Source organism: Nitrospira sp. (assembly GCA_024998565.1).
GTDB lineage: Bacteria > Nitrospirota > Nitrospiria > Nitrospirales > Nitrospiraceae > Nitrospira_A.
The window spans coordinates 521310-605992 of the sequence record JACOEM010000002.1 but is presented as its reverse complement, the minus strand read 5'-3'; the positions used below and the strand labels follow the sequence as shown (position 1 = coordinate 605992).

General features: G+C 56.9%; 76 protein-coding genes and 2 riboswitches. Of the genes, 3 read left to right on the top strand and 73 right to left on the bottom strand.

What is annotated here, in order from left to right; translation table 11 throughout:
• The 17 genes from H8K11_06465 to H8K11_06385 all read right to left on the bottom strand — a co-directional run.
• Window positions 1-860 (bottom strand): cobyric acid synthase (locus H8K11_06465; GenBank protein ID MCS6263386.1); only part of this gene is annotated, 860 nt, incomplete at its 3' end.
• Between the two features lie 15 nt (window positions 861-875).
• Window positions 876-1604, bottom strand: coding sequence for an adenosylcobinamide amidohydrolase (locus H8K11_06460; protein MCS6263385.1), 729 nt, complete (start codon window positions 1602-1604; stop codon window positions 876-878).
• The gene (locus H8K11_06455) at window positions 1601-2710 is read right to left on the bottom strand and encodes a threonine-phosphate decarboxylase (protein ID MCS6263384.1); all 1110 of its coding nucleotides are present in this window, start codon (window positions 2708-2710) and stop codon (window positions 1601-1603) included. The genes H8K11_06460 and H8K11_06455 overlap by 4 nt, the downstream gene beginning before the upstream one ends.
• On the bottom strand, window positions 2707-3663 hold the full coding sequence (gene cobD / locus H8K11_06450; GenBank protein MCS6263383.1) for a cobalamin biosynthesis protein CobD: 957 nt from the start codon (window positions 3661-3663) through the stop codon (window positions 2707-2709). Before cobD ends, H8K11_06455 begins: the two co-directional genes overlap by 4 nt.
• Window positions 3660-4466 (bottom strand): adenosylcobinamide-GDP ribazoletransferase, encoded by an 807-nt coding sequence (locus tag H8K11_06445; GenBank protein ID MCS6263382.1) that lies wholly within the window; start codon window positions 4464-4466, stop codon window positions 3660-3662. Before H8K11_06445 ends, cobD begins: the two co-directional genes overlap by 4 nt.
• 82 nt (window positions 4467-4548) lie before the next feature.
• Entirely contained in the window at window positions 4549-5604 is a 1056-nt protein-coding gene (gene cobT / locus H8K11_06440) for a nicotinate-nucleotide--dimethylbenzimidazole phosphoribosyltransferase (protein MCS6263381.1), read from the bottom strand.
• A gap of 16 nt (window positions 5605-5620) precedes the next feature.
• Window positions 5621-6157 carry a bifunctional adenosylcobinamide kinase/adenosylcobinamide-phosphate guanylyltransferase gene (gene cobU, locus H8K11_06435; GenBank protein MCS6263380.1) on the bottom strand — a complete coding sequence of 179 codons (537 nt, stop codon included), beginning with the start codon at window positions 6155-6157 and terminating at the stop codon, window positions 5621-5623.
• A gap of 4 nt (window positions 6158-6161) precedes the next feature.
• Window positions 6162-6758: a cob(I)yrinic acid a,c-diamide adenosyltransferase gene (locus H8K11_06430; GenBank protein ID MCS6263379.1), complete on the bottom strand. Its 597-nt coding sequence runs from the start codon at window positions 6756-6758 to the stop codon at window positions 6162-6164.
• Window positions 6704-7480: a 5,6-dimethylbenzimidazole synthase gene (bluB, locus tag H8K11_06425; GenBank protein MCS6263378.1), complete on the bottom strand. Its 777-nt coding sequence runs from the start codon at window positions 7478-7480 to the stop codon at window positions 6704-6706. Before bluB ends, H8K11_06430 begins: the two co-directional genes overlap by 55 nt.
• The gene (locus tag H8K11_06420) at window positions 7470-7673 is read right to left on the bottom strand and encodes a cysteine-rich CWC family protein (GenBank protein MCS6263377.1); all 204 of its coding nucleotides are present in this window, start codon (window positions 7671-7673) and stop codon (window positions 7470-7472) included. Before H8K11_06420 ends, bluB begins: the two co-directional genes overlap by 11 nt.
• Before the next feature lie 8 nt (window positions 7674-7681).
• Window positions 7682-8281 carry a cob(I)yrinic acid a,c-diamide adenosyltransferase gene (gene cobO / locus H8K11_06415; GenBank protein MCS6263376.1) on the bottom strand — a complete coding sequence of 200 codons (600 nt, stop codon included), beginning with the start codon at window positions 8279-8281 and terminating at the stop codon, window positions 7682-7684.
• A gap of 1 nt (window position 8282) precedes the next feature.
• Complete coding sequence (locus H8K11_06410; protein ID MCS6263375.1) at window positions 8283-9680, bottom strand: cobyrinate a,c-diamide synthase; 1398 nt, start codon at window positions 9678-9680, stop codon at window positions 8283-8285.
• A gap of 24 nt (window positions 9681-9704) precedes the next feature.
• Window positions 9705-11687: a TonB-dependent receptor gene (locus H8K11_06405; protein MCS6263374.1), complete on the bottom strand. Its 1983-nt coding sequence runs from the start codon at window positions 11685-11687 to the stop codon at window positions 9705-9707.
• Window positions 11688-11714: 27 nt separating this feature from the next.
• Window positions 11715-11977: riboswitch (cobalamin riboswitch) on the bottom strand.
• 63 nt (window positions 11978-12040) lie between these two features.
• On the bottom strand, window positions 12041-12937 hold the full coding sequence (locus tag H8K11_06400) for an ABC transporter ATP-binding protein (GenBank protein MCS6263373.1): 897 nt from the start codon (window positions 12935-12937) through the stop codon (window positions 12041-12043).
• Window positions 12934-14094, bottom strand: coding sequence for an iron ABC transporter permease (locus H8K11_06395; protein ID MCS6263372.1), 1161 nt, complete (start codon window positions 14092-14094; stop codon window positions 12934-12936). Before H8K11_06395 ends, H8K11_06400 begins: the two co-directional genes overlap by 4 nt.
• On the bottom strand, window positions 14091-15113 hold the full coding sequence (locus H8K11_06390; protein MCS6263371.1) for a cobalamin-binding protein: 1023 nt from the start codon (window positions 15111-15113) through the stop codon (window positions 14091-14093). Before H8K11_06390 ends, H8K11_06395 begins: the two co-directional genes overlap by 4 nt.
• An 83-nt stretch (window positions 15114-15196) precedes the next feature.
• A riboswitch (cobalamin riboswitch) is annotated at window positions 15197-15379 on the bottom strand.
• Between the two features lie 100 nt (window positions 15380-15479).
• Window positions 15480-15737, bottom strand: coding sequence for a SemiSWEET transporter (locus H8K11_06385; GenBank protein MCS6263370.1), 258 nt, complete (start codon window positions 15735-15737; stop codon window positions 15480-15482).
• Window positions 15738-15895: 158 nt separating this feature from the next.
• Between H8K11_06385 and H8K11_06380 the strand changes: the two genes are divergently transcribed.
• Together H8K11_06380 and H8K11_06375 are read left to right on the top strand one after the other, a co-directional pair.
• Window positions 15896-16087 (top strand): 50S ribosomal protein L28, encoded by a 192-nt coding sequence (locus H8K11_06380; GenBank protein MCS6263369.1) that lies wholly within the window; start codon window positions 15896-15898, stop codon window positions 16085-16087.
• A gap of 258 nt (window positions 16088-16345) precedes the next feature.
• Window positions 16346-16720, top strand: coding sequence for a hypothetical protein (locus tag H8K11_06375; protein MCS6263368.1), 375 nt, complete (start codon window positions 16346-16348; stop codon window positions 16718-16720).
• Window positions 16721-17122: 402 nt separating this feature from the next.
• On the opposite strand, the gene H8K11_06370 is transcribed toward H8K11_06375, so the two are convergent.
• From H8K11_06370 to H8K11_06330, 9 genes are all read right to left on the bottom strand, one after another.
• Complete coding sequence (locus H8K11_06370; GenBank protein MCS6263367.1) at window positions 17123-17338, bottom strand: transposase; 216 nt, start codon at window positions 17336-17338, stop codon at window positions 17123-17125.
• Between the two features lie 346 nt (window positions 17339-17684).
• A complete protein-coding gene (locus H8K11_06365) occupies window positions 17685-17954 on the bottom strand; it encodes a hypothetical protein (protein ID MCS6263366.1) in 270 nt (89 codons plus the stop codon).
• A 579-nt stretch (window positions 17955-18533) separates the two neighbouring features.
• Window positions 18534-20840 carry an AAA family ATPase gene (locus tag H8K11_06360; protein ID MCS6263365.1) on the bottom strand — a complete coding sequence of 769 codons (2307 nt, stop codon included), beginning with the start codon at window positions 20838-20840 and terminating at the stop codon, window positions 18534-18536.
• Between the two features lie 105 nt (window positions 20841-20945).
• Window positions 20946-23549: a polysaccharide biosynthesis protein gene (locus H8K11_06355; protein ID MCS6263364.1), complete on the bottom strand. Its 2604-nt coding sequence runs from the start codon at window positions 23547-23549 to the stop codon at window positions 20946-20948.
• On the bottom strand, window positions 23546-24700 hold the full coding sequence (locus tag H8K11_06350; GenBank protein ID MCS6263363.1) for a DegT/DnrJ/EryC1/StrS family aminotransferase: 1155 nt from the start codon (window positions 24698-24700) through the stop codon (window positions 23546-23548). The genes H8K11_06355 and H8K11_06350 overlap by 4 nt, the downstream gene beginning before the upstream one ends.
• Window positions 24701-24782: 82 nt before the next feature.
• Window positions 24783-26243: a VanZ family protein gene (locus H8K11_06345; GenBank protein ID MCS6263362.1), complete on the bottom strand. Its 1461-nt coding sequence runs from the start codon at window positions 26241-26243 to the stop codon at window positions 24783-24785.
• Window positions 26244-26424: 181 nt separating this feature from the next.
• Entirely contained in the window at window positions 26425-27351 is a 927-nt protein-coding gene (gene xrt / locus H8K11_06340; protein MCS6263361.1) for an exosortase, read from the bottom strand.
• A gap of 46 nt (window positions 27352-27397) precedes the next feature.
• A complete protein-coding gene (locus H8K11_06335) occupies window positions 27398-28969 on the bottom strand; it encodes a GNAT family N-acetyltransferase (GenBank protein MCS6263360.1) in 1572 nt (523 codons plus the stop codon).
• 31 nt (window positions 28970-29000) lie between these two features.
• On the bottom strand, window positions 29001-30062 hold the full coding sequence (locus H8K11_06330) for a glycosyltransferase family 2 protein (protein MCS6263359.1): 1062 nt from the start codon (window positions 30060-30062) through the stop codon (window positions 29001-29003).
• Between the two features lie 669 nt (window positions 30063-30731).
• On the opposite strand from H8K11_06330, the gene H8K11_06325 reads away from it, so the two are divergent.
• Window positions 30732-32141, top strand: coding sequence for a hypothetical protein (locus tag H8K11_06325; GenBank protein MCS6263358.1), 1410 nt, complete (start codon window positions 30732-30734; stop codon window positions 32139-32141).
• A 295-nt stretch (window positions 32142-32436) separates the two neighbouring features.
• Here the strand turns inward: H8K11_06325 and H8K11_06320 are convergent, their stop codons facing one another.
• From H8K11_06320 to H8K11_06090, 47 genes are all read right to left on the bottom strand, one after another.
• Window positions 32437-33522 (bottom strand): SGNH/GDSL hydrolase family protein, encoded by a 1086-nt coding sequence (locus H8K11_06320; protein ID MCS6263357.1) that lies wholly within the window; start codon window positions 33520-33522, stop codon window positions 32437-32439.
• Window positions 33523-33868: 346 nt separating this feature from the next.
• The gene (locus H8K11_06315) at window positions 33869-34672 is read right to left on the bottom strand and encodes a hypothetical protein (protein MCS6263356.1); all 804 of its coding nucleotides are present in this window, start codon (window positions 34670-34672) and stop codon (window positions 33869-33871) included.
• Window positions 34673-34925: 253 nt separating this feature from the next.
• On the bottom strand, window positions 34926-35942 hold the full coding sequence (locus tag H8K11_06310; protein ID MCS6263355.1) for a glycosyltransferase: 1017 nt from the start codon (window positions 35940-35942) through the stop codon (window positions 34926-34928).
• 40 nt (window positions 35943-35982) lie between these two features.
• Window positions 35983-36798: a polysaccharide deacetylase family protein gene (locus H8K11_06305; GenBank protein MCS6263354.1), complete on the bottom strand. Its 816-nt coding sequence runs from the start codon at window positions 36796-36798 to the stop codon at window positions 35983-35985.
• A gap of 106 nt (window positions 36799-36904) precedes the next feature.
• Complete coding sequence (locus H8K11_06300) at window positions 36905-37966, bottom strand: class I SAM-dependent methyltransferase (GenBank protein ID MCS6263353.1); 1062 nt, start codon at window positions 37964-37966, stop codon at window positions 36905-36907.
• Between the two features lie 11 nt (window positions 37967-37977).
• Window positions 37978-39906, bottom strand: coding sequence for an asparagine synthase (glutamine-hydrolyzing) (gene asnB / locus H8K11_06295; protein MCS6263352.1), 1929 nt, complete (start codon window positions 39904-39906; stop codon window positions 37978-37980).
• 72 nt (window positions 39907-39978) lie between these two features.
• Complete coding sequence (locus H8K11_06290; GenBank protein ID MCS6263351.1) at window positions 39979-41067, bottom strand: glycosyltransferase family 4 protein; 1089 nt, start codon at window positions 41065-41067, stop codon at window positions 39979-39981.
• A 115-nt stretch (window positions 41068-41182) separates the two neighbouring features.
• The gene (locus tag H8K11_06285) at window positions 41183-42469 is read right to left on the bottom strand and encodes an O-antigen ligase family protein (protein MCS6263350.1); all 1287 of its coding nucleotides are present in this window, start codon (window positions 42467-42469) and stop codon (window positions 41183-41185) included.
• Window positions 42466-43626 carry a hypothetical protein gene (locus tag H8K11_06280; protein ID MCS6263349.1) on the bottom strand — a complete coding sequence of 387 codons (1161 nt, stop codon included), beginning with the start codon at window positions 43624-43626 and terminating at the stop codon, window positions 42466-42468. The genes H8K11_06285 and H8K11_06280 overlap by 4 nt, the downstream gene beginning before the upstream one ends.
• A 6-nt stretch (window positions 43627-43632) precedes the next feature.
• On the bottom strand, window positions 43633-44490 hold the full coding sequence (locus tag H8K11_06275; GenBank protein MCS6263348.1) for a class I SAM-dependent methyltransferase: 858 nt from the start codon (window positions 44488-44490) through the stop codon (window positions 43633-43635).
• A gap of 56 nt (window positions 44491-44546) precedes the next feature.
• Window positions 44547-45629, bottom strand: a complete 1083-nt coding sequence (locus tag H8K11_06270; GenBank protein MCS6263347.1) for an NAD-dependent epimerase/dehydratase family protein — start codon at window positions 45627-45629, stop codon at window positions 44547-44549.
• Complete coding sequence (locus H8K11_06265; protein MCS6263346.1) at window positions 45626-46267, bottom strand: acyltransferase; 642 nt, start codon at window positions 46265-46267, stop codon at window positions 45626-45628. The genes H8K11_06270 and H8K11_06265 overlap by 4 nt, the downstream gene beginning before the upstream one ends.
• 35 nt (window positions 46268-46302) lie before the next feature.
• On the bottom strand, window positions 46303-47661 hold the full coding sequence (locus H8K11_06260) for a hypothetical protein (protein MCS6263345.1): 1359 nt from the start codon (window positions 47659-47661) through the stop codon (window positions 46303-46305).
• Complete coding sequence (locus tag H8K11_06255; protein MCS6263344.1) at window positions 47624-49105, bottom strand: hypothetical protein; 1482 nt, start codon at window positions 49103-49105, stop codon at window positions 47624-47626. The genes H8K11_06260 and H8K11_06255 overlap by 38 nt, the downstream gene beginning before the upstream one ends.
• 25 nt (window positions 49106-49130) lie before the next feature.
• Window positions 49131-50204, bottom strand: a complete 1074-nt coding sequence (locus H8K11_06250) for an SIS domain-containing protein (protein MCS6263343.1) — start codon at window positions 50202-50204, stop codon at window positions 49131-49133.
• Window positions 50198-51055: an SDR family oxidoreductase gene (locus tag H8K11_06245; GenBank protein MCS6263342.1), complete on the bottom strand. Its 858-nt coding sequence runs from the start codon at window positions 51053-51055 to the stop codon at window positions 50198-50200. Before H8K11_06245 ends, H8K11_06250 begins: the two co-directional genes overlap by 7 nt.
• A gap of 30 nt (window positions 51056-51085) precedes the next feature.
• The gene (locus tag H8K11_06240; GenBank protein MCS6263341.1) at window positions 51086-51958 is read right to left on the bottom strand and encodes an N-acetylneuraminate synthase family protein; all 873 of its coding nucleotides are present in this window, start codon (window positions 51956-51958) and stop codon (window positions 51086-51088) included.
• Window positions 51959-52113: 155 nt separating this feature from the next.
• Entirely contained in the window at window positions 52114-52698 is a 585-nt protein-coding gene (locus H8K11_06235) for a CatB-related O-acetyltransferase (protein MCS6263340.1), read from the bottom strand.
• A gap of 77 nt (window positions 52699-52775) precedes the next feature.
• Window positions 52776-53531 (bottom strand): acylneuraminate cytidylyltransferase family protein, encoded by a 756-nt coding sequence (locus H8K11_06230; GenBank protein ID MCS6263339.1) that lies wholly within the window; start codon window positions 53529-53531, stop codon window positions 52776-52778.
• Complete coding sequence (locus tag H8K11_06225; protein ID MCS6263338.1) at window positions 53531-54433, bottom strand: class I SAM-dependent methyltransferase; 903 nt, start codon at window positions 54431-54433, stop codon at window positions 53531-53533. Before H8K11_06225 ends, H8K11_06230 begins: the two co-directional genes overlap by 1 nt.
• Before the next feature lie 49 nt (window positions 54434-54482).
• A complete protein-coding gene (locus tag H8K11_06220) occupies window positions 54483-55580 on the bottom strand; it encodes a Gfo/Idh/MocA family oxidoreductase (protein MCS6263337.1) in 1098 nt (365 codons plus the stop codon).
• Window positions 55581-55590: 10 nt separating this feature from the next.
• Window positions 55591-56382 (bottom strand): fumarylacetoacetate hydrolase family protein, encoded by a 792-nt coding sequence (locus H8K11_06215; GenBank protein MCS6263336.1) that lies wholly within the window; start codon window positions 56380-56382, stop codon window positions 55591-55593.
• Window positions 56375-57397, bottom strand: coding sequence for a phosphotransferase (locus H8K11_06210; GenBank protein MCS6263335.1), 1023 nt, complete (start codon window positions 57395-57397; stop codon window positions 56375-56377). The genes H8K11_06215 and H8K11_06210 overlap by 8 nt, the downstream gene beginning before the upstream one ends.
• Window positions 57397-58176 (bottom strand): SDR family oxidoreductase, encoded by a 780-nt coding sequence (locus H8K11_06205; GenBank protein MCS6263334.1) that lies wholly within the window; start codon window positions 58174-58176, stop codon window positions 57397-57399. The genes H8K11_06210 and H8K11_06205 overlap by 1 nt, the downstream gene beginning before the upstream one ends.
• Before the next feature lie 90 nt (window positions 58177-58266).
• Window positions 58267-60021 (bottom strand): asparagine synthase (glutamine-hydrolyzing), encoded by a 1755-nt coding sequence (asnB, locus tag H8K11_06200; GenBank protein MCS6263333.1) that lies wholly within the window; start codon window positions 60019-60021, stop codon window positions 58267-58269.
• 1 nt (window position 60022) lies between these two features.
• Window positions 60023-60757: an acylneuraminate cytidylyltransferase family protein gene (locus tag H8K11_06195; protein MCS6263332.1), complete on the bottom strand. Its 735-nt coding sequence runs from the start codon at window positions 60755-60757 to the stop codon at window positions 60023-60025.
• Window positions 60757-61908, bottom strand: coding sequence for a UDP-N-acetylglucosamine 2-epimerase (hydrolyzing) (neuC, locus tag H8K11_06190; GenBank protein ID MCS6263331.1), 1152 nt, complete (start codon window positions 61906-61908; stop codon window positions 60757-60759). The genes H8K11_06195 and neuC overlap by 1 nt, the downstream gene beginning before the upstream one ends.
• Window positions 61909-61930: 22 nt before the next feature.
• Window positions 61931-62920, bottom strand: coding sequence for a hydroxyacid dehydrogenase (locus tag H8K11_06185; protein ID MCS6263330.1), 990 nt, complete (start codon window positions 62918-62920; stop codon window positions 61931-61933).
• Window positions 62917-63927 (bottom strand): N-acetylneuraminate synthase family protein, encoded by a 1011-nt coding sequence (locus H8K11_06180; protein MCS6263329.1) that lies wholly within the window; start codon window positions 63925-63927, stop codon window positions 62917-62919. Before H8K11_06180 ends, H8K11_06185 begins: the two co-directional genes overlap by 4 nt.
• Window positions 63928-64027: 100 nt before the next feature.
• On the bottom strand, window positions 64028-64888 hold the full coding sequence (locus H8K11_06175) for a glycosyltransferase family 2 protein (protein ID MCS6263328.1): 861 nt from the start codon (window positions 64886-64888) through the stop codon (window positions 64028-64030).
• Between the two features lie 17 nt (window positions 64889-64905).
• Complete coding sequence (locus tag H8K11_06170; GenBank protein MCS6263327.1) at window positions 64906-66714, bottom strand: CocE/NonD family hydrolase; 1809 nt, start codon at window positions 66712-66714, stop codon at window positions 64906-64908.
• 92 nt (window positions 66715-66806) lie between these two features.
• The gene (locus H8K11_06165) at window positions 66807-68240 is read right to left on the bottom strand and encodes a hypothetical protein (GenBank protein ID MCS6263326.1); all 1434 of its coding nucleotides are present in this window, start codon (window positions 68238-68240) and stop codon (window positions 66807-66809) included.
• A gap of 112 nt (window positions 68241-68352) precedes the next feature.
• Window positions 68353-69363: a hypothetical protein gene (locus H8K11_06160; protein ID MCS6263325.1), complete on the bottom strand. Its 1011-nt coding sequence runs from the start codon at window positions 69361-69363 to the stop codon at window positions 68353-68355.
• A gap of 9 nt (window positions 69364-69372) precedes the next feature.
• Entirely contained in the window at window positions 69373-70836 is a 1464-nt protein-coding gene (locus H8K11_06155; GenBank protein MCS6263324.1) for an MBOAT family protein, read from the bottom strand.
• Window positions 70837-71077: 241 nt separating this feature from the next.
• Window positions 71078-72349 carry an aminotransferase class I/II-fold pyridoxal phosphate-dependent enzyme gene (locus H8K11_06150; GenBank protein MCS6263323.1) on the bottom strand — a complete coding sequence of 424 codons (1272 nt, stop codon included), beginning with the start codon at window positions 72347-72349 and terminating at the stop codon, window positions 71078-71080.
• Window positions 72350-72399: 50 nt separating this feature from the next.
• A complete protein-coding gene (locus tag H8K11_06145) occupies window positions 72400-73251 on the bottom strand; it encodes a phytanoyl-CoA dioxygenase family protein (protein ID MCS6263322.1) in 852 nt (283 codons plus the stop codon).
• 45 nt (window positions 73252-73296) lie between these two features.
• On the bottom strand, window positions 73297-74469 hold the full coding sequence (locus tag H8K11_06140; GenBank protein ID MCS6263321.1) for a class I SAM-dependent methyltransferase: 1173 nt from the start codon (window positions 74467-74469) through the stop codon (window positions 73297-73299).
• 60 nt (window positions 74470-74529) lie between these two features.
• Window positions 74530-75237 (bottom strand): hypothetical protein, encoded by a 708-nt coding sequence (locus H8K11_06135; GenBank protein MCS6263320.1) that lies wholly within the window; start codon window positions 75235-75237, stop codon window positions 74530-74532.
• A 165-nt stretch (window positions 75238-75402) separates the two neighbouring features.
• Window positions 75403-76887, bottom strand: coding sequence for an MBL fold metallo-hydrolase (locus H8K11_06130; GenBank protein MCS6263319.1), 1485 nt, complete (start codon window positions 76885-76887; stop codon window positions 75403-75405).
• A 28-nt stretch (window positions 76888-76915) separates the two neighbouring features.
• Window positions 76916-77770, bottom strand: a complete 855-nt coding sequence (locus H8K11_06125; protein MCS6263318.1) for a phytanoyl-CoA dioxygenase family protein — start codon at window positions 77768-77770, stop codon at window positions 76916-76918.
• A 231-nt stretch (window positions 77771-78001) separates the two neighbouring features.
• Window positions 78002-78961, bottom strand: coding sequence for a GNAT family N-acetyltransferase (locus tag H8K11_06120; protein ID MCS6263317.1), 960 nt, complete (start codon window positions 78959-78961; stop codon window positions 78002-78004).
• A 164-nt stretch (window positions 78962-79125) separates the two neighbouring features.
• Window positions 79126-80448 (bottom strand): ABC transporter ATP-binding protein, encoded by a 1323-nt coding sequence (locus H8K11_06115; protein ID MCS6263316.1) that lies wholly within the window; start codon window positions 80446-80448, stop codon window positions 79126-79128.
• A 9-nt stretch (window positions 80449-80457) separates the two neighbouring features.
• Window positions 80458-81306, bottom strand: coding sequence for an ABC transporter permease (locus H8K11_06110; protein ID MCS6263315.1), 849 nt, complete (start codon window positions 81304-81306; stop codon window positions 80458-80460).
• A gap of 133 nt (window positions 81307-81439) precedes the next feature.
• On the bottom strand, window positions 81440-82819 hold the full coding sequence (locus tag H8K11_06105; GenBank protein ID MCS6263314.1) for a hypothetical protein: 1380 nt from the start codon (window positions 82817-82819) through the stop codon (window positions 81440-81442).
• Entirely contained in the window at window positions 82719-83189 is a 471-nt protein-coding gene (locus tag H8K11_06100; GenBank protein ID MCS6263313.1) for a polysaccharide biosynthesis/export family protein, read from the bottom strand. The genes H8K11_06105 and H8K11_06100 overlap by 101 nt, the downstream gene beginning before the upstream one ends.
• Before the next feature lie 180 nt (window positions 83190-83369).
• Window positions 83370-84107: a polysaccharide biosynthesis/export family protein gene (locus H8K11_06095; protein MCS6263312.1), complete on the bottom strand. Its 738-nt coding sequence runs from the start codon at window positions 84105-84107 to the stop codon at window positions 83370-83372.
• Between the two features lie 255 nt (window positions 84108-84362).
• Window positions 84363-84641: a transposase gene (locus H8K11_06090; GenBank protein MCS6263311.1), complete on the bottom strand. Its 279-nt coding sequence runs from the start codon at window positions 84639-84641 to the stop codon at window positions 84363-84365.
• Window positions 84642-84683 lie beyond the last annotated feature (42 nt).

The following is an 84683-nucleotide window of genomic DNA, read 5'->3' as shown; positions in this document are numbered from 1 at the left end:
AACGCCACATCCGGTTCACCGGCCAGCGCATTGAAATCGGTGAAGTTGCTCATGTGGGGCAGGAGGATCACCGCCAGGTTGATACAGTCACGCTGAAACGCGACCTGTCGTCGGATATCGACGTCCAGACTGTCCTCTTGATCGAGTGCCAGGTCGCGCAAAAACGGCAAGACACCCAGGACAGGAATCCCTGTTCGCTCCGTCAAAAAACGGATGCCATCGGCAAAGAGCGCCGCGTCTCCCCGGAACTTGTTGATGACGATCCCGCAGACCCGGTCACGCTCCTCCGGCGTGATGAGATCGAGCGTGCCGATAATCTGTGCGAACACGCCGCCGCGATCGATATCCCCGACCAACACCACCTTGGCGTCGGCCATCTCGACGACCGGCCAGTTCACCAGATCGCGATCTCGCAGATTGACCTCCGCTGCGCTACCGGCGCCTTCGATGACCATGACCTCATACTGCGAGGCGAGGCGGTTGTAACTGCGTTCCACCGCCCGAAACAATTCAGAGTCCCGGCTCCGAGCAAAATAGGCCCGGGCCTCGCGCGTGGCAAATACTTTTCCCTGCACGATGATCTGAGACCTGGAATCGGATTCCGGCTTGAGCAGAATGGGATTCATATCCACATGGGGGGGAATTCCACAGGCTTCGGCTTGCAAGACCTGAGCGCGCCCGATCTCTCCGCCTTCCGGCGTGACAAAGGAGTTCAACGACATATTCTGCGCCTTGAAGGGCGCGACGCGGAACCCGGCGCGGTACAACAGCCGGCAGAGCCCCGACGTGATCATGCTTTTCCCGACATCAGAGCCGGTCCCCAGAATCGCAATGGCTTTGGCACGAGAAGGATGAGGCATAGGAAATGAAGAACGTTACGTGCGATGTGTCGCCGCCCACTCTTTCGCGCGCGCCAGACCTTGCGTGAGGCACTCGGCGACGACCCGTCCGATCAAGGATCCGATCGTAGTATGGGTTCCGGCATAGTCCGACCGGGGACCGCTCCCCCGCAGGGCACAGGCGACAACCACGGCGTCCGTCCCCGTGCCGGTCGCGCCGGGACGACCGGTCCAACTGGGCACCGCATGGTCACGCAGCACTCCGGTCTTGCTCTCCGTCACCACCTGCACCGCACAGACCAGGGCCGGCACGGCGAGGCAGGCATTGGTGACCACCATCAGATTGATCGTCCCGGCTCGACGGACCATGCTGTCAGCTTCTTCTCGCGGCGGCGGCTCACCTGCCCGCACCGCGTTGGTGACACCCACGGTGGAAAAACACTCGACCCAGATCCCATCCTGCGCCTCACGGCACGTCACAACCTGTTTCATCGGAACTGCCGTCATCAGGCCGACACAATCAGGATCCACTCCCAAATCCACCGCGATTCGCTTGAGGTAACGGGCAGGATGTTCCCACTTCGAGTGAGTCGCCTGCCGAACAGGATTGGAGGGCACCTGATGATTCACTATGTAGCGCGTCGTTCGAAGCCCTCCCCCCCTTGGAGCGGACGACAACACCCGCATGCGGGTTCCCAGATCGAGGATGAGCGTGTCCTTGGCAATTCGGTAGCGAGTGGTGAAACCATCCGGCCACATCGTCATGCGCCACCCTTGTGAAGGAGAACCGACAGGGCTCGCAGGAGGCGATCATTGTCGGCCCTGGGACGCACTGCGACGCGCACCGAACGGTCATTCAATCCAGGCACTTGCGAACAATCCCTTATCAGGAGTCCCTGCCGGCGAAGCGCGGCCACCACGGCGGTCGCTTTCTGCCCGACCGGCACCTCTATCAGCAGAAAATTGGCGGCAGAGGGAAAGACCGTGCAACCGGGCAACCGGGTTAGTGCCTTCTGGACGCGGGTTCGCTCCCGCTCCATGAAACGAAGGCTTCGCCCGGCGTGTCGCACATCTTTCAAGGCGGCGACCGCGGTTTGCTGCGCCAACATGTTCACCGACCAGGGCGGCTGCTGCGCCGCGATTCTGGCAATCACAGCAGGCTTCGCCGTGGCATAGCCCACACGCAGTCCGGGCAATCCATAAAACTTGGTAAAGCTGCGCAGCACGACGGTCCGTGGGGGAAGAGGCTCTGACAAGATCGACGCATGATTCGCATATTCCGCAAAGGATTCATCCACGATACACCAGAGTCCCCGGCGAGCCACCAGACGCGCACACTTCCTTACCGCGGCAGCCTCGCAGGCCTGACCGGTCGGGCTATTGGGATTGCAGAGGAGTACTGCATCAATGGGATAGGCGCCGCTCGCAGACTGCCGCCCCTTCTGCAACGTTGCGAGGACCGACTCCAGCGGAGGACGATATCCGTCGGCACGATCCGCCATCAGCATGGTGCCCCGTCCCCCGGCGCGTGTCATCGCTTCAGCATATTCGGAGAAGGTCGGGCCGATCAGCAGGAGATGTCTGATCCCCAATGTCCTGGGAAGGAGATGGATCAACTCTGTCGATCCGTTGCCGACCAGAAACTCCTCACTCGGGCGTTTCCAATACGCGGCCAGCGCCTGCCGCAGTGCCCAACAAGTCGGGTCCGGATAATGACCGAGCAACACCTCGGCTGTCCGCAGGGTTCGCACTGCGGCGGGAGACGATCCCAAGGGATTGATGCTGGCACTGAAATCCAGGAGTCGATGGAGATCTCGTCCTAACTCACGGGCCGCCGCATACACATCCCCGCCATGACCGATGCGCGTCATGATACCCATAGGGAGAGCAGTGCAAAGAAGAGCCCCAGTCCGGCAGCGACCACCATAATGCGAGTGGCCTGATCGATGTGCCCGGGCGTCAACGCGGTGCCGGCATCACCGATCAATTCACCCTCGTGAGCTACACCGTCGTAATAATTCCGCCCGCCGAGTTGCACGCCCAATCCGCCGGCCATGGCCGCTTCCGGCATGCCGCTGTTCGGGCTGGGATGTTTGTCGCCATCCCGATGCAGGATGTACCAACTGTCCTGCACACGATGCCACTGAGCGGTCGCCAGCCCCGAAGCCAACGCGATGAAGCCGCCAGTCAGCCTGGCAGGCACCCAATTCATCAGATCGTCCAATCGGGCAGAGGCCCAGCCGAAATGTTCATACCGCTCATCGTGGTGTCCCACCATCGAGTCGAGCGTATTCACCGCCTTGTAGGCCAGCGCAAGCGGCGCGCCGCCAAGGGAGAGGTAGACGAGCGGCGCGATAATGCCGTCGGCGGTGCTTTCGGCGATCGTCTCCACCGTGGCGCGCACGATTTCCGGTTCCTCCAACGTGGCGCTGTCCCGGCCGACGATCCTGGCCACGGCCTCACGCGCTCCGGCAAGATTCCCCTGCTGCAGCTCACGACTGACTGCCTGGACATGATCGAAGAGGTCCCGGCCCGCCAGTGTGGTGTAAGCCAGGCCGATGCCGACCAGTTGTCCGAGTAGCGGAGAAAATGCAGCCGCCTGCGCAATCAGCCAAGTGGCTGCCGCATAGACCGCCGCCGGTAACCCCAGCGCGAGACAGGTCCCGGCGATTTGTAAGGATTGATCACTCCGGCAGAGTGTTCTGACCCGGTGATCGTACCAGGCAATGAGACTACCCATGACCCGCACCGGATGGGGCAACCAACGGGGATCTCCCGCCACGACATCCAGCGCCGCCGCCAACACCAACTCGCCGCCGGTCATCGCGCCATCACCAACACAGGGATCAACAAGAGGAAGAGAATTTCGATCAATTCATTCGTGGCGCCAAGCAGATCTCCCGTCACTCCGCCGAACCATGCCCGACAGCCCCGCCGCACAACGACCACCACCAAGGCTCCCAAGCCGATGGTCGCCGCTGCCGCAATCACTCCTAATCCGGCCATCAGCGCACAGGCCAACACGAGACTCGAAAGCAACACATGCTGCCAGGAGAGATGAGTCAAAAACGCGGCCGCTAGCCCGCCTTCGCTCCTGGCATAGGGAGACGCCCAGGCGACTGAGACCATCGCCCAACGACCCAGCGCCGGCATACAGAGCAGCACGGGAAGACGAACCGGTTGAGGGAGGGCGAGCAATCCGGCATACCGCAACAGCAGCGAGAGAAAGAGACCGGTCGCACCCAGTGCCCCGACGCTCGGATCGCGCATGATGCGCAGCCGATCGGCCGCGGTTCGCCCGCCGGCCAGTCCATCTAAAGTGTCCGCCAGCCCGTCTTGATGCAGCCCGCGTGTCATGAGCACCAGTAACACGATCAGCAAAACATTCACCACCTCGGCCGCCAAAAACAAGCGCAAGCCCTGGTCAGCCGCCGCGAGAAATCCGCCGATCAGAAGCCCGACCGTGGAGTACCAGGCCATCGACGTAGCCAACTCCGCGGACGACGGCTCATGGTGGCTCCGGCTGATCGGAATCGCCGTGAGGAAATGCCAAGCCAGGATGAACGGGCGGAAAACGTCATGCGTAAAATGTGAAACGCGAGAATCATCGCAACTCTTATGCTGCATGCGGGGCCCGGATTCTGCCGGATGCGAACGTGCCCTGTCTACGGTTCCCTCGCTTGGCATTTCACGCTTCACGTTTCACCTGTCACGCCTCACGTTGCGCGACACCCGCTTCTTCGAACGTCGCCATCTCGGTGAGAATCTTGATCGACGCCTGCACAAGGCTCATCCCGAGGCAGGCTCCAGTCCCTTCGCCTAAACGCAGATCGAGATCGAGCAGCGGCTTCAAGCGCAGATGCTCCAGAATCGCCTGATGACCACGTTCCACCGAACGGTGCGAGGCGATCAGATAGTCCCGGCAGAGCGGCTGCAACCCTACCGCGATCAACGCCGCAGCGCCGGCAATGAACCCATCCAACACCACAGGGACGCGTCCTGCCGCCGCACCCAGGATCAGCCCGGCCAAACCGGCAATCTCCAGACCGCCGACCTTCGCGAGCACATCGATGGCATCGGCCCGGTTCGGACGATGCCGGTCGAGCGCCTGCTCAATGACGCCAACTTTGCGGGCGTGACCCGCTTCATCGATGCCGGTTCCTCGACCCGTTACCTCAGTCACCGGCTGTCCAGTCATGACTGCTGTGATCGCTGCGCTCGGCGTCGTGTTGCCGATTCCCATCTCGCCGGTCCCGATCAGACCAACCCCTTCACGCGCGGCCTCCGTGGCCAACCCGATCCCGACCTGCAACGCTTGCACGGCCTGGTCACGACTCATGGCGGATTGCACCAGGAGATTGTTGGTTCCCTCCATCACCTTCTTGTGAATCAGGCCGGAGACCGACCCAAAGTCGTACGCGACCCCGATATCCACCACCCGCACCTCGACTCCGGCGTGACGCGCGAGCACATTCACGCCGGCGCCGCCACGCAGGAAATTCAGCACCATTTGCGGCGTGACTTCGCGCGGATAGGCACTCACCCCTTCAGTCGCCACACCATGGTCGGCCGCAAACGTAAACACGACTCCGCGCGGCACAGCCGGTTTCACTTCGCCCGTGATCGTGGCATAACGCACCGCGGTTTCTTCCAGCCGCCCCAGACTACCAAGGGGTTTGGTCAACCGGTCCAGGCGAGCTTGAGTCTGCGCTGCGATCGCCTGATCCACCGGTTGAATGCGTGTCAACACTTCCTGGAGCGTCATCGGGTCTTCTCCCCTGTCATTTGAGTTTGAGCGACTGGCCGCTGACGACAAAGTAGACTTCGTCGGCCGCTGCCGCGATCTGTTGGTTGACCCGACCGGCGACATCGCGAAACGCGCGCGCACTGCGACTCGTCGGTACCAGCCCGAAGCCCAATTCGTTGCTCACCAACACGACCCGCGCCTTGGTGCCGCGAATAGCCTGCAGCAATTCCTCCACACGAGGGACCATCTCCTGCCCGGCAATGCGACGCCCGCACACGTTGCTCAACCAGAGTGTGAGGCAATCCACCACGACGGTGCGATAGGCCTGTCCTTCCGTTCGAAACCAGGCAGCCAGGTCACGCGGCACCTCGGCGGTGATCCAGTCGGGGGGACGGGTCTCGCGGTGCCGCGCAATACGCGCCTTCATTTCATCGTCCAGCGCCTGCCCGGTCGCGACAAGGGCCTTCGGGCCTCGACGGCCCGCCCGATCGAGCGCTGCCTCACTTTTTCCCGAGGCGGCCCCGCCAAGCACCAGAATAAGATGGGATCCTGTGGCCGAGTGCTTCTTCATCGGTTTACTCGGCGGTTGCGCCGGATTCGCGTTGCCATAAGAATTCCGGTTCGCCTTGGGTCTTCGACACCCAGCGGGCCAGGACGAACAGCGCGTCGCTCAACCGGTTCAGATACTTATTGAGCTCGGCTGCCACCGGTTCCTCGCGGCTCAACCGGATACAGATTCGTTCCGCGCGGCGGCAGATCGTTCGCGCTTGATGGAGCGTCGCCGAGACCTTACCGCCACCGGGTAGAATGAACTCCTTCAGCGGGGCAAGCTCCTCCTGGCATCGATCGATCATCGCTTCGAGTTTCGTCACATCCTTGGCCGTCACCTCCGGCATGTTGGGAAAGGTCTGACCCGGCGCCGTGGCCAGAATACTTCCGACATCGAAGAGCTTGTTCTGCACCCAGCGCAAATCCGCCTCCAATTGCGTCGACGCGGCAGACCCGCTCCCGGCGTCGGCGTTCATCGCCCGCACCAATCCGACGGACGCATTCAACTCATCGACTGTGCCGTAGGCCTCGACCCGCAGACAGTCTTTCCAGACCTGTTGTCCGCCGGCTAGCCTCGTTTGGCCCGCGTCGCCCGTTCTTGTATAGACCTTGGTGATTCGCATCCCGGTAGTCTCTCCTTCCCTTCGACTCTCTTACCCCATGCCTCATAGTGCACCAAATCTTCCACAGAAAGCCTGGCTCGCCACCCGGCGGCCTCAAGGTCCGGCTTCTTCGCAAACTCCGACACATACCCGAGACAGAGGTAGGCCAGCACCTTGACCGACTTTGGAATACCCAACACGCGCTTCAGCGCCGCATGATTCAAGATACTGACCCACCCAACCCCGATACCTTCGGCGCGTGCCGCCAGCCAGAGATTCTGAATGGCACAACAGGTGCTGTAGAGATCTGTATCCCGCACGGTGGAACGGCCTAACACGTGCGGGCCGCCTCGTTGGCGGCTGCAGGTCACACAGAGATTGAGCGACGACTCTTCAATGCCTTCCAGTTTGAGCGTTCGATACAAATCCGCACGAGGTGTTTTGTACCGGAGCGCCGCAGCCGCATTCGTGTCCATAAACAGCTGCTTCACCGCGCGCTTCGTCTCATCTGTACGGACCACCACAAAGTCCCAGGGCTGCATGAAGCCCACCGATCCGGCATGGTGCGCGGCGTTCAGCAAACGTGCGAGCACCTCGTCGGGGATCGGTGTCGGCAGAAAGTTTCTGCGCACGTCCCGGCGCTCGAAAATAGCCCGATAGACCGCCTCACGCTCGGCGACCGAAAAGGATTCCTGAGAATCAACCGGCGAGCGCGTCGTCGGGTCCTGCGACTCACGTGCCATGGGTCTCACTCGGCAGGACTTCCGGTCCCAGTACGCCGTCCGCGACCAGTTGCAGGCAGGTAGGGCACAGGCAGTCTCGATACCGTGCCGCAATCCAATCCATCTGTGCTTCGGTAATACCGATCTTCCCGCACCAGCATTGATACCCGCCACATTCGAACGGCTGCCGACAATGCTCACAGGTTTTGGTCACCGGCCCTCTCAAAACTCCACCCCCGCTTGCGCCTTGATGCCGTTGCGGAACGGATGTTTCACCTGCTTCATCTCGGTCACGAGATCTGCGGCCTCGATCAATTCAGCCGGCGCCCCTCTGCCGGTGATGACGACATGTTGCATCGCCGGTCGCTGCTGCAAGCGCGGCAGAACTTCAGTCACCGCCACATAGCCATGGTGCAGCGCAATATTGAACTCATCCAGGATCACCATCGCATAGGACGGATCGCACATGAACTCGCAGGCCTTCGCCCAGGCCGCTTGCGCATGGCTCGTATCCCGCTCCCGATCCTGCGTCTCCCAGGTATACCCTTCGCCCATACGGAGGAACGTTACTTGATTGCTGAACGATTTCAGGATGCGCTCCTCTGCGGTGTCGATCGCGCCCTTGATGAATTGCACGACAGCCACCTTCATGCCGTGACCGAGGCAACGGAGGGCCATGCCGAGCGCGGCGGTCGTTTTTCCCTTTCCCGCGCCGGTGTAGACGATCAGCAACCCCTTCTCGTCCTGTGCCGCTTCGATCCGCCGATCCACGGAAGCCTTCAAGCGTTGCATCTTCGCCGTATAGTCGTCCTGTTCCGCCATCTCATCCTTTCGTTGCAGAGGCCTGCGCCCCGCGCAATCGACGGGCAGACCCCAGCAACTCGGCCACGATATCCGGATGGCTGCCGAAGTGCAGATGGCTATACAACGCGAGGGTATTCCCCCTCGTCAACCCGTCCTGTCCGACCGGCTGACCCGCCGCATCCGACAAGGTGCAGGCATAGTGCAGGTCGCCTCTTGGTTCCAGCATGGAATAATGAAACTCATGTCCTCGCATCGACGTGCCGGAGCGACCCAGGATACAGGGCTGAGTGACTGCCACTGTTCGATAACCCAACGTCATCCCGTTTTTCCGCATCACCGCATCCGCCGGAAATAACCCGACCATTTCATGTCGCCGGCCTTCCCCGTCACGAATGGCTTCCGTCAAATACATCAGCCCGCCACATTCGGCATACACAGCCCCACCACGCCGGGCAAATGTCTGCACGGCCGAACGCATGGACATATTGGCTGCTAATGTCTCGCCATACAGTTCGGGGTAGCCTCCGCCGAAATACAGCAGATCTGCGACCGGCAACTCGTCATCGTGCAAGGGCGAAAACCTTACGATCTCCGCGCCTGCCGATTCAAGTAACTCCAGATTATCCTGATAGTAAAAACAAAAGGCCGCATCGTAGGCCAGGCCGACTCGAACCGGTTGTTGCGTTGCCGCCGGCCTCGTGATCGGGAGATCTTCTCCCGGACATTCCCCGGCCGATCGAGCCATGGCCTCGACCCGATCCAAATCGATCGTCTGTGCAGCGGCTCTCGCCAATCGGTCATACAGATCGCCCTGCCCCTGCTCGATGGCAGTCCTCAGCCCGAGATGGCGATCCTGAATGGTCACCGAAGCATCGGGCTGCAGGTATCCCACGACAGTCAGGTCCGTTTCCGCCTCCACCGCCTCTCGCAACAATTGGTAGTGGCCCTCACTCCGCACGCGATTGAACAGCACTCCACGAACCTGTACGGCCGGGTCGAATTTCGCATACCCGGATACCATGGCTGCGGCCGATCTCGCCATGGCGCTCCCGTCGATGACCAGCAGCACCGGCGCGTTGAGCTGCTTCGCCAGTTCAGCCGTGCTGCCCTGCTCATGCACCGGTGAGCTGCCGTCAAACAGCCCCATCATGCCTTCGATGATCGACAGGTCCGCATCGGCCGAGGCGCGCGCGAAGATGGCACGGTTGGCGCTCTCCCCCAACATCCAGCCATCCAAATTTCGCGACGGACGCCCAATCACCGCTTGGTGATGGCCGGGATCGATGAAGTCCGGCCCGGCCTTGAACGGCTGCACCACCAGCCCCCTGGCCTTCAAGGCTGCCATGAGCGCCAGGGTGACCGTGGTTTTGCCGGCACCACTATGGGTGCCGGCGATGACGAGACGAGGACGTGACATTACAGTACGACGCTCATCTCTTCCTCACGACTTTCCGCCAAACGTGACCCGCACACCGCCAAAAATCGAGCGGATCGGTGTGCCGGCGCTGGCGACTTCTTCATACTTTTCATTAAACAAATTCTCAGCCCGGAGATAGGCCTGGAGCTGCTTCGTGACATCGTACGTGACTGCCAACGACCACACATCGAACGCCGGCAGCGACTGCCGATCCCCGGTGGTATTGTATCGAGAGCCCACGTACCGTCCGATCAGCGTGATCCAGAGCGGATCGATGGGTTGATAGCTGACCGAGGCACTCCACTGGTCGGTGGCCCAACGCGGTAGACGAGTCTGAGTGACCAAATCCCGAGTCATGGTGTTGGTATAATTCGCCTGCACCACAAGGCCCTTGAGGAACGGACGGTCGCTGGAATAGGTGTACGAGAGTCCAGCCTCCCAGCCCTTCGTCGAGGCTTCACCGATCTGCTGAGGGCAAAACCCGAACGTGCTGAACGGCGCGCAAAACGTCGGATCAAACGTAGTGGTGATGAGATTCCGGTAGCGGTTCCAGAAAAACCCTCCTGTGAACTTCAGCTGCTTCGAGAAGAAATACTGGTCGATCCCCACGTCCATACTTTGGCTTTTTTCTGTGCCCAATTGGGAATTGCCAAAATTGGGAAAATACAATTCGTTCATCGTGGGAGCCCGGAAGCCAGTGGAATAGCTGCCTCGGATTTTCGTGTCGGTTTCCTTGTGGAGATACCCGCCGGTCAGCCGATAGGTCGTCGCATCGCCGAACACGTTGTAACTGTCATGGCGAATGCCCGCGGTGGCGAACAGGCGATCCCACAGGTTGAATTGCGCCTGCGCGAATCCGGCATTGGAACTCAAAATCCGGTTGGTGAGTCCCGTATCATTCTCGCCCTGTTGTTCGCGAAATTGATACCCCGCACTCAACAACAACAGCTTCGTGATTTGGAAATTGTGCTGCCACTCCAACCGATTCGAGAGCACACGAATTTCATTGGGGGTGCCGAACGGCGTGCTGAATGCCCCGGTGATCAGACTGCGCTGCAACGTGCCTGGCAAAAACTGCGAGGCCTCCTGTGCACGCGCAAGGGTGAGCTTCTGGGACCACCAGCCGGTGAGCGGCTGTTCATAACTACCGCTGAACACATATTCCTGACTCCGATTTTTTGAGCCATAGACGTCGCTTGGAGAGGTCGCCGATACACTATCGAGTTGTACGTCGGAATTCATCCAGCGCATCGTGAAATCAAGACGGCCGTCCTTTGGAAGGTCTACACCGATTCGCCCTGATCCCTGCCAGTTACGATAGGAGTCTCGCTCGCTGGCGCCACGCCGATAATTGACGGCCGAAAAACTGGAGGTGTCCCAGCGGGACAGCGAGAAGCTGTAGTCGACCGCGCCCTGTTTCCCGGACACCGTGCCACCTTCACGCAGGGAGGCGAAGGATCCGTATTCCATAAAGCCTGCGGCGGAGAGCGGACCCTGGCCGCGCTTCGTCACGATGTTGATGACGCCCCCCATGGCGTCAGACCCCCATAACATACTCTGCGCCCCACGGAGAATTTCGACCCGCTCGATATTGTCGGTGGTCAAATTGGCGAAGTTATAACTTCCGAGGGTCCCGCTGTTGACGATGGCCCCGTCGATCAACACTAACGTCTGGCTCGAACTGCCCCCGCGAATTCTCGCGTTGACCTCAGTCCCCGGCCCTCCATTGGAGAACACTGCCAGTCCCTGAGCCAATCGAAGGGCATCAGCCACGTTTCTGATGTTTTGTTTTTTCATGTCCTGGGCGGTGATCACTTCCACCGCGCTGGTCACTTGGCTCACCGGCACCGGAGTTTTGGTGGCCGAGACCACGACCTCCTCGGCTTGCACCACGGGATCAGGCTCCAGAGGCTCCTCGGCGGATGCGACGGCCGTCCACACAGGTGGGGAACTTGCGGCACACAACAACACGAAATAGACAGACCATTCCCTGACAATACCCAACATACTGACACTCCCTTTCGCTCGAAGGGTTCAGTTACAAACCCGTCAGTTGGGTCTCCTGACTTGCGGCTCATCGTTGCTCTGCGCCTTCCCAGCTGAGCGTGAAACGTAAAACGACGTTCGTGAAACGGTCGGAGGGAACCTCCTGCGCTTCACGAGATACGATTCACGAACCACGCCACTCGCCAGTGGCTCAATGCAGAGTCACTCCCCGCTTACAGTGGCGGCACCGTGATGGTTTTGCACCATCTTCCCCGACGCTGACGGCGTCTTCCTGACACTCCGCTCTCCAATGATGACGCGCCCCTTCTCTTCACACGGGTGGGCCGGGCACGAACCCATCCCGCAACACTTGATCATCCCCTGAACGGCACAGCCTGCCTCGGCAAGGTAATCCTGGGCAGTCCCGACTCCGGATGCGGATCGATCAAGACCTCACAGCCATAGACCGCCCGCAATGCCTCCACCGACAACACCTCAGCCGGCGTGCCCATCGAATACATCGACCCTTCCTTCAGCATGACGATCCGGTCGCAATACTGGCTGGCCAGGTTCAAATCGTGCGACACGATGACGACGGTCAGGCCCTGCTCATCGGTCAAACGACGCAGCACCGAGCAGATCTCGAGTTGATGCTGAAGATCGAGAAAGGCGGTCGGCTCATCGAGCAAGAGGACCCGGGGCGTTTGGGCCAAGGCCCGGGCGATCATCGTACGTTGACGTTCACCGCCGGACAGGTCGGTCACCGCACGCGAAGCCAGATGGCCGATGTCCATCGTGGCCATGGCCTGAACAGCCGCCGCACAATCCTCCCGATCTTCCCAGCCGAACCCGAGACTCCACCTGGTCTGTCGGCGATGCGGATACCGTCCCATCAACACCGTTTCCGCCACCGTAAAGGAGAAAGCCGGCGGACTTTCCTGCGGGACGAACGCCACGGTCCGCGCCGTCTCCTCTCGTGAAAGGTCAGCCAGGTTTCTTCCGAAGAGCGAGAGGGTTCCCCGTTGAGGCACAGCAAGCTTGGCCAGGAGTTTCACGAGTGACGTCTTGCCCGACCCGTTGGGACCGACGATACCGAGTATTTCGCCTGCCTCGACGTACAGGCTCACATCGCTGAGGACCCACCGGCTTTCCCGCCCGGGCAACTTGCCATAGCAGAACGAGGCCCCCTGCACATCGTAGGCATGGTGCCGGTCCGAGTAGGCACCAGCCGCAACATCAGCCGTACACATCGGGTCTACAGGAAGCCTCATACGAGCCGATCCTTTCGCCAGACCAGCAGGTAGACAAAGAACGGGCCGCCCGCGAGGGCCGTGATGATTCCGACCGGGACTTCCGACGGCACGAAGAATGTCCGGGCCATGGTATCGGCCACCATCAAAAATATGCCGCCCACGAGCGCTGAAGCCGGCAGGAGCAATCGATGATCCGCCCCGATCACCAGGCGCACCGCGTGAGGAATGATCATCCCGATGAATCCGATCATGCCGCTGACAGACACCACGGCGCCGGTGAGCAGCGCCGACACCAGAAAGATCACCCGTTTGGCGCGTTCGGTATCGATTCCCAACGACCGTGCCGGCTCTTCACCCAAGGCCAGGATGTTCAGGACCCGCACCTGCTTGAAAAGCAGGAAGAGACCGGCCAACAGATAGACCGACAGCGCAGCCAACGCGGGATAGGCCGGGGCCGTGAGCGATCCCATGAGCCAGGCCATCATGCCGAAGGAACGATTCGGTTCCATAATCGAGGTGATGAACATGATCAGCGCCGAGAAAATTGCGTTCAGGATCACACCGGCCAGCAGCACGGAATGAATCGGAAGCCGGTCGTAGGTGGCCGCCATCCGATAGACCACCAGCAGGGCCACCAGTCCACCTAAAAACCCGCAGACCGGCAGGAGCGAAAATGCGAGGACCGTGGTCCCGATCCCGAACAGCACCGCGACAGCCACACCCAGCGCGGCTCCACTGGATACCCCGAGCACATAGGGATCGGCCAGAGGATTTCTGAGCAGGGCCTGCAGCGCCACACCGACCGACGCCAGGCAGACTCCCACCAGAAATCCCAGAAAGACTCGCGGCAGACGCACCTGCAGCAGGATGACGCTGGTCGTCTTGAGCACGTCGTTGTCGGTAGGCTGGTCGAGCAGCGCGGACGACAGCACGCTGATAAGTTTCCCGAGTCCGATGTACTGTGTCCCGAGTTGCAGACAGACGACAGCCAGGATCAGCGCGACGACCGACAAACTGCCCATGATGACGCACCAGCGCACCGGAGTCAGGATGGCCTCCTGAAACGGCCGTTCATGTCCGGTCATTGGAGCGGAACTGTGACGGCTCGTGGAAGGCAACGGGGGCGAGGTCAATGCTGGAGCAGGTGACGTGGAGTGGCCGACCGAAGGCATCATGGCTGGACCGGTACCGATTCGGGAGGAAAGGCCTCGGGGTGAATCACCCTCACGAGTTCTTCCAACCCTTCCATCACACGAGGCCCGGGACGATTGAGCGCATTGGCCGAAACCTCGCGCAACCGGTTCTGCTGCACAGCGGTCAGGGTCGTCCAGCGCCGCCACTCCTGCTGTTCGCGTCGAGGCACCGTTTCAACCGACCCCATTGGGAAGATCAGCACTTCGGGATCTTCTTTCAGGACCGTTTCCATGGTCAGCCGTGGATAGGGTGTTGCAGCTCCGGAGGCGATATTGGTTCCCCCGGCCAGGCCGATCATCTGGTGGATGTAACTGCCGGGACCGACCGTGATCAAGGGCTGGCTGTTGATCACATACAGCACGCGGATGCGCGGCAGGTGCTCGGTTCGACTGCTGATCTCGGCCATTCGACTCCGCATGGCCGCGGTCATGGCATGGGCTTCCGTCGAACGATCGAAAATGCGTCCCAGCGTGTGAATGTGCGAAAAAATGTTCTCCACCGAAGTGGCTTCCAGCAGGAGCACCGGAATCTTCAATTCCTCCAGCTTGGCCAACACATTCGCGCGGTGGAACTCCCGCGGCGCAATGATCAATTCCGGCCGGAGGGCCAAGAGGGATTCAAGATTGGGGTTGGCGTACCCGACCTTGGATTTAGCCTTGGCTGCTGCCGGGAAATCGCAAAACTCCGTGACCCCGACGATCTGTTCGTCCAGCCCCAACGCAAACAACATCTCCGTGATGCTCGGCGCCAATGACACGACCCGTGTGGGCGCCTTGGCGACATAGAGTTTTCTGCCCGCATCGTCGATGAAGGTGCGCGGGGTAATATTGGCCATGAACGGCATGCCCGTAAGGATGCCTTGCTGACGACGTTTCATCACCGTGTGATCTTCCTGGGTCTCTCCGAATGCGAAGGCAAGGCAGGCCAGCAGCACAGACGCGACCACGCCGATGCATGCGGCTGCGAACCGGCGACTGGAGACGATTCGAACGGCGCGCAAATAAAAAAATCCCCAGGGCCAACATGGAACCCTGAGGATTGCACCCGCAATATCATCCTCGCCTATTCCCCAGCCCACGAGGGAATAAAGGGTCTCCCTCAGGCAGGTCTTCTGGCTCATGGTTCATCCTACTCCCCGCGCCTTCCCACTCACCGAACGGTGAACAGTGGCGCCTGCGGGTTTCGTCCCCATTTACAGCGGCGGGACCGCGAGGGTTTTTCACCCTCTTCCCTTGACCCGAGGTGTCTTGAAAAGAGACAAACTTTAGGAGCGCATGACCGATCTTGTCAAGTTCAAACTTGCCGTCACGACGTTCGATGGAGCGGCATAGGATATTGAACTGCATACCCAGAGACCCTGCAGCCCCTACGAGCGATACCGGAGCTTCAGGATGAGAATCGCCAGGGTCAACACCAGGGTCACGACATTCGCCAGAATAATGGGCAAGGCGCCGAGCATAAGCCCGTAGATCAGCCAGAGAAAGACCCCGGTCACGAAGGTGAGCAACATTCCCAGCGACACATCCTGGGCGGAACGAGTGCGCCAGGTCTGTTGCAGCTGAGGAATGAACGCGATGGTGGTGAGGGTCCCTGCCAGCAATCCGATGAGCGTGACCTGATCCATATCTGCAACCTCAGTGGAGTGAGCGGCGCGAGCGGGAGAGGGCATCCTGGTAGGGAGAATTCACCTCAGCAGCTTGTCATGACCTGTGACGCTATGGTAGCATCCCCTCCCATCCAAGGACTAGTCGTTGAAAGACGCCGCAACAAAGGAGTAGGGCCGTGGCATTTGCCTGTGATCTCTGTGGGAAAAAGCATCAAACCGGTAATAACGTCAGCCACGCAAACAACAAGACGAAGCGCGTCTTCAATCCCAACCTGCAGCGAGTGAAGGCGCTGGTAAACGGGTCGGCCTTGCGCATTCGGGTTTGCACGCGTTGCCTGCGGTCCGGCCTGGTTAAAAAAGCCGTCTGATTGCTCCGCATTTCTCCCCCATCTCGTCAGCTCGTGATCTGATCTCACGCCTAAGTTGCGCCTTCTCCCCGCTCGCTCTTCTTCAGATTCGGTACGGCCTCACACACCCCCACGAATAGTCTGCCGCCTCGGACTCACGGAGACCAGGGACGGTGCAGGAAATCTTCTCCAAAGAAGACGCGCCCCCGCTATCCGTGTACAATCCCCTGCCAGACAAGCGGGTGGCAAAAACGGATCCCAGTCGAATCGGGAGGCAACATGATACAGATCAGTCGGTCGCTCAGCCTCGTCATCATCTCCATGCTGCTCGCGGCATGCAGCCATTTTCAGAACCGGGAAGCGGCCTATCTGGATTCCGCCAAGGGGTGGGCCACTCAAGCCCAGGTGCGGGAGAAACTAGGCGCTCCCAAGACTGTTCGACAGGATGAAGGCGGAGCCACCGTGTGGGTGTATGAATTGCGCGAGCAACAGTCCGGGAACCGTCTGACCGCACCCGGAATGTGGTGCGAACAGTATCTCCTCACTTTCGACGACAAGGCCGTGCTCCAGAAATGGAGACAGGTGTCCCATTTCCATGGCGGCGAACTCATGCCACAGGAATGCATTCCGGAAACGGACCAGCCCAAAGTATAGAGAATGGGCAAGAGCTGGTCTGAGAGAGCCACACTCTCTTATTCATCTCTATGTTTTTCTGGCGGAACGGAGGGAAAGAGCAAAAAGGGGTGACGAAGGAAGGAGGCTCTGGGGCTGGAATCGGAGAGGAGGATCTCTGCGGGTACTGATGAGTGAAGTGTTGGAGCGCAAACGAAACTGCATCAGACGATACCGCGCACACTGTCTCTTGCAACAGATGTTGAACTGATCGAGTCGCTTTTCGATATTCAGTCGGATTACCAGACGAGCAACCCTGGTCTCCCATACGGCAACTGCGAGCACGGTGCCGCTACAAATCTATGTATGAGATTTTGGCACCCGGACAGATTGGCTCGCCTGCTGTCTTCACATCTTCATCACGGATGTCCTGAACAATACTGGTTAGCATTCGGTTTTGGCCTGGGTAATGAGTGCTATCCTGAGCGTATTATAGTCCAGCGACAATTCGGCGACCTTTCGCTTCAATTTACGATTTTCATTCTCCAAGTGATGCAGGCGTTCGATGGAACTAGTTCCTTGGGCGCTGAGTTTTTTCCGCCAGCGATAGACCGTCTGCGGCGAAACATGATACCGGCGGCAGACAGTTTTCACAGTCACACCGGCGTTCAGATCCTTAACAATGCACGTCAATACAGTAACACTAAGACGGGAGGGTGGCATGGCTGCTCCTCAATTCTATGTCACTCTATCGGAAAGCGCGCACCGTGGATCGTGGTGTACCAGAGCCGAAGGGTGATTGAAGGGTTCGTACATCAATGCTGCGTCGATCAGGTCCATGCGCACTGCCACACATGAGTGAACGGGACGCATCCCTCTGCAGCACCACAATATTCACATGTGAACGGGTATCTTCACGTCAAGAGAAGAGATTCCACATGTGCCAGAGGAGGGCGAATCGGCTAATTTATCAGGTCTCGCACCGATCTGAGAAGGAGCGGCGAACTCACGGCCATAAGTCCATCGCCATCGTGTGCGCCATCTCAACTTCAGATTCCATTGAGCTTGGGCGCGATTCACCAAAATCGGCACTAAGCCTGATGTCCTCGTTTTGGAATTCAAAACTTTCCCAGGGCACTCTGACGATTTTTCCTGTATCCGCGAGGACAACGTCCGCATGTCTGATTTGCCTGGTGACCGAATCCATGATCAACCGTTTGATAAAGCCCCACTCCTCGCCTTCCAACGTCCTAACGATCAAGCTTTCGGTGCTCATGATACATCCTCCTTGCCACAATACGGCTACATTCATAGGCCAATATGTAATCGATGCGATATCTGGTTCGCCATGCTGGTCATAGATGCCAACTCTGTTCAGACGTCCCAGCGAATCCTGGGCTGGCTCAGAATCGAACGCGCAGGTTGATCGCAGGAACTGTTCCCGTAATCGTCAAATCATCCCTGCCCATCGTGATGGGATCTGAGTATCAGTGAACCAAGAATCAGTTACCGCCGGTACTTGAGCCGAGCCATTCTTCTCACAACCCGAGCGCTCACGTATACGAGCTGGATCCGAGCCTAAGGAGACCGGGCCTTCCCGACAGCCGGTCGTGCGAGGCGTATGGGAGCAGAACCATTGGAGCCGATGCGAAGGGACAGGAGGTCTTCAGCGGCGTACTTCTTCCGCGTCAGGTGGAGCCAGGAAGACAACAGGCGACACGGAGCAGCATGCTCAAGACTGGATTACTCAAACAAACTTCTGAGGGCGCACAATTCAGCAGATTGGGCTAAAAGGGACGCTCTGCATCCCATACTAACATTCTCCCGTCCGGATGCCAGGGTGTTGGCGGCACTGTTACGTCGACTGGACTTTCGCTTGCGTGTAAGAGTGACCATAGACATAGGAAGGCAAGGCATCGCTCCCTACCCGGTTGAGCAACACCTGGAACGGCACACGCGTGCCGAGGGATTTCAGCGCGCGCCTGACGACCTGATGAGGAGTTGAATTGGCGCGCACAACGAGCACCATATGATCGATGTAATTCGCAAGGACATTCATGGTCGCCAAAGGGAAAATGGGTGGTGTGTTGACAAGAATGATATCGAACCGTTCACGCAACTGGGCAAGGATGCTCGGCAGGCGTTCCGTTTTCAATAACTCGTTTATAGACACATCCGAATTCCCGACCGGCATCACCCAACAAGGGACATCGGCAAACTCTGAGAAACAACTCTCGAGAGGAATATCGCTTGTAAGCCAATCGGCCAGCCCCCACTTGGCGACGGTATCAACGTAATGGTCCGGCATCGGAACCGCAAAATCGCAATCCAGCAAGAGCGTGCGCAGACCTAAATCCCGCGCAAGTGTATAGCCGAGATTGATCACTGTCGTTGTTTTTCCTTCTCCTTTGACTGCGCTAGTGACAGCCACAATGGTCGAATCTCCGTTACCCTTCTGCAACGCGAGCCGCGTCGCGGCGACCCGATATTGCTCCGCCACAAGAGAATGCGGCATCCATTTCACAATAAAATCGTCATTCCATGGCTGGGGGCTCCGCGGCTTCAGGTGAGCCGAGGGAATCAGCGCGAGGTCTCCCACAACGGCACCCTGTTCTGCAGGCACAATAGCTGCTGAACGAGCGGTCGGAAAGTACCGCTGCCACCTCAAGCGGTTATATTCAATGGCGAAGTCCGGAATTACCGCAAGTAGCTGCGGTCCCAATATATGCTCAATATCCTCAGGACGACGGAATTGAGGTGTCGAGAGTTCCCGGATCAAGGCAAATCCTGCCCCAAGCGCACATCCGAAGAGGAGCCCAAAAACCATAATCCGGCGCTCATTGGGAGACTCAGGCACTCTCGGAAAACTCGCCGGGTCGAGAATTCTAAATTGAGCACCTTTCTGTCGCTTCTCAAGGTTTTCCGCCACCCTGGCATTGAGGCGCTTCTCCAGAAGCGACCGGTAATTGGTCTTCATGTTGTCGTAGTCACGCTCCAGGATCAACAAGTCCTGTTCGATTTGCGGCGCCTTCTCGATGCGTCGCTCAAGCTCCCGCTTCTCAGTCTGCAGCCCCAGTTGCCGCTTGTTCTGCAGCTCCCATTCGCTTTTGGCTTCTGTTTGCTGTCTCCTCAAATCCTGCAGGTACGGATCGACCGGTTTTTCACCGGGTTTAAGGATATCAGGACCGTATACCTCCGTGAGTTTTCGCTGAACGTCTTGCATCTCATCTCTTGTCAAAACGACGTCCGGGTAGGTATCCCAGAATTCAGCCTGTAACTTGACGAGCTTCTCCCGCAATTCCTTCAATCGACGAAAGAGCGGATCCGGCTCTACCGATCCGGGGACGAGAGAGAGGTTTGGGGTGCCGGACCGTTGATAGTCTCGAATCGCATTCTCTACCAGCGCCAGCCGGTCGGACAGTCGCTGTGAACTTTCAGTGCTGGCTTTCAGGTCGCCTTGCAGCCGGTCGAGAGCACGCAGGTTCGATTCGATCTGTTGAGGGAGTTTTCCCACGTGCAGCGACTTGAACTGACTGATCTCGTTCTCCTTCCGTTCAAGTTCCGCCTTCGCTCTGAGAACTTCCTCATCAAAAAATTCCGTCGTCCCCTCGGCGGTCTGCTCACGAGTTTTCAAATTCTGCTCGATAAACCTTGTAGCCACGCGTGCGGTCACTTCCATGGCGGTCCGAGGACTCTCATGGATAAAGGAGACCGTAAAGGCGTCAAGGCTGCTACGACCCACAAAATTGCCGCGCGGGCCCTTGCCGACCATTTCCACCATAATCCCGTTGGCCAGCGCCGAGACGGCCGCCTCGGGCCCTTCCTTCTCCATTAGGTCCGGATACAAGTGGAATTCGTTCACAATGTCGGTCAGTACCGCCCGGCTGCGTACCTGCTTTTGAATCACGAAGATGCGCTGTTCGAGATTTCCCTCGTCTACTCCCTTCACGTAGTTTTCGGGTATCTTCTGATCTTCGACGAGGATCATGGTCTCTGAGCGGTATAACTTCGTGGCGATGAGACAGTATGTCGCAGCGGCGACCACGGATAAGAGGATGCATGCGACGATGATCCATTTCTGATGTCTCGCTACACTCAAAAAATCGCGAGGAAGGCCAGAATGCGGCTGATCGATCTGTCTTTCGGCATCGAATGTGGTCATCTCAAACTCCAACGGATTGATCCAGTTGCCGTATCCAATGTGTCACTCGCCATGACTACCAGGATCAAAGCATCGGGCGCATATCAACAAGCGTTCAACGAGCGATTATACCGAAGGAGTTGCACCGGACTCCACCAGTGAGTCCGTCTTCCGGGAAACACCGAGATCCTCCATCACCGCGGGCATAGCCGTAACAGACACACTCTCCAGTTCCCCGGGAGAGTGAAACTCTGGAACCAGTTCCCGTAACCGATCGATGGCCCACGTGGTGTGGTTCAGACGGGCGGCTGCTTCCAAAGCCGTCACCTTATTCTGCAAATTGTCGAAATCAATCGGAGCAATGCGGCGAATTCTGAGAATGTTCTCGATCGGGGACGGCTCAGTGGCCTCCCCTTCTCCGACAAGTTCTTCAGAGAGCTTTTCCCCTGGGCGTAACCCAACGAATTGGATCGGAATTTCCTGGCCAGGCACGAATCCAGACAGCCGGATCAAGTTCCTTGCAAGGTCTAAGACACTGATCTGTTCTCCCATGTTCAAAATGTACGTCGCACCTTGCTCCCCTAGTGAGGCGGCCTGCAATACCAGGTGCACGGCTTCGGGAATGAGCATGAAGTACCGCCGCACTCCTGGATCGGTGACCGTGACAGGACCGCCGGCCCGAATTTGTTCCTGGAATCGCAAGAGGACGCTCCCGTTACTCCCGAGTACGTTCCCAAACCTGACGGTGATGAAACGCGTCTTGCTCTGCCGGGCGATCCCTTGGACGATGAGCTCCGCTACACGTTTGGTGGCTCCCATGACACTCGATGGGTTCACGGCTTTGTCCGTGGAAATAAGGACGAATCGCTCCACACCGAACCGGGCGGCCACCTCCGCGACCATTCGTGTCCCCATACAGTTATTCTTGAGGGCTTCCGCCGGATTCAGTTCAACGAGCGGTACATGCTTGTGTGCAGCGGCATGGAAGAAAATGGTCGGCCGGTATTTGGTGACCGTGGAAGAGAGTCGAGCGACATCCGTCACATCGCCGAGGACCGGATGGACAAAGGATCCAAGGCCCTGATCATCCAACTCCTTGGCAATCAAGTAGAGACTGTTTTCATGGCGCTCATAGAGGACGAGCGACTCCGGGCTCAGGGCGGCGACTTGCCGCGACAATTCCGATCCAATGGAACCGCCGGCTCCCGTGATCAACACGCACTTTCCCTGAATCATGTGCCTCATCGCATCGGCCTGTGAATTCACAGCAGCCCGCGGCAGCAGATCGCTCATAGACACGCTTCGCATCTGACTTTCTGCACTTCGATCAGCGAGAAGATCGGACAAATTCGGCAGGGTCTTGATGGAGACCTTGAACGGCTCAAGAGCAGAGATGATTTCTCTCAGAAGCGCCGGCTTGGCATTCGACAAGGCCAGAACAACCTCCACGACTTGCTTCTCAGCGAGCAGTCGAGGCAGGTCGCTGCGGGTTCCGAGCACTTTGACTCCATGAATCCGCTTGTTGAGGAGGGACACATTATCGTCGATGAGTCCCACCGGTTGATACCGAGAGGAACTGTTCGTTTTCATTTCCCGCACGATCCGCTCGCCGGAATGCCCCGCGCCGACAATGAGCACGTTCTTCTTGTGGCGATAGACGAGTTTTTCTCCCAGTAATCGGGACGGCAGCCGGATCCCGGTGACAAGCCCGATTAACAATACGCTGTCGATGATCAGAATCGAACGAGGGTACGCGGTCAACCCGAGCCCCCAATAGACGAGGCCGTAGACGGCCAAGGTACTGATGAAGACGCCACTGACAATCCGTTGCAAATCCCATATCCCCGTGTATCGCCAGAGCCCTTCGTTGAGACTAAACAACATAAACGCGCCTCCCCTTATGGCTAGGAGCCAGGGAAGCACCTGAACAAACAGTTGTGTCTCAGACTCCGAAAGGCTTCCGTCGAAGCGTAACAAAAAGGCCAGATAGTTGGCGCAGACAATGAGGGCAAGGTCCACCACGACGATCAGGGGTCGCCGCCATCGAATCAACCAGGCAATCGCTCTGGATACGGCCTCTCCAAAGGAGTGTTCATGCGAAGATTGAAGTTCAGGTATCTCGCACAGGACGAGAGGCAGGCCAGTCAGTCGGAAGACGGTTTGCGCGATAATGGCCACATCAAATCTCAATGAGGCATTGCGGACATACAGCTTAGCCAGGCGGATTTTCTCAGGAAGAATGACTGTTCGATACTCGTCTTCCGGATCACGTGCCGCGGCCAGAATCGTCGCTTCGTCGACGTACTTAACCGAGGCCAGATCGGTGAGCCCCGGACGTACAGATAAAATTTCACTGTAGTCGGTCTTGAACAATTCGACATACTGCGGAACTTCCGGCCTAGGACCCACCAGGCTCATATCACCCAGCAGGATGTTCAGCAGCTGAGGCAACTCATCGATCTTGTGCCGACGTAACACCCGACCGACTCGAGTGATGCGAGCATCCTCTCCAATCGTCAGCTGGCCCCCATTCGACGAGGCGTCTCTGGTCATCGTACGAAACTTATAGATTCGGAACGGGCGAAACCGTCTACCGATCCGAACCTGTCCAAAGAAGACCGGCCCGGAAGAGTCCAGCTTGACCAGAATGGCAATCAGCAAGAACAGCGGCGATAATGCCAATAGGCCGATCGCGGCAACGAAGAGATCAATGGCTCGTTTCATCATCATCGGGAACCTTGAATGAGTGTGCGAACGACTGAAATGACACGTTGGATATCGGTTTCGGTCATCTTGGGGTAGAGCGGCAGCGACACAATCTGCTGGTAGGCAGTCGTGGCGACCGGGAATTGCTCGGAGGTATAACCCCAGGTGTCGCGGTAGTACGGGTGAAGATGGAGCGGGATAAAATGGACGCTACAACCGATGTGCTCCTTCCCCAGATGCTCAATCAACCGGTCTCGTCCGATCCCCGACCGTTCGGGGTCCAGCCGAATGACATACAAGTGCCATGCATGTTGGACATGAGCCGCCGCGGTGGGAAGCACGATTTCAGGGAGATCCCGAAACCCTTCGTCGTAGAGACCCGCATACCGTTCCCGTGTCTTCCAGAGACGATCGGATTTGTGGAGCTGTGCAATACCCAGGGCTGCAGCAATGTCGGTGAGATTGTATTTGAAGCCCGGCGAGAGGACTTCATAAAACCATGAACCGTGACCGTCGTATCGCTTCCACGCATCACGACTCAGCCCATGGAGACTCATGGTCCGGATTCGTTCCGCCCACTCGGGATTGTCGGTCGTAATCATGCCGCCTTCACCGGTGGTGATGTTCTTCGTGGCATAGAAGGAAAAGCAGGTGCAGTCGCTGATGGTGCCGATCAACCGTCCTCGATAGCGGGCCGGGAGCGCATGGGCCGCATCTTCGATGACACGGAGCCCGTATCGATTTGCGATGTCCGAAATGCGATCCATGTCACAGGGATGTCCTGCAAAGTGCACCGGGATAATGGCTTTCGTTTTCGACGTGATGGCTCGCTCGATCTGGTCGGGATCGATATTCAACGTATCCGGAAGGCAATCCACCAAAACAGGCTTGGCTTTGAAATAGGTCACGACCTCGGCTGTTGCCGTAAAGGTCATCGTGGGGAGAATAACCTCATCGCCCTCCTCGATCCCGATGGCTTCAAGCGCAAGGTGGAGCGCGGCGGTGCAGGAATTGACCGCGATGGCAAAACGGGCGCCTACCATGGCTGCAAAATCCTGCTCGAACTGCTTGGCCCTTGCCCCCGTGGTCAACCAACCGGACCGCAGAACTGAGACTACGGCATCGATTTCCTCCTCCCCGATATCAGGGAGGTGAAACGGCAAGAATTGTGTCATGGTGGATCCTTCCGAATGTGTGGGCATGATGATCACTCGGAACGAGTGATGCACCGGGGTTCGGCTGGCAAAAGATACGCTGTCAGCGAGGGTTGAGGTGATCGGCCAGATGGGGCGCGATTACCATTGAAGCCAAAACGGTACCTGCTCCCACGAGAAGAAGAGAGGGTTCAATCGGAGCATTGAGGGCCAGACTGCGAACGCTTTGAAGAAACGTAAGGCTTACTACGGGAACGGCACATGACACCCACCGCGAATGGATCATCCCCCGATGCCGCACGTTCGCTCGAAACGTGAGGTACCCCAGCGGGAACATGAGAGCGGAGTACAAGGGCCATGCAAACGGCTGTCCGAGGAAGCCAATGAGCCTGTCGATCGAGGCATTCTTGAAGCGTTGCCACCTACGTTCAACTTCGATCCCATTCACGTACGATGTTTCCAAGCCATCATCGTAGCTGACCACAACGTGCCGCGGGACTGTTCCCAATACCTGGTTCATGGAGCCTGCCACCGGGACGGTCCAGCCCCCCCCTTCATGAAAGGGTCCCAAGGACAGGGTAACCTCCTGTTTCCACTCCGTAAGCGCGAAGGCCCCGCGCTCAGGGTTGGTCGAGTAGGAGACAAGACGTGCAGTCCCCCAGTCCTGCCGATCGAAAGGCACAACCCAGGCCTCTACAGAAAAACGACGGTGGGCAAAAAATCGGCCTGCGGAAGGACTCGCGACGGGCCGCGAGAAGAGACTCACACGGGTATCTCGAACCGCCAGACCGTTCGGAGTCAGCCACTCGATCCTCGACGAATCCTCGATCCCAAGGTGGATCGGCACTGCGGGACCGTCGATGCCGGTTCCGGAAGCGCGAACGGTGCGAGAAAAATCATAGCTGAAACGCTGCCCCTCCTCGACCCGCGGCAAGCCTGATCCCCGATGTGGACCGGCAGAGAAATTCGTTCTGACCTCCGCTTGGTGAAGCACACGGTTGTAGAGAGAAATGAGGTAAATCTCACCACTCCAGGACCTTTCTGTAACATCTTGGCTTCCGAGGTAGAGATCGAATTCAGAGGTCCACTCGGAAAAATCCTTGGCGAGGGGAAACGGGACGCCAAACAGAAGGCCCAAGGCCAAGGCGTAACTTACAAGCGGAAGCACCGACGACGTTCCAGATCTGAAAGCGTGACGATCGGTTTGCCGAGGCGCGCGACTCAAACGGTGAACTACGTAGCCGACCCCTCCGACGAATGCCCCCAGGATATTTAAAACAATGTCACTGATCGATGGATGTCTGGGAAGCAGCACCTGCAAGCATTCAATCCCCGCACTCATCAGGCATGCCGACGAGGTGCCTAGCAGCAACCTCGTCGCCAACGGCCGCGTGGCGACGACAGGCAGCGACGGAAACAAGAAACCGAATGGCACGAACAAAAGGAGGTTGGTCCAAACGTCCCACAGCGTCGCACTCGATAAACCTTCGAATCCCTCGAACGTGTTCCGGACCTGAGTGAGAAGTGGTTCCGACGAATGAATATGAAACGTAAACGGCGTCAACGCAAAGAAGAGCAGGTATGTGAGATAGACCCCAAACAGCACTCCTCCTCCGCCCTGTCATACTCCGAGATCAATCAACCAGCGACTCGACCGGGACAATGCTCTGCGTCACGCCTGGCTCAACGCCGAACCTCCCATGTCGCGTATAGGAACCACTTTTGTTTCGATCCCTGCGAACAATTCACGCTGAATCAACCTGGGACGATCCTCCGGCAATCGTATCCTCCGTTGCCTCCTCAGCCCAGATCGTCCCTATCCACCCCAGAAACACGATTGTGATCCCATACACGAGATAGCTGAACACCCGGTGATCCGTGCCTTCAGCCAGTCCCACAAAGTCGAAGAAAATGATGCTGAAGGCCCTGACTCCGTTGGCCAGAATCAAGAGCACGCCGCACAGAATGAGGAACGCCACACGCCGCAGCGCCTGGCGATACACCATCGCCGCATACATGTACCCCAATGCAAGTCCCGGGATCACATATCGCAGCCCGGCGCAATCCGTTGCCACCTCCCACCGGCCCGAAGGGATGCTGATGAAGTACCCCTCGCGGAGTAAGGGAACTCCAACGGCATTCAACGTCACCTCCAGAAACGCGGTCGTGAAGTCCTGTAACCATCCCTCGACCGCTGTCCCTATCGGCAAGGCAAAGACCAACAGTCCAAGAGGGAAACACAGAATGCGAAAGATAGCGGTGCCGCACAGGGTCCAGAGGAGCGCCGGGAGCATGGCGACCAGGGAAACCTGCTGCCAAAACACATCTTCATTGATGTATCCCTCCCACCAGCTCCAGGCCAGGAGGGTAAAAATGCTTGCCCCGAGCGCGCTGCGAGCCGGCAAAATCCCTATCAGACGTTCACGATACACCCAGAGAAGATAGATCGTGGCGGGCAATATCAAGAAGCCATGCGTAAATGTCCTCGATGCTGTCCAGGCATCAATCAGGGTTTGAACCGTCGGCCAACACACATATAGAACGATGGTCCACGCGAGGCCGATGGCCGCCGTGACGATGGGCCACCGAAATGGCCATTCCCGACCATGCCAGAACCGCCGCGGAGGAATCCCACCCCAGGTTTCATGCCCGAAGTATTTCGACACGTTCATTGTGATGATCGGTGAATAAGAAACGGTAACGCCATAGTTGGGTGCGTCAGGAGAGGGGGGAGCCGTCCGGTGGTGGAGTCAGAGCCGGACGGCCTGGTGTTACCCCTTGCTGCCGATACGCGACCGATTTGCGGCGGCGAGTATGTCGGCTTCGCCAGCCGATCAAGCCGGCGAAGCCGGCGCCGAAGAGCAAGATCGTCCCCGGCAGGGCAACGCTTCTTGTGTCGTAGCTCCAGTTCGTCCGTTGGCTCCAGTATTGACGGAATTGTTGCCAGTTCGGCCACCAGTTCCAGGTTGCTTTGTGAGTAGTCGCCCCAAAGGGCAACACAGCCGCTGGATTGACCGCCTTGACTGCCGGCAAGAGGATAGGTGTCGCCTGAGCGCCCGATGTTTGGAGCGTAAGTACGGTAACGAATACCGCCGCGACAGCAACAATGCGCACGATCGACGTCATGATGCGCTCCTTATGTAATATGTTTGGATCACGGGAACCCTCGCACAAAGCCCGATGACACAACCTTCGGTGACTGTCCGGTAAGGTCATGAGGACTTCTGGATCCTCCTGAGTCTCTGCCGATCCAGGCCATTCGGCTGATGAACGGGGTCGATCCGCGATGGTCTCCACCCGACCGGCAATCCGCTGGCGCCAACCAACCACCTGTTTTGTCAAGTTGCGAAGGGACGCCAATCCCGGATACTTTGATTTACGCAACCAGGGTACCATGATCTCACGGCCTCCAAACTTCCGTTTGTATTCACCACCACCTCCCATGTCATACCGCCGGATGCCTCTCGCCTTCCAATACTGCATGGCGTACCATTGAATCGCTTCATTCGGTCGAGAGCCCAACGATTCCCTCCAACTGGCCCCTCCCCAGAAGTACATGGTGGTGTTCATTGCCGGGAAAATCCCAGTGGCGATGCATCGACCTTGAGGATCACGTGCGCGCAAGAGAAGCAACTGGCCCGTGTCCGACAAGCAGGTGATCAATTCCCGTACCCGTTCCACACCATATGTCGGCACTAACGATCGTTTTTGGAACACCTCTTGAAGCTGCGCATAATACTCCCCGGCAAAGGCAGCATCCTGCGCCTCCTCGATGGTGACCCCGCTCTTTTCCGCTCGCCGGATACAGCGCCGGCAGGCAGGCGCCATATTGGAGAAGAGCTGTTCGAGGGTCTGAGTCAGGTCGATTTCAAACCCTCCGAACTCTCGATACTCAAAGTCGAGTCCGTCGGCATCCTGGACCCGCAGGTTGCGATCCATCATTTCGATGTGGACGCACCCCAAACGCTCGAACGCCAATCGCTGGAGGGCTTCCAGTGCGGAACGCCGCGAGACGCCCGGCAGGAGATTCATGCCCATGTATGAAGTCGTCCAACCCGGCAGCGGGCTGCCGAGAATCTTGAGGCCGAACCGTTTCACGATCAGTCCACTGAAGTAGCCCAACGTCCGGGTTCCGTCACGGAGGCAGGCAAAAATAGGTTCGGCCCTCTGCGTCTTGGTGACGAATGCGAGCCAAGCCGGCGACTGAAAGATCGTCCGGTCTTCGAACGTGTTCAGGATTTTTCCCCAGTCTGGAAACGGCAGGTGGATTTTTTCAAAAGTAGGACTCATCTGCCCACATCCTCTAGGTATCGGACTGTACTTACCGTGCTGCGGGGCCCCGCGACAGTGTGGACAATGATTGTTGCGGTCCCCTGCGAATGACTACGAAATCCCACAGACCGCGCAGGAAGCCAAGCCCGTAACTCACATGGTAGGTAGCGAACACTACGGGGAGAACAGGAAGGAGTTTCCAGCCGCGCTTAGCAGCCGTGACGAGGGACGCTCCGAGTATGCCGGCGGCATAGAGGGCGACCACGGTGGCCAAGACCCAGATTGCGGGACGCCACCACAAGGAGAGAAGAAACAACCCCGCCAAGGACAATAGAGACAGACCAGGAATCACATGCCGGATAGAGGCCGGAAGTCGATGCTTTTGGATGACGCGGACTTTCCAGTATCCATACTGGCAGTACTGTCGAAACAGATCCCGAAGTGATCCTCGCGGTCGGTACCAGCTCTTGATGCGTGGTGATTGCCAGATTTTGCCGCCCGAACGTATGAGCCGAAGATTAAACTCATCGTCCTGATTGCGGACCAACTCTTCATCAAAGAGACCGATCTCCGAGAAAACCCTGCGTGGCCAGCATCCGTAGGGAACGGTATCGACAAAACCTTCGTAATCGGGATTGTGAAATCGTGCACCACCCACGGCGAACGGTGAGTGATAAGCGGCCGAAATGGCCGTCTGGAAATAACCTTCTCCGCTCGTCAGCGCCGGACCTCCGACGTTCTCGGCGCCCGTTTCCCGAAGCGCAGCGATGCATTGCCTGATATAGTCAGGAGCATAGAGCGTGTGGGCATCCATGCGTATGATGATCGCACCACGAGCTGTCTCCAGAGCGGCGTTCAATCCACTCGACACTATACGCCCTGGATTCTCGATGACTCGAACACGGGGATCGTGGTGCGCGATATCCCACAGGACATTGCGCGTGTTGTCCGTTGAGAGGCCGTCTGCGACGATCAACTCCATTCCATCCCCCACCGGTTCTTGCTGAAGGATCGAGCTCACGCAATCGGCGATCGTATCCTCCTCGTTTCGGCAAGGGACGATTACTGACACCTCTATCGGAAAATTTTTGGTTGACTTCTCAGGTGGCATATGAATAAAAAATGACTCGCAACGTGGTCATGCTCCCACTCCGCTAAGATACCAACTGGTGTTTCGAGTAGCGCCAGCCGCAGTGTAGTTTCGCTTGAACGTAAGTTTGAGGAATACCTCAGGCTCTTACGTGTACATATTTCGCCGGCCAGGAAACCTCATGATGACAACGCTTTACCCACGTCATAGTGTTCCCTGAGAGGAATTCCATACAGTTCTCTCTTGCCGCGTTCACGCTAAGTAGTGAAAACACTTGATAATGCCACTGGCATGTAACTGGCATTAGGCAATTACTCATCTACAATATTGTCGAATGGTGTCAGCACACCAAGGGCTGGAACAAACAAGATTCTAATGTTCGTCTCCTAGAAAGGAACACCAATGGAGAAGTTCTTCAAAATATCAACAGCAGCCATTCTTGTTCCGCTCCTCTTTGCGCTGTACTCCCCTTCCGCTGGCTGGGCCCAGACCGTTTCGATCGCTGGATATAGAGTTATAACCTCACCAACACCCGTGAAACCCGGCGAGAGTATTACATTTTCATGGCAGGCTCCCAGCGATCACTCAACCAGGGATTGGATTGGACTGTTCTTGAATTTCCAGCCGTCAAACGGGGCCACAACTTTGAAGTTAAAATTTGTTCCGAGCGGAACGAGTGGTTTTATAACCATGACAACTCCCGCTACCCAAAATGGCTTGACCTATGAACTTCGCTATTTTTTGAAGGATGGCTGGACTGAGGCGGCCAGAAGCAATCCCATCACGGTATCATCAAAAGCGACCGCGCCGACCGCGCCCCCCCCTCCTCCGCCCTCCCCTCCTGCCACCACTGCACCGACCTCGACATCGACTACCCCCACATCCGGCAGTGGAACAACCTCGACTCCAACGGAGCCTTCCTCATCGCCGACACCCTCGACCACCTCCGGCCCTTGTCCGAACGGGGCGCCGCTCGCGTTTGAAGGCGCTGAAGGGTATGGCCGCTGCGCGCAAGGCGGGCGTGGTGGGGTGGTCGTGGATGTCACGAACCTGAACGACTCCGGACCCGGCAGCCTGCGTGACTGCGCGCAGGTGATGAGCGGACGGCGGACCTGCCGCATCATGGTTGCCGGCACGGTGAGCTTGGGTGGATACGACATCACCATCCGCAATGACAACGTGACTATCGACGGATCGGCCTATCCGATGGCGCTGAAGGATGGAGGCATCGCCGTACGGGCGAATCATACGATTATCCGACACTTGCGGGTCAGGCCAGGCCCCTATAGCTGGATCACACGAGGGTACAATGCGAACGGCATTGTCTACCTGAGCCGTGAAGATGGGTCAGGCACCTGGGACCATATTGCGGATCATGTCTCCGTCTCGTGGACCACGGATGATTCCATTGGGGTCATCAACGGGGCCAAGAACATTACCATCCAAGACAGCATCATCGCAGAAGGACTGATCTCAGGGGCCAAGTGTAGCAACTGTAGTTCAAAAGGCATCCTGGTCGGAACCGGCAATAAAGAAACGCTCAGCGTCCTACGCACCCTCAGCGCCCATGTGTTCTTACGGTTTCCGAATGCGACGGGTGGCGAAATTGATTGGGTCAACAATGTTGACTATAACTCAAGCGGCGTCACCTCGCAGATTGTTCCTTACTATTGGCCGGTACATATCAACATGGTGGGGAACTACTACAAGGATGGGCCAACTAGTCGCGCGTACAATGGCGGCTTTAATCTCACTTACAATGTGATCCGCACGATGGGAAGTTTCGCCTACTCGGCGCAATCCGGGATCTACGTGGCAGACAATATCGGACGGCACTGCAATGCTGGCGATCCTCCGAAATGCATCATCTGGGGTGATAACGGTGGGATTACCATACAGGCGCAACGGTATCCCCACCCCCAGATGTCCACAGTATCAGCGGCAGCGGCTTACGACTTGGTCCTGAACAACTCGGGAGCGAAACCGCGTGATGCAGCGGACGCCCGTGTGGTGTCTGATGTGAGAAACGGTACTGGAGCCTGGATCTCTGACCCTCTGACCGTTGGCGGCTGGCCAGTGCTCTCATCGGGAATGCCCTAACCGGCTGCCGACGACGGGGGAATATCCATACTGTTCATGAAGTTTCGGCTTCGGAGTTGGCGCGAGCGTCGGCTCCGAGGCCGAGCCCCATTCTCATACAGCCTTCAGTATCTGGCCAGCTCGGTTTAACCACATTTTCCCACGGAACAACTCCTTCATCCTGTACATGCGGTCTTCTTTTTTCTTTGGCCGGCCATCCAATCGATTGGCGCTTTCCTCATGCAGACAGCCCCCCCATTCTTGGAAGGGATAAGCCTGCCAGCCGAGAGTGTTCTAATCCTGCGTGATGCAATCGTCATATATTGGGCTGAATCAGCCTGAGCGCATCTAACTTCCTGTGGAGCTCACCCGCTGCGGTGAGATGACCAGTCTCGTTCCAGTGCCAGTCAAACTCCGATTCGAAATGGACGTGATTCGCCGCGAAATGTCTCGAAAATTCATGCGTCAAGTCGACGAAGTAGAATCCGACTGTCTCGCACGTGGTTTTCAGCAGCTGATTCAGCCATACCACAGTGCTGTTTCCCAAAGTGCCCGCATAAATGTCCCGGCGAGGCGCATCCATAACGAAGATGACGGGTTTGGTACCGTTCTCACGCTGCAAAGTCCGGAGCACATACTCCGTCGCTCTTTGGATGCGAGCCTTGCGGGCATTCACCTGTTCGACATCAATGTTGGCATTGTAGGTGGGTTTATTTCGTATGCCTGAGAACAAGCCGCGTAGCCGGGAGGCGAGCTGCAGGTTTGTCACAGCGTAACGGACCACGCTGCTTGACCGTGCCATACGGAGAATCTGATTGGGGTGATAAGGATCGATCACGGCTTCTCGTATTTCTTGCCCCTCATCTTCAAGACACAGCATGCCTGCCTGTCGTTTGATCGAACAGAGCGATTCGTCGAAATCGTTATGGACGACGTTGATCACCAGAACATCTGGGTCAAAGTGTTTACGGGCATAACGTGCCATCTGAAGATACTGACTAAGGGGTGCGCCGGAGATACCGAAGGCGTACACCTCCGCCTGCGGGGAGACAAGCTCTCTTAACCGGCCGGCAAGAGAAGTCTCTACGTTGACCTGAAGCGCTTCGACATACGAATCGCCGATGATTGCGATGCGTGGTTTCCGCTTAGTCTCTTCAAAGTCAATCGCGCTGTTCCATCCGGTATTGTTGATATGCCATTGGGCACGCTGTTGGGCCATCGCTCCGATGGTGAAAACACCGTCGCGAAGGTCTGTCGTCGAAAATCTGAGGATGCGGTCGGTCGGATCGTAGTAATAGGACGGAAATTGCGCTGCTGGCACAACAAAGGTTGCCGTGAGTTCCAAGAACAGGAAGACGGCTAGGCAAGATGGTATCGTGAGGACAAGAATGTTTCGGATCATGATGGGTGTGCGTGAAGAGCATCACGCTCCGTGATGCGTTAAGTTTTTTTCTGACAACGAAAAGGACGCCTGGTAACAAGTTGGCTTTTCCGAACGTCGCCGTATGCATCAATGGCGGCAAAGTGTTTGTCGGCAGAGTATGCCTTTCCCCGGACCCATTCACAGCGGACTTTGCCCCCTTTGGGCTACCGACGCGGCTGCTGGTCCCTCGCTTGGCACCGAGCCGTCGGCACGAGCCAGGAGCCTGAACTCTCCGAAACTACACCCGGCATCGAGCTTTGACCGGATCGTTGTAATTGGTACGATTGCAGTGGGATTGAATCTTCGACGGGGATGGTACCGTTTCCTACGACATTAAGGAAGTGGGACTATTCTCCAGCAGCGTCACCAAGACGCCACTGGCTTTTTTTATCATTCGATTCTGCGGCAACATTTTAGTGACCATTCTCGCCCCGCGTAATATCAGCGGATTGGCGAAAGGACGCAGGAGCGGATGCAGGACAAATGCTCTGTGCACCGGCTTGGCATCGAAGCCGACTTTCTTCTTATAGCTGTGCAGCCCTATTGTTTGCTGTGCGTCCTGAATGGAGCTGAGACCATAACTGACCGTATTGAAACGACGCTTGATCAGAAAGTGACTGAGAACGAAGTGGGCCAGACCATCGTTCGGGCACGAGGTTCGAGAGTTATCGGCTGAGAAGCTGCCTTCGATCTCGACCCAATCGTCAACGACGACCAGAGTCATGAACGCCACTAGGGAATCGTCTTGCCACGCCCCAACGGCACAGTGAAAGGGATTGAGTGAAAACTGGTGAAATCGACTCTGGAACTGCTCGACCGTACCATCTGGCAGTCCCACGCGAGTGCGGGTCTCACTGAAAGCTGTGAAGCCGTGAGCCATTACCGTCGGCCAATCCACAAACTCTATCCGAAGGCTCCTACCGGCCCGTCTGGCATCCCGCCGGCCTGCGACGCTGAGATTCTCAAGACAGTAGGATCTGTTGTTGCAAATATACAGGCAGGCATTTGCCTGGTGGGACTCGTCCGGTTCAAGCAGATAACTAGCCACGGCAGACCGGCTGTGTCGCAGGATGTCGTGCAGCTCATCACCGGAAGGTGGCGTCAGCGCAAAAGTTGGAACCCGCATCATGGCGTACGATTCGTACCTGACCCAGAAAGTGCCAGGCAATCCAGGCAGCAGCCGTCTTCCGCTCCTCGCCAGCGCCGAAGCATACCCGTCCAGGGTACAGGTCGTCGATGCAGCACCGATTGGGGATACATTGTTCATGGGTGTAGCACGTTGGACAAGTGAGTCGGCCATTCAACAGCGCCTCTCGCACAGAAACCGACTACGACTCAGCATCCTCTCAGCGGATCTCGGATGAGGGGGAAGAGACGGAGAATCACTCACAGTGCACCCTCAGCGCTCCACGGTCCTGACGGCCAACTAGAGCCTCTTCGTAGAGCATTTTTATCCGAAGGGCGACGTGATCGATTGCGAGGTCGTGAACATTCTGACGACCATTACTTCTCTCTCGCGTGGTCGCGATGGCGGCAAGTCGTTCGCCGAGCTCGCATGCGTCGCGCGAGCAGATGTAGGACCACGCTACGCCCTGCAATCTCTCCGGCGTATCGCCGCAGGCAGTGGCGACGACCGGGAGATTACATGCGAGGGCCTCTTTGACCGTGTTGTTGGATCCTTCATGCCGGGACGTGAGTAACAGCGCATCAGCCGCACAAAAAAATAGCGGCATACGTTCAGCAGGCTCATGTTCCAGGACGTACATCCTGAGCGAAGGCACCGTCTTTTGTGCCTCCCTATAGGCGGCATGCGCAAGCTCCGGGTCCTTGACCCAGGCGCCCTTTCGATCCATGAACAGGACCACTGGATCCTCATGATTCCACCCGAGCTTCGCGCGTGCCGTTGCCTGAGCGATGGGCTGAAATACATCGAGATCGACCCCGTTTGGAATAACCGCGCACTTCTGCCGCAATTGCGTCAACCAAAGGGCCTGTTTGAGTTCCTCGCTCTTTGCGATCGCTCGACGACAGCCGAAGGCTCCCAGGCGGGAGAGAACACCGGACAGGATGCCCGACCAGGTTCTGCGTCCCTGCTCATCGTAGTTGCCAAGGAGGTCACTTCCACAAAACGAAAGAATCACAGGCTTACCCGCACAGAGCACTCCTGCAACCGCTTGGGCCGCTCCAAAATGGACATGCACAAGATCGGCATCAAAATTACGAGCCTTTCGCCGCAGAGCCAGGCCACCCTTGATCAGTCCCAAGAGGGAACGTCGGTTGTGGAAGACATAGGTGTCGACGACGACGCCGAGAGCGTTCAGCGAGTCGATCTGGCGTTTGGCCCAGACGGTCGGCAAATCGGTGCCGGGCGTTGGCGCGATGACCATTAACACACGCATGGGGTGAGACGGAACCTTGTCGGTGTTGCTCAAGAAAACATTACCCAGCAAATACCCGCGACCTCTGTAAACGTTGTGCGGCCAGTGCTCTCAGCTTAAGGTATTTTTTTCCGCCGACTATCTTGGCGAGTTTCCTCATCATCCAGGACACATGTTCGCTTGTTCGGATCAGGTAGCGGCCTTGGATAAGTCGGGCCTGTCGTTCAGGGGTCGTCCCACGCCGGATCACATAACGCCCGAAAACCCTGGCGTTTTCGACCATGTGGCTACGTCCGGTGGGTTCGCTGGTAAAGATGGCGCGAATGCCGGCAAAGGAAGCGGCTTCCGCGACTTCTTGAGAATAATAGCCGCCTGGAATGGATGCCGTGGTTACCTCCTCGCCGAGGATGTCCGAGAGGTATTTCACGCTGTCGCTCCACTCTCTGAGTATCGTGCCGGGACCTTGCGAGGACAGCATCGACGGATGGGAGCAGGAATGGCTACCGATAACATGCCCCCTGCTTCTCAATGTCCGAATGTGCTCTCGTGTCATGAACCGGGGTTTTCCGATCAAGTCCGTCACGACAAAGAAATGGGCTTTCCATCGGTATTGCTCCAATATATCCATGACCGTGGTATAGGCGCTCATCCCTCCGTCATCGAAGGTCAACATCACGGAAGGAGTCCCGGGCCAGGCCTGGAGGACATCTGGAACCAGTGACGGCCCTCCCGGCAAATGCTTGCTCAAGGCAGCCATGTGAGCTTGGAACTCCGTTCGTTCAACGGCGTATCGATTGCCGAAGTTGTCGGAAAATCCGCTTCCCTCAAGCGCATTGGGATCAATGATGTCGTGGTACATCAAGCAAACAACACGCATCGCACGTATCCCTTTCCCTTGCTCTAAGGGAAAAACTCTATCGGTTCGGCGGGATGTGTGCGAGCACGCCCGCATTAATAGGGAGAGGACTGAGACCAGGCACAGCCTACCCAGTCAGGATTAATTGCCGCGCAAGTCTTACGAGGCGCGTCAGCGGATCCACCGGGTAAGACGGTGGCATCGGTTTGACCAGGCGCGCTCGCAACATCCGACCGGTTTCGTACGCGTAGTCTGTTTCATGGACCGGCTTCAGAATTTTCCCTGTGCAGCGAGTCAGGTAGCTGATATGGGTGCCGTCGCCAAAATCGCTGGCGACAATCTCAAAGCCTGCGGCTCTGAGGTATAGTCGCATCGTTTCATCGGATAGGTAATAGACGTGATCCATCTTGAGGAGCTTACGGTAATCATACATGGTCCTCGCCCAGCTCTCGAAGTCTACGGGATCGACAAACAGAAAACCGCCGGGCTTGAGGCAATGAGCAACTTTGGCTAACACGCTGGAAATTGAAAGGAGATGGTCGACTGAGCGACAAATGAGTGCCAGGTCAAATCTTCGGTCCTGTGGATTCCACTGCTCGGCCAGTCCTTCTTCGCATTCCAATCCTAATTTCCGGGCTCCCCTCAATTCGGAAGGCGACGGATCTACGACCAGGCACTTTCCACCGAGCGTGTCCTGAACAGCCCTCGCAACGCATCCAGTGCTGCCCCCTAGATCCACACTGAAAGAGATCTCTGCAGCCTGCAGATGCGGTTGAAGAAACCTCACCAGCTTGGCCGCATAGGCTCTCTGGTCCGGTAATAGTGCTTCTTCATCCTGAGGCTGTCCTTTGAGTGCCGCAACCAGGGGCCGATACCATTTTTCATAAAACTCTGCGTATCCCTTGGCAGTCGGGCGCGGATTCTGGAAGACTAGACCGCACCCCTCACACATTTGATACCTGGCAGGGAAACCATAGCGATCAATGTGTGAGACGGTCCGGAAAACCTGCCACCCGCAGAGGTCGCAGGAGTAACAGTATTCATGAGGGATTGAGGCGGGATCGAAACCCGTCTTGGCCAGGCGAATTCGCGCTACCGGGTCCATCGTAAATTCGAAAGCCATCCTGATCTCCTTCTTATCCAGACCGTATTCAGAAGCATCTAGAGAAACAGGCTGTGGGGGGGCCAAGCGGCGGCAGTTCAGTCGAGCGCTGTTGGATGGGACTTGCTGCTTAACGCAAGGTGGACGGACAGGAGCATGACGACCCTTTGGTACAGACCCTGCCGTGACATGTCGGGATGGAGTTGACCGCTACAGAAGGCTTCAATGATGGGGCGATAGGTTTCTGCACGGAAGACCTCAGGCAACCGGCTCGTCCGCCCGAGAAGTGTCTCCCTGACGCGAGTCTTAAAGGACGCATCGACCCAGGTGTCGATGGGAATGGAGAAGCCCCACTTTGGTTTCCGAGCCACAGCCGGCGGGAGGCGCCGGTCGGCCACGCCACGCAAGACCAGCTTGCCTGTCCTGCCGCTCACCTTGAGGCGATGCGGAAGTGTGAGCCCGAACGCGAAGAGGTCTTCGTCCAACATCGGCACTCGAATTTCCAAACTTTCCTTCATACTGGCCGTGTCGACCTTGAAGAGGAAATCGTTGGGAAGCACCAGCCGGAGATTGGTTTCTGTGGTGGCCGCGGACAATCGCTCCAGGCGAGATGCGCCTCGGGGAAGACGGATGTCCAGCTTCGGTTCGAAAAATCGCCGGATGGGCAGCTGTTTCCCCTCATCGAGACAGAGACGGCGGTGTTCGTCTTCACGGGTCCAGGAAAAGAGATTCTGCATCACGGAGATATCGTCGGCATTCTCGAACTCTCGCAGCCGGTGCAGCAGCCTGTGCGGAACCAGCCCCAATCCGGCCGCGGGCGTGAGTAGAAGGGATGCCGCATGCAACAGGGGCGCCGGCAACAGTTGCAATCGCGCGATCCTGGCGATTTGCCAAAACGTGTTATAGCCCCCGAATGCTTCATCCCCTCCGTCTCCGGACAGGGCCACTGTCACATGTTGTCGCATCAGCCGGCACACGGCATGAGCCGCAAAGAGCGAGGTGTCGGCAAAGGGCTGGCCGGCGTGCTGGAGAAGGCCGGTGACATGCTCCCAGGTTCCTCGAACATCATCCATGTCCAATGTGGTATGGTCACTGCCGATATGTTGTGCGACCGCCACTGCAGCCCAGGTCTCGTCGTACTCCTGTTCGGAGAAGCGTACGTTGAAGGTGTGCAGGGATCTGGTCGCCGCTTCTTGAGCGGCAGCGCTGACGAGGGACGAGTCGATACCTCCGCTGAGCAGCGCGCCGAGCGGCACGTCGCTTTCCATCTGCCGCTGAACGGCGGTCGTCAGCAAGGCGTCTGTGCGGTCGACGGCTTGCGTCGCGGTGATGGCCGGATCGGGAGCGATGGCCCACTGATGAAAGGTGCGCGTTTTCCATGATATTCCGTCGTGGTTCAGCCTCGCCTCCAACACTTCCCCCGCCTGGAGCGCGCGAATGCCCCTATAGAAGGTTTCCGGCGCAGGAATATATAAGAGGGCGGCGAAATCATACAGGGCTTGCCGGTCAGGCCGGTCATCGACCCCCGGCAAGGTGAGGAGTGCATTGATCTCGCTGGCGAAGGCCAGCCGGTGCGGAGCCTGCGCATAAAAGAGTGGTTTGATGCCGAAACGATCCCGTGCCAGGAGCAACGTTTTTGCACGAGTATCGAAAATCGCCAGAGAGAACATCCCGCGCAGCCTGGAGACGAACCCCGGACCTTCTTCCTGGTACAAATGCGGCAGAACTTCAGAATCCGACCGCCCTCTGAATACATGCCCTCGGGACTCGAGCTCGCGGCGAAGCTCACGATGATTGTAGATTTCGCCGTTGAAGACGGCCCACACCGTTTCGTCTTGATTCGCAATCGGCTGGGCGCCGGTCGGAGACAAATCGATGATGCTGAGTCGCGTATGGACGAGCGTCGCTTCCGGCCAGGATCGAATCCCCTGACTGTCCGGTCCGCGGTGCCTCAACGCCCGCGCCATCCGCGTGGCAGACTGCTGCCCATCGGTAACGGACCCTAACCATCCGGCAATTCCACACATCTTCGATCGTTCCTTAGCTTGATCGTTTCGGGGTTCTACGATAGGGGCCTGTAGCCATGGGCTAGGTCTGGTCTAGCCTTTCCAACCGGCCTCTGCGTATGTGCGGACCGTACGATCGACCAGTTGGTTGAGCCCGAACTCTTGTTCAATCTTCACACGTCCGGCCTGTCCCATGCTGATGGCCAAATCAGGATGTTCGACCAATCTCGCAATGCAGTCTGCGAGATTGCGATCGTCTCCCCTCTTGACGACAAATCCTGTCTTTCCATGCTCTACGAGGGCCGGACAATGGCCTGCATCGGTGGCGACGACGGCGCGGGCGCAGGCCATCGCTTCCATGACGACATTCGGGCATCCCTCTTCATCAGCCGTGTGGACCAGGAAGGTCGACTGCGCCAACAAGTTCGGAATGTCTTGCCGGACGCCCAAAAATTCGATCAAGTGATGAACCCCCAAGCGCCTGGCTTGATCTTCCAACGCCTGACGCAACGGCCCTTCACCGGCATGGCAAACACGGAAAGAGAGCCCTCTGTTGTGAACCTCGGCAACGGCGGCCACGAGCCGGTCCCAACGTTTTTGGGGATAGAGTCTGCCTATAGCAAGCAATTGCGGTCTCCGAGGAAGATCTGATATCGCTTTGAAGTTCTCAATATCCAGTCCGTTAGGCACCACACTCAATCGTGAAGGTTTGAACGGACCCGCCGCCTCAGCGACCGCTTGCTTGGCCGCAAGACTGTTACAGATCTGAATCGATGGCCAGCGCGCGCTCAAGCGTCCCAAGATATTGCCGGCTTGCTGGCGATCACTCAGAAAATTGTTTCGGATGGATCCGATGGAAATCATATCGGTGCCGAGGGTGCACCACCAGGCTGGAAAATTCGTATAGAAGCTGTACGAATGTACGACTTCCGGAGCGAGTGCCTTCACCAACCGGCGCAGCGCCATCATTTTTTCGTGGACGGCAAGGTGCTCCGAAAATGTATAGAGGGGGACCCCCAGGGCCTTGATTTTTTCCGCAAAAGCGGTGCCCTGCGCGGCATTCCACACCGCCACGGCAGGCCTGTACCGCTGACGATCAATGGCCTGGAGCAGATAATAGAGTTGCCGCTCGTATCCGCCCAGCCGTAGCTGACCTATGAGGTAAAGGATTCGAGGTTGCATGAAACCGGCTTAATGAGTGTGCGACTCGGACAGGCGTGGAAGGAGACGACGAATGTGCCATGCGCGCCTGCCCGTTACAAACGACGGAAAGGCAATCGGATCTTTATGAGGTTCGCTAGCCAGAAGTTTGTTGTCTCATGCCGGATAGTGGGTAGACGATGCCTTGCGGCCATATCCAGGTATGAGCGCCGACCAGCAATCCGAAGGCCAGCGTAAATTCCTTTGCATAAATGTTATGGCTCACCATGGAAAACAGCATGATGGAGACGCCGATCCCAACGAGGGCCAAGGCAGCCGCTTCTCGATTGGAATGGCGGGGCAAGCAGCGATAAGCCTGCCAGAAGACCAAAATGAACGCCGTCACTCCCAAGATGCCCCAGTAGATCGTGACCTGCATGAAACAGTTGTGCACCCCGCTCACACGACCACTGTCACTGACGAGTTCGGTTCGTTGCCCCCAATGCGAGTAGAAATTGCCTGCACCAACCCCTGTAAGAAAGTAGTCAGGAAACCGATCGATAGCCACCCCATACACGCGTGCGCGGCCTTCGGTCTTACCTTCGTGTTGCTCAAAGGTGAAGGACATGCGAGACCAGACGGCCTGGGGGACCCACATCAGAACTGCCCCCAACAGGAGGATGGCGATGAGAATTCCCTTCCCATGCCGGAGGCCGAAGGCATACATCACCGTCGCGCAGGAAGCGATGGCGATCACGACACCGCTTCTGGAAAGAGGTAAGAACGCACCAATCATGCACAACACGCCCGCCGCGATGAAGAATCCCCTCGGAATTATGCTGCGTGTGACCAATCCCCAGGACAGTGCGACAACTGCCGCCTGCGCTGCGCCGAAGGCCATGTTATTTAAATTGGCTTGCAGCGGGTTATCTTCGAACGCCATAGCGCGGAGTTGAGAGGCCTGCTGGAAATCGGAAGCGGTCGCTGCGTTGAGGGTTCCATAGGAGGTCAAAAACAAAAGGATCGACAACCACAATCCAGCCGCCAGATACCCATAACAGGCCATCCTGAGGGCCGGAAGATCTCTGCAGAGGGATGCCAGCAGGATCGCCCCGATGACCATCTGAATGACCCGGGTTAATTCGTGGTAACTCGCATAATCGTGAGTCCATTCCAGCAGGAAACCGACAATGAGGAAGAGGTAGGCAGCTATCAATGCCGGGTGCCCGACCGTCCTCAGGAGTTCGGGGAATCGATTCAACCCAACATAGGCGGCAATGACCCCGAACAGAATAAATTGAAGGCTGAACCCGGGAATGAACAGGAAATGGTTTTCGGTCGGCAAGGCGACAATGGTTAGCAGGATCAGGCACTTTTCAAGGCCGGTCGTGGGGACGCCGATTCCGGCGTTTCTCCAGACTACGGGCTGTATCGTGGCGGTCACTGGAAAAGCCCTCTGTCGTTTTTCTCAAGAATGGTGCGGAGGCCAGCTGCCACCACCGGAGCACGGAACAGCTTCGCAGTCTGCAGGGCGTTCCGAACCAGAGATGCGCGCAAGTCAGCGTCATCGCGCAGGCGTCGAACGGCAGTGAGAATGGCCTCTTCGTCGGCGGTATCGACAACCAGCGCACATTGATGCCTGCGCAGAAACCGCGTCAGATAGCTGTTAGGAGGAGTATGAGCCAGTATCGGACGTCCGCAGATGAGGTACTCAATCGTCTTCGTGGGGAAAATCGTGCTGTACTCCTCTTTCGACATGGTGCCTGTGAAACCGTGAACGAGCATCACGATATCCGCCTCACTCAAACGGCTGAGGAGAAGGTCCCGTGACACGGTTTCGTAGTGAACTCCGTCGCGGAGAATCCCGAGTTCTTTGAGATAGCCTTTTGGAGTACCAGATAAAAGCGTCAACCGACTGTCGATCTGTGCTATGGCGGCTGAGACACGCGTCGCCGCGTCGGCACAAGAGGCATTGATGTTGCCGGATATGACGAAGCGAACAGGTGTGGCCGGCTCAGGCGGCGGAACAAACTCAGGAATGTCCTCATTAAACGAATGAAGCAAAGCTGAGCAACGCACCTTCGGGTACCGTTCACGATACAGTTCGACCATGCCTTCACTCATCACGAAGATATGAGCCGCTTCTTCAAAAACTCGTGACTGCAACCATTTCGCAAGGCGGTACCGAGAACGGGTTCGGTCATATTGATCCAAAAACGTGTTGTGTAGATAGGGATAGAGCCTGGCCTTGGTTAGTTTGGCCGTGAGATACCCTACTAGGAGAAACTCTTCGCTCGGGTACACCACGAGCAGACTGGCACATTGATGCTTCTTCGCGAGATACAAGCAGCGGAAGAGCGTGAAGGGGATCTGAAATCGCCGCCACCACCTGGCTCCTCGTCTCGTGGGCGGCCACCCTTGAGTGATATGTACGATTTCAGGCCATTCTTCCTTCCAGAACACCGAGGGCCGTTCGGAAGGCTTCTCCCCCGCGACAACCATCTCATCTCGCGCAAACTGCTTCGCCAAATTGCCGACTATGATGGACGACCCTGTTGTCTCCGGAGGAACCCCCCACGAGATAAGCAGCACCTTGCCCATCTCCGCTTACCTCCGCTCCTGAGGTCTTGGTTTCTGAAACACAAATTCATTGCAGCCGTGGGAGGCAGCGTGGTTGACCCGTACCAGATTGAAGCCCTTTGGAGCCAGGAACGCGGTCACTTCATCGACCGAAGCATACTCATACGGTAGGCCGCCCAGCCAATCTTCAACATCACGAAAATAGCTCATACCGCGGTTCTTGACATATTGGTCCAGAAATCGAAGCGGGTTCTGGCCGTGCAACATCAGACTGGTAAAGGTCTTGGCATGAAACCCAAGGAGCAACAATCTTTTAATAGGTGCCGGTGCCCAGTTATAGATGCGCTTGATGGTCAGCCATGTGCCGGAATGTTTCGTGCGATTATAGATCGCCAGAAGTAGCATGCCACCTTCGGCGACGCATCCTGCGACATGATCAATGGCTTCCCACATGCCTCCCGTGTGATGTGCGACTCCCCAACAACAGACAATATTCGCCGGCGCGATCTTCAATGACAGGTCGCGGTCGAGCAGGGAGTGCGTATGGACTTCCCATCTGCCGGCATCCCGCGCGAATCGCGATCGCAGTTGTTCGGTGCATGCCACGGAATTGGGGTCAATATCGAACGAGACGACCTTCTCCGCGTTGAGACGGGAAGCCACGAGACTGGATAGTCCGCTGCCGCACCCGGCATCGAGAAAGCTGTACCCGGCGAGGCTTGTCAGTCCAGTGGATTCGACAAACGAACGTTGGGCTGCAGCAATGTGTCGTTCCTCGAGTCCCGAGACGTAAGCCAGCCAATTTTTCCCGAACGAGAAGTCGATCTGCTCACCACTTCTCGATGCGGCCTCATTGTTGACGTACGTCGTGTCCTGGGCGTTCATATGGCCTCCCCTGAACCAGAAAGAGAGTCAAACTGTTCCATACAGACAGGATACGGTCATCTCTCGGAAAGTAAGGGCACAGAAAGGCCGGTATCCAGTCGTTGTTCCCAGGAGGAACAGATTTCTTCCAGAATCGTCGGTAATTTCATCGTGAGGGCCCAAGATGGGTAGTGCGTTTGAATCTTGGATAGGTCCGAGATGTAGCAGATGTGGTCTCCTTCCCGGTTCCTGTCGATGTATTCATAGGTCATGGATTTCCCCGTGATCTGTTCGACCATCTCGAACGCCTCTAGGATCGAACAAGAGTTGTTCCGCCCGCCACCCAGGTTGTACACCTCGCCGCACCGGGGCTTCTCTATGAAGTGATGGATGAACCGCGTCACATCGTACGAATGAATGTTGTCCCGGACCTGTTTGCCTTTATACCCATAGATCCGGTATAGGCTGCCGGTCAGGTTGACCTTCACCAGGTAACTGAGAAAACCGTGCAGCTCTACTCCCGAATGGTTCGGGCCGGTCAGGCAACCGCCCCGCAAGCAGCAGCTGGATAATCCGAAGTATCGTCCGTACTCTTGCACCATCACGTCAGCCGCCACCTTCGACGCGCCAAAGAGAGAGTGTTTGGATTGATCGATCCGCATATCTTCGCGGATGCCACCACGATCCCCTGCTTCGGCGTACTCCCAACGCGACAAGAGTTCCACCAGCGGCAGACCGTTCGGCGCGTCGCCGTAAACCTTGTTGGTCGACATGTATACGAAGACGGCGGACGGCGCATAGCGCCGCACTGCCTCAAGAAGATTGAGCGTGCCGACCGCGTTGACATCGAAATCGTCGAAGGGCCGGGAGGCAGCGAGGTCATGACTCGGTTGGGCCGCGGCATGCACGATCGCGTCTGGTCGAAGTTCATCAATGAAGGAAAGCACGCCGGCGCGATCACGGATATCGAGTTCATGGTGGCGGAAGTTTCGGCACTGTGTCTCGAGGCGCGTCTGGTTCCATCTGGTGTCTCCTCCCGGTCCGAAAAACTCGGCCCGCATATTGTTGTCCACGCCATGGACGGCCCATCCCAAGGCGTCAAAGTACCCCACCACCTCCGAACCAATGAGCCCGCTTGAGCCGGTTACAACGATCTTCATGAATCTTCCCTTACCCCTTCATTCTTAGAAAGCGATGAACCTACGACCACGGCCGGATTGCCTGCCACGATCTGCCAGGCTCCGACGTCTTTGGTGACCACTGCGCCTGCGCCGATGACCGCCCCCAACCCCACGGTCACACCCTTTAAAATCATCGCACGCGCGCCGATAAACACGTCATCGTGGATCATGACCGGGGCGCACCGTGCCGCACGCGTCGGGTGTTGATGCCGCTGGTAGGGATCGACGGGATGGAAATCGGTATCCCAGATACAGGCACCCGCCCCGATCATAACGTGACGGCCGATCGTGACCTTCACTCGTGCGGCGATTGACGCTCCGGATATGGCGGTTTCTTTCCCGATGGCAATCACACTCTCCGGCGTCAGTGCAGCGAGAATCGTCGGATGAGGCAGTCCGGCCGGATTGCTATTCACACGGCTGAAGACACGCACACCCTCTCCCAGCGCAATGGTTCCACCCGGGGCCAAAGTGATGATCGGCCGCCCGATGAAGGAGCATCCCTGGCCACAGGTCACCCCAAGCCAGCGAAGCCAGACGGGAATACAGATGCGGTCCAGGAACAACCGGAACGTCGTGTACGGACCCCGTATGACTCTGATCAATCCCTGATTCATCGGAAGTCGCTTTGACGAGTCATCAACTCACTCAGTCACATCGCCGCGCAGATATCAGCCTGGGCCACGAGGAAATCGGCGACCGCCTGTGTCGCTCGTCCGTGATTCACAAAGACTGTTTCTGCCAGATGGTGTGAGCGGTCCTGCAGTGCCTTCCCCTGGAGCACCTGCTCGATCATGGCACAAAGCTGGTTCGCTGAACCGATTCGTTGAGCCAGGCCCTCTTGCCAATTCGTTGCCAACTCCGGCCAACCATCGGCGTGAAAGTGCCAGACCGGCTTGTGATACAGCAAGGCATCCAGCATGGCAGTAGAACACAGAGACGCCACACAATCGCTGCCGTCCAAGAGGAGCGCAAATTCAGGACAATCTTTTGTGACCACCAGATGCGAAGTCGGGCGATAAAGCGATCCGTCCTCGTTGGGATGGAGACGTACGATGATGTTGATCCGATCCCGATATCGTTCCGCTGCAGCCTCGAGCCATCGCACGCATTCGCCGGGAGCCGATCCATTCCGAGACAAATCGTTGCCGTTAGAGAAGAAGGTAATGGTTGGCCTGTCTTCAAGCGACAGACTCCTGAGCAGCTCCCGCTTTGCCTGGCCGCCGGGGGCCGGTCGCATAGCATCGTGTCTCGGGCTCCCGAGTGCCTCCAACCGTCGGTAATCCGTGCCCAAGCTGGTGAGGGTTTCACTGGAGGACCGTCCCCAGGTGCACATCCGATCGGCCAGCATCGGAATATAGAAAGGCTGCAGCACACCATGTTGCAACAGAACTGTACGCATCTGTTTGGCCTGTGCGGAGACCAACAGTGCGGCTCCGCCAATCAGTTGCGTGGAGGCCGTGACGACCACACGAGGTTTGGTGGCGTCAAGAATCTGATCTACTTCGTTCAAGAGACCCTGTACATCGGCGCAGGCGTTGAAGAACGAGCGGGTCAGCGTCGGTTTCGCCAGATTCTTTTCTGCCTGACAGAGCGCCCCCCAGGCCTGTTTCGTCCAATCGGGAAGGAAGAACACACTCGGGAACCGAAGGGTTACGGAAGAAGAAGGCAGATCAGCGGGACCATTCATCGAGACAAGCCGGACGTTCTCGCCGCGTGAGGTGAGCTCATGAAACACGGGCAACAACGATTCACGAATCACTTCACGAGTTCCCTCAATCCAGATCAAAATGTCGCACGGACGAAGGACGCCCGTTGTACGCCCACGACGAATGAGAGGCCGGAGCCACTGCTTCGCGGACTCCCGCCACCCAAAGGGTCTGGGCTGAACCAGTAACTCCCGGAAGATAAAGTGGCGCAAGGGCTCGAGTTGGGGAAACCGCTCGAAGACCCGACGCGTGTTCGCCGCAAACTCAAGATACCGTTGATCGAGATTCTGTGCTGTAATCATTTCTTCGTGTAGGAAGCATGTGGTGCTTGCTCAGCTCTTTGAGGAATTCCGCCGTGCGCCTACCGGCCTGACCGTCCAGTGGGCCGCAATCTTCGACACGGGCGCGACGGCGCCCCTCGGACTCCAAAGATGGATTCTCCAGGTACCGATTGATCAGGTCGATACAGTGATCTCCATCATCGGCCAACTGTGAGCTGCCATAGGACATCATCTGTTTTGTATCAGAGCGTTTGTAGAAGCGTCGAACCGACAGCGCCGCCGGGATGCCTGGAAGCTGATCGTAGTACACATTGACCGTCGGCTTGTCGAAAATGGCCGAGTCGATGGTCATGGTTCCACAGACGTTCACTTGCACGTCCTGATTCGCCAGGAGAGAGAGATGCATTCTTTCCTCGTCGAGAATATGCCGCACGAGATGGGCTTCATGCTCCCCCCCCCCATATTCCACCTGAGTAGGACGTGGATAGCTGCGAGCCTCGGGGTATTCTCTCTCCAGGAGCTTGAGGTTTGACCCGAACATTCTGGGATGGCCGCGGACGAGCAACTGCGCCCCCTGTGCAAACCGGCCTGCATGTGCGGCATCGGCCAGGTGCTGAGCAATCGCAACCTCATGAGGAATCACCGTGGGCGTGGCCATGGTATAAAGAATGAGAGGCCGGTTTGGATCAAGTCCGATCAGAGAAAATACCTCCTCCCTGGTCAGGCGAAACGATGGATCGAGATGATGGTCGAATTGCGGCGCGCCCGTCACGTGGACCTGCTCAGGGGAAGTTTCCGGGTACATGGTCAACAAACAGTCTCGCGCGACCTGGGACCACACCAGATAAAGATCGGCGAACGGGAGATAAGGAATTTTGTGTTGCAGATTGTCGCGGGAGCGGATCATGACGAGAGTGGGAAGACCGAGAGAGTTGGCAGCCTCGATCAGGGCCATCTCCCGCGCCCCCTCGGGCGAAAAACTCGCGACGACGCTGGCGCCTGCCTGCCGCAGACGTTGCCGGTAGACCTCGGTGATCGGATGCCTGCGCAGGGTTTGGGCGAACTCCGCACGCCACCGATCAGCCAAACCGCATCGTCCTGCCAACCAGAACCGTCCAAACCTACCGGCCGCCCGGCTGATGCTGGCGGCCCGGCGCAACGGTTTTGTGTCGTTGTGACGATAACAACTGAACAGGAAGTCGGCCCACATCGTGGACGGATCCTGATGACACTTCCGTGCGAACCCCACCGCAGAATGCAACCGGTCCAATGCGGGGTCATGTCGAACTTCGAATTCTTCAAGAGCCTCTATGCACATCCCTTCCGGCTGAGCGGCCAGGGAACCAGGCAGCTTGTTCGGATCCACCCAGACCTGTATCTTCGTTCCGGCCAGCCAGCGTCCGAGCTCGCCGGTCCGTACGTTGCGCAAGGCCAAGAAACTGTCGCAGCCGATAATGATGCTCATGAGAACAGACTTATTGGATGAATCGTTAAGCTTCGGTCGTTCGCAGGAGTTCTCGCTCAACCAACTCGCAGATCGTATGCCAGGCGAGCAGATGCAATTCTTGTATACGCGGCGTCGAATCTGCCGGCGCCCGGAAACAAAGATCGGCATGCTCCGCAAGGCTTCCCCCGCCGGCGCCGGTAAATCCGATCGTTGCGGCTCCCTTCGCCCGCGCCGCCTGCAGGCCGCGTATGACGTTGGCCGATCGGCCGCTTGTGCTGATGCCCGCCACGAGATCCCCTGGTTTGGCCAAGGCGCGGACCTGCCTGGCAAACACATCGGCGAACTCCCAATCGTTGCCGACCGCGGTGAGAATCGAGGTATCCGTGGTGAGGGCGATGACCGGCCATGGCTCGCTTTCACGCAAGAAACGGCCGACCAATTCACCGGCCACATGCTGGGCATCCGCGGCGCTGCCGCCGTTGCCGAACAGAAGAATCTTATTGCCGGTGCGGATGGTCCTGACGAAGGCCTGCATGATTTTGACGAGCGTCGGCAAGGACAACTCGATGAGACGCTGATGTGCTTCGAGGCTATTTTTTGCGATCGCGTACATGTCCTTTTCCAGAATACTCGCGCTTTCCTCGAACATGTGAATCTGGCGTATCAGGCCGAGTGCTTCCGCGACGGCCCCCGCTCCACCCGGCTTGGAGAGAATGCGGTGCGCGGCGGCTTTGGCCGAACGTGTTGCATTCAGGGGGGCGAGGCCCAAGCCGACATGCCGTAGCGCCGAAGCATCCCGGTCCCCGTCGCCAACATAGCAGAACTCATCAAGCCGGAGGTTCAATTCGCGCGCGAGCCCCTCCAGCGCGAGCAGTTTCTCCTTCACTCCCCGCCTCACTAGATCGCAATTGAAACGACGCGCCAATCGATCGACAGAGGGCGTGTCTTCGCCCGTCACGAGGGCGACCGTCAGACCGGCGCGTTTGGCTTGTGTCACCGCGTCAAGATCCTGAAAGCAATACCGTTTGTCTTCATCACCCGACTCGGATAGGGACGCTGTGCCATCCGTCAGCACCCCATCGATGTCCAATGCCAGCATCCGAATTGTGGTTACCATACAGTACGTCCTCCATCCATGATCATATTCGTACCCGTCATATAGGACGAAGCGTCCGACACGAGAAAAACGACCGCCGCCTTATATTCATCCTGTCTGGCCATCCGTCCTAGGGGAATTAGGTGAGTCAGACGGGCCACAAATGCCTCATCCTGCCCGGTGTAAACACCTCCCGGGGAGAGTGCATTGACCCGCACCCCTTGTTCCGCCCAATAGGTGGCGAGGTATCGGGTCAATCCGATCAACCCGTGTTTGACGACAGAATAGCTGACGGGCTTTACCGGTTGTTGATGATCCGGCAGATCCGCGCGTCGATAGATACGCTGATCAGGGGCGATGACTCCAAGATCGGACGCGATATTCAGAATCACACCCCTGCCGCGCTTAGCCATTTCCTGGCCGATCAACTGACTACAAAGGAATGCGCCCGTGAGACCCACGGCAAGGTCTTCATTCCAGCTCGTCACCGAAAATCCTTCGAGTCTGGAACTACCCTCATTCGCGCCGTTGAGTTGTTCCTGCTTCGGATTACGGGCGGCATTATTGATCAGAATATCGATCTGCCCGAACCGTTCGGTCACCTGCCGGACGGTTCCAAGGATCGACTCCGCTTGCGTGATATCAGCCGAGAGTGCGACGGCCGGAACTCCGTATTTCTTCGACACGCGCTCAGCAGTTTCCTGCGCATGGCGCGTGTCGATATCGAGCAGGACCGGAGTCCCTCCCATCTCCGCGATCGCGTCCGCATGTTGCGCACCCAAGAGGCCTCCGCCTCCGGTGATGACCGCGACTCGGCCGGAGAGGTCGAACCGAGCGCGGACGCTGGCATCCACGAGATTGCCTGATATCATCGGATGTCTTCTCCCTAAGGCCGAGACGGATCAGAGGCCCACTCGACGCAACTTGTTCATCACCGGCACCTCGCTCGGGTAGAGGCACTTCTTGCCGTCGCCCATGGCTTTCTGGATGGCCCGAACATCCTTGACCAAACGCCACACGCCTTGTGGCTCAATCGAAGCCGCTTGATCACTTCCCCACATCGCCCGGTCCAGCGTAATATGGCGCTCGATCATGCAGGCTCCCAGCGCCGCCGCGGCAACCGACGTGGCCAATCCGACTTCGTGACCGGAGTAACCGATCGGGACGTCGTAACGCTCGCGCAACGTCTGCAGGGCGGCCAGATTCAATTCTTCCACCGACGAAGGGTAGGTGCTCGTGCAATGAAGAATAATGAGATCATTGGTCCCCAACACATCCACCGCATGGTCGATCTGCTCGATGGTGCTCATTCCAGTCGAGATAATGAGCGGCCTGCCGCAACTCCGGTGATGTCGTAATAGATTGTCGTCGGTCAGACTTGCTGAAGCGATCTTATAGCAGGGCGGATTGAACTGCTCCATGAAGTCGACGGAGGGTTCATCCCAACAGGACCCATACCAGAGAATATCTTTCTCTCTGCAGTAGCGATCGATTTCTCCGTACTGTTCGCGTCCGAATTCCAACCCGCGTTTGAGATCACCGTTGGTCTTCCCAAAAGGATTTTCGCGAGGTTTACTCAGTTCCTCAGGCGTATAGACGATCTCAAGCGTCCGCTTTTGGAACTTGACGGCGTCGCAGCCGGCGAGTGCCGCTGTGTCGATGAGCTTCTTAGCGATCTCGACGTTCCCATTGTGATTAATCCCGATCTCAGCAACCATGAAACACGGCTGCCCTTCTCCGACGGAAAACTTGCCTATCTGGACTGTGCGGCTCATCGGACCCCTCCTTTGTTGAGAATACATGTGCGGACTGGTGGTGACAGGAAAAATGACTGATCCCCCACGGGGGTCGCGCTCGACCGATGGTCGAAGCCGTGCGTCGAGGGGGGACAAACCGGAACGAGGAGCAGTGCAGAGGCTCCGCCCTCGACTTACCTGCCTGCGTGAATGTCTTCGTCCGAAGAGCAGTCAGTGTGCGCAGGTCTGTGACCGGCGTCGCGATAACGAATAAGTTTTGCTGGATTGCCGCCGACGATGGCATAGGGTCGGACGTCTTTCGTGACAACCGCTCCCGCGGCGAGCACGGCTCCGTGGCCGATTGTGACGCCGGGCAAAATGATAACCCGCGTTCCGATCCACACGTCATCACCGATGACGACGGGATCAGGGCCTGTGCCTCCCTGCTCCGTCATCGGGATGTCAAGCCTGTCGGACTTGTGATTCGAGGTGATGATGATGACATCCGGTCCCATCATGACATGCTTCCCCAGGGAGACCGGACCATACAGTCGGCAGTTGATGCCGAGGCCGGAATAATCTCCGATACGGATATTGCGTCCATCGCCGAAGAAAGCCTTCTGTTCCACGTTGACGCCACGTCCCATATGTGTGAACAACCCGCGGCAAGTCGCCCGGCGGAGGACCCGTGCCCACCTGCCGTAGTGATTGTCCGATGCCGGCAAATGCCTCGCGAAGCCGTAGTAGGCGAGGAGGCTCATCAATCTGGTGACGCTCATCGTGATGAGAGAGAATGGGCGGCCAAAGAAACGAATCGTGCAGAGCGGCGGATACAGAGTCGCGGACGTGACGTACGTCAGACTGGGTGACGCATTCCTTGTGCGATGGTACGCTCGTCACCGTATTGCATCCGACGGAGAGCCTGTTCAACCGCGGGGATGTCCTCCGGGTAATCGACTTCGAGCAATTCCTCGTTGTGGACATAGGGCAGCGCGCAAGTCCCCCACATCGATTGCTTATCCAGTATGGCGCGGGGCCGAATGACGTCAACATAACCATTTTGCCAATACACGATCGGCAGGCGCTGACGCGGCAGCGATTGACAGTCCGGCAGGTCCTGAAGCTGGAGCAGCGGCTGCAGATGGCCTGACCCGGTGACATGCCACATTTTGTACGGTGTTTGACGGGCGACACTGACCGAACGCACCGCGTCCGCCTCGGGATGGGCCAGGAGCAGTTCAATCGCCTGGTCGATATGTTCGACACGTCGCACGGGCCCAGGTGGACGAAGATGGACTACCAGCTCCGGCCGATAACCTTCCTGCTCTGCCAACCAGGTCAATGCGTGGTGAAACACGTCGATATCCGGCGACGCGTCTTCGGCGCACCACGCCGGGCGCATGAACGGCACTTCCGCTCCCCACTCCCTCGCGACCTGGGCGATTTCCTCGTCGTCCGTCGAGACGACGACCCTATTGATCCATTTCGAGGCCAACGCCTGGAGGATCGAATAGGCGATCAGCGGCTTTCCCGCGAGTGGGAGGATGTTCTTGCGAGGCACGCCCTTTGATCCGCCTCGAGCCGGAATAAGCGCCAGTATCGTCCGATCCATCAGGCCTTTCTCGCCAGCAGGCGAAGCCAGGCGCCTGCTGACCGGTCTTCATGGTAATGAAAGTGTGGGTGCACGAGGCGATCAATCCAAGAGGGAGGCTGCCTGAACAGTCTCTGTGAGGCGCGCCGAGCGCCTTCTCTCATGGTCTTACGCCATCCTGATTCGGGAGCCATCGGCCCGCAACTGGACAGGGCCAGGATGGTCATGCCGCTGTCCTGAAATAGTCGCATCAGCGAGACCTGCGTAAAGAAGTGCAAATGCGGGAGGTCCTGCGGCGATTCCGACAAGCGCGTCTCATTCGGCACTTCGCAAAATACGATTCCCTGCTTGGAGAGAAGTCCACGAACGGTCCGCAGAAATTCGCGGGGGTTCCTCAGATGTTCCAGGACATGGGAGCAGCTCACGACGTCCCAGGAAGACCGTACCTCCGAGAGACTCACGTACAGATGGTGCCCCGACTCCTGTATCTGCCGGCCACAGTACAGGTCTGGTTCGATCGCTCCCGTTCTGGCGACGTGCCGCCGCCGGGCCTCGTCGAGCAGTAGTCCATAGCCGGCCCCGATGTCGAGCCAACTTCCTCCTGATCCCAACTGCTCCAAGACAAATGCGGCTTGTGCGCGTGCCCTTACCGAACCTCCGTCCCAAGCATCAGGACGAGGCATGGAGCGTTGCCCTCGTTCCACCCGATAACTTTCGGCATAGAACGCTTCAAGTTCATTCTCTTCCGGCAGAGGGCAGGCAAAGGCGGCGCTGCATTGTCCGCAGGAGCGAATGGAGAGGTCGGCAAATGGGCCCAGTGATGGTGTAAGCCCCGACCGATAGGGCCGAATCGCCGCTGTTTCCTTGCCCAGGCATATCGGACAGCAGAGCGCGGTTTCCTGTTGCACCATCGTGGGCATCATGTTGGCGAGTCCTTCCTCGATATCCGGGGACGCTGAAACGGAGGGCCTCTCAGCCCCCATTCCTCGTGAGAGTGATTCCATGGCTTGTGAGAAGCGACGTCTGTTGATCTGACGCACAAGTCACCACACTTCCCGTGCGGAGTGACTCGTCGGCCAGAAGAGAAAAGCGGAGACTTCGAACCGATTCGCGCAAATCCACGATCGGCTGTGTCTCACCGCGCAGGCAATCGACAAAGTGGCGTAATTCGTCCAGAAACATCTGATTGCGTTCGAACCCGTTGAAGTGAACCTGCTGAGTCGTTCGCGCCTGCAAGTCATGCATGACTACCTGATTGCTATAGAAATCGTACTGTACCTTCCCGGCATCTCCGATCACCTCACAGATCCGTTGCGGTGGCCGCTGCACATAGTCCAGATGAATGTGAACCGGAAGCAGTCCCCCGCGATCTTCACAAGACAGCAGGACATCGACGGAATCTTCCACGTCGATCTCAAGCCCGCTGAGATGTCCGCCCACGGCATACACCCGGCGCGGCATGCCGAACAACCACAGGGCATAGTCAAACTCATGTGTTTGAATGCGGAGCGCCCCTCCCCCGAGCGCCCTCCTCGCCGCGTGACCTTGCCGGTAGTCCTCATAGGGATGCCAATCCGGAAGATACTCCCCGTTGACAATGTGGGCGGCGACCAGTCGTCCGAGGCGTTGTTCCTGGAGCAGATTCTTGATCCAACGCAATCCGGGATGGAAGCGAAATTGATAGGCGACAAAGGCCACCAGGTTCTTGCGCTCGACCATGTCGATCAGTTCCTCGACCCCGTCGAGAGAATCGGCCAGCGGCTTCTCGATAAACAGGTGACATCCTGCCTTGGCTGCCGCTAAGGCGACGGGAAGGTGCAAGCTGTTGGGATTCGTCACAAACACCGCGTCAGGTTTCTCTCCCAGCGCGTCATCGAGATTCGAAAACGATCGAATGTTATACGTCGTCTCCGGCACCGCTCCTTGCTTCACAGTCATATCGGCGTTGAGTACAGGACTATCGCCGTTGGCGCGATACGCGAGGATTTCAACTTGATCTCCCAGCAACGTGCGAAGATTTCGGACATGCCGTTGACCGATTGAACCGAGTCCTGCGAACAGTACTTTCATCGTCTCCCCTTCACACGGTCTTTCCCGTGAAATGAGCACATGCTCCGCGAGCTGCGATACGGTTCACCAGCCGTCCGATTCCTTCAATCTCGACGGCAACCTCGTCACCCGGGACTAATGCCGGCTTGGGCGGCGGGGTGCCAAGAGCAACAATGTCGTAGGGTTCCAGCGTCATGACGCTGGATAGATAGACCAGGCACTGCACCACGTCGAATCTCATGGCTGCGGTCGTACCCTGCTGGACGACCGCTCCATTCCGCCGGGTGGTAAGAGTGAAGGGACGGATCGTCGAGTCGAGATTCAGGTACGGCCCGATCGGTGCGAACCCATCCGCAGACTTCTTCGCCGCAGGCGGAACTACGCGGAGGATGCTGTCGCGACCTGAGAGGTCATTGACTACTGTCCATCCCAGGATAGCCGCAGGCACCTCGTCTGGGGTCAGCTCCCGACATCGCCGCCGCAGGACCACACCAAGCTCGCCTTCCGCCAGAACTGATCGAAAGATACGGGGCAGCTCGACGGTCATCTCATGCCCCGTGAACGATGACGGCGGTTTAATAAAAAACGAGGGGTATGGATCAGGGCCCAGCGGCTCCTCGCCGGGGAAATTGGCGCCGATCCCGATCAGTTTCGTCGCTGGAACAGGCGGCAGGAACCCGACCTCCGTGATCGCGACACGCCTGTTCGTTGCAATCAACCCATCGAGCGGAGATCCGGACAAGAGTACTAGATCGGTTCCCTCGGGTCTGGCGTACCAGACCTTTCCCTCCCAATTGATTCGAGCGATCCGGTCCTCACGCACAAACGACACTCGTATTGAGGAATTTGATGTTGGCCAGATGGAGCGGGCAGATGTTGCCGATGAACCCGGTATAATGCCCGGTCGTTCTCACGCGATGAAGGATCCGCAACACCTTCTCGATCTCGATGCCAATCATTGCATGGTGCAACCCATCGAGAAATTCCGGCTTCCGGTGCTCATCCGCCGCAAATAGTGCGATCGACTCCTGCAAGGCCTCGAGCGTCCGCTCGCGCTGTAAAAAAGCAAACCGCAAAATGCTAAACCCCAGACATGGCAGCCGCCGGTCTATAATCATGTTGTCGAGATCGATCATCGTCGCTTGGTCTTGGCCTTGACTGAATAACGCATTCCGAGGGTGGAAATCGGTATGGGCCAGGCACTCGCGGTCCGGCGAAACGGGACGATGGCTGAGCGTTCGTTCCACAGCCCACTCGACAGTGTCCCACTGCTCCAGGATTTCCGCATAACTCTGGCGTGAGCCGGCCTGGTCCTTGAGAAACCTATGCAGCGTGGGAAGCTCGCTCGCAGTGATGCGGATCGGATAGGCCTTTTCAAATCCTGTCATGGCCTTCCGCGTGGCATCGCTGAGGCACAAGAGTCCTTCGGTATGAAGCCTGCGCAGAGAACGGGCACTGCGTCGGTTGTCCAGATCGGGGTCGGTGTATGTCCTGCCGCTGTTGAACACATAGAGCCGCAGGATATGCCCTTGGTAACGATGAACGAAACGGCCATCGTCACCCCGAACGATCTCTTCAACTGGGAGGCCTGCACGATGGAGCTCACACACTGCCTGTCCCACGACCTCGAGCCGCTCGGCAACATCCTGCTCTCCATAGAGAGCCTGGGGATGAGCCATCACTTTTAACAGGAACCGCCCGCCGGTCGTCGAATATTCGAACAGATTATTGCTGACTTGAAACTCAAAGGTGAGCGGGGCGAGCTTGACCGGACGCCCGAGCGAAGCATAACCCGCAGCGAGATGCTTGATGAGGGTGGTGAACGGAGGGGTCAGCATCAGTCAAGCCCCGCATACATGCCACCATCTACCCGGATGAAATTTCCGGTGAGATAGCCGGCCCGTTCCGACGCGAGGAAGGCGACCACGTGGCCGACATCTTCCGGCGTTCCCAGGCGCCCTTTCGGGATGCGCCCGATTGAGGTGGAAAGTGCCTCGTCGAACGAGATCTTAAGGTTATCCGCCCGTTTTTGAATCAACGAGCGTGATCGGGCAGTCATAATGGAGCCTGGCAACACCATGTGGACGTTGACGTCATGCGGAGCAAGCGTGCGGGCAAGTGTGCGGTGCACTGCAGCCAGGCCACCGCGCATGAAGTTAGAAAGATCGAGCCCTTCGATCGGAGCTTTCACAGACAGCGACGCGATGGTGATGATACGTCCCCATCGGCGCGCACGCATTCCCGGTACGACGCGCCGGATCGCTCTCATCAGGGAGATGGCCTGCTCTTCGAATGCCGTATGCCAGGCGTCGTCGGGCAGATCGAGGATATTCCCAGGTTTGGGGCCACCCGTATTGTTGACCAGGATATCGGTGCCGCCGAAGCGCTCTTCTACAAAGCTGAACAGCCGTTCGAGATCGTCAGGTGAGGTCAGATCTCCTGGAAAGATGAGTGCGTCGTGACCGCGTTTGATGAAGAAAGTCCGCGCAGCCTCGAGCTTCTCCTTGGAGCGCGAAAAGATGACAACGCGATGTCCTTCCTCTCCGAGGCATTGCGCAGCAGCGAGACCGAGTCCTTCAGATCCTGCAAGAATGACGGCGGTTCTCTGTGTCTTCATCTGATCGGTCTCACGTTGATCACAACTGTTTCAGGGGTGTCGCCAAACAGCACGAGGATGAAGCAAGCAACAGGGGCGATCCGAATCGACCTAAGTCTTGTGAGCGGCTTTCATCGATTCAATAAGATGGTGATTGAGCGCGACACTGATCCACTGCCACACGTAGAAAGAGTTGTCGCTCTCGCCTCGGAGGTATTGCTCCCATGACTCATGCAGACGGTCGGTGTCAAACCACCCGCTCTGGGTGATGCTTGCATGCGCCAGACAACTCTCCACCCAGTCCCGGAGAGGTCCTCGCAGCCATTCGCGCTGTGGTGTCTGCACCGGCCGTTTCGGAGCCTCAGTAAAATCTTTCGGCAGGAGTGGGCGAACGATTTTCCGCAGGAGATATTTGTGTTGGTCGTGGCGGATGAGGCGATGGTCCGGTTGTTTGAATGCCAGTTCAACCAACCGGTAATCCAAAAACGGCTCCCGCAACTCGCAGGACGCTTGTGAGGAGGCTCGATCGTTAAAACGCAACGCGCGTGGAAGCTTCGTATACCGGAGATCGCGATAGCGAAGGTTCGACAGCCGGTCTTGAAAGGGTTCCGGATAGACCGGCCGAGGCCGAAGCGAGGTGAAGGCATCTGAGAGACACCCATGACGCGTCGACCCATTGAGAGAGCCCTGGACGGGCATGGATCCTGATAACGCACTCTCTGCGCCCTGTGCGTAGTAACTATACCCGGCCCACTGCTCGTCGAGACCCTGCCCGTCCAACAACACCGTTGTTCCGGAGCTCTTGGCCAGCTTGAAGAGCTTAATCATTGCCAAGGTCGGGAATCCTCCGAAGGGCTCCTCTTGGGAAAGGATCGCTTCCTCGGCGAGGCCTGGGATCTCAGCCGCAGCGAGATAAGCTATGTTGAGCGGATAGCGGGTTTCCGCGAGTAATTGCTTAACCCACGGCGTTTCATCATAGGCTGCATCACCACAAGCGAAGTGATAGGTCTGGATATCCTGGGCCGAACCGAAGAGCTCCTTCAACAGCGCAACCAACGTCGAGGAATCCAGGCCACCGCTAAGGCAGACCCCGACGGGGACGTCCGAGCGGAACCGAATACGCACGGAGTCCTGGAGAAGCTGGTGGTATTCCTCGCTGACGACGCTGTCCGAACGTTCGTCCGGCCAGTCTGTCTTCACCCGTTCCGGAAGGTCATACCAGCGATGCAGCTCGATACGACCATCTTTCCATGAGAGATAGTGGCCGGGAGGGACCCGCCTGATCCCCTTGAAGAAGGTAGCGGAACTGTGGTCGTACGCACCGTAGCGCAGGTAGGCGAACCAGGTGTCCTGATCCGGCTCTAAGGGGACGCCAGCCGCGGCGAGTGACTTGATCTCTGATGCAAAATAGAGCGTACCATCCAATTCGGCATAGTAGAGCGGCTTGACCCCAAAGCGATCTCTGACCAATAACAATCGTTCAGTGAAGCGGTCCCAGATCGCACAGGCGAACATTCCGTTCAGCCGGTTGAAACTCTCTGGACCCCACCGGGCAAAGGCTTCAAGGACGACTTCCGTATCGGTTCCTGTTTCAAACGACCTCTCAAGATCGGATTTCAACTCGAGGTAGTTGTAGACCTCTCCATTGTAGGTCATGACGAAACGCCGATCGTGACTCATCATCGGCTGGTGACCGCGCGGGGACAGATCGAGCACGGCCAACCGCCGGTTACCAAGTGCCACGTGCGATTCAGCCCACACTCCCTCCCCATCCGGCCCGCGATGTGCGAGGGGCCTGGTCATGAGTTGAATCGTGGGATCTGAAGTGACTCGCTCTGAGCTGACGTATCCGCTAATGCCACACATGTTAGAGGCTTCCACTCCGTTCAAGGGCGATCTGTTCCGACATCATGAGTTCGGCCAGCTTGAGATCGAGTTCCGTATCGATACTCACCGATCGTTCCAGAGGCATCACATAGGGACGAATCGTTTGTCCCCAAATAGACCCCTGCTCCATCAAGACGTCTCGCCTGCTCAGATAGATCGATCCGTTACGCATGTACGCCGCCGGCTGGTAATCCTGACGTCTGGTGCCTTCCCGCTCTTCCACGCAAAACGGCAGAAGTACGTCATCTTCGATGCGCTTCATCAAAATGGGGTGTGTGGCGAAAACCCGCACCACAGTGATGACGGAATCACAGCCTCCCGCAAACCCCAAACGGAGGCACTGCTCAATATCTGAGACCGTCCGAAACGGTTCCGTCGGCTGGAGAAGACAAATCCAATCCATACGGACCCCATCCTGTTTTTCAATGAAATCGACGGCATGTTGGAGCATGGGAATCATAGGTGATTCGTCGCGAGCCAGATTCGCTGGTCTGAGAAATGGCACCTCCGCCCCATGCTCCCTCGCCACCGTCGCAATCTCCTCATCATCCGTGCTCACGATGATACGGTAAAATAGATGCTGCGCGGCGCGAGCATGTTCAATGGTATAGGTAATCAGCGGCCTCCCGCAGACGGAACGAATGTTCTTGCGAGGCACCCCTTTCGAGCCGCCCCGAGCCGGAATCACCGCTAGTACTTTCTGGGTCCTGTCCATCAGTATGCAATCCTCTTCTCCACGGTCAACGGGACCCGGGCCAAGATTTGCGCAATCCGCTCGCCTGCTTTGCCGTCGCCATACAGAGGACTGGATGGATACCGGCCATTGGCCAGATGTTTCTCGGTGGCCTCCACGATCTCGGCAGCGTTATATCCGACGTCGATGACGTTCCTCGCTCGTTCTCTCCCCTGCTGACGATTGCCGATGTTGACCACCGGAAGACCGAGATACGACGCCTCCCTGATCCCCGCGCTGGAGTTCCCCACCAGACAACGGGCGCCGGCGAGCAGCCGGAGGAAATCCTCCGGTGTCATATTCTTGAAAAAATAGATCTGCGAAGTCTCCCCCGCCTCACGGAATTGGCGCAGGCCTTTCGAGATCTGATCCGAACCGGCATCAACATTGGGCCAGAACCAGAAGGTCGGCCGGTTCAACGTCCTGACGGCAGAAATGGTCTCGTGAATCTGCGATGCCGAATCGCGGTACTCGGTGGTGACCGGATGCTGCATGACCACCATATAGCCGTCGCGCGCGTCGAAGCGGTTCCCGACTCCGGCATAGGCCGCGAAAGGATCAAAGCCATTGTCCATGGAGCCTTGAACACGCTCGGCGAGATCAATCGAAGGACAGCCGGTGATAAAGACCTTCTCCGGATCTTCTCCCATGCGGATCACCCGGTCCGCTGCCTGTCTATTGGCGACGAAATGCAGGATAGAGAGCTTCGTCACCGCATGCCGGACTTTCTCATCGATCGATCCCGTCACTTCCCCACCTTGGACGTGGGCCACTGGAATGTTGAGATAGGATGCCGCAATGGCCGTCGCAATCGTTTCAAATCGATCCGCGACGCTGATCACGACATCCGGGCGGATATTGTCGAAGATCGTGGCGAGCTCGACCACGCCCAAGCCGGTCGACTTCGCGGTCGTGATCAGGTTCTCGCCTTCCAGCACCATATAGACGATTGCGTCTGGCTGGAAACCATCCGCGCGAATGACGTTCACGACCTCCCCGTAACGCTCCAGCAGGGCCGACGCCGCAACGATGAGCTGGAGTTGAAGATCCGGATGAGACTTGATCGCTTGAAGAACGGTTTTGATCCGGGAATAACTCGGCCGAGCAGTGATGACGACACACACTTTCCGCATAATGACTCCGATCCGGTTTCCGTTAGGCCGGGAAGTTGTGGAGGAATTGAGTCAATTTATGAGCCATGAACACTTCCGTTTTACACATGGCTTCATGAGTCGCTCCTCCGATGTGAGGAGTAATCAGCAAGTTGTGGTGATGCTTCGCGTAGGTCAGGAGCGGATTGTTCGAACGGATGTCGTGACGGCGTTCATCCGCAAGCACGTCGAGCGCCGCGCCTCTGAGCCGTCCGGACACGAGGGCATCAAGCAGGGCCGCTTCATCTAAGATCTGCCCTCGCGACGTGTTCACCAGCACAGCGCCTCCGGGAAGTGCAGCCAATTCCGCTCGGCCGATTAGATTCACGGCGCCCGGATGAAGATTGACATGAATGGTCAAAACATCGCTGTCTGCGAGCAACTCGGGCAAAGAAGGTTTACGCAGAACCGCCGTCTGCCAGGTTTCGATGAAGGGGTCGTATGCGGCGACACGCATCCGGAAGGCCGATCCGTAGGTCGCGACCTGCCTGCCTAACCGCCCGAACCCGACGATGCCGAGCCGTTTTCCCTCCAGATCGCGCCCCTTCAAAGCATCTCGATTCCATTGTCCGGCCTGCACTGAATCGATCGCTTCAGGAATCCGTCGCATAAGGGCAAGCAACAATCCCCACGTGTGTTCAGCCGTAGCGGTGATGCTGCTCAGAAAGGTCTGTTCGCCTTTCAGGCTAAGGACAGGAACATTCCGTGCCTCTGCCGTCTCGAGATCGATATGGTCGAGACCGGTTGTCGCCGACACGATAGCTTTCAGATTTTTTCCCGCTTCGAATACTTCCCGATCGATCTGGTGGCGTAGCCGGACGATCAGAATGTCGTAGGCTGAGAGACGCTCCAGCAGTTCGCGCCGACACAGCGGCCCGTCGTTGATCTCGCCTAACCGCCCCAGGACCGCACGTGCTTCTCCGCAGTACCCTTCCGGCTCGAGGTTGAGAATACGATACTGTCCGGGCGTGACAGCGAGAACAGGGGTGCTCATGGCTCGAAATCATCCTGCGAAAGTAACGTATCTGCCGGTACCGTCCGTCGCAGCTTGCGCCCAAGAATCTCTCCGACTCGTTCGACGGCAATCCCTGTCCCAGGTTTCTTGAAGGTCAGATGTTCGGATGAAAGAATCGTTCCCGCAGGAAGGTCCGACATCGCCACGACACTTTTGGTAAAGAGGCGCCTAAGCGGTCGCATTTCTTCCGACAATTGATCCTTATCGACAGGGTGATTTCGGATCTTCTCAATGAACCGGATCCCCTCGACGAGCCGATGGAGCTCATCGGCGGTCACACTCGCCGGCACGTCCGGCCCAGGCATCTCTCGACTCATGGTCACGTGGACTTCGAGTGCTTCGATCCCGATTGCTGCTGCTGCCAGGCCGGCATAGATAGTCCCCGAATGGTCCGACAGTCCGACGTTGCACCGGTAACGGGCGCGGTACATCGGAATAAGATTCAGGCCGATCTTTTCCGGTGGGCAGGGATACGCCGTTGTGCATTGAAGCAGGGTGGTAGGCGCCTGATGTGTCTGCAAAAACCCGACGACCTCGTCGATTTCCGACAGAGCACTCATGCCCGTCGATAGCAGGATCGGGATGCCGGATGCGACTATGAACTCAAGCAGCGGGCGGTTGGTAATCTCCCCTGATGCGACCTTCCACCCATCCAACCCTACACGTTGCAACATCTGAGCGGCAGGCAGTGAAAACGGTGAACTGATGAACTTCAACCTACGATCCGCAGCATGGGCGCGAAGACCCTGCCATTGTTCTTCTGAGAACTCCATGCGTCGCCAATAGTCGTAGCGCGTGGCATCCTGGCGACTGAACTTCACCCGCCAGGGCTCACCCGGCGTGCTCTCTGCTTGCGCAATATGCGTCTGGAACTTGACCGCGTCGGCCCCCGCATTGGCAATCGCGTCGATATAGGCATGGGCCAACCCCAGGCTTCCGTCGTGGGCTTGCCCCACTTCACCGATAATGAGACAAGGGTGAGTCATAATTGCCAAGAAGCGGTCCTTTTGGTCCGACCGGCGAACGCCGGCGAAATCGTCTCTCGAAGCAAGCGCGTGGAAAGATCCTGGCGAGACTTCAGTCCGGTCAGTCGAGCAGCGAAATGGTACGAACTGCCTCTCCCGGACGAAGCGGAATAAATGTCACAACACGGTCCACGAAGCCGACGCGGACACCGGCGTTGACCATTCGTCTCCACCGGAATGCGTCGCCTCCCATGTTGAGTTTGAGGGGGGTGTGCGGATCATAGGGAAAGACCTGGTCGAGGTACTTCCGATACAACACGGTGGAATGGGATACATATCCCGGAGCCTTTCCGTCCGCGCTGCAAGCCGCACCCCGTTCCTCCCATTCACCGGGCCGGAGTTCGACCCGGGACCGGCCCCATACAAACTCAAGATTCCCGGCCAGTGCACATGCCAACAGTTGTTCTATGTGATCCGGTGTATACACATCGTCGTCATCGAGGTGCGAGATCCATGAGCCCTTGGCCATCTGATGCGCGAGGTTGTTCGCCTTGGTGCCCACGATCATCCACCGCTTCCGTTTGTTCTTCGGATACTGAGGACGCGTCGGGAGGTTGCAAAAAGATACTCGCGGATCCTTCACCGCCGCCATGCGTTCCACGGTGTCGTCGGTGCAGTGGTCGCCCACGATCAACCATTCAAAATTCGCGTAGGTCTGAGCTAGGACGGCCGGCATGGTGCTCTCCGCCACCAATTGCCCTCGATTGTATGTCGGCGTGGTGATGCTGACGAGCGGCGACCGCTCTCCTAGGTACTCATGCTCCTTTTGAGCGCGAACATGGGCCAGCAGCTTGCCGTCCTCGATGGCCAGCCTCTCGAACAACCGTGCGCGCTTCATCTCTTGATACCGGCGGTGCGCAAAAATGGGCGCCCAGACGAGGGGTCGAACAATACGCTCATACAAGTCTGATCGTTTCATCATTTCAAACGCCATGATGGTCAGCCCACCTCCATTGCACCAGTCAGTCGGATAGCGGTCGAATCTGTTGAGGCGGGAATCACGGGCAATACCAGGTGCGAAGGATGCTCGCGATCATGATAGATCCGTTGCGTAGCAGGCTGTATCTCGGCATCCATCCCTTGAGGGTGCCCGGTATTGGGGTTTCGGTCCCAGAGAGGAAAATTGCTGCTGGTGACATGGAGCCGGATTTGATGCCCTGCCAGGAAGACATTGCTCGTCGGTTGCAGTGTGACTGTAAATTCGTAGATGGTCCCCGGCACCAGGAGCTCCGGCTCCCCATAAATGGAGCGGTGAAAACGCGCGCGAAGAATTCCTTCGGTCAGATTATAGGCGGTCCCATCCGGATACACATCGATCAATCTGGCAACAAAGTCGGTATCGGGTGCCGAGGATGATGCAAACAACTTGACCACAATCGGCCCGGTCACCTCCATCGGTTGCGCGAGGGGCGCACTGGACCAAACCAATACGTCGGATCGCTCTTCATTGGGTCGCTGGTCCACCGTACCAGCCCGGATGATCGACGCCAACTCGCCATCGATGACGGAGTGGTTCCCACCTAATGTCGGAACCGGGTCATCAGGATCATACTTATAGAGGGACGGTGGCTCGTTGCCCGGGAGGTGCGTGTCGAGTGTCCCAAGACGTGTTCCGTCCGGGGCATGAAAGTAATACTTTGTATACCGGGTCCGCGCCAGGGGCCACTCTCGCTCATATCTCCACTCGTTGATGCCCATGACGAAGATTTTGACCGGAAGTTCGGCTCCCACTCCGTTGTCGCCCCCACGCATCACGTAATCCAACCATCTGGTGGCAAGAGCGATTTCGTTCTTACCGGCATGGTCCCCGAACTCCCGGCCGCTCACCACGCGATTCAAATGATCCGAGGGATTGACGACGATCCGCACATCCCTCGTGGGATCGGCCTTCCTCAGCTGTTGATAGCTAGTAAACGCGGCCCCCGCATAGTAGTCGTACCATCCGCCCATAAGGTAGACGGGAATGTTGATCTTTCGATATTTGCCGTCTTGTCCATCTCCGCGAATGGTGATTGTTTGCCAATACTCATCGAACGTGGAATGGCTCACATACTGCTCCCACAGTTCATGGGCGCCACGAAGGCGTGTACCACCGACCCGCTTGTCCAGCGTAATGAGCGGGAGATGACGAAAGAAATTCTGCAAGCCGAGGGCGGTAATCTCGGCCATACTGTCTTTGCTATAGGCTCTGCCTCCGGCCGCTAACGCCAAGGATAACGCCCCATTACACCGGTAGCCGCATTGCCAGACGTCGGCATTCATCACTTGCGGGATAATGGCCTTCAGATTAGGATGCTGTTCGACCGCGACCAGCCACTGTGTCCCAGCCCAGTAGGACTTGCCGTACATGGCAATCTGTCCATCGGACCATGGTTGCTCGCTGACCCAGGTCAACGTATCGTATCCGTCACGTGCGTCGGCAAAGAAGCGGTCGGCAACACCATGCTCCCCTTCCGAGCCTGCATGCCCACGGGTTGCTTGCCCGACATAGGCATACCCTGCATCGACAAAGGGTTTAGCGAGGGCTGGTCCCGTCGTATTGTATCCACGGCTCAAGACCACCGGATAACGCCCCTCCCCGATCGGCCGCCAGACAACCGTTTGCAATTTCACTCCGTCGCGCATCGGCACCATGATGAGGTCGGTCACAAAATCTGACGTGCCTTGGTGCCGCCACGCATACAAGCCGATGCAGGCCGCTCCGAGCACCAGTCCCAGCACGATGCCGCTCACCACACTGATTCGCACCTCACACCTCAATGAATCGCCGGAAGCCTATCCTTGATAATTGGCGCTCCCTCAATGGATTTCACGACGTGATCCAGCTTTGTAGAAAGGTGTCAGCATTCGGCCGGCACGTTGCCGAAGCTCCAGGCGCTTGTGAAACCAGGCGGACAGGGAGGCTCCGGCATAGAACCAGGAGTCAAATCAGCAGCCATTTCCGCGAGGGTTTGGACGATTATGTCACCCGCCCCAATTTCAAGGTTGGAATGACTCGTCAATCGTGTTTCATAACCACCGCCGGTGGCGCTCATCGCCTCAATGGTAGGCAGATACCCGCAAAAGCCGTTGGCGAGTGAGACGGGAAACACAAATGCAAACTGATTGGAAGCTTTCAGCTTCAGCCCCAATTCACAGAAGAGTTCTCCTGGACAGGCAAGCAGCACAGCCGGACCGATCTGGATTGCTTGGACTTCCACGCCGGCTTCAGGTTCTTGCGCTAAGATGGCGTCTAGCAGCACTATTTCTCTCGCAAAAAACCTTTCAGACGTTCCCTCCCGGGAACTGCCGTCCATCAGGAGCAGGCCGGCTTGTTCGACTCTTTCCGAACTCGGTCGACGCCGAGGAATGTTCAGCTGCGTCACCCGAGCGCACACCGGCGCCATTGCGCCCGGGACTGCATCCAGGAGAGCTTTGATCGCTTCAGCCCCTACGCGCGCGCCGATGCGCCGAGCCCACTTCTCACCGATCTGATTCTGATATCGCCCCAGCGTATCAACAGGGGTAATGTCGCCACAGGCGCCGTTCAGGAACAGAACCACGACATCGGAGCCAAGACCCGCACGGATGACCTGTTCAAGATAGTAAACCCAATCTGCAGAGGTACCGCCGGGCTTGCTCGTCAGATGGCAGGCATAATTGACGATACAGCCCAGGAGACGCCCCTCATGGTCCCATACTCCTAAAACGCCCACATCCGGGTCGATCGGACCCGCTTGCGAAATGATATCGGGGTTTCCCTGGCCCGGAAACGTATAGGTGAGTCCGTTTCGCATGCGGAATCTGCGAGTGAAGGCCGCCTTGGTTTCGCACCCTTTCGCCACCCCGCACTGGACTTCCATCCGAATGGCCCATGCCTCTGACACCGCCGATACGATCTGCTCGCTCACATGCCTGATGTAGCCGGTGTCGGCGCAGGGCGATTGCTCGTAGGCTAGCCGCTGAATCCATTCTGGTGCATGATCGAATCGGCCACGCTCATAGAATCCCAGCGGACCCGCGCTGTGGGAATGGGTGGCAGCGATCATCACCGAGGAGGGATGAATACCGTAACGAATCTTTATTTGCTCCCGGACCGATTGCACCAGTGTCTGAGGAACGATGACCGCATCGACGCTGACCAGGGCAACCTGCTCGGTGCCATCATCGAATACCGTCGCACGCACCTTGCACGGATCATGAACCGCTCCCTCGTGAAATGCCCTCCGCGATCCCCCCGGCATTTCCAAACCGCGTGGAGGTGTGATATCCCGCTCGGCAAATCCGGCTCTCATAGCCTCACATCACCGGGTGTTTCAATGAACGTGGGCTGACGCATGGGAATCTCCTGATTCTCGTGGCTCTTGCGCCAGAGTCGTACTGGTACGGTCTCTGTTTCAGATGGGCTTACGACAGGGGGCTTGTCGCAGAAACGTCGAACACGGCTTTCAGAATCGCCAATGTGTTAGCACCTGCGCCTAAGTATAGGTGACTCTTATCACCAAACAGTGTGTTGGGCAGGCATGAGATCTTCTGAATAACCTTTATGTCCTTTTTTGACTCCAGAGCGGAGAGGTACGCTTCGTAGTCCCGGATGAACGATTCCGGCAAGTTCTTACATGATTCATGATTAAATGGCATCGTATACCAAAACACCTGGATATCTCTTGATTGTGCAAGATCGATCAACATATTGAGATAAGAGTCCAACAAGCGAGATGTCGCAAATTTTTTCAGCTCTGCCTCTTCATTCAGATCGATTGAGCCGGATTTTTTCCCATAGTAAAAATGCCCGTTACTACTGACGACAGTCCGATACGTCTCATCGTTGGTTCTCCACCTTCGCTCCTTCACCGCGTGTCTCACGCTTCCCCAGTATTTGCTGGGCAGGAAGAAGTATTGCCATCTCAGACTCTTCTCGCCAAGAGTCTTATCTTCTAGGCGACGGGAAGTTTCCCAAACCTCTCGATAATCATTGTAGTTCAGAAAATCATACTTGACCGACATTTCCCAAAAGACATCGACCATGGTGAGATGATAAGGCGCGTAGCTCAACAGCAGATTCTTCGGCGCTGGGTGCCCCTTGAGATAATTCAAGAGAAGATAATACCCCTCGATAGGTGATTGGCCGGTCAGTGCCAGATTTAGCGATTTTTTGTCAGCCAGATTGGGAATGTACCCAGCCTTGGCTCTCGAGTCTCCGATGACGACAAGATCCTGTCGACTTGGTGAAGCAGAACTTGCAACCCGTTTTGCGTTGAGCCACATCGGATAATCACGTTCCAAAATCACCATTTTCTGAGTATGGACAAAAAGCATCGTGATCAAATAGACAAAGACCACGCACTGCAACAGACCGACTAAATACAAACCGTGCTCTTGGCTCTCGCTCGTATTGTTCAACAGGCTCACTTTCATCACGGCGCTTTAAAATCTAAAATAGATAAACTCGCTCTCTTCCGTTAGCGACACAATTGCCAGGTAAAACATCAGCCCTATCACTATCGACCAGCTCAAATTGGGCTGCCACAAGAACCAGGGTTTATATTCTGACCTCACATGGCTCGGCTGGTCGATTGATTCATCTTCGATTTGGCCCACTAATTCTTGGGTATTAGGCGCAACCAGACACACCAGTAACAGAATCGGCGCAATGAAATACCCCATGAGACTCGTGGAAGTACCCCCTAACCCGTTCATGCCCGCCATGCCGGTCAACATATTGAGTGCACCGGGAAAACTTGAGGCCCTAAAAAAAATCCAAGCCACGACAACCGCGCCCAAGGTCGCGAATCTCCCGCTTCCACGCCCCCACCAGGTGGTCCGGCTCAGATCATGCCCCAACCTCGCTCGCACTGCCCGCCAGCCATGATTGATACACAAGTAGAGCCCGTGTAACCCTCCCCAAGCAACAAACGTCCACCCTGCGCCGTGCCACAAACCGGCAACCAGCATGGTGATCATTAAATTCAGGTATCGTCGAACTTTTCCTTTGCGATCACCCCCGAGGGATATATAGAGATAGTCTCGAAGAAAACGCGACAATGTCATGTGCCAACGCCGCCAAAACTCAATGATGTTGAAAGCTTTGTATGGGGAATCGAAATTGAGCGGCAGCACAATGCCAAACATGCGCGCAATCCCGATCGCCATATCGGTATAACCAGAAAAATCAAAATAGATCTGACATGTAAACGCCAGCGCTCCCCCCCAGGCTTCAAAAAACGTTATCGCCGTCCCTCCTTCGGCAGTCTGAAATACGTGTGTCGCATACGAACCGACGTGATCGGCACAGATAACTTTCTTGAATAAACCGATAACGAATATCGTCACCCCAGTAGCAAACCACGTCGTGTTGAAAGAACCAAATGACCGTTTTCCATACTGCGGCAAGATTTCTCGAGCTCGGACAATAGGTCCGGCAATAAGCCGCGGGAAAAACGTAATGAACCAACAGTAACGAACAAAATCCCTTGGGGGTGTTTGGCCTCTATAGGTGTCTATGAGGTACGCGATCTGTTCAAACGTGAGAAATGAAATCCCTATGGGTAGGACAACGTGTAGATCGCTTATCGGCAGAAAACGCAGATTGTCAACAATGAACGTTGCATATTTGAAGTATGCCAGCAGCCCAAGATTGACCAGTATGCCGCCTATCAACATCCATTTCTTTTTGGCAGCGTCTAACGCTTCCCCCAGGAGGTAATTGAACACCACGGAGAAGAGCAGTAACGGAACATAGGAAACATTCCAGTATCCATAAAAGAACACCGACGCGGCGACGAGCCAGGCTATTGAAAATTGACGGCGACCAAATCCACCCAGCAGAAAGAAAATCGCCGCCGTCGCCGGCAAGAATAGGAACAGAAACTCGTGTGAATTAAACAGCATGGCGCGGTCGCTCTATCCTGCATGCATGTTGCAATCTGTGCCCGACCGACAGAGCAACTCGCCGGAACTGTCTCCGACTAACGACCGGACCAAACAACACCGCTTGGACTTGTGTGGCCAGCTCATGGGCATTCTTGAGAAAAGCGGCCATCCGGAAACTGTCGCTCGTAGAAACCCACTCCGCGATGTGGCCCCATCGCATATTCACTGCCACGCCTGTGTATTTCTGCCGGCTACCCTTTCACCGTGGTACGATTTCCAATTCCGCAGACAATTCTTGATTCGGGTCCTGGACGACCCGTGGCTGCACCGCAGGAACCGGTTGCTTCAGCCGATCGCGAATCTCCCGGCCGCTGGAAACAACCACCCGGATAATCTGCCCGATGAGCTTGATGCTCTCGGCAGTCACAGCTGCACCGGTCGGCAGCACCAGCACCCGCTTGGTCATGCGTTCCGTCTCCGGCAACCACAGCTGGCTCAATGGAAAATAAGACCGGTAGGGCTCCATATTGTGGCAGCCCGGGTAGAAATATCGTCGGGCGAGCACATTCTCTGCACGGAGAATGTCCACCACCTGATCACGGCTCACGGCGGTCACGGCTTCGTCGAGCTCCAAGACAACGTAATGATAGTTGTTGCGCTCCTGCTCATCGTACATGACCGGCCTGAGCCCGCGAATCCCCGTCAGCTCCCTGACATAGGTTTGATAGTTCGATCGGTTCAGCTCAATAAACGTCTCAAAATCCTCAAGAGAGGTAATTCCCATCGCGGCGGACACTTCGTTCATCTTCCCGTTCGTCCCGATGTAGACGACCTTATCGGTCCCCCCGAAACCAAAATTGGTCATCAGGCGAATTTTTTCCGCCAGCTCATCATCGTTGGTGACGATCGCCCCCCCTTCGAATGTGTTGATGCATTTCGTAGCGTGGAAACTGAACACCTCCGCATTGCCAAAGTTGCCGATCATGCGTCCGTTATGTGAACAGCCGAATGCATGGGCCGCGTCAAACAAGAGCTTCAATCGCCGTTGTTGAGCGATTCTGGTCAGTGCCTCGACGTGGCAGGGCCGTCCCCAGAGATGCACTCCGATGATACCGGTGGTTCGCGGCGTAATCATCGCCTCGACTTTCTCCGGATCCAGATGGAACTCACCCGGCGCAATATCGCAGAAAATCGGCCTGACCTCCTGCCACTGCAGCGCGTGCACCGTCGCAATAAAGGTCATGGAGGGAACGATGACTTCCCCGGTAAGGCCGAGCGCACGAATGGCAATTTCCAACGCGACCGTGCCGTTGCACATAGCGATACAATGTTTGACCCCGAGCATATCCGAGATACGTTGCTCGAATTCCTGGCTGTAGGGCCCCATGTTGGTCAGCCATCGTCGATCCAGGATGTCGTTGATGCGTTCGAACAGGGCCGCGCGGTTTCCGATGTTGGGATAACCCACATGGAGCGGTTTCTCAAACGTCGGTTTCCCTCCGAAAATTGCCAGGTCTTCCCATGCCTTCATGCCCACCTCCTTCAACTCAACTGCGTGTATGGACTTTCGTGTAAACCTGGTTACTGAAAGAGCCGATTCACCTCATCGGCGGTGGGGAACCCCGGATGCAGTATCTGCGTTTCCGCATGGAGGCGAAAGGCACAGGGATAGCCGCGATCAACAAACGTGTGCTCTTCAATATTGTCGAAACGCGCCCCGCAGGCGATGCGGAGTCCTTTGCGCGTCCCGGTGCCGGTCCGATGAACGAGGAGCCCCGAGAACATCAGGACATCACCACGATTCATTTCGACGGACACAAAATCCTTCTCGTCCACAAAGCCGGGTTGAATGGTAATCAATGCGCCCCTGTTGTTGGCATTCTGCCGATCTCCAGGTAACACGCCCAATTTGTGGCTCCCGGGTACGATTTCGACGGGATAGAAGTCTTTGCCCACGTCCATGAGCGGCGTCCATAAGACCAGCTGGTCCAAACTGCCTTGAGCCGACGACCAGTCCTGGTGCGCGCCCCACCCGAAGTAACCGCCTGGAATCTTCAACTCGTCGGCCACAAGATGGATAGCAACTCCACAGGGCAGGACACTCGCCTTACAGCCTAATTCATTGAGCAGGTGAATGAGTCGCTCATGCAAGGCCAACGCATGGACCGACTGTAACTTGCTGCCCAAGCGCAGAATGCTGAGATACAGGTTAAGGTCCAGACTGAACACCGCCTTGAGCAATTCCAACAGTTCTCCACGAAAGAGCTCCGGAGTGAGGAGGCCACGGGACTGCAAGAGCTGGGTGGTCGCGAGCCTAAGATCCTCCAACACCCGGTTCCCGATGACTTCGGGAATGAGGTTCCTTACGAGGACATAACCTTGATCATTGAAGGTAGTTCGAAGAGTAGTAGCAGTGGACGCTGTGGCCTGCATCAGTTCTCCCCTTTCGTCACGACACCGCACCCGTGAGCGCGAGTCCTATCTCTGGATCAGATCGTTCCACTGAACGGTGCAATACCCGTCTCGGCGCAGTCGTTGGGAGACCATATCCTGTCGACAAGGATTGACCGCCACGATGACTATGTCCGGGTCCTGCTCGTGCAGGCTGGAGTATTCGACCACGGGTTTGTTCATGTAGGTGATAGTCGCGGGGGTATCAACAGTGCAGGCTCGTACGCGCTCCCATATGGCCGGCGCGTACCCGGCTAAATTGGCAGACCAACCACCGGTACCAAAACAGATGAGGGTCCCGCACTGTCCGACCCGTTTGCTGAGCTCGCCTTCAAGACAGGACCAGCGACGCAGATACGCGTTCCGTGCCTGTTCCAGCCGGTCCACCTCATCCTGGCTAATTGCCGGCATCCTGCCGATTTCGGCCGACTCGGAATCCGAGGCTGTGCTTGCAACCACCAGTTGATTGAATTCGCAGGCTTCATCAAGAAAGAATTCGCACCCGCCACGACGGATCAGCCCAGCCCGGGCCGTCACGGTCGCGAGATGATGAGGAGTAAACGAGAACAGATGATCCGCATGGATAAGTTCTGCATGAGGCACCGCCCCATTGGGGCAAATTGTCACCACGACTCCTCCAGGTGCCAGACAAGCTCTTTGCGACGCCAAAAACGCGACCGGGTCAGCTGTGTGCTCGATAACCTGAACGCTGAACACAAGATCGAACGCTTGCTCCGCCGCCTCTCCCAACGACGACTCCGCCATCCCCTCGATTACCCGATGGCCTCTTGCTCGTGCCGCTTCTGCAGCATGGCGGGAGGGTTCCAAGCCCACCGTTTCGGCATCGGGCCACAGTTCCCGTATGGCGCTCAACGTGCTCCCGTCTCCGCATCCGACCTCGAGAATTCGACGAGGCCGGAAGGGCTGTATCGAACTGGCGATGAGATCGACCACCGCGGGATGCCGCTGACGGTTGAACGCGTCGGCGCCTGGGCGGTTGCTGTATAAGGCGTAGTCCTGCCGGTACATCAACTCCAGGTCTTCTTTGGATATTCGAAAGCCGACCCCGCAGCCTCTGCACTGGCGCCTCTCGAGCGGCCGCGGCTCAATCACTCCATCAACCCGAACGGACTGGCAGGGGTGCGGCTCGACCAGCTCGGCCCATTCCTCGGCCCCGCAGAGCACGCATGCATGTGCCATGACAACCCCGTCCATCAGGACGGGGCGAACGCCTGGTGTGATCGGCTTAGGCAAAGTAAGTCACCGCCGTGTCACCATAGTGGCGGTCCCTGCCACTACAGAAGGGAGAGCTACCTGGAGATCGAGTGCTTCTCGACACTCCAATGCCGGCACAAACTCAAGGTCATGATACCCGGCCTCGGCGATCGTCACTCGGTCACCATCAACCCGCACACGATCATCGATCAGCCACTTCACAACCTGGAGAAGCGTCTTGCATTGTTGCACGAAAATACGGTGGCGCAACGCTGCGTGACTCAATCTTGGATCCACGGTGCATGCGGTTTGCATAATGATCTTGCCTTCGTCCATCACGTCCTTGATGAACTCCACCGTCGTCCCGATAATCTTCGTGTGATAGGCCACCCCGTCGCCAAATCCGTCCATTCCCTTAAACGCCGGCAACAGCGACGGATGAAAATTGATAATGCGGTCCCGATAGGCATCACGGAAGGCTTTGCTATAGAACTGAGTGTAGAAGGAAATGATGTAGTCTATGTGGTGCTCTTCCATATACTGGGTCAACCTGGAACAGAACGCCTCCGGTGAGCCTTCCTCGAACAATGTCACGGGCAGCCCCCAAGCCTGCGCTTCCGCCACAGCTTGGCATGGTTGATCCACAACCACGGAATGGACCACGGCGCGGAGAAAATTGCTTGCCAGGACTCGGTTCATCACCGAACCCGAAGTCGAAACGACGAAAATGAATCGTGTATCTTGTCTCTGCATGCTACGACTCCACACAACATGAAGAGGCGTCTGTCGGCGGCTCGCGTGACGGATGGAGCGCCGATTGGCCGGGAGTGGCGCCGCCTGAAACGGCGCCACTATCCTTGTGTATCCGCCTGTACAAGGCCAGAGCAGTCTCTCTTCGCCTGCGAGCTCTACCGGGACCTAGGCACTTTGGTGAGCCGACTCCTGCCCCGAGGCCACTTCTCGATTGAGCCACGGGAACTCCCAATCGTCTTCGAATTCAATCGTTCCCCACTCCGGCCGAATCGTCGGGCCGCTCAAATGCGGGAACAATTTGGGGTTCATGATGGCCTGGGAATTTTTGTTACCCAAATCGAGGTTGTATTCCAGCCAATACCAGAAGCGGCCAAGATCCAGTCTATACGGCACATGCTCCTTGATCTCCGTCGTCCATTGATACATGCCCCACATGATCTTGCCTTCCAGAATCGCCGCCCAGAGACGCTCGGGCACATAAATCGACTGGTCGACAGGTTCCGTGTCTTCCCAATCGATGGAAAATCCGTCCTGAGGATTGGCTTTCAACACAAAGGAAAAGTTCGAGTTGTCTCCTTCCACGATCACGCGGAAACGACCACTGAAGACGATGCCGTCTTGCGTAATGTGCTTGTTGATGGTGTCCGTGTGCCGGCGCGAACGGTGGAGAAGATTGGATCGATCCGATGCATCGATCCATGCATTGTAGTGATCCACCTTCTTCTGAAGTTTCTGTTTGCAGGTTCTGACGAAATCCAGATATTGCCCCCAATCAACATCGGGATGATTACGAACAATACCGGTGGAAATGGACCAGGTGTCGGATGGATAGAGCGTGGCGACATCCCGATCGGGATAATTTTCGCGGATCCAATTCTCCAGAATCTTCGGCGTGGACCGGCCCTGCCAATTGTGGCTGAAGTACCGATCGTCATACCAGCCGAAGTCTCCCGCGAAAGGAACGATGCGTTGAAGATGAAGCATTTCGATTAAACGTTTGTGCAGCGTAAACGTCTCACACTTGTTCCTGGCGGCTTCCTCCTTGGCTTCCGGCGGCATGCGATAGCAGGCTGGAAACACTGTGGCACTGGAGGTTTGGACAAAGCCGATCTCAAAGATCGGCCAGCGCGAGTGGATCTCCGAACAGAGTTCTTCGTCATCACAGTTGTCGTTCATGTTGATAAGACGTGTTCCGGGATGATCGATCACGAAGCCGGAGTTCTCCCAATCGTGAGCGCGCGATTTCGCCGATGGCACGACGGTAAACGGTGTGATTCCCCCGAGGTGAATCGTTTCCCACGGCTGAATTTTTCTGATCCGATGAAAACCCATCTCCCGCATGGTGCGTTCCACCAATTGCGCGCGCAAGCAAGGCCGGTTGGCGTATTCCGGGAGCAGCACTTGGATGTCACGGGGAATACGATTGATTGACGGAATATGAAAGTGATCTTCGTGCGAATGTGTGATGTAGAGATAATCGAGGTCCTTCAGCAGGACCTCGGGTGGAATCACCGCCGGGGGAAACTTCCAGAGGGCGTAGTCGTAAACAGGCTCATTCAAAAACCAGGGATCGCACAACAGCGAGCCAAACTCGCCGTCGATTCGGAGACAAGCATGCGAGACATAAGTGACTGTGAGATCTTTTGGCATAGTGCGTTTCCTCTTTGTCCTGATGTGCTTACCTGCGGTAATCCACCACCTGTTGGGGCAGCAACGAATAGCTCCGCTTCATATCGATGCCATGCTTTTCGTTGTCATAAGGAACCGAACAGTACCCGAGCACGCTTTTTTCGCGTTCGGTCAACTGATCATAGAGCTCTTGGGGGAGATTGCCCGGGATATCGAAAGCTTGCTTAATCCACCAGCGGCAAAATGTAGCAATCATGGCCCAGCGCGTCCCCCCGCTGGTGTTTTGACGGGCTCCATGCCAGATTCGACTGTCCCAGAAGACGAGATCTCCCGCCCGAGCCTTGATGGACACGGCGGAAGGGAAAGCGTCTTGCGAACAGTATTTTCCCGAAAGGTGAGAGCCTGGAATCAGCACGGTACAACCGTTGTCTTCCGTCTGATCCTCCAGAGGGATCGAACATTGCATGATGAAAACATGGGGACCCGCATAGGGGATGAACGAGTCGATGTGCAAAGGCATTTGGTGATTGCTGCTTCGGGCAAGAAACGATCGTAGGATATAATTGGGCGCATCTGACGGGATTGAGGTAAACCACCGGTCATTCAGAAACCGCATCAGAACCTTCTCGATGAGCTCGCAGCCGAGCACCATCCGAAGAAGAAAGAGGTCCTTGCTCTGGAGGTTGTACACCATCGATTGGTCTTTGTTGAGATACGGCATTCGCTCGGATTGGGACGACAGCGTGTTGTCGAACCAGTACTTAATCCGCTCCAGCGCCATGGACACCTGTTCGGGCGAGAACATCTGCGGCACGTAACAGTAGCCATCGCGCTCGATTGAGGCGATACACTCCTCAACCGTCGGCAGGGATCTGGCTACATCAACAGACACTTGGGATGACATTATGGATCCTCCTTCCGGCCTCCTTACGGTTGTATATCAGGCCCCCGCCGTTCACGCCGTATCTGACGGCTTCTTTTCGCTGAACCGCTCCGGCAGGCAGGATGTTGGGAGTAATGCTGCGACAGTCCATCGTGCGTAGTGAAACGTTGCAGCGGTCAGAGTCTATAAGATTCAGAGGGGTAGCGAAGCAGCTATACCGTCCTGACGGCACCCCTCCTGAATATAAAATGATTAGAACGGAATGCCTGCTCGATAGGCAGGAAAATAGCTGCTGCCGGTGGCGCCGCATGCCGCGGACAATGAATCGTACAGAGAATGATTAAAAATTCGGCAGCAGAGATATGCGGGGACGGTTCCGGTACTCCACCCGTCTTTATAGACGGAAAGGCCGTCGGTCGCGTTCGAACTCACGCCGGCGCCCCCTCCCAGATCGACCCATCTCACTTTCCCGGCAAAGTGATTGAGCATAAACCACTTGGTGGCGTATGACGCGCGTAATTCATACCCGAGCTCACTAAACGCCACCAAATGTCCATAGGCGACTTCTGCCTGCGTATACCACAGATCGAGTCCGACGGTTTCCCCGTTTGCCCGTGCCTCAAACATCACCATGCCGGGAATCGCTAATTGCTTGGCAAAGGCGTCCTGCGAAAAAGCGCGAATGCCCGTGATGTGATGCCTCTTGACGAGCACGTCGAATAGTTCGACCCACTTTGTAAGATGCGCGACCGGTTCCACGCAGTGTGACACTTCTACCCTTTTCGCCGCGCGCGCCACCGTATCCTTGTGAGATTTCTTGACGATCTTCTCCAGCGGCTGCGTAAGATCGGTCACATAGTGCGACTTAAACGGAATCACCTGCGTAAAACAGCGCTCAAGGAGCAGACGAGAATACCCGTCAAACGGGGCAGGAACGACCATGAGGCTGACCAGGTCCGTTCCGATCTCGTCCAGGTCCTGGGCAAGTTGAGACCAATCCAGGCAGCTGAACAACGGATAGGGGCCGATCGCATCTCGATACGGGGTGCCCGGAATCTGACGCTCGAGGATCCACCCATCACAGCGCCGGAGATGGCGAGGGGTTCCAAATTCCGCCAAGGATGCAGCGTAGTCCGCATGAGCATACCCTGTGTGGGCAAGCCCAGTTCTGGCATTCACCTGGCATGGGAACTCAGGAATCACGTGATCCATGTTGCTCGGCAACGGCACGCCGATGTTTCTGACCGAAGGAATTGAGATGGATTGAGACGAGCAACTGATCTGCGCGCTACACGATTGTCGCATCCCTGTCGATGGGACACAGTACCCATGGATCTCTGGCACCGATGCGAAGTTTCGCTCCTGCCGCGTCCCCCTCAATGGGGTAAGGGCGTCATATTGACGGGTTCGCCCGCTTGAACTTGGATGGTCGTCCATCTGAGCATCGGACGAACGGCGCCCGGCTCTCGACCTTGCCATCCGAAGTGGCGCTTACTGAGCTCGACCATCTCAAAGGAGAGGGCGTCTTCAAGGCGATACGTGACCCTGCTTCGGTTTTCGACGATCAGTAGAACGATCCTGTGTACGCCGGTATTCAACAAGTTGGCCGGCAAATGGCACACGCTGCGAAAGAGCCCCGCAGGCATCGCGCCGTCTTCCATGGCGGCTTGTTCCGCCGACCCGGTGGTGAATGCGAGAATTCCCTGTTCGGTATATACATGTAGCGTGGCATGGAGCACGGCCTGCGGGCGCTGGTTCCAATATTCGACTTCGATTTCGCACGGCTGATCGATGCTGAGCTGGTCGGGTCTGTCGCGATCAGCCCCCCGCACGCTGATCTTACGGAGGCGGACTTTGTGATTTCCAGGGGCCTGAGTCACGTCGTCCCACGCCTGTTCCGTCAACATCGACGCAGACATCCTCAGATAGCTTGAGACAACATCGGCCGGCTTTCCATCCTGTACGATCTTTCCGTCGTGCAACCAAATCACTCGCGAGCACAGATTCTGAACCGCCAGCATATTGTGACTGACGAACAAGACCGTCCGTCCTTCCTTTGCCACCCCCTCCATCTTCCCAAGGCATTTCTTCTGAAAGCTTGCATCCCCGACCGCAAGCACCTCGTCAATGATCAGGATTTCCGGCTCAAGATGGGCGGCGACAGCGAAGGCCAGACGAACGCACATGCCGCTGGAGTAATGCTTAACAGGGGTGTCGATGAATCGCTTCACTTCAGCAAACGCGACGATCTCGTCGAACTTCCTCTCGATCTCCGATCGAGACATCCCCAAGATGGCGCCGTTCAAGAAGACATTCTCTCGTCCCGTCAGCTCCGGGTGAAAACCTGTCCCGACTTCCAGTAGAGACCCGACTCGCCCGAACATGTCTGCGTGGCCTTCGGAAGGCTCCGTGATCTGGGAGAGGATCTTCAACAGCGTGCTCTTCCCGGCGCCGTTTCGACCGATGATACCGACCACCTCCCCGCAATTGATTTGAAACGACACGTCTTTCAACGCCCAGAGGATATCGTCGCCAGTCCCTGCATCTTGCCGATTTCGACGCAGAAGGCTGGCAAGCCGATAAAATGGTGCCCCCACGAGGTCCACCAGCTTTTCCCGGAGGGTGCTGTAAGACCCGGTGGCTGTCCCGACTCGGAACTGTTTGCCGAGTGATTCGACGGAGATTGCTATCTTGCTCATGAAGCCCTTCTAGACCACATCGGCAAAGGTGCTTTCCATTCGCCGGAAATAGAACATGCCCGTTATAAGAATCGTGAGCATAGTCAATGCAGACACAATGATGAGGGGGCCTGGAGCAGTTGCGGTTCCAAGAAGCGCCCACCGGAAACCTTCGACGACCCCTACCATAGGATTGATGCCATAGATCGTTCTCCAGGGTTCGGAGAGCAAACTACTGGGATAAGCGATGGGGGTGGCGAACAGCCAAAACTGAGCGAGGAACGGAATCGTGTAACGAACATCTCTAAACTGTACATTCATCGCCGATAACCATAACCCCACACCCAAGGCCGTCCCAAACGCCAATAACAGGAGAAAAGGCAACCACACGACATTGGCTGTCGGGACGATTCCGTACCAGAACATCAGTCCGATGAGGACGAGGAAGGCGAACAGGAAATCAACGACGCCTGACAGGATGCTGGAGATCGGAACAATCAAGCGTGGAAAATAGACTTTCTTGAGCATGCCGGCGCTCTGTATCAGGCTGTTTCCCGACTGCGTGAGTCCGTTGGAAAAAAACGTCCAGGGGACCAAGGCCGCAAAAGCAAAGATGGGATAGGGAATGCCGTCCGACGGCATCTTCGCAAGATTCCCAAAAAACAAACTGAATACAAGCATTGTCAGGAAGGGTTGGAGAATGGCCCATAAGGCACCTAACGCCGTTTGCTTGTATCGGACCTTGATATCGCGCCAGCTGAGAAAGTAGAGCAGTTCGCGGTACTGCCAGAATTCTCGCAAATTCAGTGCGCGCCACCCATTCGATGGTTTCAGGCGGATTCTTGGGACCGCCGTGAGAGCTTCGGTCGATGAACTCATGTCTGCGCTTCTTTCTAAAAACGATTCGGTGGTCGACTGCGCCGATTAACAGCCCCTTGGGCGCGGAACGGCTACCAAGACAATCTGTTGGAGTTCGGGAGAATGATACATCGTTGTTTTTCAGGAGAATGCATTACTTCCACCTTGTCGTGAGCGACAACAGGGCCACGCTGCGGTTAACCAGGAATCCGAAACCCGATTGGCTTACTTCAAAATGAGTGTATTGATAGGACAGGGACGGTGTAATGTCGCGCCATCCTGTATAGTTTATGAGGACCGTGCCTGAGTAGGACTCGAATCGGGCCACCTCGACGGGCGTGGCCTGGTTGAGGGCATAATTTGCGCTGCCGGTCACGGAGAAAGAATCGCCAAGACCTCGGCTGACGCTGGCTCCAACCACCGTACTGATCAGCGCTCCACTCGTGCCAAAAAATGCGGGGGCGAGTTGACGGGATACGTCCAGTGACACTCGTGTAGAAGGGTTGAGTTGTCTGGACACAGCCAGCTTTCCCGAAAAGAAAAATAATCCCCCGCTTCCCTCTTCGAGAAAGGTAGTTCCGGCACTGACGACCGCCGACCAATGTTTAGTTCCCGTCGAGTATTCCGCCTCGAGACCTCGGGCCGTGATGCTTTGATTCAAGGATTGTCCCCCGAGAGTGCCTTTCTGCCTGAAATCAGCAGTCGTCGTCTGGAAATTGAGGCTCACTTGATCTCCGTGCGGCAACCGGTAGCTTGGCCCGATGGACCAGCGCTGAAAGTCGGTATCGAAAAACACCACCGGAACATCCGTAGATTGCTCAAAAATTATGTCTCCTACCCGAAAAATTGAATACACATAGTCACCGCGGACGCTCAGTGACTGCGAGATGGGATACGACGCGACAATGGAGGTGGCATTAGTAACCTGATTAGCACGCACCGTTTGAATGCCTCTGGCAAACACATTCTCGGTGGGCAACGTCGTTCCAGCCTGAACAAAGCTCGGCTGTTCTGGCGTGAACGCAAACGAATCGGAGATGCTGAGCTTCAAGCCAGGAATGAGTTGTCCGACCAACCCATCCAGCTTGACTAAGCCGCTGACTTGCGCGGAGAAAAAATTCAGTTTTGAGTTATTGACGAAGACATTACCGCTGCCGCCGACATTGAGAGTGGTCTCGACCTCTCGTGTTTTGTCGAGGACTTGCACTGTGGGGGTTACAGTCGTGACAAAATCCCACGGTTTGAGTCCTGGAACAGACCCGGCCGGGGCAAAAAATACGTTGGAATCGTATCGTTCCGAGAGGCTGACCGAAGGGATGACTCTTGTTTCCGCAAAGGCGACCGAGGGGCTGAGTCGACTGGGATCACCAGTAACTCCCACTACCAACAGGGTGACTAGCCAGATTCTGCATGGATGCACCAATTTGCAGCATCTATGGAACCACCACGGTATCACCCGATAGCAGCACCAGGTTGCCCGGTTCGCCCTTCCCCGCCACCACATCATCATATCGGACGGGAATATGAATTTCATGAAGCTTGTGGTCTCCGTTTGGCGTTGTACGGACAACCTGCAGTTTGTTTCTCTTGGCGTACTCCGTGAAGCCTCCGGCCATGGAGATCGCGTGCAAGATGGTTATGTACGATTTCAGCTGGTACTTGCCCGGCTTCGCTACTTCTCCCAGGACAAAGATGGAGTAGCTATTAAGATCCTTGACGCTGACAGAGACGGCAGGATTACTGGCGACAAATTGCTTTAAGCGTTCAGCGATCCGTTGAGCTAACGCGTCTGCGGTTAAGCCTGCTGCTTGGACATCTCCGATGATAGGCAAGGAGATCAGGCCATCCGGCCGTATAGCCACGGAACGGGAAAGATCCTGATTCTTCCACACGGTGATATCCAACACATCCTCTGGCCCGAGTAGGAATCCAGACGGAGTGGGATACTCGCGCTCGACGAGCACTCCTGACGCACACCCTGATAGAACTTGGGCGAGGAAAAGGCCTAGCCATAACAGAAGAATAGGATGAGCTGCTCTCGGCATAACGACTAGCGCGTCCTTTCCGGTTGTGGCACTCGCCTGTTACTGAGGATGACCCGGAAAAACGACCATGGCTTCGCTTGGCACAACGAGCGTATCACCGGCACGCAGCTCCAGGTTTTGAGCAATGCCTCCGCGAAGCACGATATCGTCATAGCTGGACGTCAAGGTCTGCATACCCGACCCGTTCTCCCCAAATCGGAACACCACCACCTGATTCCGGGCCGCGACCGGCGTAAAACCCCCGGCAATGGTAATTCCCTGCAGCAATGTAGTCCTGCTCTTGAGAGGGTACTTGCCGGGTTTGACGACTTCCCCGAGCACGAAAATGCTATAACTATTCACTTCTTTCACGCTAATCGCTACGACCGGATTCTGGACATATTCTCTGAGCTTTCGAGTGATCTCATCAGCAAGTTGAGAGGGTGTTTTGCCCACGGCGACAACGTCGCGTATAACGGGCATGGAAAACCGGCCGTCCGGGCGAACCTGAACCGTTTTCGACAGGTCCTGGTTTCTCCACACAGTAATTTCCAGCACATCCTCTGCCCCGATGGTGTATTCATCAGAGACAATGTTCGAAAGCTTTTCGATTACTTGAGCTGGTGATAGGGACTGAACCGTCGAGGATGTCGTTACGTTGTCCTTCCCAGTTGATGACGAGGCATCTGCGGCATGTACCTCAGTCAATAGAGGCGAACTTCCATATGACGGCGCGAATGCACAATCTATCCAAAAACCCGCCAACACTCCCGCCAATAGGACACCTAACAAACGCATTGTAGGCCCTCCGAAACTTGAGCAATTTCATAATTGCAGGATATAGAAGAGCGGTCAAGCAGTGCATCCTGAAGCAAGACCTGTAGCCTCAATCGCACCCGTGCGCGGTGCGCCCCTGGGAGGCATCCCAGAACTTCCATGAGGGTACTCTTGAGCAGACACGTATACAACCCCAACAAACCTGGAGCCGTGATTGGCCACTCCCCCTCTGCGGCTGACATGCGAGTCAGAACGACAGTCTTTCTTTAAACAAAACTAGCACGTTCTGTTGACGTCGTTCACCAAGGCTGCGCGAAGTGACGTATAATCCAATACCAGTTCGGCAATCTTGCTTCTGAGCTGGCCGTTTTCAATCTCCAATGAAAGCAGGTGATCCCCCAAAGGCTTTCTTTTATCCGCAAGTTTTGCCCGCCACCGATACAAAGTGGACCTCGAGACCCCATACTTCCTCGCGACATCCTTCGGCGCACGCTCTGCATTTATCTCCAGAACGACTGCCTTCATTTGTTCCTGGGTAAATTGTGATTTCGCCATAGTAGCTTCCTAGATCTTCTCCGTCTTTCATCCAAGAAACTT

Bases quoted from the DNA above. Each gene is read 5' to 3' on its own strand.
- H8K11_06250 (MCS6263343.1), bottom strand. From the start codon at position 50,204: ATGGTAACCACAATTCGGATGCTGGCATTGGACATCGATGGGGTGCTG.
- cobT (MCS6263381.1), bottom strand. From the start codon at position 5,604: ATGACGCTCCAGGAAGTGTTGACACGCATTCAACCGGTGGATCAGGCG.
- H8K11_06410 (MCS6263375.1), bottom strand. From the start codon at position 9,680: ATGTCACGTCCTCGTCTCGTCATCGCCGGCACCCATAGTGGTGCCGGC.
- neuC (MCS6263331.1), bottom strand. From the start codon at position 61,908: ATGCGGAAAGTGTGTGTCGTCATCACTGCTCGGCCGAGTTATTCCCGG.
- H8K11_06095 (MCS6263312.1), bottom strand. From the start codon at position 84,107: ATGCGTTTGTTAGGTGTCCTATTGGCGGGAGTGTTGGCGGGTTTTTGG.
- H8K11_06135 (MCS6263320.1), bottom strand. From the start codon at position 75,237: ATGCAGAGACAAGATACACGATTCATTTTCGTCGTTTCGACTTCGGGT.
- H8K11_06350 (MCS6263363.1), bottom strand. From the start codon at position 24,700: ATGACACAATTCTTGCCGTTTCACCTCCCTGATATCGGGGAGGAGGAA.
- cobO (MCS6263376.1), bottom strand. From the start codon at position 8,281: ATGGCGGAACAGGACGACTATACGGCGAAGATGCAACGCTTGAAGGCT.
- asnB (MCS6263333.1), bottom strand. From the start codon at position 60,021: ATGTGTGGCATTAGCGGATACGTCAGCTCAGAGCGAGTCACTTCAGAT.
- H8K11_06165 (MCS6263326.1), bottom strand. From the start codon at position 68,240: ATGAGAGCCGGATTTGCCGAGCGGGATATCACACCTCCACGCGGTTTG.
- H8K11_06205 (MCS6263334.1), bottom strand. From the start codon at position 58,176: ATGAAGACACAGAGAACCGCCGTCATTCTTGCAGGATCTGAAGGACTC.
- H8K11_06455 (MCS6263384.1), bottom strand. From the start codon at position 2,710: ATGACGCGCATCGGTCATGGCGGGGATGTGTATGCGGCGGCCCGTGAG.
- asnB (MCS6263352.1), bottom strand. From the start codon at position 39,906: ATGTGTGGAATTGCCGGATGGTTAGGGTCCGTTACCGATGGGCAGCAG.
- H8K11_06385 (MCS6263370.1), bottom strand. From the start codon at position 15,737: ATGGATCAGGTCACGCTCATCGGATTGCTGGCAGGGACCCTCACCACC.
- H8K11_06275 (MCS6263348.1), bottom strand. From the start codon at position 44,490: ATGAACGCCCAGGACACGACGTACGTCAACAATGAGGCCGCATCGAGA.
- H8K11_06310 (MCS6263355.1), bottom strand. From the start codon at position 35,942: ATGCGTGTGTTAATGGTCATCGCGCCAACGCCCGGCACCGATTTGCCG.
- H8K11_06315 (MCS6263356.1), bottom strand. From the start codon at position 34,672: ATGATGCGGGTTCCAACTTTTGCGCTGACGCCACCTTCCGGTGATGAG.
- H8K11_06175 (MCS6263328.1), bottom strand. From the start codon at position 64,888: ATGATGAAACGATCAGACTTGTATGAGCGTATTGTTCGACCCCTCGTC.
- H8K11_06430 (MCS6263379.1), bottom strand. From the start codon at position 6,758: ATGCGAATCACCAAGGTCTATACAAGAACGGGCGACGCGGGCCAAACG.
- H8K11_06405 (MCS6263374.1), bottom strand. From the start codon at position 11,687: ATGTTGGGTATTGTCAGGGAATGGTCTGTCTATTTCGTGTTGTTGTGT.
- xrt (MCS6263361.1), bottom strand. From the start codon at position 27,351: ATGAACGTGTCGAAATACTTCGGGCATGAAACCTGGGGTGGGATTCCT.
- H8K11_06130 (MCS6263319.1), bottom strand. From the start codon at position 76,887: ATGCCAAAAGATCTCACAGTCACTTATGTCTCGCATGCTTGTCTCCGA.
- H8K11_06255 (MCS6263344.1), bottom strand. From the start codon at position 49,105: ATGAGCATCATTATCGGCTGCGACAGTTTCTTGGCCTTGCGCAACGTA.
- H8K11_06225 (MCS6263338.1), bottom strand. From the start codon at position 54,433: ATGATGCCCACGATGGTGCAACAGGAAACCGCGCTCTGCTGTCCGATA.
- H8K11_06360 (MCS6263365.1), bottom strand. From the start codon at position 20,840: ATGACCACATTCGATGCCGAAAGACAGATCGATCAGCCGCATTCTGGC.
- H8K11_06140 (MCS6263321.1), bottom strand. From the start codon at position 74,469: ATGGCACATGCATGCGTGCTCTGCGGGGCCGAGGAATGGGCCGAGCTG.
- H8K11_06265 (MCS6263346.1), bottom strand. From the start codon at position 46,267: ATGAATCAGGGATTGATCAGAGTCATACGGGGTCCGTACACGACGTTC.
- H8K11_06230 (MCS6263339.1), bottom strand. From the start codon at position 53,531: ATGGATCGGACGATACTGGCGCTTATTCCGGCTCGAGGCGGATCAAAG.
- H8K11_06395 (MCS6263372.1), bottom strand. From the start codon at position 14,094: ATGATGCCTTCGGTCGGCCACTCCACGTCACCTGCTCCAGCATTGACC.
- H8K11_06150 (MCS6263323.1), bottom strand. From the start codon at position 72,349: ATGAAGGCATGGGAAGACCTGGCAATTTTCGGAGGGAAACCGACGTTT.
- H8K11_06195 (MCS6263332.1), bottom strand. From the start codon at position 60,757: ATGGACAGGACCCAGAAAGTACTAGCGGTGATTCCGGCTCGGGGCGGC.
- cobD (MCS6263383.1), bottom strand. From the start codon at position 3,663: ATGACCGGCGGCGAGTTGGTGTTGGCGGCGGCGCTGGATGTCGTGGCG.
- bluB (MCS6263378.1), bottom strand. From the start codon at position 7,480: ATGGCACGTGAGTCGCAGGACCCGACGACGCGCTCGCCGGTTGATTCT.
- H8K11_06245 (MCS6263342.1), bottom strand. From the start codon at position 51,055: ATGATATCAGGCAATCTCGTGGATGCCAGCGTCCGCGCTCGGTTCGAC.
- H8K11_06220 (MCS6263337.1), bottom strand. From the start codon at position 55,580: ATGAAAGTACTGTTCGCAGGACTCGGTTCAATCGGTCAACGGCATGTC.
- H8K11_06105 (MCS6263314.1), bottom strand. From the start codon at position 82,819: ATGAAATTCATATTCCCGTCCGATATGATGATGTGGTGGCGGGGAAGG.
- H8K11_06240 (MCS6263341.1), bottom strand. From the start codon at position 51,958: ATGAGCCGCACAGTCCAGATAGGCAAGTTTTCCGTCGGAGAAGGGCAG.
- H8K11_06260 (MCS6263345.1), bottom strand. From the start codon at position 47,661: ATGATTACAGCACAGAATCTCGATCAACGGTATCTTGAGTTTGCGGCG.
- H8K11_06280 (MCS6263349.1), bottom strand. From the start codon at position 43,626: ATGGGCAAGGTGCTGCTTATCTCGTGGGGGGTTCCTCCGGAGACAACA.
- H8K11_06210 (MCS6263335.1), bottom strand. From the start codon at position 57,397: ATGCTGACCCCTCCGTTCACCACCCTCATCAAGCATCTCGCTGCGGGT.
- H8K11_06365 (MCS6263366.1), bottom strand. From the start codon at position 17,954: ATGAGCACCGAAAGCTTGATCGTTAGGACGTTGGAAGGCGAGGAGTGG.
- H8K11_06185 (MCS6263330.1), bottom strand. From the start codon at position 62,920: ATGAGCACCCCTGTTCTCGCTGTCACGCCCGGACAGTATCGTATTCTC.
- H8K11_06290 (MCS6263351.1), bottom strand. From the start codon at position 41,067: ATGCAACCTCGAATCCTTTACCTCATAGGTCAGCTACGGCTGGGCGGA.
- H8K11_06400 (MCS6263373.1), bottom strand. From the start codon at position 12,937: ATGAGGCTTCCTGTAGACCCGATGTGTACGGCTGATGTTGCGGCTGGT.
- H8K11_06235 (MCS6263340.1), bottom strand. From the start codon at position 52,698: ATGAGCGTCACCAGATTGATGAGCCTCCTCGCCTACTACGGCTTCGCG.
- H8K11_06335 (MCS6263360.1), bottom strand. From the start codon at position 28,969: ATGAGTCCTACTTTTGAAAAAATCCACCTGCCGTTTCCAGACTGGGGA.
- H8K11_06160 (MCS6263325.1), bottom strand. From the start codon at position 69,363: ATGAAAGTGAGCCTGTTGAACAATACGAGCGAGAGCCAAGAGCACGGT.
- H8K11_06145 (MCS6263322.1), bottom strand. From the start codon at position 73,251: ATGCAGGCCACAGCGTCCACTGCTACTACTCTTCGAACTACCTTCAAT.
- H8K11_06270 (MCS6263347.1), bottom strand. From the start codon at position 45,629: ATGAAGATCGTTGTAACCGGCTCAAGCGGGCTCATTGGTTCGGAGGTG.
- H8K11_06120 (MCS6263317.1), bottom strand. From the start codon at position 78,961: ATGGATCACGTGATTCCTGAGTTCCCATGCCAGGTGAATGCCAGAACT.
- cobU (MCS6263380.1), bottom strand. From the start codon at position 6,157: ATGAAGAAGCACTCGGCCACAGGATCCCATCTTATTCTGGTGCTTGGC.
- H8K11_06330 (MCS6263359.1), bottom strand. From the start codon at position 30,062: ATGCCACCTGAGAAGTCAACCAAAAATTTTCCGATAGAGGTGTCAGTA.
- H8K11_06110 (MCS6263315.1), bottom strand. From the start codon at position 81,306: ATGAGTTCATCGACCGAAGCTCTCACGGCGGTCCCAAGAATCCGCCTG.
- H8K11_06445 (MCS6263382.1), bottom strand. From the start codon at position 4,466: ATGCAGCATAAGAGTTGCGATGATTCTCGCGTTTCACATTTTACGCAT.
- H8K11_06320 (MCS6263357.1), bottom strand. From the start codon at position 33,522: ATGATCCGAAACATTCTTGTCCTCACGATACCATCTTGCCTAGCCGTC.
- H8K11_06115 (MCS6263316.1), bottom strand. From the start codon at position 80,448: ATGAGCAAGATAGCAATCTCCGTCGAATCACTCGGCAAACAGTTCCGA.
- H8K11_06155 (MCS6263324.1), bottom strand. From the start codon at position 70,836: ATGCTGTTTAATTCACACGAGTTTCTGTTCCTATTCTTGCCGGCGACG.
- H8K11_06325 (MCS6263358.1), top strand. From the start codon at position 30,732: ATGACAACTCCCGCTACCCAAAATGGCTTGACCTATGAACTTCGCTAT.
- H8K11_06125 (MCS6263318.1), bottom strand. From the start codon at position 77,770: ATGTCATCCCAAGTGTCTGTTGATGTAGCCAGATCCCTGCCGACGGTT.
- H8K11_06305 (MCS6263354.1), bottom strand. From the start codon at position 36,798: ATGCGTGTTGTTTGCTTGATGTACCACGACATCATTGATCCCAATGCG.
- H8K11_06180 (MCS6263329.1), bottom strand. From the start codon at position 63,927: ATGACTCACCCTTGTCTCATTATCGGTGAAGTGGGGCAAGCCCACGAC.
- H8K11_06090 (MCS6263311.1), bottom strand. From the start codon at position 84,641: ATGGCGAAATCACAATTTACCCAGGAACAAATGAAGGCAGTCGTTCTG.
- H8K11_06375 (MCS6263368.1), top strand. From the start codon at position 16,346: ATGATACAGATCAGTCGGTCGCTCAGCCTCGTCATCATCTCCATGCTG.
- H8K11_06355 (MCS6263364.1), bottom strand. From the start codon at position 23,549: ATGATGATGAAACGAGCCATTGATCTCTTCGTTGCCGCGATCGGCCTA.
- H8K11_06460 (MCS6263385.1), bottom strand. From the start codon at position 1,604: ATGACGATGTGGCCGGATGGTTTCACCACTCGCTACCGAATTGCCAAG.